The sequence below is a fragment of the Cutibacterium modestum genome (assembly GCF_008326345.1).
Lineage (GTDB): Bacteria > Actinomycetota > Actinomycetes > Propionibacteriales > Propionibacteriaceae > Cutibacterium > Cutibacterium modestum.
Genome location: NZ_BJEN01000003.1, coordinates 173,015 through 288,357, shown reverse-complemented (window position 1 = coordinate 288,357; position 115,343 = coordinate 173,015). Strand labels below are relative to the sequence as shown.

At 60.5% G+C, this 115,343-nt stretch carries 103 protein-coding genes, 1 tRNA gene and 11 pseudogenes (2 of these 115 running past the window's edge); 44 read left to right on the top strand and 71 right to left on the bottom strand.

All coding sequences use genetic code 11. From position 1 onward, the window contains the following. From F1563_RS09635 to F1563_RS09625, 3 genes are all read right to left on the bottom strand, one after another. Positions 1 to 837, bottom strand: partial view of a DUF4862 family protein gene (locus F1563_RS09635; RefSeq protein ID WP_002527985.1) — the 5' portion only. 69 nt of this gene lie to the left of the window's left edge; only the first 837 of its 906 coding nucleotides appear in the window; the start codon lies at positions 835 to 837; its stop codon lies off the left edge, out of view. A 24-nt stretch (positions 838 to 861) separates the two neighbouring features. Further along, positions 862 to 2,466 (bottom strand): MFS transporter, encoded by a 1,605-nt coding sequence (locus F1563_RS09630; RefSeq protein WP_149302671.1) that lies wholly within the window; start codon positions 2,464 to 2,466, stop codon positions 862 to 864. A 133-nt stretch (positions 2,467 to 2,599) separates the two neighbouring features. After that, complete coding sequence (locus F1563_RS09625; RefSeq protein WP_002527987.1) at positions 2,600 to 3,106, bottom strand: DUF3151 family protein; 507 nt, start codon at positions 3,104 to 3,106, stop codon at positions 2,600 to 2,602. 99 nt (positions 3,107 to 3,205) lie between these two features. Between F1563_RS09625 and F1563_RS15035 the strand changes: the two genes are divergently transcribed. The 3 genes from F1563_RS15035 (at position 3,206) to F1563_RS13680 (ending at position 6,844) form a co-directional block, all read left to right on the top strand. Further along, on the top strand, positions 3,206 to 3,370 hold the full coding sequence (locus tag F1563_RS15035) for a DUF8730 family Cys-rich protein (RefSeq protein ID WP_002533844.1): 165 nt from the start codon (positions 3,206 to 3,208) through the stop codon (positions 3,368 to 3,370). A gap of 132 nt (positions 3,371 to 3,502) precedes the next feature. Next, complete coding sequence (gene typA, locus F1563_RS09620; RefSeq protein ID WP_002527989.1) at positions 3,503 to 5,365, top strand: translational GTPase TypA; 1,863 nt, start codon at positions 3,503 to 3,505, stop codon at positions 5,363 to 5,365. 1,125 nt (positions 5,366 to 6,490) lie between these two features. Further along, the gene (locus F1563_RS13680; protein WP_172623694.1) at positions 6,491 to 6,844 is read left to right on the top strand and encodes a L,D-transpeptidase; all 354 of its coding nucleotides are present in this window, start codon (positions 6,491 to 6,493) and stop codon (positions 6,842 to 6,844) included. Positions 6,845 to 6,913: 69 nt separating this feature from the next. Here the strand turns inward: F1563_RS13680 and F1563_RS09605 are convergent, their stop codons facing one another. The 5 genes from F1563_RS09605 to F1563_RS09585 all read right to left on the bottom strand — a co-directional run bounded on the left by F1563_RS09605 (position 6,914) and on the right by F1563_RS09585 (position 12,107). Further along, positions 6,914 to 7,273, bottom strand: coding sequence for a biotin/lipoyl-containing protein (locus tag F1563_RS09605; RefSeq protein ID WP_002527991.1), 360 nt, complete (start codon positions 7,271 to 7,273; stop codon positions 6,914 to 6,916). A gap of 15 nt (positions 7,274 to 7,288) precedes the next feature. Beyond that, the gene (locus F1563_RS09600; RefSeq protein WP_002527992.1) at positions 7,289 to 7,531 is read right to left on the bottom strand and encodes a hypothetical protein; all 243 of its coding nucleotides are present in this window, start codon (positions 7,529 to 7,531) and stop codon (positions 7,289 to 7,291) included. Positions 7,532 to 7,557: 26 nt separating this feature from the next. Beyond that, positions 7,558 to 9,132, bottom strand: coding sequence for an acyl-CoA carboxylase subunit beta (locus tag F1563_RS09595; protein WP_002527993.1), 1,575 nt, complete (start codon positions 9,130 to 9,132; stop codon positions 7,558 to 7,560). Between the two features lie 15 nt (positions 9,133 to 9,147). Beyond that, positions 9,148 to 10,641, bottom strand: a complete 1,494-nt coding sequence (locus tag F1563_RS09590; protein ID WP_002527994.1) for a methylmalonyl-CoA carboxytransferase subunit 5S — start codon at positions 10,639 to 10,641, stop codon at positions 9,148 to 9,150. Positions 10,642 to 10,751: 110 nt separating this feature from the next. Further along, positions 10,752 to 12,107: a PAS domain-containing protein gene (locus F1563_RS09585; RefSeq protein ID WP_149302668.1), complete on the bottom strand. Its 1,356-nt coding sequence runs from the start codon at positions 12,105 to 12,107 to the stop codon at positions 10,752 to 10,754. Positions 12,108 to 12,654: 547 nt separating this feature from the next. Here F1563_RS09585 and F1563_RS09575 point away from each other — a divergent pair. Both F1563_RS09575 and F1563_RS14320 read left to right on the top strand, forming a co-directional pair. Continuing rightward, positions 12,655 to 13,413, top strand: a complete 759-nt coding sequence (locus F1563_RS09575; RefSeq protein ID WP_002527998.1) for an amidase domain-containing protein — start codon at positions 12,655 to 12,657, stop codon at positions 13,411 to 13,413. 64 nt (positions 13,414 to 13,477) lie between these two features. Then, a pseudogene (locus F1563_RS14320) lies at positions 13,478 to 13,901 on the top strand (hypothetical protein). Between the two features lie 58 nt (positions 13,902 to 13,959). On the opposite strand, the gene fbaA reads toward F1563_RS14320, so the two are convergent. The 3 genes from fbaA to F1563_RS09555 all read right to left on the bottom strand — a co-directional run bounded on the left by fbaA (position 13,960) and on the right by F1563_RS09555 (position 16,311). Next, positions 13,960 to 14,985, bottom strand: coding sequence for a class II fructose-bisphosphate aldolase (gene fbaA / locus F1563_RS09565; RefSeq protein ID WP_002528001.1), 1,026 nt, complete (start codon positions 14,983 to 14,985; stop codon positions 13,960 to 13,962). 111 nt (positions 14,986 to 15,096) lie between these two features. Beyond that, positions 15,097 to 15,579, bottom strand: coding sequence for a hypothetical protein (locus F1563_RS09560; RefSeq protein ID WP_172623693.1), 483 nt, complete (start codon positions 15,577 to 15,579; stop codon positions 15,097 to 15,099). 141 nt (positions 15,580 to 15,720) lie between these two features. Beyond that, positions 15,721 to 16,311: a TrmH family RNA methyltransferase gene (locus F1563_RS09555; protein ID WP_007434122.1), complete on the bottom strand. Its 591-nt coding sequence runs from the start codon at positions 16,309 to 16,311 to the stop codon at positions 15,721 to 15,723. Positions 16,312 to 16,424: 113 nt separating this feature from the next. On the opposite strand from F1563_RS09555, the gene F1563_RS09550 reads away from it, so the two are divergent. Continuing rightward, complete coding sequence (locus F1563_RS09550; RefSeq protein ID WP_007434123.1) at positions 16,425 to 17,153, top strand: DedA family protein; 729 nt, start codon at positions 16,425 to 16,427, stop codon at positions 17,151 to 17,153. 43 nt (positions 17,154 to 17,196) lie between these two features. On the opposite strand, the gene F1563_RS09545 is transcribed toward F1563_RS09550, so the two are convergent. The 3 genes from F1563_RS09545 to F1563_RS09535 form a co-directional block, all read right to left on the bottom strand. Further along, positions 17,197 to 17,742, bottom strand: coding sequence for a hypothetical protein (locus F1563_RS09545; RefSeq protein WP_002528005.1), 546 nt, complete (start codon positions 17,740 to 17,742; stop codon positions 17,197 to 17,199). 94 nt (positions 17,743 to 17,836) lie between these two features. Then, positions 17,837 to 18,640 (bottom strand): spermidine synthase, encoded by an 804-nt coding sequence (locus F1563_RS09540; protein WP_002528006.1) that lies wholly within the window; start codon positions 18,638 to 18,640, stop codon positions 17,837 to 17,839. Continuing rightward, a complete protein-coding gene (locus F1563_RS09535) occupies positions 18,637 to 19,680 on the bottom strand; it encodes a glycine betaine ABC transporter substrate-binding protein (RefSeq protein WP_002528007.1) in 1,044 nt (347 codons plus the stop codon). Before F1563_RS09535 ends, F1563_RS09540 begins: the two co-directional genes overlap by 4 nt. Before the next feature lie 113 nt (positions 19,681 to 19,793). Between F1563_RS09535 and F1563_RS09530 the strand changes: the two genes are divergently transcribed. Then, the gene (locus F1563_RS09530; protein ID WP_081414889.1) at positions 19,794 to 20,171 is read left to right on the top strand and encodes a YchJ family protein; all 378 of its coding nucleotides are present in this window, start codon (positions 19,794 to 19,796) and stop codon (positions 20,169 to 20,171) included. Between the two features lie 448 nt (positions 20,172 to 20,619). On the opposite strand, the gene F1563_RS14680 is transcribed toward F1563_RS09530, so the two are convergent. From F1563_RS14680 to clpB, 3 genes are all read right to left on the bottom strand, one after another. Next, positions 20,620 to 20,748: a hypothetical protein gene (locus F1563_RS14680; RefSeq protein WP_007434126.1), complete on the bottom strand. Its 129-nt coding sequence runs from the start codon at positions 20,746 to 20,748 to the stop codon at positions 20,620 to 20,622. Positions 20,749 to 20,765: 17 nt separating this feature from the next. Next, a complete protein-coding gene (locus F1563_RS09525; RefSeq protein ID WP_002528011.1) occupies positions 20,766 to 22,253 on the bottom strand; it encodes an MFS transporter in 1,488 nt (495 codons plus the stop codon). A 177-nt stretch (positions 22,254 to 22,430) separates the two neighbouring features. Next, positions 22,431 to 25,004, bottom strand: coding sequence for an ATP-dependent chaperone ClpB (gene clpB, locus F1563_RS09520; protein WP_002528012.1), 2,574 nt, complete (start codon positions 25,002 to 25,004; stop codon positions 22,431 to 22,433). A 250-nt stretch (positions 25,005 to 25,254) separates the two neighbouring features. Here clpB and brnQ point away from each other — a divergent pair, with 250 nt between their 5' ends. Beyond that, positions 25,255 to 26,610: a branched-chain amino acid transport system II carrier protein gene (brnQ, locus tag F1563_RS09515; protein ID WP_002528014.1), complete on the top strand. Its 1,356-nt coding sequence runs from the start codon at positions 25,255 to 25,257 to the stop codon at positions 26,608 to 26,610. Between the two features lie 6 nt (positions 26,611 to 26,616). Here brnQ and F1563_RS09510 read toward each other — a convergent pair whose 3' ends face one another. The 3 genes from F1563_RS09510 to F1563_RS09495 form a co-directional block, all read right to left on the bottom strand. Next, positions 26,617 to 27,369: an HAD-IIB family hydrolase gene (locus F1563_RS09510; protein WP_002528015.1), complete on the bottom strand. Its 753-nt coding sequence runs from the start codon at positions 27,367 to 27,369 to the stop codon at positions 26,617 to 26,619. An 84-nt stretch (positions 27,370 to 27,453) separates the two neighbouring features. Continuing rightward, a complete protein-coding gene (locus tag F1563_RS09505; RefSeq protein ID WP_172623692.1) occupies positions 27,454 to 28,398 on the bottom strand; it encodes a fructose bisphosphate aldolase in 945 nt (314 codons plus the stop codon). Positions 28,399 to 29,765: 1,367 nt separating this feature from the next. Then, a complete protein-coding gene (locus tag F1563_RS09495) occupies positions 29,766 to 30,953 on the bottom strand; it encodes an Nramp family divalent metal transporter (RefSeq protein WP_002528019.1) in 1,188 nt (395 codons plus the stop codon). Positions 30,954 to 31,184: 231 nt separating this feature from the next. Here F1563_RS09495 and F1563_RS09490 point away from each other — a divergent pair, with 231 nt between their 5' ends. From F1563_RS09490 to F1563_RS09475, 4 genes are all read left to right on the top strand, one after another. Beyond that, a complete protein-coding gene (locus F1563_RS09490; protein WP_002546628.1) occupies positions 31,185 to 32,384 on the top strand; it encodes a sensor histidine kinase in 1,200 nt (399 codons plus the stop codon). 30 nt (positions 32,385 to 32,414) lie between these two features. Then, the gene (locus F1563_RS09485; RefSeq protein WP_002528022.1) at positions 32,415 to 33,089 is read left to right on the top strand and encodes a response regulator transcription factor; all 675 of its coding nucleotides are present in this window, start codon (positions 32,415 to 32,417) and stop codon (positions 33,087 to 33,089) included. A gap of 143 nt (positions 33,090 to 33,232) precedes the next feature. Next, entirely contained in the window at positions 33,233 to 33,973 is a 741-nt protein-coding gene (locus F1563_RS09480; RefSeq protein ID WP_172623662.1) for an ABC transporter ATP-binding protein, read from the top strand. After that, positions 33,970 to 36,393 (top strand): ABC transporter permease, encoded by a 2,424-nt coding sequence (locus F1563_RS09475; RefSeq protein WP_002528024.1) that lies wholly within the window; start codon positions 33,970 to 33,972, stop codon positions 36,391 to 36,393. The genes F1563_RS09480 and F1563_RS09475 overlap by 4 nt, the downstream gene beginning before the upstream one ends. A 33-nt stretch (positions 36,394 to 36,426) precedes the next feature. Here F1563_RS09475 and F1563_RS09470 read toward each other — a convergent pair whose 3' ends face one another. Then, complete coding sequence (locus F1563_RS09470; protein ID WP_172623691.1) at positions 36,427 to 36,807, bottom strand: NUDIX hydrolase; 381 nt, start codon at positions 36,805 to 36,807, stop codon at positions 36,427 to 36,429. A gap of 150 nt (positions 36,808 to 36,957) precedes the next feature. On the opposite strand from F1563_RS09470, the gene F1563_RS09465 reads away from it, so the two are divergent. Beyond that, positions 36,958 to 38,316 (top strand): amino acid permease, encoded by a 1,359-nt coding sequence (locus F1563_RS09465; RefSeq protein ID WP_002528026.1) that lies wholly within the window; start codon positions 36,958 to 36,960, stop codon positions 38,314 to 38,316. Between the two features lie 25 nt (positions 38,317 to 38,341). Here the strand turns inward: F1563_RS09465 and F1563_RS09460 are convergent, their stop codons facing one another. The 9 genes from F1563_RS09460 to F1563_RS09420 all read right to left on the bottom strand — a co-directional run bounded on the left by F1563_RS09460 (position 38,342) and on the right by F1563_RS09420 (position 48,090). Next, positions 38,342 to 39,919 (bottom strand): aspartate:alanine exchanger family transporter, encoded by a 1,578-nt coding sequence (locus tag F1563_RS09460; RefSeq protein ID WP_002528027.1) that lies wholly within the window; start codon positions 39,917 to 39,919, stop codon positions 38,342 to 38,344. Between the two features lie 480 nt (positions 39,920 to 40,399). Further along, a complete protein-coding gene (gene budA, locus F1563_RS09455) occupies positions 40,400 to 41,122 on the bottom strand; it encodes an acetolactate decarboxylase (protein WP_002528029.1) in 723 nt (240 codons plus the stop codon). A 29-nt stretch (positions 41,123 to 41,151) separates the two neighbouring features. After that, positions 41,152 to 42,060 (bottom strand): SGNH/GDSL hydrolase family protein, encoded by a 909-nt coding sequence (locus F1563_RS09450; protein WP_002528030.1) that lies wholly within the window; start codon positions 42,058 to 42,060, stop codon positions 41,152 to 41,154. 109 nt (positions 42,061 to 42,169) lie between these two features. After that, positions 42,170 to 42,631 carry a heat shock protein transcriptional repressor HspR gene (locus F1563_RS09445; protein ID WP_149302662.1) on the bottom strand — a complete coding sequence of 154 codons (462 nt, stop codon included), beginning with the start codon at positions 42,629 to 42,631 and terminating at the stop codon, positions 42,170 to 42,172. Position 42,632: 1 nt separating this feature from the next. Beyond that, a complete protein-coding gene (gene dnaJ / locus F1563_RS09440; RefSeq protein WP_002528032.1) occupies positions 42,633 to 43,775 on the bottom strand; it encodes a molecular chaperone DnaJ in 1,143 nt (380 codons plus the stop codon). 73 nt (positions 43,776 to 43,848) lie between these two features. Beyond that, the gene (gene grpE / locus F1563_RS09435; RefSeq protein ID WP_002528033.1) at positions 43,849 to 44,514 is read right to left on the bottom strand and encodes a nucleotide exchange factor GrpE; all 666 of its coding nucleotides are present in this window, start codon (positions 44,512 to 44,514) and stop codon (positions 43,849 to 43,851) included. 84 nt (positions 44,515 to 44,598) lie between these two features. Beyond that, positions 44,599 to 46,452, bottom strand: a complete 1,854-nt coding sequence (dnaK, locus tag F1563_RS09430; protein ID WP_002528034.1) for a molecular chaperone DnaK — start codon at positions 46,450 to 46,452, stop codon at positions 44,599 to 44,601. A 274-nt stretch (positions 46,453 to 46,726) separates the two neighbouring features. Further along, positions 46,727 to 46,960: a hypothetical protein gene (locus F1563_RS09425; protein WP_002528037.1), complete on the bottom strand. Its 234-nt coding sequence runs from the start codon at positions 46,958 to 46,960 to the stop codon at positions 46,727 to 46,729. Continuing rightward, on the bottom strand, positions 46,957 to 48,090 hold the full coding sequence (locus tag F1563_RS09420; RefSeq protein WP_002528038.1) for an inorganic phosphate transporter: 1,134 nt from the start codon (positions 48,088 to 48,090) through the stop codon (positions 46,957 to 46,959). The genes F1563_RS09425 and F1563_RS09420 overlap by 4 nt, the downstream gene beginning before the upstream one ends. Positions 48,091 to 49,676: 1,586 nt before the next feature. Here F1563_RS09420 and deoC point away from each other — a divergent pair. After that, entirely contained in the window at positions 49,677 to 50,348 is a 672-nt protein-coding gene (gene deoC / locus F1563_RS09405; protein WP_002528044.1) for a deoxyribose-phosphate aldolase, read from the top strand. 23 nt (positions 50,349 to 50,371) lie between these two features. Here deoC and F1563_RS09400 read toward each other — a convergent pair whose 3' ends face one another. The 7 genes and pseudogenes from F1563_RS09400 to F1563_RS09365 all read right to left on the bottom strand — a co-directional run bounded on the left by F1563_RS09400 (position 50,372) and on the right by F1563_RS09365 (position 58,810). After that, on the bottom strand, positions 50,372 to 51,100 hold the full coding sequence (locus F1563_RS09400) for a ThuA domain-containing protein (protein ID WP_069181737.1): 729 nt from the start codon (positions 51,098 to 51,100) through the stop codon (positions 50,372 to 50,374). A gap of 149 nt (positions 51,101 to 51,249) precedes the next feature. Then, positions 51,250 to 52,608: an FHA domain-containing protein gene (locus F1563_RS09395; RefSeq protein ID WP_149302659.1), complete on the bottom strand. Its 1,359-nt coding sequence runs from the start codon at positions 52,606 to 52,608 to the stop codon at positions 51,250 to 51,252. A 189-nt stretch (positions 52,609 to 52,797) separates the two neighbouring features. Beyond that, a complete protein-coding gene (ppdK, locus tag F1563_RS09390; RefSeq protein ID WP_002528048.1) occupies positions 52,798 to 55,449 on the bottom strand; it encodes a pyruvate, phosphate dikinase in 2,652 nt (883 codons plus the stop codon). A gap of 218 nt (positions 55,450 to 55,667) precedes the next feature. Then, a complete protein-coding gene (locus F1563_RS09385; RefSeq protein ID WP_002528049.1) occupies positions 55,668 to 56,315 on the bottom strand; it encodes a zinc-binding dehydrogenase in 648 nt (215 codons plus the stop codon). Beyond that, positions 56,312 to 56,740 (bottom strand): annotated as a pseudogene (locus F1563_RS14310) (alcohol dehydrogenase catalytic domain-containing protein). The gene F1563_RS09385 and the pseudogene F1563_RS14310 overlap by 4 nt, the downstream one beginning before the upstream one ends. Positions 56,741 to 56,921: 181 nt before the next feature. Next, entirely contained in the window at positions 56,922 to 57,806 is an 885-nt protein-coding gene (locus tag F1563_RS09370; protein WP_002528052.1) for a pyruvate, water dikinase regulatory protein, read from the bottom strand. 65 nt (positions 57,807 to 57,871) lie between these two features. Continuing rightward, a complete protein-coding gene (locus tag F1563_RS09365) occupies positions 57,872 to 58,810 on the bottom strand; it encodes an alpha/beta fold hydrolase (protein WP_007434139.1) in 939 nt (312 codons plus the stop codon). Positions 58,811 to 59,660: 850 nt separating this feature from the next. Here F1563_RS09365 and F1563_RS09350 point away from each other — a divergent pair. From F1563_RS09350 to scpC, 4 genes and pseudogenes are all read left to right on the top strand, one after another. Beyond that, a pseudogene (locus F1563_RS09350) lies at positions 59,661 to 60,651 on the top strand (class I SAM-dependent methyltransferase). 85 nt (positions 60,652 to 60,736) lie between these two features. Then, on the top strand, positions 60,737 to 61,594 hold the full coding sequence (serB, locus tag F1563_RS09345) for a phosphoserine phosphatase SerB (RefSeq protein WP_002528057.1): 858 nt from the start codon (positions 60,737 to 60,739) through the stop codon (positions 61,592 to 61,594). A gap of 16 nt (positions 61,595 to 61,610) precedes the next feature. Further along, complete coding sequence (locus F1563_RS09340; RefSeq protein WP_007434142.1) at positions 61,611 to 62,405, top strand: aldose epimerase family protein; 795 nt, start codon at positions 61,611 to 61,613, stop codon at positions 62,403 to 62,405. A gap of 269 nt (positions 62,406 to 62,674) precedes the next feature. After that, positions 62,675 to 64,189 (top strand): succinyl-CoA:acetate CoA-transferase ScpC, encoded by a 1,515-nt coding sequence (gene scpC, locus F1563_RS09335; RefSeq protein WP_002528059.1) that lies wholly within the window; start codon positions 62,675 to 62,677, stop codon positions 64,187 to 64,189. Between the two features lie 215 nt (positions 64,190 to 64,404). Here the strand turns inward: scpC and F1563_RS09325 are convergent, their stop codons facing one another. From F1563_RS09325 to F1563_RS09315, 3 genes and pseudogenes are all read right to left on the bottom strand, one after another. Further along, positions 64,405 to 65,805: an amidase gene (locus F1563_RS09325; protein WP_002528061.1), complete on the bottom strand. Its 1,401-nt coding sequence runs from the start codon at positions 65,803 to 65,805 to the stop codon at positions 64,405 to 64,407. A 37-nt stretch (positions 65,806 to 65,842) separates the two neighbouring features. Continuing rightward, on the bottom strand, positions 65,843 to 66,850 hold the full coding sequence (locus F1563_RS09320; RefSeq protein WP_002528062.1) for a LacI family DNA-binding transcriptional regulator: 1,008 nt from the start codon (positions 66,848 to 66,850) through the stop codon (positions 65,843 to 65,845). A gap of 19 nt (positions 66,851 to 66,869) precedes the next feature. Next, positions 66,870 to 68,182: pseudogene (locus tag F1563_RS09315) on the bottom strand (family 16 glycosylhydrolase). 184 nt (positions 68,183 to 68,366) lie between these two features. On the opposite strand from F1563_RS09315, the gene F1563_RS09305 reads away from it, so the two are divergent. The 8 genes from F1563_RS09305 to F1563_RS09265 all read left to right on the top strand — a co-directional run bounded on the left by F1563_RS09305 (position 68,367) and on the right by F1563_RS09265 (position 75,528). Further along, entirely contained in the window at positions 68,367 to 68,735 is a 369-nt protein-coding gene (locus F1563_RS09305; RefSeq protein ID WP_227431943.1) for a hypothetical protein, read from the top strand. Beyond that, positions 68,735 to 70,333 (top strand): glycoside hydrolase family 36 protein, encoded by a 1,599-nt coding sequence (locus tag F1563_RS09300; RefSeq protein ID WP_002528066.1) that lies wholly within the window; start codon positions 68,735 to 68,737, stop codon positions 70,331 to 70,333. Before F1563_RS09305 ends, F1563_RS09300 begins: the two co-directional genes overlap by 1 nt. Positions 70,334 to 70,460: 127 nt before the next feature. After that, positions 70,461 to 71,771, top strand: a complete 1,311-nt coding sequence (locus tag F1563_RS09295) for an ABC transporter substrate-binding protein (RefSeq protein WP_002528068.1) — start codon at positions 70,461 to 70,463, stop codon at positions 71,769 to 71,771. A gap of 5 nt (positions 71,772 to 71,776) precedes the next feature. Then, the gene (locus tag F1563_RS09290; protein ID WP_007434148.1) at positions 71,777 to 72,679 is read left to right on the top strand and encodes a carbohydrate ABC transporter permease; all 903 of its coding nucleotides are present in this window, start codon (positions 71,777 to 71,779) and stop codon (positions 72,677 to 72,679) included. Continuing rightward, positions 72,676 to 73,491: a carbohydrate ABC transporter permease gene (locus F1563_RS09285; protein ID WP_002546622.1), complete on the top strand. Its 816-nt coding sequence runs from the start codon at positions 72,676 to 72,678 to the stop codon at positions 73,489 to 73,491. The genes F1563_RS09290 and F1563_RS09285 overlap by 4 nt, the downstream gene beginning before the upstream one ends. A 218-nt stretch (positions 73,492 to 73,709) precedes the next feature. Further along, positions 73,710 to 74,321, top strand: a complete 612-nt coding sequence (locus tag F1563_RS09280) for a hypothetical protein (protein WP_036958354.1) — start codon at positions 73,710 to 73,712, stop codon at positions 74,319 to 74,321. Between the two features lie 62 nt (positions 74,322 to 74,383). After that, positions 74,384 to 74,457 (top strand) — tRNA-Gly (locus tag F1563_RS09275). A gap of 747 nt (positions 74,458 to 75,204) precedes the next feature. Further along, positions 75,205 to 75,528, top strand: a complete 324-nt coding sequence (locus tag F1563_RS09265) for an inositol monophosphatase family protein (RefSeq protein WP_002528074.1) — start codon at positions 75,205 to 75,207, stop codon at positions 75,526 to 75,528. Positions 75,529 to 76,304: 776 nt separating this feature from the next. Here the strand turns inward: F1563_RS09265 and F1563_RS09260 are convergent. The 5 genes from F1563_RS09260 to F1563_RS14780 form a co-directional block, all read right to left on the bottom strand. Beyond that, positions 76,305 to 76,943, bottom strand: a complete 639-nt coding sequence (locus F1563_RS09260) for an ABC transporter ATP-binding protein (protein ID WP_002528076.1) — start codon at positions 76,941 to 76,943, stop codon at positions 76,305 to 76,307. A gap of 48 nt (positions 76,944 to 76,991) precedes the next feature. Further along, positions 76,992 to 77,651 (bottom strand): hypothetical protein, encoded by a 660-nt coding sequence (locus tag F1563_RS09255; RefSeq protein WP_227431944.1) that lies wholly within the window; start codon positions 77,649 to 77,651, stop codon positions 76,992 to 76,994. Positions 77,652 to 77,742: 91 nt separating this feature from the next. Further along, the gene (locus tag F1563_RS09250; protein ID WP_227431945.1) at positions 77,743 to 79,023 is read right to left on the bottom strand and encodes a bacteriocin-associated integral membrane family protein; all 1,281 of its coding nucleotides are present in this window, start codon (positions 79,021 to 79,023) and stop codon (positions 77,743 to 77,745) included. 182 nt (positions 79,024 to 79,205) lie between these two features. After that, entirely contained in the window at positions 79,206 to 79,538 is a 333-nt protein-coding gene (locus F1563_RS14675) for a lactococcin 972 family bacteriocin (protein ID WP_002546621.1), read from the bottom strand. Between the two features lie 303 nt (positions 79,539 to 79,841). Next, positions 79,842 to 80,063: an ssDNA-binding protein gene (locus tag F1563_RS14780; protein ID WP_002528080.1), complete on the bottom strand. Its 222-nt coding sequence runs from the start codon at positions 80,061 to 80,063 to the stop codon at positions 79,842 to 79,844. Between the two features lie 241 nt (positions 80,064 to 80,304). On the opposite strand from F1563_RS14780, the gene F1563_RS09230 reads away from it, so the two are divergent. From F1563_RS09230 to F1563_RS14665, 4 genes are all read left to right on the top strand, one after another. Continuing rightward, positions 80,305 to 80,829 (top strand): EXLDI protein, encoded by a 525-nt coding sequence (locus F1563_RS09230; RefSeq protein ID WP_002528081.1) that lies wholly within the window; start codon positions 80,305 to 80,307, stop codon positions 80,827 to 80,829. 9 nt (positions 80,830 to 80,838) lie between these two features. Continuing rightward, a complete protein-coding gene (locus tag F1563_RS09225; protein WP_002528082.1) occupies positions 80,839 to 81,819 on the top strand; it encodes an ABC transporter ATP-binding protein in 981 nt (326 codons plus the stop codon). Further along, complete coding sequence (locus F1563_RS14670) at positions 81,807 to 82,145, top strand: ABC transporter permease (protein WP_002528083.1); 339 nt, start codon at positions 81,807 to 81,809, stop codon at positions 82,143 to 82,145. The genes F1563_RS09225 and F1563_RS14670 overlap by 13 nt, the downstream gene beginning before the upstream one ends. Positions 82,146 to 82,251: 106 nt before the next feature. Then, a complete protein-coding gene (locus F1563_RS14665; RefSeq protein WP_002528084.1) occupies positions 82,252 to 82,548 on the top strand; it encodes an ABC transporter permease in 297 nt (98 codons plus the stop codon). A gap of 90 nt (positions 82,549 to 82,638) precedes the next feature. Here F1563_RS14665 and F1563_RS13670 read toward each other — a convergent pair whose 3' ends face one another. Both F1563_RS13670 and F1563_RS13665 read right to left on the bottom strand, forming a co-directional pair. Then, positions 82,639 to 82,797 (bottom strand): hypothetical protein, encoded by a 159-nt coding sequence (locus F1563_RS13670; RefSeq protein WP_002528085.1) that lies wholly within the window; start codon positions 82,795 to 82,797, stop codon positions 82,639 to 82,641. A 142-nt stretch (positions 82,798 to 82,939) separates the two neighbouring features. After that, the gene (locus tag F1563_RS13665; RefSeq protein WP_002528086.1) at positions 82,940 to 83,080 is read right to left on the bottom strand and encodes a hypothetical protein; all 141 of its coding nucleotides are present in this window, start codon (positions 83,078 to 83,080) and stop codon (positions 82,940 to 82,942) included. 57 nt (positions 83,081 to 83,137) lie between these two features. On the opposite strand from F1563_RS13665, the gene F1563_RS09210 reads away from it, so the two are divergent. Together F1563_RS09210 and F1563_RS14900 are read left to right on the top strand one after the other, a co-directional pair. Then, positions 83,138 to 83,395 (top strand): hypothetical protein, encoded by a 258-nt coding sequence (locus F1563_RS09210; RefSeq protein WP_002528087.1) that lies wholly within the window; start codon positions 83,138 to 83,140, stop codon positions 83,393 to 83,395. 362 nt (positions 83,396 to 83,757) lie between these two features. Continuing rightward, a pseudogene (locus F1563_RS14900) lies at positions 83,758 to 83,903 on the top strand (helix-turn-helix domain containing protein); the annotation flags it as partial. 5 nt (positions 83,904 to 83,908) lie between these two features. On the opposite strand, the pseudogene F1563_RS14895 reads toward F1563_RS14900, so the two are convergent. The 6 genes and pseudogenes from F1563_RS14895 to F1563_RS14285 all read right to left on the bottom strand — a co-directional run. Further along, a pseudogene (locus tag F1563_RS14895) lies at positions 83,909 to 84,256 on the bottom strand (type II toxin-antitoxin system VapC family toxin); the annotation flags it as partial. Beyond that, positions 84,253 to 84,481: pseudogene (locus tag F1563_RS09195) on the bottom strand (type II TA system antitoxin, ParD family). The pseudogenes F1563_RS14895 and F1563_RS09195, both read right to left, overlap by 4 nt. Positions 84,482 to 84,532: 51 nt before the next feature. Beyond that, positions 84,533 to 85,969: an ATP-binding cassette domain-containing protein gene (locus tag F1563_RS09190; protein ID WP_002528090.1), complete on the bottom strand. Its 1,437-nt coding sequence runs from the start codon at positions 85,967 to 85,969 to the stop codon at positions 84,533 to 84,535. Next, on the bottom strand, positions 85,885 to 86,187 hold the full coding sequence (locus tag F1563_RS09185) for an ATP-binding cassette domain-containing protein (RefSeq protein ID WP_002528091.1): 303 nt from the start codon (positions 86,185 to 86,187) through the stop codon (positions 85,885 to 85,887). Before F1563_RS09185 ends, F1563_RS09190 begins: the two co-directional genes overlap by 85 nt. A 257-nt stretch (positions 86,188 to 86,444) precedes the next feature. Then, positions 86,445 to 87,410, bottom strand: coding sequence for a nucleoside hydrolase (locus F1563_RS09180; RefSeq protein ID WP_002528092.1), 966 nt, complete (start codon positions 87,408 to 87,410; stop codon positions 86,445 to 86,447). 205 nt (positions 87,411 to 87,615) lie between these two features. After that, positions 87,616 to 87,723: a ClbS/DfsB family four-helix bundle protein gene (locus F1563_RS14285; protein WP_227431956.1), complete on the bottom strand. Its 108-nt coding sequence runs from the start codon at positions 87,721 to 87,723 to the stop codon at positions 87,616 to 87,618. Between the two features lie 63 nt (positions 87,724 to 87,786). Here F1563_RS14285 and F1563_RS09170 point away from each other — a divergent pair, with 63 nt between their 5' ends. Further along, positions 87,787 to 88,233: a hypothetical protein gene (locus tag F1563_RS09170; RefSeq protein ID WP_172623690.1), complete on the top strand. Its 447-nt coding sequence runs from the start codon at positions 87,787 to 87,789 to the stop codon at positions 88,231 to 88,233. A gap of 171 nt (positions 88,234 to 88,404) precedes the next feature. On the opposite strand, the gene F1563_RS09165 is transcribed toward F1563_RS09170, so the two are convergent. The 6 genes from F1563_RS09165 to F1563_RS09140 form a co-directional block, all read right to left on the bottom strand. Then, entirely contained in the window at positions 88,405 to 88,629 is a 225-nt protein-coding gene (locus F1563_RS09165; protein ID WP_227431946.1) for a hypothetical protein, read from the bottom strand. Between the two features lie 350 nt (positions 88,630 to 88,979). After that, the gene (locus tag F1563_RS09160) at positions 88,980 to 89,636 is read right to left on the bottom strand and encodes a TetR/AcrR family transcriptional regulator (RefSeq protein ID WP_172623661.1); all 657 of its coding nucleotides are present in this window, start codon (positions 89,634 to 89,636) and stop codon (positions 88,980 to 88,982) included. Next, entirely contained in the window at positions 89,633 to 91,420 is a 1,788-nt protein-coding gene (locus tag F1563_RS09155; RefSeq protein WP_002528098.1) for an ABC transporter ATP-binding protein, read from the bottom strand. The genes F1563_RS09160 and F1563_RS09155 overlap by 4 nt, the downstream gene beginning before the upstream one ends. After that, positions 91,417 to 92,982, bottom strand: a complete 1,566-nt coding sequence (locus F1563_RS09150; RefSeq protein WP_007434166.1) for an ABC transporter ATP-binding protein — start codon at positions 92,980 to 92,982, stop codon at positions 91,417 to 91,419. The genes F1563_RS09155 and F1563_RS09150 overlap by 4 nt, the downstream gene beginning before the upstream one ends. Then, on the bottom strand, positions 92,979 to 93,386 hold the full coding sequence (locus F1563_RS09145) for an energy-coupling factor transporter transmembrane component T (RefSeq protein WP_002528101.1): 408 nt from the start codon (positions 93,384 to 93,386) through the stop codon (positions 92,979 to 92,981). Before F1563_RS09145 ends, F1563_RS09150 begins: the two co-directional genes overlap by 4 nt. A gap of 24 nt (positions 93,387 to 93,410) precedes the next feature. Continuing rightward, entirely contained in the window at positions 93,411 to 93,797 is a 387-nt protein-coding gene (locus F1563_RS09140; RefSeq protein ID WP_002528102.1) for a hypothetical protein, read from the bottom strand. Between the two features lie 284 nt (positions 93,798 to 94,081). On the opposite strand from F1563_RS09140, the gene F1563_RS09135 reads away from it, so the two are divergent. Beyond that, a complete protein-coding gene (locus tag F1563_RS09135) occupies positions 94,082 to 94,765 on the top strand; it encodes an EcsC family protein (protein ID WP_002528103.1) in 684 nt (227 codons plus the stop codon). Between the two features lie 83 nt (positions 94,766 to 94,848). On the opposite strand, the gene F1563_RS09130 is transcribed toward F1563_RS09135, so the two are convergent. The 6 genes and pseudogenes from F1563_RS09130 to F1563_RS09105 form a co-directional block, all read right to left on the bottom strand. Continuing rightward, positions 94,849 to 95,553 carry a hypothetical protein gene (locus tag F1563_RS09130; RefSeq protein ID WP_007434167.1) on the bottom strand — a complete coding sequence of 235 codons (705 nt, stop codon included), beginning with the start codon at positions 95,551 to 95,553 and terminating at the stop codon, positions 94,849 to 94,851. Beyond that, a pseudogene (locus tag F1563_RS09125) lies at positions 95,550 to 96,906 on the bottom strand (ABC transporter permease). Before F1563_RS09125 ends, F1563_RS09130 begins: the two are co-directional and overlap by 4 nt. Beyond that, the gene (locus tag F1563_RS09120) at positions 96,906 to 97,640 is read right to left on the bottom strand and encodes an ABC transporter ATP-binding protein (RefSeq protein ID WP_002528106.1); all 735 of its coding nucleotides are present in this window, start codon (positions 97,638 to 97,640) and stop codon (positions 96,906 to 96,908) included. Before F1563_RS09120 ends, F1563_RS09125 begins: the two are co-directional and overlap by 1 nt. Positions 97,641 to 97,821: 181 nt before the next feature. Continuing rightward, a complete protein-coding gene (locus F1563_RS09115; protein WP_172623689.1) occupies positions 97,822 to 99,219 on the bottom strand; it encodes a dihydrolipoamide acetyltransferase family protein in 1,398 nt (465 codons plus the stop codon). A gap of 37 nt (positions 99,220 to 99,256) precedes the next feature. Continuing rightward, positions 99,257 to 100,261 carry an alpha-ketoacid dehydrogenase subunit beta gene (locus tag F1563_RS09110; protein ID WP_002528108.1) on the bottom strand — a complete coding sequence of 335 codons (1,005 nt, stop codon included), beginning with the start codon at positions 100,259 to 100,261 and terminating at the stop codon, positions 99,257 to 99,259. Continuing rightward, positions 100,261 to 101,316, bottom strand: coding sequence for a thiamine pyrophosphate-dependent dehydrogenase E1 component subunit alpha (locus F1563_RS09105; protein ID WP_172623688.1), 1,056 nt, complete (start codon positions 101,314 to 101,316; stop codon positions 100,261 to 100,263). The genes F1563_RS09110 and F1563_RS09105 overlap by 1 nt, the downstream gene beginning before the upstream one ends. A 298-nt stretch (positions 101,317 to 101,614) precedes the next feature. Between F1563_RS09105 and hemG the strand changes: the two genes are divergently transcribed. Continuing rightward, on the top strand, positions 101,615 to 102,967 hold the full coding sequence (gene hemG, locus F1563_RS09095; RefSeq protein WP_002528110.1) for a protoporphyrinogen oxidase: 1,353 nt from the start codon (positions 101,615 to 101,617) through the stop codon (positions 102,965 to 102,967). Next, entirely contained in the window at positions 102,964 to 104,241 is a 1,278-nt protein-coding gene (locus F1563_RS09090) for a TIGR04053 family radical SAM/SPASM domain-containing protein (RefSeq protein ID WP_149302652.1), read from the top strand. The genes hemG and F1563_RS09090 overlap by 4 nt, the downstream gene beginning before the upstream one ends. A gap of 250 nt (positions 104,242 to 104,491) precedes the next feature. On the opposite strand, the gene F1563_RS14275 is transcribed toward F1563_RS09090, so the two are convergent. Then, positions 104,492 to 104,875 (bottom strand): WYL domain-containing protein, encoded by a 384-nt coding sequence (locus tag F1563_RS14275; protein ID WP_227431957.1) that lies wholly within the window; start codon positions 104,873 to 104,875, stop codon positions 104,492 to 104,494. After that, a complete protein-coding gene (locus tag F1563_RS09080; protein ID WP_002530742.1) occupies positions 104,791 to 105,120 on the bottom strand; it encodes an HTH domain-containing protein in 330 nt (109 codons plus the stop codon). The genes F1563_RS14275 and F1563_RS09080 overlap by 85 nt, the downstream gene beginning before the upstream one ends. Positions 105,121 to 105,185: 65 nt before the next feature. On the opposite strand from F1563_RS09080, the gene F1563_RS09075 reads away from it, so the two are divergent. Then, complete coding sequence (locus tag F1563_RS09075; protein ID WP_002528113.1) at positions 105,186 to 105,551, top strand: VOC family protein; 366 nt, start codon at positions 105,186 to 105,188, stop codon at positions 105,549 to 105,551. 36 nt (positions 105,552 to 105,587) lie between these two features. Beyond that, positions 105,588 to 105,908, top strand: a pseudogene (locus F1563_RS09070) (integrase core domain-containing protein); the annotation flags it as partial. Between the two features lie 176 nt (positions 105,909 to 106,084). On the opposite strand, the gene F1563_RS09060 reads toward F1563_RS09070, so the two are convergent. Next, entirely contained in the window at positions 106,085 to 107,104 is a 1,020-nt protein-coding gene (locus F1563_RS09060) for an esterase/lipase family protein (protein WP_002528115.1), read from the bottom strand. A 592-nt stretch (positions 107,105 to 107,696) separates the two neighbouring features. Between F1563_RS09060 and F1563_RS09055 the strand changes: the two genes are divergently transcribed. Further along, positions 107,697 to 109,199 carry a cellulase family glycosylhydrolase gene (locus tag F1563_RS09055; RefSeq protein WP_002528116.1) on the top strand — a complete coding sequence of 501 codons (1,503 nt, stop codon included), beginning with the start codon at positions 107,697 to 107,699 and terminating at the stop codon, positions 109,197 to 109,199. Positions 109,200 to 109,567: 368 nt separating this feature from the next. Here F1563_RS09055 and F1563_RS09050 read toward each other — a convergent pair. Further along, positions 109,568 to 110,007: pseudogene (locus F1563_RS09050) on the bottom strand (hypothetical protein). A gap of 269 nt (positions 110,008 to 110,276) precedes the next feature. Here F1563_RS09050 and F1563_RS09045 point away from each other — a divergent pair. Further along, positions 110,277 to 111,092, top strand: a complete 816-nt coding sequence (locus F1563_RS09045; RefSeq protein WP_002528118.1) for a CAMP factor family pore-forming toxin — start codon at positions 110,277 to 110,279, stop codon at positions 111,090 to 111,092. A gap of 172 nt (positions 111,093 to 111,264) precedes the next feature. Here F1563_RS09045 and F1563_RS09040 read toward each other — a convergent pair whose 3' ends face one another. Together F1563_RS09040 and F1563_RS14890 are read right to left on the bottom strand one after the other, a co-directional pair. Then, a complete protein-coding gene (locus tag F1563_RS09040; protein ID WP_172623687.1) occupies positions 111,265 to 111,531 on the bottom strand; it encodes a hypothetical protein in 267 nt (88 codons plus the stop codon). A gap of 292 nt (positions 111,532 to 111,823) precedes the next feature. Continuing rightward, positions 111,824 to 112,003 (bottom strand): annotated as a pseudogene (locus F1563_RS14890) (hypothetical protein); the annotation flags it as partial. 14 nt (positions 112,004 to 112,017) lie between these two features. Between F1563_RS14890 and F1563_RS09035 the strand changes: the two are divergent. From F1563_RS09035 to F1563_RS09020, 4 genes are all read left to right on the top strand, one after another. Further along, complete coding sequence (locus tag F1563_RS09035) at positions 112,018 to 112,494, top strand: low molecular weight protein-tyrosine-phosphatase (protein ID WP_007400997.1); 477 nt, start codon at positions 112,018 to 112,020, stop codon at positions 112,492 to 112,494. Positions 112,495 to 112,557: 63 nt separating this feature from the next. After that, positions 112,558 to 113,652 (top strand): cyanophycinase, encoded by a 1,095-nt coding sequence (locus tag F1563_RS09030; RefSeq protein ID WP_002528121.1) that lies wholly within the window; start codon positions 112,558 to 112,560, stop codon positions 113,650 to 113,652. 2 nt (positions 113,653 to 113,654) lie between these two features. Beyond that, entirely contained in the window at positions 113,655 to 114,347 is a 693-nt protein-coding gene (locus F1563_RS09025) for a response regulator transcription factor (RefSeq protein ID WP_269148784.1), read from the top strand. Positions 114,348 to 114,397: 50 nt separating this feature from the next. Continuing rightward, positions 114,398 to 115,343, top strand: partial view of a sensor histidine kinase gene (locus F1563_RS09020; RefSeq protein ID WP_002528123.1) — the 5' portion only. The gene runs 431 nt beyond the window's last position; only the first 946 of its 1,377 coding nucleotides appear in the window; its start codon is at positions 114,398 to 114,400; its stop codon lies beyond the right edge, outside the window.

Genomic DNA, 115,343 nt, shown 5'->3' with positions numbered 1-115,343 from the left:
AGGAGTCTGGATCTTGATTCCTTGGTAGGCCTGCAAGCCTCGGGCGGCGTCCAGGAAGGAGCCGATGAGGTCTGAGGTCAGGAGGCTGGTAGGTTCGTCGTCTCGCAACGGGAGGTGAGCGTCTCCCCAGACCGGGCCGTACTGAGTGGCGTCCGGACCAGCGCCCGAGACCATCACCCCGCCAAGCAGACCGGCAGCGGCCAGCCGAGCAACTTGGCGTGCGGGCAGCTCGGGGTCATGGGATTCAACGACACTGCGGCCCCAGTTGATTGTCAGGGACACCCCCGTGCCGGCCACCGCGGTAATCTCGTCGTCTAGACTGAGGAACTCCTTCTCACCCGGTCCGACGCTGCCAGCCGAGTCGCAGTGTTCAACGACGATGGCAAGTCCAGCGTCCTCGAACAGGCCGGAGAGCTCGGCCAGCGAGGAGGCGAATGCCTTCACGTCGGCCTTACGACTGGGAGCGGAATGGACCTCGACCCATCTGACGACAGGGTGTCCGACCACCTCGTGCAAGGCTCGCACATCGTCAACCAGGGCGGTGAACCATTCGAGTGCTCGTTGACGCCCTGGCCCATCGGCGGACGCCAGGCCGAAGTCCGGATCACCGGCCAGCCGCCCCATGGTTCCCGGAATGGCCGTCACGACGCAGTGGGCGAACCGGTCGCGCAGTTGATCGACGAGCCACCGAGGATCGGCGTCGAGGCCATCTCGGTAGGGAATCTCGATACCGTCGACCCAACCGGTCTCGGCCAGCCCTCGGTAAAAGTCCTCCCGCTCGGCAGTGGTCCGTGGCATCGCGGCGTACGCGCCAACGATGGTCGGAACAGTGTTCATGTCATGGCCTCCTTTTCGCCCGTATCACGAGGCGACGATAGTGTCAGGATCCCGGGAAACCGCGAGCTCTTCATCGACGTGATCCATCCGGTCGGCGGGACGCACGTGGTCGGGGCGCAACAGTTTCTGCACCCGGTACGGGAAATTGATGGCGATGAGAATGATGATCACCGCGGTGAATGCGAAAGACAGGATGAACAGGGTCCATCCGAGGCCCCAGCTGGAGGGCAGCGCACCGCCGACACCGGTAGCTGGATCACCTGCCAGGGCAATGCCGAGGACCGGGGCGATGGCCCCACCGAGAGCTCCGACGTTATAAGAGAAGCCCAAGCCAGCAGCACGTTTCTCAACCGGGAAGTAGTTCGAAATGAACTTCGGCAGCAGACCAGAGATGCCCTGTCCGAACATCTGCTGGGCAAAGATGAAGACTCCGAGGAGCACGACCCATATTGTTGAGGAATGCACCATGTCCCGGCTAACAAGGAAGACCGGCAGAACGAGGAACTCCGAAATGAGCAAGGAGACCCAATAGGCCTTGCGGGTGCCGAATTTGTCACCGATGAATCCGGCCATGATGCAGCCCGCAGCGGCGCCAAAAGAAGTGGCGGTCACGAGATTCGAAGCGGTGTCGCTGGCCAGGCCCAGAGTCTGGCGATAGTAGGTGGGCAACAGGGCCTGCAAAGGCCAGGAGTAGAGGAAGGCGACAAACACCGTGATCATGACGGCCACACCTGTCGGCCAACGCGGTCCCTCGAACTGGGCCATGAAGCTCACCATGACAGCCACGACGACGATCCACAGCAGTGCCAACACGAGCCCCGGGACGCCGCTCTTGAACAGGTAAATGACGATTAGGCATCCGAACGTTGTGAGGGCCAGGACAATGTTAATGATGCTTCGCTTCGGGGTACGTGCGAAGAGCATGGTGAACATGTCGGTCTTCTCGACGGCTTCGCCGACAGCGGCCCGAGCGGCCTGTTCCTCGCGCATTTTTACAAAGTCGGCGGCCTCAGGAAGGGCACGACGCAGCCACAGGGCCAAGGCGATCGGGATAATGCCAAGCGCGAAGAGGATTCGCCAGGTATAAGGCTCAGCGGAGGTGCCACGGGTAAGGTACTCGATGAGGGCATATACCTGAGCCGTTACACCGGCACCGAGAGAGAATCCGGAAATAAGGAACCCGGAGGCCTTATTCCGCAGACGCACTGGCCAGGACTCAATGACGTAGGTGGCTGAAGAGCCGTACTCACCGGCCATACCCATGCCGATGCAGACGCGGGCAACGAAGATGACCCAGAAAGCCGGGGCAATGGCACAGGCGACCGATCCACCCGCATAAAGCAAAATCGAGATGACCATGGCTTCCTTGCGGCCTATCCGGTCGCCGATAGCTCCCAGCAGCAGCCCGCCAAACCATCGCGCAATAAAGGCAGCGGACACCAGGGTCGCAGTCGCCGCTGGTCCGACGTGAAAGGTCCTGCCGATCTCGGTGAGGACCAGCGTGATCATGACGAAGTCGAATCCGTCCAGCAGATAACCGATCCATGCCGCCCAGAACGATTTCCACTGCGTGCCGGTCAACTCGTCACGCCATGATTTCCTAGCCGCCATGGCCTCGACGTTGCTCATACGCCCATCTCCATTGATTGGTCAGGTAAACACCTGCGCATTACGTTGGACATTGGATGTCCTATGTTAAGGATGCAAAAGAATAGGCCCACTGTCAACCTTCTACTGCCGGGCGACAACGAAACCGTCACTCCTACTCCTCAGCAGACCCTTCAGCCACGTCGACGTCTACAGCACTACCAGACGGCACATCATCGCCACGCAACGCCCGCCATGCTTCGTCGCTCAACTCCCGCAACATGGTGTCGGCGTCGTCGGCTTCATCACCGAATCCAAGCCGCTCGGCCGCCATCGACAAGGCGTGCAGGCAACGGAATACCCCTTGGTGAGGCAGATAGCCCCAATCCACGAGCCCCTCGCCATCCCATCCAGCGTCCCGAAGTTGCTCGAGGCCAAGGTCACGACCTGTGCGGGCATAAGCGTACGCGGCAACGTCAGCGGCATCAGTACCGCTCAGCAACGACCCCTCAGCCAGGAGGGCCCAGCATAACGTCGAGGTCGGATGCTCCTTAACGACCGCCATGAACTCATCGCGACCACGCCTGGCAAGTTTGCGAATGGCCGGGTCGGGCGGCAACCGCACGCCATGGTCCTGCCCCTCGATCTCAGTGGTCAGATCGGTGTTTTGCTCCTCAGCCATGCTCCCAAGCCTAAGGCGAAACGCAGCGCGGCGCTCGCTCGGGCCACCAACAAGGCCACATGACATAAACTTGTTTCAGCCCACGAAAGGATTACCACTATGTGCCGACCCGTCAGATGCAACGTTTGTGGCAAGACGACGTGGGCCGGGTGTGGCGAGCACGTCGACCAGGTCAAGGCACAGGTGCCACCCTCGCAGTGGTGCGATGGAATTCACACGACTGCCGAGAAAACTGCGACTCACCCACCACATCCGCACTACTGAAGGTGGCGCTGACTCGCTCATTCGTAGCGCAACCCTGCCCTGACCTACACTTCACGGTGGTGCGTTTTCGCCCGCCAGCCGCCCGCGACCCCATCGCGGTGTCTCCATCCTCGACCCGAACCGGAGTTCTGCATGCCCGTACGCAAGGATCTGCGCAACATCGCTATCGTGGCCCACGTTGACCACGGAAAGACCACTTTGGTCGACGCTATGTTGTGGCAGTCGGGAGCCTTCCGCGAGGGCGCCGAAGTCGAAAAACGCGTCATGGACTCGATGGATCTGGAACGCGAGAAGGGCATCACGATCCTCGCCAAGAACACTGCTGTCAAGCACGTCATGAGCGACGGCGAGAAAATCACCCTCAACATCATCGACACCCCCGGCCACGCCGATTTCGGCGGCGAGGTGGAGCGCGGCCTAGAGATGGTCGACGGCGTCATTCTGCTCGTTGACGCATCCGAGGGGCCATTGCCACAGACTCGCTTCGTGCTACGCAAAGCGCTAGCAAAGAAACTGCCTCTCATCCTGGTGCTCAACAAGGTTGACCGCTCCGACGCCCGCATCGACGACGTCGTCGAGGAAACCTACGACCTCTTCATGGACCTTTCTGACGACGACGATGCCTCTCTGCTCGACGTGCCAGTAATCTACGCCTCAGCCAAGGCTGGCCGAGCCTCCCTCAACAAGCCCGAGGATGGCAAGTTGCCCGACTCCCCCGACCTGCAACCGCTGTTCGACTGCATCCTCGAGAACATCCCGGCCCCCACCTACGAAGAGGGCGGGGTGTTGCGCGCCCACGTTACCAACCTCGACGCCTCCCCCTACCTCGGTCGTCTGGCTCTGTGCCGCGTGGTGTCCGGTGAGCTCACCAAGGGACAGACGGTGGCGTGGTGCAAGCGCGACGGCTCGGTCCAGAACGTCAAGCTCTCCGAACTGCTCATGACCGAGGCCCTTGAACGCGTTCCCGCGGAGAAAGCTGGGCCCGGAGACATTGTCGCCATTGCCGGTATCCCCGAGATCACCATTGGCGAGACGCTCTCAGATCCCGAAAGCCCGGAACCGTTACCCCTCATTCACGTCGACGAACCGTCCATGTCGATGACGATCGGCATCAATACCTCGCCACTGTCAGGCCACTCCGGGGACAAACTCACCGCTCGTCTTCTCGAGGCTCGCCTCAACCAAGAACTCATCGGAAACGTCTCAATCAAGGTCGCCGACACCGCCCGCCCCGACATGTGGGAGGTACAAGGCCGCGGCGAATTGCAGCTGGCTGTCCTCGTCGAGCAGATGCGTCGTGAAGGGTTCGAGCTGACCGTTGGCAAACCGCAGGTCGTCACCAAGACTATTGACGGTAAACTGCACGAGCCCTTCGAACGGGTCACCATTGACGCCCCAGAGGAGTTCATGGGTGCCGTCACCCAGATGATGGGCCTGCGCAAGGGCCAGATGATGCACATGGTCAACCATAGCTCCGGCTGGGTACGCATGGAGTTTGTCGTCCCGGCCCGTGGTCTCATCGGATTCCGCACCGAGTTCCTCACCCAGACCCGTGGCCAGGGCATCATGAACCAGATCTTCGAGAACTTCCAACCGTGGGTGGGCGAGTTGCGCACCCGTCAGAGTGGCTCGATGGTCGCAGATCGTCACGGAGTCGTCACCTCCTACGCTCTGTTCAACCTGCAGGAACGCGGCACCATGTTCGTCTCACCGGGCGAGGACACCTACGAGGGCATGGTCGTCGGCGAGAATTCCCGTCCCGACGACATGGACGTCAACCCCACCAAGGAAAAACACCTCACCAATGTGCGCTCTTCCACCGGCGACGAGCTGGAACGCCTCATCCCGGCAACCAAGCTCTCGATGGAGCAGCAGCTCGAGTTCTGCCGTGAAGACGAGTGCCTAGAGGTCACCCCGGCCGTCGTGCGTATCCGCAAAACTGAGCTCAATGCCCACGAGCGGGCCAAAGCCCGCACCCGCGCAAAAAATAGCTGACAAACGCCTCACGACGGCGCTGCAGTTCTCGCTGACTAGGAGTGCTGCGGCGCCGTCGTAATGTCACAGCGAAAACCCTGCCACCACAGGCTTGGGGGAGAACAGAAACCAAGTCAAAGCCGTGGGCTAAAAGGCGTAGCATCTTCTCGTCCACATCCTGAAAGGTTTTGACTCATGCACTCCTCCCGCACTGCCGGCCTGGCAGCCGCACTGGCGATGTCGCTATCGGCTGGGGTCGTCGGCGTTGCGAACGCAGGACCGACTGCGTCACCCGATCCGACGCAATCTTCGCCCGCTGTCACCGCCGGCGCACCCGGAACCCCGACGACCTCCCCTGGCTCCGAAGAAAGCCCTTCTACTAAGGCCATTCCTTCCCCCGAGTCGCCTCTTTCCTCAACCGAATCGGAAGCCCCAAGCTCACTGGCGACGCCGAAACCCTCAGCATCGACTCCATCGGTATCCGCTCATATCAGGGCTACTCAGCAATCAGTCACCGGCACACCGCTGTGGATGTACCTCACCACGGACCTGCGCACTGGTGCCGGGACCAGTTACCGTTCCATGGGCAAGGTGTCGGTCACTGCACAAGTGAGTCGTCGCGGTGCGGACTACAAGGGATGGGCGCCGATCCTCTACAAGACCACCAAGGCTTGGGTGCCCGCGAACACCGTCACGAACTGGCACCCCCAAACCCAGTGGATCTACCTCTCCTCCAACCTACGCACCGGAGCAGGAAACAACTACCGCTCCATGAACAAAACCACCACCACCCACGCCCTAGTACGCCGCGGCCCGAACCACAACGGCTGGGCCCCGGTCTACTACCAAAACAAACAGGGCTGGCTACCCGGAAACACCGTCACCTCGACCCGTCCACAAACGTTCTGGGTGAAGACAAATCAGACGATACGCACTGGCGCCTCGAAGTCGGCGCGGTCAATGGGTACCGCACATCAGGGTGATCGCGTCGTGCGTCGCGGCCCGAACTACAACAGGTGGGCGCCGGTCCTGTTCAACAACAGACAGACATGGGTTCCAGCCTCATCGTTATCCTCCAGGCGCGTCGCGGCCCCTCCGACCACCCTGCCGATCTCGAATGCCGGTGTTCACCTTGATCGTCGCTGCTTGACCGGAACCGTTATCTGTGGCTCCAAGAGCCAGCGAAAGATCTGGATGGTCCAGAATGGACGCATCCTTATCACCCTCGACGCCCGCTATGGACGGTCGAGTATGCCGACTGCCGAGGGAGTGCACTCGGTGTATTGGAAGGACAAGAACCACGTCTCAAGTACCTACGGCTCCCCCATGCCGTACTCCATGTTCTTCTACAAAGGCCAGGCCATCCACTACTCCGCCGGATTCGCTAAGAATGGTTGGGTCGGCGGATCGCACGGTTGCATCAACATCCGCAACATGAATGGCCTGAAGTGGCTGTGGAATCACACCCCAACCGGCCGCAAGGTCATCATCTACAAATGATGTCAACCGCCACGACGTGAAGGGCGGCCCGCTCCTCAGAGGAGCGGGCCGCCCTGTGGTTTACGGGCCTCAGCCCAGAGCCACCAGGCCTTGGCCTCCCTGGACAGCGTCTCCGACAGCCACCAAAACACCCTTGACGGTTCCGTCCGCCGGGGCATTGATCTCAGTCTCCATCTTCATGGCCTCGAGGGTCAGGAGCACCTGACCGGCCTTCACGGCGTCTCCCTCGGCCACGAGGATCTTCGCTACAGTCCCGGCCAGCGGAGCGGGAATCTCGCCCTCACCGGCCTTTCCGGCGCCGCCAGATGCCTTCATCGGGCCGCCGGAGCCACCGCCGAAGAGGATCGGCGCCATCGGCGCATTGGGGGTCTTATCAACGTCAACGTCCACGTCGTATGCGACGTCATTGACGGTCACCTTGAGCTTCATGTCAGTTTCTCCAGGTCAACGAATCGAATGGTTCTGCTGAGCCCTGCGCCCTTGACGGACCCAGGTCTCACTTGGGGCGAAACGGACGGCCTGAACTTTTCCGTCGTTGCCCAGGTAAGCCGAAACAGCGGCGCAGATAGCAGCGAGCACGTCCTCAGGAATTTCCTTGCTCGTTTTCTTGAGCCGGGAAACCTCGGCCTCCAGCGCCGCGAGTCGCTTGTTCAACGTCTCGATGACGAGTTCATTATTCTCACTCATCTTGTCCTCCCATCAGCCTTATTCGCTCAGCACGGCATGACGCCGTGCTTCTTGGCCGGACGGGACTGACGCTTGGTGGCGTAGGTCTCCAGGGCGGCGGTAATCTTGCGACGGGTGTCGGCCGGATCGATCACGTCATCAACCTGCCCGCGGGCGGCAGCCACATAGGGCGTGTTAAAGGCGTTGCGGTACTCCTCGATCTTCGCGGCACGTGTAGCTGCGGGATCCTCAGATTCCTTGATCTGGCGACGGAAAATGACATTAGCAGCGCCATCGGCACCCATCACCGCGATCTCCGCACTCGGCCAGGCGTAGACGGCGTCGGCACCCAAGTCACGGTTACACATGGCCAGGTAGGAGCCGCCGTAGGCCTTGCGCAGTACCACGGTGATCTTCGGGACGGTGGCCTCGGAGTAGGCGTACAGCATCTTCGCACCGTGGCGAATAATGCCGCCGTACTCCTGCTGGACGCCAGGCAGGAAGCCAGGAACGTCAACCAACTGCACCAACGGAATGTTGAACGAGTCGCAGAAAGTGATGAACTCGGCAGCCTTGTCGGAGGCGTTAATGTCGAGGCAGCCCGACATGACCTTCGGCTGGTTGGCAACGATGCCGACCGTCCGACCATTGACCCGGGCGAAAGCGGTAACGATGTTGGTCGCCCAACCGGCCTTAACCTCAAGGTAGTCGCCCCAGTCGACGATCTTAGAGATGACGTCGCGGACGTCGTAGCCCTTCTTGCCGTCCAACGGGACGATGTCGCGCAGCTCGGGCTGCGGGGAAACGTCGCTGTTGGGGTTGGAGATCTGGGCATCCTCAGTATTGTTTTGCGGCAGGAAGCTCAGCAGCTTCTGCGCGATGAGCACTGCGGCGTCGTCGTCCTCGGCCACGAAGTGGATGTTGCCCGAAGTGGACATATGCGCATCCGCACCACCTAGGTCGTCAGCGGTGACTTCTTCACCGGTAACCGACTTGATAACTCCGGGGCCCGTAATGAACATGTGGGCCTTCTTCGTCATGATGATGAAGTCGGTCAGGGCCGGGGAATAGGAGGCGCCACCGGCGCAGGGGCCGGCAATGATGGCGATCTGCGGCACGACGCCCGACAGCTTGACGTTAGCGTAGAACATCTTGCCGTACCCAGACAACGAGTCGATGCCCTCCTGGATTCGGGCACCGCCAGAATCATAGAAGAACAGGAACGGGGTACCGGTCAACAGGGCCTGCTCCATCGTCTCGACAACCTTGGTCGACTGAGTCTCGCCAGCCGATCCACCCATGACAGTGAAGTCCTGGGATGCGACGCGCACCGGACGACCGTGAACGGTCGCGCGACCGGTGACGACGCCGTCAGCGGGAACCTCAGCCTTATCCATGCCGAAGAGGGTGGTGCGATGTTTACGGAACGCACCAACCTCGTCAAAAGAGTAAGCATCAACGAGGTTATCGATACGCTCACGGGCAGTTTGCTTGCCCCTTGCGCGCTGCTTCTCGAGTCGATCCTCACCGCCGCCAAGCTCCATAGCGTGACGCTCGTCGGCAAGCTGCTCGATCCGACCGGCCATAGTGTCGGCCAGCTTGATTGGTTTCTTCTCAGCCATAGTTGGCGATCATCCTCACGCAGGCTCGACGGTCACCTGGTGGCTGTTGCCACCGACCGTCACGTTGTAGTTGACCGGTCCGGCGATGCCGGCAGCGCCGGTGCCTTCCTTCTCGGCCTTCAGCTGTGCCTCGGTCATCGCGACGCTCTTCGGGCCCTCCGAGCGCTCCTTGAGGAACTTGGGGGCAACTCCCGGGAACAGGGCGTTGGTGAGAACATCTTCATCAGAGCCGTCGAAACCCTCGAGACCCTTAGCCTGCTCAACTAGCTGATCCCACTCAGGCTCGAGCAGATCGGCGGGACGGCAGTCGATCGGCTCCTTGCCGGTCTGCTTCTTGGCCATCTCGACGATCTCGGGGTTGAGTTCACCGATGGGCTTTCCGTAGTAGCCAAGCATGAGGTCGGCGAACTCGGCGGTGAGGTTCTTGTACGAGCCATTGCCCATAAGGACGTTGAACACGGCTTGAGTCCCGACGATCTGGGAAGACGGGGTGACTAGCGGCGGGTAACCGGCATCCTTGCGGACGCGCGGCACCTCCTTCATGACCTCATCCATGCGGTCACCGGCACCCTGGGCCTCGAGCTGGGACTCCATGTTCGACAGCATTCCGCCCGGGATCTGAGACTGGAAGATGTTGGTGTTGACCAAGGTCTTCGACTCAAACTTCTTGTACTTCGGGCGGATCTTCTTGAAGTGGTCGCGGATCTTAAGGAGACGATCCATGTCAAGGCCAGTGGTGTACTCGGTGCCCTCGAGCATCTCGACCAGCGACTCTGTTGGGTTGTGGCCAGGGCCGAGTGACATCGAGGAGATAGCGGTGTCGACGACGTCAACGCCGGCCTCAATGGCCTTCTGCAGCGTAACCAGGGTGACGCCCGTGGTGGAGTGGCAGTGCAGGTTGATCTGCACATCCGGGTGGTTCTCCTTGATACCCTTAATGATGTCGAATGCGGGCTGAGGCTTAAGCAGGGCAGCCATGTCCTTGAATGCGATTGAATCGGCACCCATATCGATGAGGCGATCGGCCTGCTTGACGAAGCTCTCCGGGGTGTGAATCGGGGAGGTGGTGTAGCAGATGGTGCCCTGGGCATGCTTGCCCGTCTTCTTGACGGCAGCCATCGCGTGCTCAAGGTTGCGAGGATCGTTCAGGGCGTCGAACACGCGGAACACGTCCATACCGTTCTCTGCCGATTTTTCGACGAACTTATCGACGACCTCGTCGTTGTAGTGGCGGTAGCCCAGGAGGTTCTGGCCACGTAGCAGCATCTGCAGCCGAGAGTTCGGCAGCAGCTTGCGGAAGGTGCGCAGACGCTCCCACGGGTCTTCGTTGAGGAATCGGATGCAGGAATCGAAGGTAGCTCCACCCCAGCACTCAACAGACCAGAAGCCTGCCGCATCAATGTCGGCACAGGCATCGACCATGTCCTCCATGGCCATGCGGGTGGCAAGCAGGCTCTGATGCGCATCGCGGAGCACGAGCTCAGTAACGCCAATCTTTCGCGGACTCATGGGTCCATGATTTCACGTGACGAACAGGCCGGGACTAAGTGGGTCCCTTTTTCAGACTTGAACCACGTTCAACTGAACAATTGCCCAAAAGCCCCGCCCCACCCACAAAATCAGCGCGTTGCAACCTCACCGGCCAGGCGGCGGATCTCGGCGAGGACCGAGACGTCCAACCCGCCATCGTCGGCCTGCGCAAGCCTGCGCAACCCCGCAACCACGTCGGTCAGCTCGGCAGCCATCGCTTGACTGGCTCCGATCTGCTCCTCCACCCGCGGGACGATATCGGCTACCCCAGATGACAACTCGCGCTGGCTGACCATCTGTTGCCAACTGCTCAGTAGCGCGGTCGGCATGGACATCAGGCCGGCAAGCTCCTCAGTACGCGATGCCGCCTGTTCGGCCAGGGTGCGCACCTGCTCAAGGTGATGGTTTGCCTGCGACATCGCCTCCTCGACAGCCCGGGACAGGTCGTCAATGGCCGGCAAGGCGCGCTCCCAGCCGTCCACCTCAGCCCACAACTCGGCAACGAAACTGCGCGTCGACTCCACCTGGATATAGGCCACCGCCAATCGGAAACTGGTGAGGTCAGCGCTAGCAGCCAAGGCATCGAGGTCGGCAACCACCCCGTCGACAAGCGGGGCGATCTCGGCGTCCATACGACTCCACAAAGTAAGAACCGTCACCAAGGGCCGCAACGCAGCCTCGGCGGCATGGTGGGAGTCGGTGATGGCGTCACTGGTGCGCTGGGATTCAGTCATCGCTTGCCCAAGGGTTCTGGCAGTTCGACAAGCCTTGACCGACAGATCACTCAGCCCACCAAAGGTCTCTAGCCACCTTTCCACCACGGTTCGGACATTGCTGACCTGGTCGGCGAGCTGACCAAGGGACGAGCCATCAACCATACCACGGGAGGCACGGTGCCGCTGCCGGCGCGCCGCTACTTCCTGCACTAGCGCCTTGCGCATGAAGGTCGGATAGTCAGGGTATCCCGCTTGTTCGAGAGCCGACTGGACGGCGTCCAGCCCGCGACGGGCACGCTCCGGGGCACCACACCCCTGCTCCCCGGCCACCCACTCGGCATCACGAGCAGCCTGGTATACCGCCTCGGCGGCCTGAAGCATCTCGGGAACCTGCGGGGCAACACGCACCGAGAGGTAACCATCCGCTTGGGAAACGATGGTGGCCAACACGGTATACGTGGCACCGTCACCGGCCAGGTTGTGGACGTAGGCGCAGAAAGGATCGCCAGCCTGGATGGTTGTCCACATGGCTAGGAATGCTGCCCCCGGCATCATGGGGTGGCGAACGATGTTGTGGGGAGCTCCGACGAGGTCGTCCCAGGAGTACCGGGATATGTCGACGAACACCGAGTTCGCCTTTCCGATGTTTCCTTTGGAGTCGGTAGTAGAAAAGAAGATCTCGTCGGCGTCGACGACGCGGTTCTCTCCGGTGGGTTTGGGTCGCGACATGGCTCTCCTGAATTGATCTGACTTGTTGTTCCAGCACTTCCACGCCGCCTCGTCATCCGCATCCGTTCACGACCGGCAATCTGGCAACCAGGAGTTCTCCGTCAGGCGAATGCTGACGGTAGAAGGGGGCCGAGGTCAACTCGGTGACGTCGCGGAGATCGCGGCCGTAATCACGCGACACGCTATGGCAGACATGCGCACTCGGGATTCCGCTGCCACCACACACGGCACGCAGCGCCCCTTCGCACCAAAATGACATACTCACAGTGGGGCTATCCGACCAGCGAAAAGTTGTTCATACAAACCATCACGACCACTGTGGCGTGTCGTCTGTTTGCCGCCTGTCTCGAAGTGTTTGCGATGTACCTGACACCTGCCCACGCATTCCAAGGCGCCGAAGGCCGACCACATCAACCCGGTGGGCGCCGCAGATTATGTCGTCACGTCCTATACACACTGGCCTGGTGCCCGGAAGCCTTCGATCCCTCCCGAGAGCTTGATTCGTCACACCTGAATCGACTGAAATGAAAGAGCCGAAAGTTGAAATATGTCGACAGGATCGGGAAGACCTTCGTCACCAAGGACCACCCAGACTTCACTGGCGCAACTATGCAGACAGCAGGCGAATGTCACGGTAAGAAGCCACCTAAGCACGCTGCCCGAGCCTCTTCGTTCAGCGGCCCTTGCACCACGAGAAGACATTCACCGCGACAAGCTCCCCGACCCGGCACCGTTGGCTGCCGAGCTCTACGAGATAGAGGCGCGAATTAATCCAGAACTAAGCGAGAGATCAGTCAGCCGGTCGGGCCGCTTCAAGGCAGCCGCATACGCCAACAGGTACTGGACGAACTACAACAGTGCCTATCGCCGCTGTGATGGCTCCGGACAGGGAGGAGACTGCACGAACTTTGTTTCCCAATGTATGTCAGGCACCGGGATGAGGGTACACCGGAAACCTGATATGGAAGAACGCCGACAAGTCATGGTTCTACCTCCAGTGGCCTCCGTACACTTCTGCATCATAGGTCAATGTCGGAAAATTCCGATCATTTGCCTTGGCCAACAAACGGTCCCGGCTCGCATCGCACTACTACGACATGTGGCACGGAAACGTCGTTCAGTATGGATATGGGAGCGCTCGGTATCATTCCACGATCATCACGGGAAGAAGTGGAAAGCAACCACTCCTCACCTACCACAGCAAAACGTACACAACAAACCATTCTTTGCTCTTAAAAAGAGCGTTGATTCTGAGAGTAAAAAGAAGAGCTTGAGATGGACAATATGGGTGCTTAACTTGACATAAAATCGATTATTATCCAGAGGAAACACTGAATATCAAGTCTGCTGTCAAGTATGCTTTACGTGCCATCTTGTCCGCCGCTGCCGGGATTGGCGGAACACTCCTAGTACAGCACCGTGATGATGAACTCCAGGTAAGCACCGTCGGCATGGCAACCTATTTCGCCGTCAACCCCTGACACCATTGATAACTACCGAGTCCAGGACCCCGTCGCACCCAATGCCGACTGGGACAGTCATTCCAAGAAAGCTGAAGCCTGGGGTCACGCCATTTTCAAGGCCTTCCACACCGACTCAGCCAGGCTGAACAAAGGAACCCTTATCTCCGAAGGCCCTCTTCCGACAAGAACGACGGATATTGACTCACGAGCGAGAGCAGAACCTATCGTGACAGTCGCCATGACCCCCGTCAATGGCAAGTGGCTCGTCGACTGTAACACCACAGTACACGCCAACAACAGCCCGCCGCCACCACTACCATCACACCGATGACAATTAAAATTCCCGGCCAATCCTCAACAGGACTGGCCGGGAATCTTCACAAAACAACTCAGGCGTTAACCGAGGTACCCTTCGAACCCAGCTGCTCACAAGCCTCAACAATCCGGGCAGCCATACCAGCCTCAGCTTTCTTGCCCCACGAACGCGGGTCGTACATCTTCTTGTTACCGACCTCACCGTCAATCTTGAGCATGCCGTCGTAATTCTTAAACATGTGCTCAACAACAGGACGCGAAAACGCATACTGAGTATCAGTATCGACGTTCATCTTGATGACGCCGTAGGACACCGCGTCGGCGATCTCCTGAGCGGTCGAGCCCGACCCACCGTGGAAGACCAGATCGAACGGCTTGTCCTTGCCGTACTTCTTGCCGCACTCGTCCTGGATCTCTTTGAGGATTTCCGGGCGCAGCTTGACGTAACCAGGCTTGTACGCACCGTGAACGTTGCCGAAGGTCAGGGCCGTCGTGTAGCGGCCCTTCTCGCCCAGGCCCAACACCTCAAGGGTGCGCATGCCATCAGCGACGGTGGTGTACAGCTTCTCGTTGATCTCGCCAGTGACGCCGTCTTCCTCACCACCAACAGCGCCGACCTCGATCTCGAGGATAAGTTTGGCCTTCGAGGTACGCGACAACAACTCCTCGGCAATCTGCAGGTTCTCCTCAACCTCAATAGCCGAACCATCCCACATGTGGGAGTTGAACAACGGGTCCTGCCCCTTGTCGACGCGCTCCTGCGAGATGGCAATGAGCGGGTTGACGTACTTGTCCAGCTTCTCCTTCTGGCAGTGGTCAGTGTGCAAGGCCACGTTGATCGGGTACTTCTTAGCGACGACGTGGGCGTACTCCGCAAGAGCAACCGCACCGGTCACCATATCCTTCACCGTCTGTCCGGAGGCGTACTCGGCACCACCGGTAGAGATCTGGACGATGCCGTCGGAACCAGCCTCAGTGAACCCCTGTAGAGCAGCGTTGAGGGTCTGGGAGGAGGTCACGTTGATAGCCGGGTACGCGAAGCCGTGTTCCTTCGCGCGGTCGATCATCTCGCCGTAGATCTCGGGTGTTGCGATGGGCATGTTAGGCCTTTCCTATTATGAACTCGCGATGACAAGAACCATTCTTCCGCAGACACCGCCCCAATGTCAGTCCCAGCGCCTAGCACGCTCATAGGTGCTGCGCAGCGCGCATTAGTCAGCGATCTCCGAACTATCCTGTTCCACCCGAACCCGACCACCAGAGGCCACGGAGATCGCGGCGTCAATGTCAGCTAGTCGACTATCAAGCCACGAGAGTGGAACCTCCCACTGCCTGCTATCATCGGCATGGACGACCAAACCGGGACCAGACCCAATCGACGAGCCGCCCACCTTGATCGCCGAAAGATCGTCCCAGCGGACCTCATCCATAGACGTAGCCGTGGACTCTTTGGATCTTAAGCGCAATGCTCGTCTCAGAAGTAACCGGCCCGGACAGATGATGAGCGCTGGGCCTTCCCCGACGTCGAGAAGATCCTTGCGAGCAGCGTGTAGCCGCAGATTCTGGATGACGAAAAGCACGACGAATAACACCACCCACGCCCCGAGCATCCACATCACCGTCGATAGCTTGAAAGCGTCTGCTGTCAGCGTCCACAACAGACCACCTATAACAACGATGATGAGGGCCTGCACCGCCAAGCGAAATCTCGTCGCGTGATGATGGGCAACCCGGGAGGCACTAGGCACTGGATTGAATGCCACGACTAGATGTGGTGGTCCCTCAGTGGGTTGTGTGCTCATGGCACGAGCCTAGGGGGTGACAGTTCTCCCCGATCAGCCAGTGGGCGGCTTTGGACGCCACTGTGTCGTCCAGGCGTACATGGCAATCGCGGCAGCCGCACCAGCATTCATGGAACGAGTTGACCCGTATTGGGTGATGGCCACCAACTGCTCGCACCCCTTGACAATCTCGTCGGTTAGCCCGGGACCTTCCGATCCGAACACCAGGCAGCAGTCCTGCGGCAGTTGGGCTGTCTCCAGTGGCACTGACCCGGACAGGTTATCCACTCCTACGGGAGTGACACCGTGCTCGTCAAGCCACTGTAGGAAAGAAGGAACGTCAGGGTGGTGGTAAACGTGCAAGTACCGATCGGTCACCATCGCGCCACGTTTATTCCAACGACGCCGCCCCAAGATATGAACGGCTGACACGTTAAAAGCGTTGGCGGTGCGCACCACCGACCCAATATTGAAGTCGTGCTCCCAGTTCTGGATAGCCACGTGCAGCCGGGAGCGCTGGGTGTCAAGGTCGGCGACAATTGCCTCCATCGTCCAGTACCGATACCGATCAATGACATTGCGTCGATCCCCTGAGGCCAACAGCTCAGGATCGAGTCTCGGGTCATCAGGCCATGGTTTGGGCATCGGCCCAATACCTACAACTGCGGTCGCTAACTGGCTGGGGATTTGGAGCGAAGGAGCATCAGCGAGTTCATCAGCGGACGGGGAACACACGGACCAAAGATAGTCTTGACCCCATGCCGAGTCTCCTCATGACCCTCCCTGCCCTACTCACCCCCGCCTGGATGGACCCTCAGACCATCATTGAGGGCGCCGGTGCTGCAGCTCTGTGGATTGTCGCGCTGATCGTCTTCGCCGAGTGCGGCCTCGCCGTGTTCTTCATGCCCGGAGACTCTCTGCTCTTTGCTCTGGGAATGTTTGCCGCCGTAGGCGTCAACTCAACCATCCCCTTGATCCATTACGGGTCTGCGCCGATAACCCTCATCATCATCAATCTGGTCCTTATCCTCTGCGCTGTCGCAGGAAATACCTGCGGCTACTGGATCGGTTACATGGTTGGCCCGAAACTTTTCCGGGAGCGAGAAGGATTCATGGGCAAGGTGTTCTCCCCCAAACACGTGGACACCACTCACGAGTTTTTCCGCAAGCATGGTTCAGTCGCCCTCGTCTTGGCTCGTTTCGTGCCGATCGTGCGCACCTTCGTCACCATGATTGCCGGCGTTGGCCAGATGACGTTCCGGAAATTCATCACCTACACCGCTATCGGCGGCGTCCTCTGGGTGCTTATCGCTGTCCAAGCCGGCTATTTCCTTGGCCAGATCCCCGCCGTCCGGAACAACTTCGAGGCGGCTCTGCTCCTCATCATCGTGGTATCGGTGCTGCCGATGGGCGTCGAATGGCTCAAGGCCCGACGTAAAGGTCAGGCAAGCCAGCCGCAATCAGCTCGACGCTCCCACGCCGAGTGAGGGCCGAGTTGCCGCACATGGGTTCAGCAGGTGAAGAATCGGCTCACTTTCGACGCGCTGTGGCTTGCCATGGCTGAACCTGCCCCGGTTCCAACCAACCTTCCTCTGGGGGATTTGCGATCGCCTTGTCACGTTCGGCAACAGCCTTAATCCACGCATTAACTGGTGCGCTCCAGACAGTCGCCAACACCACCGCGACGGCCATGATCCCGACGACGTCGAACCCTCCCAGAAGTTCTGTGCCGCGAGAAAGCCACCACATCCACCCCAGTGAGAGCACCGTGAAGAGATACCGGTCGATGGCATGACCACGACCCATCGTCACCGTCAAGACACAACCTGCCACGGGGATAAGTAGATGACCGGCCCAGCCTCCCGAGTCCATGCCCAGGGCGAACGACGTGAGTATTGGGCCGAGGGTCGATTGACTCTCGCTGCGTCCAGCCGCCCATAACCCGCAGATGACCAGAGCCCACATGGCCGACAAGCCGATAACGATAACCCGTACCACAACGATCAGTTTGGGAATGTCGGGCAGCGACGGCAGAGAACCATATCTAGCTGTTCCCTCAGAGGCCGAATGGGTCATGGTGACATCATCTCACCTAGCGACGACCAGGACGAAGCCGTCATCTGACGTCTCACCGGCTCGCTGACTAGGTCAACAACCAACCAGGCGATCGTCAAGAGAAGAAAGTCGCTCCTCCAGGCGGCCCCGGCGAGGACTCAGTATCATCGTCGTGGAAGGGCTGAGCATCTGACAGCAGCCTCGCCAGCGCATCACCAGCGATAAGCCGGAACGGGAAAGCCGCGCCGCTACAGCGTCGCGTCAGCTCCCCCTCGTGCAGCTGCCCATTGGAGGCTGCCAGGATGATATTTCCGTAGCGACGTCCTTTGAGGGTCGACGACTCTGCTGCCAAGCACACGTTGGAAAACACCTTTTCGGCAGCCCTCGCGACCCGTTTGGTCCATGTGAGAAGTGCGGAGTCAGCCAGGTTCGCCACCACGATGCCGTCGGAGTGCAGGATGCGCGATACATCGGTAAAGAACTCGACGGTAACGAGGTCACCAGGAACCTGGGCGCCGTCGAAGGCATCAAGGATGACGACGTCGGCGAAATCCTCCCGCATGGCCGCGACCCCCGACCGTCCATCTACTGGGCGCACCTTGATTCCCGAACGTGCTGGTAGCGGAGCCTTGAGACGCACCTCTGCTGTCAACTCGGCATCAGGTTCACAGACGATCTGCGGGCTGGTCGGACGGGTCGTCGCGACATACCTAGCCAGGCACATCCCTGCACCACCTAGGTGAATAACGCGCATCCTCTCCCCCGCTGGACGGTGGACATCAAGATGGTCGGCAATACGCTCCATATAGTCGAACTCGAGACGGGTGGGATCGTCAGGATCGACCCACGACTGATCCGCGCCACCGACGCGTACTACCCATGCCCCCGCCACGTCGGGGTCGGGGAGGAGCCGACTCATCGAGACCCCAGCCTTCCGGCCAGCCAGTCGTCCACCCAGCCCGGATTGTCGGCCATCCACCTCGAGATCGCAGTGTCCTGTTGGCCACCACGCTTGGTGATATTGACCATGAGGTGTTCCAGACTCGACAGGTGGGCGTCGTCGATCGCAAGGTTGCGAATGAGTTGAGCGGCCTTGGGGTGATCCTTCTCGAATCCGGGCCGCCCGAAACTGTAAATAAGTTCGGCGTGAGAGATCGCGTTTTTAGGATCAGCGAGGTCACGCACCGGGTAGGCGTCATAGGCCCAATGCGGCCGCCACAAGGTAACCGCAACATTACTCCCCGCCTTGGTTGCTTTCTGAAGCTGAGCCAGCATCGCCGGTGTCGACGAGGTCTTGAGGACGATGTTCGACAACCCATACATCGGCAGCGTCTGAGTGGCGATAGTTTTCGTCATCTCCGCACCAGGTTCAATGCTATAGATGACATTTCCGTAGGCGCTGCCAGTTTTCTTCAGATCAGCGATGGAATGTGCCGGCGAGTCTTTATTCACAGCAATGGTGAGGTTCGCATTGTCATACCAGCATCCAAGGTTCTCCAACTTCGGCCCGTACTTGCGGATGTAGCCGGCCTGGGTCACCGGAAGCCAGGAATCAGTGATGATGTCGATGTCACCGCCAGCCGTCGCCTGGTACCCGACCCCGGCATCGAATCCCTTGATGGTAACGGTGTATCCGTCCTTCTTGAGGACCTGCTTGATGAGACCAGCCGTCGCCCAGGACTCGTCCCACCCGTTGAACGCACCGATCGTCAGCGTGGTGTTGGTGTCGGGCTTCATTGCGGTGACGTCCTTGGAACGAGCTCCCGGAGTGCAGTGAGTCCATTTCTGGTCAGGCGTCGCACCAGCATGAGCCTTGGGGGTCGATTCAGCCCCCAACCTTGATCCGTTGACCGCCTCCTCGCCGCTGTTGTAAACCCCCGCAGCACCGGAACAGCCAGTGAGCCCTAACCCGATCAGGCCTGCCACAAGCACCGTGGCCACCACACCGTGCGACATCATCCATCTCCCATCCACCCAGCGCCCGATGTGGCGCAAGCCTTCCGAATCCCACCGGAGAGCCGCTCCCGACTGTAGTCCGCACAGGGCGACACCCAGCCTGAGATGCTTGAGTTATAACCACATTGTGTCCTTGCGGGACAGGGCGGAACCTCGATCAGTGTTGCGGACCGATTCTCGAGGACCCTCGTCGCGCCGAGACCGCTGAAGCACTCATGAGGTCGCGCTACACCGCGAACGCCCTGGGACAGTGGAACCACCTGTGGGCGACCTGGCACCCTCGGACCCGCCCCGATATCGTCGATGCGCAGGGCCTGGAATGGACTGGGCTACAAGTCCTCGCCACCAAGGACGGCCAGCCGGGCGACACCACAGGAGTGGTGGAATTTCGCGCCTCATACCAGGCAGGGAAACGCCACAACGTTCTCCATGAGGTGTCCCGTTTCCAGCGTCGCGCAGGCCGGTGGATGTATGTCGACGGGAACGTCGAGTAAGCGCTCAGCTCTCGCCGGGCGGCCCCTCCACCGCGACCGGGACGACGAGGCTATCGGGCTCCTCGTGCACCTTGCGCACCGGTCGCGGCATGACTACCACCGGACACTGCGCATTGCGCATTGCGCAACAGAACTCTGGCAAAGATCGGCTCCAGATTGACACTAGATGCGACACCAACCTCACGCAGCCTTGCAGGCTAGCCCGCACCAGAACCTCACTACGACTTCTCCGGACAGTAGCTAGCTCGACGTCTGCCGCCTTCTCCGCGTTAGGGCCCCAGCCCGTCGCACCACCTGACGCAAGTCGCCGAGCTTGGCATGGCCCACGATGTCAGAGGTCCCCGCACCGCGAGATGAGGCGGACCTGGCGGTGCCGATTGTTATGGCAGGACGGAACGCGATCAGAGCCACCATGGTGACGCCACGACGGCAAACCCCTTGTTAACCCCTAGCGCGGGGCGGCCAGGGACCCTGACCTCATACTTACACCGACGGCGACAGCGCCCTGCCACACAGCCTCGGCGGAGGTGACGTCGGGCTCGGGAAGGCTACCGGTAGATGGAACGATGATCGCCATCACCGTACCCTCCCGACTCACGCCGTTTTCTGGGCAGTGGCTGACTTTTTGGCACGGCCACGACTGAGCGGATCAGTAATGGCCTCCAAGCCCTTGCCCTCCGCATCGACGCCCATAAACAGAGCGACGAGGCCCCCAATAAGCATGATGCCGGCGCCGATGACGTAGCCACCGACAAGGGGTCCGCGCGAAGAGCCGTCACCGATGAGGTTGCCGAAGATGAGGGGAGCAATAGCACCGGCGATCTGAGCAATTGAGAAGAAGTAGCTAATAGCTTGGCCACGGACTTCCAGCGGGAAAATCTCGGAGACCGTCAGATAGGCCGAGGAAGCTCCGGCGCTAGCAAAGAAAAAGGCCACGCACCAGAAGATAGTGTGAGTGGTCGGCGTCAGGGCGTCATGCTGAAAAAGCAACGCACTGATCACCAACACCAGAGCAGAAACCCCGTAGGTAGAGAAGATCATTTTGCGCCGACCAACGATGTCAAAGAATCGCCCCAGAAAAATTGGACCGAGTAGATTACCAACCGCGAATGGAATCATATACAAGCCGACGTCAGCTTTAGGCACCGAGTAGAACTGTGACAGCACAATCTCGTAGGTGAAAAAGATGGCGTTGTAGAGGAAGGACTGGGTCACCATAAGGGTGATACCCAGTATAGTGCGCTTCCAATAGCGATACAGGAACACCTCGACGAGTTCAGCCCCGGACTCCTTAAACTCTGCCCACCACTGGGAGACGCTGCGGTAACCCCGACGCCTCACCTCGGGTTCCAGAGTGATGGCCTGGTCGTCACCAACCGGCTCAAGGTCATGCCCAGACTCCTGAACATCCTTCTCGATCCCAGCGACGATCGCTTCGGCCTGTTCACCGTATCCATGGGTCAGCATCCAGCGAGGCGACTCCGGAATGTGCTTACGGATGAGTATGAGGATAATGCCGAGAACTGGACCAATGAAAAAACCAATACGCCAGCCCCAAAATTCCGCTACCTTCGTCGGATCAAGGAGGTAAATCGTCGCTACTGAACCGAGCATAACGCCAGCCCAGTAGGTGCTATTGACGGCCAAGTCCACCCGACCGCGATACCGAGCCGGAATGAGCTCATCAATAGCCGAGTTGATCGCTGAATATTCACCGCCAATACCGGAACCAGCGATAAAACGGCACAAATAAAGAAACCACGGCAGGAAAGACAAACCTGCAATACCCGAACCAAGAAGGTAGACCAGCAGAGTCAGGGTGAAGAGCTTCTTTCGGCCAATACGGTCAGTGAGTTTGCCGAAGAAGAGAGCACCAAGCACCTGGCCGAGCAGATAGAAAGTGGCGGCTGCGGTAACCTCGGCGGTGGACATGTGCAGCGGCTTTGCAAAGCCGTTTGCTGCGACGATCTGCACCTCAATACCGTCAAGGATCCACGCTGTTCCCAGACCGACGATAACCATCGTGTGGAATTTCGACCACGGCAGCCGGTCAATGCGGGCTGGCACCCGCGATGTGATCATTGGCTCAGCGACTTGGGTGTCGGACAAGGTGGTCCTCCTCCATATGGGGACGACGTCCGCAGGCTATACCCACAGATTCCACCAGATCGTGAGGAACATCACATCGGGGGCATTGGCCCATACGCGCCAACACCCCCGTAAACTGTCATAACGCCGTCAAACGGCGAGCGTTCGCCGTCAGTGAATCACCATGCCATCACCGGTTTCATTAAGGTCAAAGGTCGCCGTGTCACCCTCCTGCACATACCCAGACAGCACCTGGCGAGCCAACTGATCCTCGATAGTGGTCTGCATCAGTCGACGCAGCGGCCGGGCACCGTAGACAGGATCAAAACCGGCCATGGCCAGCCAGTCTTTGCCGGCGTCGGTTACGGCGACGGTGATACGACGCTCGGCCAGCCGCGAATTGAGCTTGGTCAGGTTCGTCTCGACGATCCGCCCCAGATCGGCCATCGTCAACGGATCGAACATGACCACATCGTCAAGCCGATTCAGGAACTCGGGGCGGAATGCGTTCCGCACCGCCCCCATGACGGCCTCGCGCTTGGCCTGATCATCGAGGCTCGTATCCGAAAGGAATTGGCTACCCAGGTTGCTCGTCAACACCAAGATGGTGTTGCGGAAGTCCACCGTTCGCCCTTGTCCGTCGGTTAGGCGACCATCGTCGAGCACCTGCAGCAGAATGTTAAAGACGTCGGGATGGGCCTTTTCCACCTCGTCAAGCAGAATGACCGAGTATGGACGGCGCCGCACGGCTTCTGTGAGTTGGCCGCCCTCCTCGTACCCGACATAACCCGGAGGAGCACCGACCAGGCGCGAGACGGAGTGCTTCTCCATGTACTCGCTCATGTCGATGCGCACCATGGCCGTCTCGTCGTCGAAGAGGAACTGGGCTAGGGACTTCGCCAGCTCGGTCTTGCCGACACCGGTCGGCCCCAAGAAGAGGAAGGATCCGGTAGGGTGGTTCGGGTCAGAGATACCTGCCCGGGAGCGGCGTACCGCATCCGAGACTGCCTTGACGGCTCGGTCCTGACCAATGAGGCGCTCGTGCAGGCGCTCCTCCATGTGAAGCAGCTTTTCTTGCTCACCTTGCATCATCCGCCCGACGGGGATGCCGGTCCACGAAGAGACGACCTCGGCAATGTCGGAGGTACCGACCTCCTCAGAGACCATCCGCGTCCCTTCTTCCTCAGCCCTATTCGCTGCCTCGGCTTCCTTCTCCAGGGCCGGAATCTGGCCGTAAAGGATCTCAGAGGCCTTGCCAAAATCACCCTCGCGCTGGTACTTCTCGGCAGTGGTGCGCAACTGGTCAATGCGTGTCTTGAGCTCACCAACCTCGTTGAGGCTGGCCTTCTCAGCCTCCCAGCGCGATTCCAAGCCGCGTAAGGTCTCCTCCTTATCAGCCATCTCAGCGCGCAGCCTCTCTAAACGCTGCTTGCTGGCTGGGTCGTTTTCCTTTTCGACGGCGAAGATTTCCATCTTCATGCGGTCGACTTCACGGCGCAGGGTGTCGATCTCCTCCGGGGAGGAGTCGATCTCCATGCGTAGTCGAGATGCAGCCTCGTCGATAAGGTCAATAGCCTTGTCAGGAAGCTGACGTGCGGTGATGTACCGGTCAGACAGGCTAGCCGCCGCAACAAGGGCACCGTCAGTAATACGCACCTTGTGATGGGCCTCGTAGCGCTCTCGCAAACCGCGCAGGATGGCGATGGTGTCTTCGACCGACGGCTCACCAACGAAGACCTGCTGGAAACGACGTTCCAGGGCTGGGTCTTTTTCAATGTGCTCGCGGTACTCGTCGAGGGTAGTAGCCCCGATCATCCGCAGCTCGCCGCGGGCCAGCATCGGCTTGAGCATATTGCCGGCGTCCATGGCACCCTCGCCGCTGGCCCCTGCACCAACGACGGTGTGCAGCTCGTCGATAAAGGTGATGATCTGCCCCTCGGCCTCCTTGATTTCGTTGAGGACGGCCTTAAGGCGCTCTTCAAACTCGCCGCGATACTTGGCCCCGGCGACCATCGAAGACAGATCCAGTGAGACGACGCGACGCCCCTTGAGAGAGTCGGGGACGTCCCCGGCGACGACGCGCTGAGCCAGTCCTTCAACGACGGCAGTCTTGCCGACACCAGGCTCGCCAATGAGAACCGGGTTGTTCTTGGTGCGTCGTGCCAGTACCTGGACGACGCGGCGGATCTCCTGGTCCCGGCCAATGACAGGATCGAGCTTGCCGGCACGGGCGCGCTCAGTGAGGTCGACGGAGTACTTGGCGAGGGCCGATTCGCCACCCTCGGACTCTTCGGAGGTGACACGGCGGTCTCCGCGCCCCTCGTTGAAGGCAGCCGCCAAAGAGTCAGGTTTGAGGCCGAGTCCTGCTAGGCCGTTCTGGACATCGGATGGAACCGCCGTCAGGGAAATAAGCAGGTGCTCGGTAGCAACGAAGGAGTCCCCCATGGCCTCGGCGCGGTTCTGCGCGTCGGCGATAACTCGGGCGAAGGCTCCGGACAGCTGTGGCTGAGCCACCGAAGCGCCGGTGCTTGACGGCAGGGAACGCATCGCCGCGGTGGCGACGGCGTCGATCCGCTGAGGATCGATTCCCAGTCCAGCCACCAGCGGGCCGACAGTATTGTCTGGGATCGTGAAGAGGGCGTGAAGAAGATGCGAGGGCTCCACGGACGGGTTCCCGTGGGCCAACGCATGCCGAGTGGCGGCGGTAACCGCATCACGGCTCATCGTGGTGAGATTGGTGTCCATTACGTGCCTCACTGAAGTTGAGTTGCTGTGACTCAAGTATGAACCCTGACGGCGCACAATCAAGTGATGTTGAGCGTAAGTGACTCAACTGTTCCAGGAGTGTCGTTTATCCATCAGCTTGAGGTCACCTTGAGGTCGGTCACAAGTGCGGGCTGATGAGTAGGCCCTCCGCGAGGAAAAAGTCTCCGGGGATAGCAGCGACCAGATCACCAGGGAGGTGAAACGGCAGCCACCCTGGCAAGATACTCCCATGTCCGATCTGCGAACCGCCCCCAAGCACACTGCCCTCCTCATCGGGCTCATGACATTTGGCCTGTTCTTCGGCGCCGGAAACCTCATCTTCCCAGTCGAGTTGGGGCGCCTCGCCGGCCACAACACCCCCGTGACAGGCGCAGGATTTCTCGTCACCGCAGTCGGAATCCCCATCGTGGCCATCATTTCCTCCGCCATATCGGGATGCTCAAGCGTCCATGAAATGACCTCGCGGGTGTCCCCTAAATACGCCACGATCTTCACCGGTTTGTTGTACCTGGCTATCGGTCCGGCCTTCGCCATCCCGAGGACGGCCACCGTCTCCTACGAAGTCGGCGTGGCGCCTTTCATCCGAGGCCACGGTCCGGCACTCCCCGTCTTCACTGTCGTGTTCTTCGCTATAACCCTGGCTGCGGCTCTTAAACCCGGAAAGCTCATGGACTGGGTAGGGCACTACCTGACTCCACTGTTCCTTGCCCTGCTAGCCATCCTCATCGCGGCAACCGTCATCCATCCCATGCACACCGCCACGAATCGCCCCGAGCCCCCGTACAATCACCAGCCCTTTATGCGAGGTTTCCTCGACGGCTATAACACCATGGACGCGCTGGCGTCCCTAGCCTTCGCTATCGTCATCATCGAAGCAATCAATCAGCGTGGCTCGACAGGGCGCCGCAACGTCACCCACATGACGATCCGCGCCGGGCTGATCGCCACCATCCCGCTCACCCTCGTCTACGTGTCCCTGGCATGGCTCGGGCGCACCTCCACGATCGTCGTCCCCAACGCCGACAATGGCGGTGTCGTTTTGGCTGGGGTCTCACGCCACTATTACGGGACGGCCGGTCAGGTGCTGATAGCCGCGATCGTGCTGGTGGCCTGCCTCAAGACGGCGATCGGGTTGGTCGTATCCTGCGCCGAGATCTTTCGCCGCATGTTCCCGGCGGGACCGTCGGTGCGAAGCTGGGTCGTCATCTTTAGCGTGGGGTCGGCCATCATCGCCAACGCCGGCCTGACGACGATTATCGCCTGGTCGAGCCCGGTCCTCATGTTCCTATACCCGTTGGCGATCACGGCGATCATTTTGGGGCTGCTTGACCCCTGGCTGGGCACCAACCGCCTTCCCCACCGCGCCATGACCGGATGCGTCGCCGTGGCTGCCCTGCCCGATCTTGCACGCGCCTTGCCGGTCCAAGGGCCAGCAACCCGCGCTATCACCCATGTGGCCGACACGGTCTTGCCCTGGGCCTCCGACGGTCTTGGCTGGGCGCTTCCCGCCGTCATCGGCCTAGCTGTCGGCTGGGGAGCCAGTGTTGTGTCGAGCCATTCCTGCCGCTGGGGCACAAGTAGCTGAGTGGCTTTATGCTTGCGAGAGCAAGTCTTCGAGCTTGGCCAAGGTGTCTTGCCAGTCGGAGACCGCGACACACGGAACGCCCATTGCCTTGACGGGGTAGTCGTTGCCGTGTTCGTCAAGACGATCGCCATAGAACAATACATTCGCCTTGGATAGGCCCGTCACCTCGAGCAGCTTGGCTATACCAAAGGACTTGTCACGACCAACCCGGGTGATGTCGACAGAGGTGGATCCACCAGCGCGCACCTCGAGATCAGGGAGCTTCTCCGCAACCGCCTCACGCAATCTCAGCTTCTTTTCGCCGCTGGGATCCCACGCCTTTTTAGCGTCGACGGGTGCCTGCTGGCCCAGCGCGGAAAAGGTGATCTGCGACTCCCGGTCCTCTAGTACCGGGCCCCAGGTGCGCTCCTCCCACAACCCGAGATCACGGGCACAAGTCTCAACAGCTTCCGTGGCGCGGGACTTCTCATCGTCGGTCAAGGCCTCGACGTAAATGCGCCGCCACTCACCGTTAACACAGCGGTAGTACTGGGTACCACAGGCTGGCAGTAGGTGAAGCCGATCCAGTCGGGGTGCGTTGACGTCGTCAAGAGTCTCGACGACCTGGGCCCGGAATTGGCCGAACTGGCCGCCAGAGATGACGCACACGCTCGTACGATCAAGTAGACGAGCAATGGTACGGGCCATCTCCTCGGGGAGGCGAGACTTCGAGGGGGCCAAAGTGTCGTCCAGATCAAACGCGACAAGTTCGGGAATCACCCTCGAACTGTACAAGGCCGATGAGCCCTGATGCACGACAACGGGCCCACGAATTTTCCCGCAGGCCCGTGATACGACGCAGGGTTAGGACACCGAAGCAGCGTAAATCGAATCGACCGAGCTGCGCAGAGTCTGGTCGAACTCCTCCTGAGACTGGTCGTGGCTCAGCCCTTCAGCCAGAGCACGCGAAAAGCTCGCGATAAGCCCGCGATTGCGGGCCAGCTTCTTATTAGCCTCGCCACGGGAGTATCCGCCAGACAGCGCGACGACGCGAAGAACCTTCGGATCTGCGATGAAGTCAGCGTATAGGTTATCGGTGCTCGGGATCGTCAACTTCAGCATGATCTTGGCATCGATTGGCAGGGAGTCGATGTGCTCTCGGATGAAGTTGTGCAGCCTCTCCTCGGCCTTCTCCTTATTCGGGGCGTGAATGTCGACTTCGGGCTCGAGGATCGGTACAAGGCCCGCGGCGCGGACCTGCTCACCCAGTTCGAACTGCTGATCGACAATCTTCTCAATGCCAGCCTTGTCATCGTCAAGGATAACGGAGCGTTCCTTGGTACCGAAGATGTGCTTCTCCTCAACAGCACGGTGCAGCAACTCGTCAAGGCCTGGGATTGGCTTCATAAGGCGGACGTGGGAGTCCTCGTCAGCTAGGCCCTTGTCAATCTTGAGGAAGGGAATGATGCCCTTCTTCTCCCACAGGTAATCACCAGTGGGGGTCCCCTCGATCTCGCGATCCATCGTCATCTCAAACAGGATCGCTGCGAGAATGTGGTCGCTGGTAAACGACGGGCTGGTGATGATCCTGGTTCGCATCTCGTGGACGAGATCGAACATCTTGTCCTTATCGTCTCCGTAAACCTCAGGCTCAACCCCATATGCCTTGAGGGCTTTCGGGGTAGAACCGCCGGACTGATCCAAAGCGGCAATGAATCCGGGCGCTGTACTCATGCGTTCAGTCTGCTGGGCGCGCGCATCAGTGACTGTCATGGCGACATCTCCTTCGACTTCGGTGGCCTCCTCCAACGTACCCGAAAACATGGGTTACGGAAGGTCTAGTGAGGAATCTCGCGCCACCCCATCCCGACACATGGCAACTGCCAGCTTCGATCCGATTGACTGTCACGGAGACGAGCGCGACCGACCCGGTAATCAGTCCTTGCAAAAACACGAACCAACCCACACCAATGGCAACAACACATTTTGAATCCCACCGTTACCCCATAGGGAAGCGCCACCACTCGCACTCAAGGCGTTTCCAAGACCCTAAAATCCTTCCATGATGCCCTTAGAACCAGTCGGACTCATACACAAATATCTAATCTGAAAGTTCATTGTCAGCCTTTTTCATGACGGTTTTATGCCCCGTTGACGCAACAGCATCAAATCACCCTGCCACCCCTCTTTTAATCCCATTCCCGCCGAGTTTTTCCACCTCTAATCCTAGGCAGTAATCTGGCTAGATACAATCCTCATGTTTGGTTCAAACCAGTTGATCGGAGCACCTCTTGCTTGCGCTTCGTCTTCATAAGATTTGCAATACTCCTCCAATATTTGAGATCCAGAGATTTCGATACGTCCCCTCTCATCGACGTAGATTGAAGCTACCGTTATGGTAAGAACCACCGACATTCTTGTTTTTCGCTTCAGCTCTATATCTTAGCGTCATTATAACGTTTGTTTACTATCTCATATTGACGCATCTGAAAATGCTTACGTGAGTTCATGATGAGTGAATGGAGTTGGAGCTGGCGCAGCGCATAACGATCCTAGCTTCGCAGGTGCTTACGTGGCCCAAGGAAACCTCACAAGACAAGAACGAGATCTTGGGCGGGGTCTGCCGGGTCACCGGCTGGTATCGCGACCATGCCCACACATCGCGTTGCTAATACAACATTAAGCCGACCTGCTCGAATTAGCCCGCCGCGGGCCCATCCAACGCAAAGCCACACGTAACGCCATCCGCCTTTCGCGCACCAAACCTACCGCCCGGGCACCTTCACATGAGTCAACAGGATCGAAGGATTTCATCTACTAAGCGACGTCCGGGTCGGTGCCTGCTATTCGCCACGTGGCTACCGAGTAGCTTTGCCGTGTGCTGTCTTTCCTTGCGGTGACCTTTGCCTCCAGTGCCGTCCGCGGTCACCTGATAGCTATCACCGGAACTAGTATATGTGGCTCACCTGGGGAGAGGGTCCCCTACCCGACCGATAAAGACCACTCGGTCGTAGCTTTGAAATGGGTGGTACTGCCCGTCGTCTTCCACACTGCGGCCATAGAGGAGTCTCCTGATCTCTACTTAAACCCAAGCCCGAGATTGCAAGGCAGGGCTCATCACCCGTCTGAGCGCATCACTAGTCTCACGACTACCACCAGAGTATTTCGCTCAGGGATCATGCGCCCATGACAGTCTCGACGACGAGCACCACATTGAGAGCTGATACCGCCGCCACAACGGTCCACGCGATAACGGCCATAACGCGCCCATTTGCCCACTGACCCATCAAACGCCGATCGCCGGTGAACCGGGCCAGCGGCACCAAAACGAGCGGCAACCCCATGCTCAACAGCACCTGGCTCCATACGAGAGCCCGAGTCGGATTAGCGCCGGATGCCAGGATGATCAACGCTGGGATAATCGTCACCAGTCGCCGGACAAGCATCGGCACCCTTATATGGAGTAGCCCGGCCATAATCTCAGCCCCGGCATAGGCGCCGACTGAGGTCGAGGCCAGACCTGACGCGAATAACCCCACTGCGAAGATGAGCCCCACTACCGGCCCCATTGAGTCACTCATGGCTGCATGAGCCTCAGCTATGCCGTCGATCCCCTCAATGCCTTGCAGACTCGCCGCAGCCAACAGCAGCATCGCGATATTCACAGATCCAGCCAGCACCAGAGAGACCGCAACATCCCATCGAGTTGCCCGCAGCAGCGTGGCGATCCGGCTTGGCCTGTCGGCAACCCCGTGGCGATCGCGCACCAGAGAAGAGTGCATGTACACCGCGTGGGGCATGACCGTAGCACCCAGCATCGACGTGGCGAGCACGACGGTTTCCGTACCTTCAAACCGGGGCACTAGACCTGACGCGACCCCTCCCCATGACAGCGGTGATAAGACAAGACCGGCGGTAAACCCGATAGTGATGACGACGAGCATCCCGATAATGACGATCTCGAAGGTGCGCTGACCATGACGCGACGGGATCGCCAAGATCGCCAGCGACAGCGCCCCGGTAATAACTCCGCCTACGATCAGTGGGAGCCCGAACAGCAGTTGCAGAGCCACCGCCCCACCAATGACCTCCGCCAGATCAGTCGCGGCGGCGACGAGCTCGGCCTGGAACCAGTAAGCCAGACGGCTACCGCGACGCGGTAGCGCCTCCCCGACAATCTCGGGCAAGGAATGCCCAGTAACCAACCCCAGTTTGGCAGACAGGTATTGCACCAGCATCGCCATTACGTTGGCGACGACGAGCACCCACACCAGCAGATAGCCGTAGCCTGCTCCGGCATCCAAGTTCGCAGCGACGTTACCCGGATCGACGTACGCCACGGCCGCGACGAACGCCGGCCCCATAAGGCGTATCAGTCGAGAATGATTTTGCACGCAGCCATCATGCCCCATGACAAAACAACCGCGCGAAAGCCACGGTTGCGGAGGACCTCCACGGCGTCAGAATCCACCGACGGAACGATGTGGCGAACTCCTTGACCCCGTAAGGTCATGAGGGTGAGCACCGCTATCGCCCCCACCCGACGCCCACCCGGACGTCTGCGTCGTGGTTATCGGTGGCTGCACACCCATCCGATGGTCCTCGATTCGGTGATGGCCTTGCTCGTCCTCGTCGCCGCATTCGCGTCGTGGGGCCACGACACCAGCCATGACACCGCTCACAGGGTATGGATGGCACTGTGGGTGCTGATTGTTTGCACGTCCTGGATTTGGGCCCGCACCAAACCGGAAGTAACTGCCTCAGTGCTGGTTGCCTCACACATCCTTCAGCTGGCAGTACACCCGTACCCATCACCGCAAAACGCCCTGGTTCCGCTCATCCTGTACCAGGTATCACTGAAAACTGGCCCGCTCCGACGCAGATTCTGGCTGGCTATGTGCCTCGTCGGACCGGTTTCCGCCGGGGTAAGCTGGGGATTCGCCCCGACGACCTCCGAGTCCATCGGTTATGAGACCCACCTCATCCGCTCCTCCGTCATCACCATCGCGTGCATGGCCTGCTGTTTAGCAGCATGGTTTGCCGGCAGCGCCGTGCGGGACCGACGTCAAACCATGGAAGCGTTACGTCAACGCGCCGTCGACCTGGAGCGCGAGCGCGACCAGAGCATCAGGCTGGCCACCCAGGAGGAACGAGCCAAGATCGCCCGGGATATGCACGACATTGTCGCCCATTCCTTATCAGTCATCGTGGTGCAAGCAGATGGTGGCGCCTATCTGGCTCACCACGAAGAAGCCGGAGACGTCGAGACCCGGCTAGCGGCCAGTGGGCAGGCCCTCGACACGATCGCTACGACGGCCCGCCACGCCCTTGACGAGACTCGATGCCTTGTCGGTGTACTGCGTGACAACGACTCTGACCCGGAGCTGACCCCCACTCAAGGCATTGACGACATCCCCGGCCTCGTCAAGGAGATGAAGGGGGCCCTGGCCATCACCTTGACGATCGAGGGCGGCCCGGAATGCCACGAACCGCTCTCCCAAGGCGCCGAACTCGCCTGCTACCGCGTCGTCCAGGAAGCCCTCACCAATGTCCTGAAACACGGCGGTCCGGCGGCGACCGCCCATGTCACTATCAGCCACCACCCCGATGACGTCACCCTGGAGATCGTCGATGACGGTTGCGGCGCTGGCGTCACGGGCATCGAGCGCGCCGACGGGGCAGGGCATGGTCTGGTGGGGATGCGAGAACGAGTGTCCGCTTGGGGTGGCACCCTTGAGGTGGGGAGTCGCCCGGACCACGGGTTCCGAATCCTCGCCGTCATCCCCACCTATTGATCGTCAGTTTGAGCCCCAAAGGACCACGCCATGACCGACCCGATCCGACTCCTCTTGGCCGACGACCAGCAGATGGTGCGCGCCGGGTTCCGCCTTGTCCTTGACGCCCAGCCAGATATGTGCGTCGTTGGGGAGGCAAATGACGGAGCCGAGGCCGTACAGCTCGTCGACGAGCTGACCCCCGACGTCGTCCTCATGGATATCCGGATGCCCGTCCTTGATGGTTTGGGCGCCACCGAGAAGATCATGACGAACCACCCTGAGGCCAAGATCCTCGTCTTAACAACCTTCGACCTCGACGAGTACGTCCATTCTGCGCTGCGAGCCGGCGCGTCCGGGTTCATGCTCAAAGACGCTGGACCCACCGAACTATTAGCCGCCATCCGCGCTGTCCGTGACGGTGACTCCGTCGTCGCCCCGTCGGCCACCCGCCGTCTCATTGAGAGGTTCATCCCCCGTCAGTGCGAGGGGGCTCCCGCCATGACCGACCTGAAACTCGTCGAGACCCTTTCAGACCGGGAGCGTGAGGTGCTCACCTGCGTCGGCGAGGGGCTCACGAACGCCGAGATCGCCGAACGGCTCTACCTGGCCGAAACAACCGTCAAGACCCACATTGGCCACATCCTGTCGAAGCTCGGGCTGCGCGACCGCGTCTCCATGGTCATCACGGCTTATGACGCCGGTCTGGTGCGTCCTGGTCGCTGATCTTTCGGGCGACCGGGATACTGCCGTAGACGGGCAGCATCCTCCTGCGGTAGGAGGGGCGAAACCACTCCAGAGACTGATGCGTGACGAGGGGGAACACCCATAGCGTCGAAGTGTTGTTCAACCTCGACACAGGAGTTTCCATGTCTGCCTCAGTGACGGCCGCAACCACCACGGCGTCCCGCACGGTCTCGGCAAGTGCGGTTCGCACTCTCGACCTCACTAAGACGTACGGGTCCGGAACGACCCTCGTAAGGGCCCTGCGGTCCGTGACCCTCGACATTCCTGCTGGGCGATTCACCGCGATCATGGGAGCGTCGGGTTCGGGCAAGTCGACCCTGCTGCACTGCATCACCGGGCTCGACTCCCCCACTTCGGGCCGAGTGTGGATCGGTGATACCGAGATCACCCACCTCGACGACGACGCCCTCACCAAACTGCGTCGCAAGCACGTCGGGTTCGTCTTTCAATCCTTCAATCTCATGCCGACTCTCAGTGCCGCTGACAACATCACCCTGCCGCTGCGTCTGTCGTGTACCAAGATCGACAAAGCATGGTTCGACCACATCACCGGGATGCTCGGTATCACCGAGCGCCTGGGCCACAAACCATCGGAGATGTCTGGCGGCCAGCAACAGCGCGTTGTCATCGCCCGCGCCTTAGTAAGCCACCCCGACGTCATCGTCGCCGATGAGCCGACCGGCGCCCTCGACTCCGAGGCCAGCGACGATCTGCTCACCTTCCTGCGCCATTGCGTCGACAATCTTGGTCAGACCGTCGTCATGGTCACCCATGATCGCGACGCGGCTACCAGGGCTGACGGCATCGTCACCGTTGCCGACGGCCAGGTCTCGACCACTCGCAGTCAGGAGGCGCTGGCATGATCCACGAACGTCGTCGTCTCATACCCACGATGATCGCCGTCATCATTGGCGTGGCCTTCGTGGCCAGCACGCTGATGTTGATGGACTCGATTAAGGCCTTCACACTGCGCACCCAGGCGGCAGCTGTCGGGGACGCCGCCGCAGTGGTGACCGCTAAGGAATCCTCAAAACCTATCTCGTTGGCGACTGCCAAAAAGGTCGCCAAGGTGCCCGGTGTGACCTCGGTTGAGCAGACTCGTGAAGTTTTCCTGCAACGCACTGATAACGGGCAGGCCGCCTTCGTCAACGGTCATCTGGTCCCGGCCCATCCCAACCTGATCAAGGGCCGTGCACCAACCAAGCCGAACGAGGTAGCCGTCAACCAGTCCACTGCCGACAACAACGCCGGGATTGGGTCGAAAATCACCGTCCACGACCCCTCCCGAGACGGCGCGAAGTCCATCACCCTCACCGTGGTCGGTGTCCTCAGCCCGGGCGCCCGCACCACGGCTACCCCGACTTCCCCGGAAATCTATCTGATGGACGCCTCCCTCGCGAGCATCAGCGGCCAGTCCGGTGCCAGCATCTTGTACGTGAACTCCGACCGTCGCGCCACACAGGTCGTGCAAGACGTCTCGAAAGCCGTCGGCACTACAGTGACGGTCCGCACCGCCAATGACGAGCGAGCTCATCAGGCCGATCAAGCCTCCCATGGATTCGCAGCCATAACGACCTTCATGGGGGCCTTTGCTGTGATCGCACTGGCTGTGGCCGCCATGGTGATCGTCAACACCTTTACGATCCTCGTGGCACAACGAACTCGCAGCCTCGCCTTGGCGCGCTGCATCGGTGCCACCCGAAAGCAGGTACAACGCTCGGTTCTCAGGGAGGCACTTATTGCCGGTCTCATCGGATCGGTCGCCGGAACCGCACTAGGCATTGGCGCCACCCAGCTCATGCTGATGGGTCTTAAAGCTTCTGGGTCCCCGATCGACGCCTCGGTGAGCGTCACCGTGATGTCCTGCGTCATCCCCATTCTGGTGGGTGTCGTCGTTACGACTCTGGCTGCCCTGCGTCCGGCGCGCCGCGCCACCAAGGTCGCTCCAGTGGCGGCCCTCCAGCCGGTAACCGAGACGCCCACTCGCCAAATCGGACGAGTCCGCGTCGTACTGGGGACCTTGCTCTTCCTCGCCGGTGCTGCCCTCGTCGTCATCAGCGCAGCGAGCGATATGGGGACGAAGAACGCCGTGATATGCGGGGTTGCCGGCGGGTTTATCAGCTTCGCCGGAGTGCTCGTGCTGGCCCCTATCCTCATCAGCGGCCTGGGTCGAGCCATCGGTGCCGCTCGCCTTGGCGGGGTCCCCGCAGAGCTGGCTGTCGAGAACACCCAGCGCAACCCGCGCCGTACTGCCACGACGGCTTCGGCCCTGCTCATCGGCGTCACCCTCATCGCTACCGTGGCGACGGGTGCAGCAACCGGCCGGGCCTCCATTGGCAAGATGATGAACGGACACTTCCCCGTTGACGCCACCGTGAGAACCCAGAGCCCGCTCAACAACGCGACCATTCACGAGGTGAAAAAGTCCGACGGTATCTCCCAGGTCACCACTGTCACGACGGTCTCTGGCACGGTCGAGGCCGGCGGCAATGCCACCAGGGTCGCCCTCCAAGGGGTGTCTTCGGAGTTCCCCAAGGTCGTCCGTGACGAGTCCACCGCACAGGGACTCGACGACAACCATGCTGTGGGCGCCCTGTCTGGGGTCGCCGATGGCAGCAAAATCACCATCACCGTTAATGGTAAAAAGGCCAACCTGACTCTGATGCGACACGGCGAGGAAAACGACGGACTCATCGTCACCCAGGGCGTCGTCGCCAAACTGGCGCCCCATGCCCAGCCTACTGAGATTCAGGTGCGCTATAGGGACAGCACCGACCAGTCCAAAGCCACCCAGGCGCTCTCGAAGTCGATGTCGGCCCACCCAGGAGTGACGGTCACGTCGACGGCCGATCAGAAAGCCCAGATGGACAAGATCATCAACATCATGCTCGGGATGGTCGTCGGATTGCTGGTGATATCGGTCATCATCGCCATGGTCGGCGTCGCGAATACCCTGGGTCTATCGGTAGTCGAGCGCACCCGCGAGATCGGACTGCTACGCGCCCTCGGCCTGACTCGCGCACAGGTCCGATCGATGTTCGGCAAGGAGGCGCTCATGCTTTCAGGCATCGCGGCGATCCTGGGTATCGCCTTGGGCATCGGGTACGGCATCGCCGGATCCTACGCCCTGTTCGGCTCCCTCATGACCGTTCAGACGTCCGTGCCGTGGTTGCAGATGCTCATCGTCGCCTTCGTCGCGGTGCTGGCCGGATGGCTGGCATCCGTGATCCCAGGACGCCGAGGAGCCAAGGTTAAGCCAGCCGTCGCGCTAGCTGAGGAGTGACCATAATCGTGTCCTGCGACGGATAAGTGAGACTCACAGCAGACCCTGCTGCTGCAAGGCCGGGATAACCCGGTCAAGCAACAGCGGGGCCTGTCGCGCGTCGTCATGGCAGTGGTCGAGGTCGGTCCACTCGTACTCGACAATCTCGGAGTCCGGGGTGGGCTCCGGCCAGGCCTTACGCCAGTTACACAGGTAGACCGCACACCGAATGCCGTCCGCATCGCGATTGGCTGCAGGGGCGTCGAAAGTACCGAGGTGGGTCAAATCAGCAGGGTCAAGGACGAGGCGGGTTTCTTCCCGAGCCTCGCGGGTGGCGGCCTCCAGCGGGGTCTCTCCCGGCTCGATCTTGCCGCCTGGCAAGATGACGTGATCAGCTCCCTTCTTGCGGACGTTAAGGCAAGTTCGGCCTCGCATCAGGCACACCGCGGCAAGGTTAAGTATCACGCGGTCAGGGTACCGGCACCCCGGCACCACCCGCAGAGCCACCACTGCATTGACTGAGGTCACGTTCACCCCTCGACCAACACGGGCCCCTGCCGAGACTCACCTCTAAACTCACAGACCGTGACCGAACCCGACCAGCAACTGCATCGCAGTTTGCGCAACCGACACATCCAGCTCATCGCCTTGGGTGGCGCCATCGGAACCGGTCTGTTCTACGGAGCAGCCGACTCGATCGCGGCCGCCGGACCGGCGGTCATCGTCAGCTACCTCGTTGGGGGCATGGTGATCTACCTCATCATGCGAGCCCTTGGTGAGATGAGCGTCCACAACCCGACATCGGGTGCCTTTAGCGAATACGCACACCGATGGTGGGGAGATCTCCCCGGGTTCATCTCCGGTTGGAACTACTGGTTCAACTACATCTTCGTATCAATGGCCGAACTCTCGGTGGTCGGAATCTACATCAACTACTGGTTCCCAGCCGTCCCCCGGTGCGTGTCAGCGGCGGTACTGCTCATCATCGTCACCACCGTCAACCTCCTCCACGTTCGCGCTTACGGAGAAGTGGAGTTTTGGTTCGCCATCATCAAAGTCGTCGCAATCATTGCCATGATCGTCCTGGGGCTGTGGATCATATTCTTCGGCACCCACTCCACTTCAGCGACTGGCATCGGCAACCTGTGGCGCAATGACGGATTCTCGCCTCACGGCGTCACCGGAATGCTCGCTGGGATCATCATCGTCATGTTCTCCTTTGGCGGCACCGAGCTCATCGGCATCACCGCCGGTGAGGCCGAAGATCCGCAGCGCTCCATCCCCAAGGCCATTAACCGGGTCGTCGGACGCATCCTGCTGTTCTACGTCGGTGCCCTCATCGTTATGGTGGCGATCGTCCCATGGACGAAAATCAACGGAAATGCCAGCCCCTTCGTCCAGATTTTCGACCTCGTCGGGATCCCGGGAGCGGCGGCCATCCTCAACCTCGTCGTCCTCACCGCAGCGATATCGGCGTATAACTCTGGTCTCTACGCCAACGGACGCATGCTCCACGCCTTGGCCCATCAGGGGGATGCTCCAGCCTTCCTCGGCAAGGTTAACAAGGTCGGGTCACCATGGGCCGGGGTGCTCCTATCTAGCGCAGTGACGGCCATCGCGGTGGTCGTCGTCGGGCTGCTGCCGGAGCAGGCGTTCATGTACATCATGTCGATCGCCATAATCGCCGCCATCATCAATTGGGCGACGATCATCATCACTCAGGTATTTTTCCATCGCCGACTCGACACCGAGTCCCGGGCTCACCTGCAGTTCACTATGCCCGGAGCCCCGGTGACCAACTGGATTGTGCTGGCCTTCCTGGTACTCATGGTCGTCGTCATGACGATCATGCCGCCCTACCGGATCGCGGTGGCTATCGGCCCCATCTGGCTAGCTGTCCTGACCCTCGGGTGGCGGCTCTCACGGCGCCGTCAGACCCCGTAACCCGGCACTAGGTCCGATCGACAACTCAGACCAGCACGATCACCTGCACTAGCAGAATCTTGACGATCGTGCCCAGCGCGAAGAGGGCACCGTAGGCCGACTCGATCCGTTCGTCGTTAACGAGGGAGTTAGCGTAGCTGAGAATGGCGGGCTGACCGACGAAGCCTGCGAAAGCTCCCGTGGCGCGCTGGGCCGACAGCTTCATAAACCAGGCCGCCACGATGACGATCGCGCCACCGAGGACCAAAGTCACTGCCGAGACGCCAATAACCGCCAACCCTGTCCAACTCGCCGCCTGGGACAGGAATGCCGGACCGGAGGCCAATCCGACACAGGCCAGGAAGATCATGAGACCGAGCTGACGCAGGATCGCGTTCGTAGCATGCGGCAACTGCCAGCGCAGCGGCCCCGTACGGTGGATCGAGCCCAAAATCATACCCATGACGAGCGGCCCGGCAGCGGTTCCCAACTCGAACTGCAACCCTCCAGGCAAAGCCACCATGAGAGCACCAAGCAGTAAACCGAGGGCAGCGCCCAGCCCCAAGGACAGGGCATCTACTTGGGAGACGCGAGCTTCAGAGTCACCAAAGAAGTCCGCAGCGTCGGAAAGGCGATGAGCTGGCACGACGCACAGCACCCGGTCGCCGGGCTGCAGGACGATGTCGTCGCGGGCCAACATATCGAGGTCACCGCGACGCACTCGCGTCACCTTGCCGCTGGTTCGCCCGCGCACATCGATGCTGCCCAGGGTATGACCCACCAAGGCGGGGTTAGACACCAGGAAGCGTCGGAAATCAATCTCGCGGCGCTCGTTGGTAAGGGTGCGCTCCGAGACGTGTCCGAGGTGCTTGACGGCGCGATCAACGTCGTCAGGGTTTCCGACCACCAGCACCTGGTCGCCGACATGAAGGTCGTCGTCAGGGGCGGCCAGCCGCATTTCACCGTCGCGCAGCAGATAGGACATCCGAATCTGATCGTCGTTGAAGCCTGGGGTCTCCCGGATCGACGTCTCCCGGTCAACGACTGTCGACACCGAGGTAAGTCCAGCCTCAGCCATCGAGGTGTTGTCCTTGGCGGCGGGCCAACGCCGCTTAGCAATGAATGCGACCATGATAAGCCCGACAACAACACCCACCGGATAGGACAACGCGTACCCTACAAGAGTGTTCCCAGCCCCGTGAGTAGCCGTCGACGCGGCGTCAATAGCCGGTGAGGTGAGGACGCCGGCGTACAAGCCCGCGACGTGGGCCGGAGTTAAGCCGAATAGTCGTCCCAGGCCGAGTCCGGCTACGGCCATCACTGCCAACCCGACAACACCGGCGAGCATGAGGCTCCACTGGCGTTTGAGGTCGGACAAGAAAGTCGATCCGGCAGCCAGACCGACGGTGTAGCAAAACAGCACCACGCCCAGGCCTTTGGTCATCCCGAGATTTTGGCCGAAGCGAGGGTCGAGGGCCCCGACAACCAATCCCATGAACAGGGCTCCAGCGGCACCGAATCTCAACGGGCCGAACTTGATTTGGCCTAGCAGGGCGCCGGAAGCCAGGACAATGAGGATCGTCAGCAGTTGATGCGTGGCGAGGAAGTCGGTCAGTACTGTCATGAGGCTCCTGACATCGTGCCGACGCTCCCGCCACGACGGCAGGATGCGTCGTCGCAGCAATCCCGGTGGTCCGGGGTCTAACTCATGAATTGTAGGACTTCACTCAGACACAGACGCCGCACACAGCCGCACAGATCGATTCCGCGCAACGCGAGGGGGTCACGACGGCACCCGTGATGCGCTGAGCAGGTGCAACGTCAGGGCTTGACGATGATGTGGATCGGGTTGCCCTGGTAGGCAATGGTCCGATCCGCGGCGTGAAAACATTCAGCAAGCATGGTTTGTGTCACCGTTGATCCTTTGTCAGCGGACCGACCTCATTGCCGACACTATTTGATAGGGGAATATGAACGGAGCTATTCCTCACCTAAAAGTCGGGTGAAGATTCGGCTACGGCACGGTGCCCGATGTGGGCGCAACACACTCCCTGAGCTAAGCTCCTGCCTGCGCTTCCCGGCTTCCCAGGCCACGGAACGGACGTCACTCCCCTGCCACATGCTCAGTTTTCGCAACCTGAGCGGCTAGGTTTTCCGGAGCTAACTCGGCGTGCTCAAACTCAGTACTGATCGGCAACCTCAACCGCAGATCCGTTCCGACGCACACCTCGACCAGACCGTGTCCCAACTGGAAATCCACGACGTGGCCGCCATGATCCCGAGAGTCCGTGACGAAGTGCACGTGACACCCCGGAACCGAAATACCCTGCTGATAAACCGGAGTGCGGAACCCAACGAACACCCCATTAACGTCCTCACTTCGCACAATCTCCTCGCCATTAGTAGCCTCCACCATCGGCCGATACGGCTTGGACTGTTGCACGACAGTGCGCGTCATCACCCAGTTGACGAACCCAGTAATCCGCAACGCATACATGTAATTCGCACTAGGTAGTACCTCATCAATAAGTTTGGAAATCTCGGCTCGCATCATCGGTGAGTGGACCTCGAGCCGATGGGACGGCACGAAATTCGTCACCATCGCGTACGGCGTCCTAGCCCCGAACGGCGCAGGACGACTCATTCCGTCCCCTCGCAACTGGTAGCAGTGCCCATCCAGGATAACCATCTCGCCGTCAAGGGCATTGAAAGTCCCCAATCCGAAAGAGCCGTGAGACAGCAATTCACCGATCGTCATTTCATCCTCATAGACCCCATCCATGAGAGAGGAGATGAGGCTGGTCTGAAAGAACTCGTGCCTGTTCACGCCGTCACCCTACGGGTTCACTACCCTCGTCAGGACAGCTCGGCCTCCACAGCCTCGGCCAGCACCTTATGCCCTTCCTCGGACGGGTGATCCCCGTCGTCCATAAGCAGTGCTGTGTCATCACGGTTACCATCTGCCCCCTTAAACGGAGTACGGACGTCGACGTATACCACTCCAACCTCGTTGGCGATCTTCTTGACGTTGGCGTTGAATGCCTCAGTGACCATATCGGCCACCTTGACGTAGTCGGGCCCCTTGTTACGTCCAGCTTTGCCGTCAAACCCTACATTCCAATACCCGGTGACGACAACAGTCGCCCCCGGCGTGCTCATGCCGGCCTTGACGCGTTCCAGGATCGTCCGCACTCGACCGGTCACATCGTTGACATCATCAGCTACACACGACACATCGGAATGGGCGCACTGACCCACGAGCGTGTCAAGATCAAAGTCGTTTGCCCCAATCGTCACGATGACTAGATCAGACGTTTCCAGCAGGGATTTCGTACTGTTGGACTCAAGCTGGGTCAACACATCAGCGGTCTTGTATCCCGCTACCGACTCGTTACGCACCGCAGCTTTCACCCCGGCTTTACGCGCCATATCGGTGCCGACCCTCTCAATGAACGTCGTGCAGTTGGTACATGGACCGCCCTGCGGCACCGAATCACCCAAGCCGAGGGTCGCCAACGTTCCCCCATGCCCTGTCACTTTCCGGGTGGCGTACGCTGCCGGAGTTGGGGCCGACGTCACCGCCGACGAGACAGCAGACGATGCGATCGTGCCCACTGCTAAGTTCGACACGCTCGCGGCATCGGATATATGGCGGCCCTGGAATACTGACCCGAAGGCATGGGAATTGGGTCGCAACCCGATCGCGATTCCTGCCACGACTACCACAGCGACCATAACGCTGAGAATCCTAAGAATTCTCTTCATACTCTCATCATGCCTTGCCCAACCCCACCTGTCTGCATCTGGGAGTGGGAATCCGATTTGCTTTTAGCGGATCCGCAGCAGGCCCACACCCGCCTATTGTGATCCGAGGTCAGCCGCGGTGGGCAGGCAGTGCCAGCTGGGCATGAACGACCGTTCGGCCCATATGCACGCGGCCGGTCGACTCTGCGGTGAAGACCCTCGGGTCCTCACCGCCCTTGTAACGCGCCGCTTGCATCCCTCGCACGGTGTCGGTGAGCTGATCCACCTGCTCCGACAGCTGCTCGATCCGACGCTCCATCTGGAGGATTCGTCGGATCCCGTTGAGGTTAATCCCCTCTTCCTGGGACAGGTGCTGGACCATCCGCAAGGCGGCAACGTCACGCATCGAGTATCGACGCCCCCGCCCGCTGGTGCGCTCGGGTACCACAAGTCCGAGCCGATCGTAGGTGCGTAGGGTCTGAGGGTGCATCCCGGCAAGCTCAGCAGCCACCGAGATGGCGAAGATGGCAGCGTCCTTGTCGATCACCGCAAGATCGACAGCGTCGGACAAGTTCCTGCTGCGCCGCACCATCTCACTTCACCTCCCATGGTCGCGGCGTGGCCTGCCGAATAGTGTCGCGAAGCCTCTCCACAGCCTGACGGGAGTTGTCGTCAAGATTTTCCGGCACAGCTATCTCAACGGTGGCTAGCAGGTCACCCTTGCTGCCATCGGAACGCGGCACACCGCGTCCTCGCACTCGGAAGGTGCGTCCATTCGGTGTCCCGGCGGGGATACGCAGTCGGACGGTCGCCCCCGTCAAAGTGGGCACCTCAACCTCGGCACCCAACGTAGCCTCCGGGAAAGTTACCGGCACGGTGACGGTGAGGTTGTGACCGTCGCGGCCAAAGACCTCGTGAGGACGCACCGCCACCTTGACGTACAGGTCACCGGCCCTCCCGCCGTTCTCGCCAGGGGATCCCTTGCCCTTGATACGGATACGCTGACCATCCTCCACCCCGGCAGGAATGCGGATCTGCATGGACTTAGTGGACTTAGCCCGTCCCGATCCATGGCAGACCTGGCAGGGGTCCTCAACAACCATGCCTCGTCCGTGGCAATCCGGGCAGGGTTCGGTCATCTCGAACACCCCGCCGGCCGAGCTGGCGTGCATGCCTGACCCTTGGCAAGTCGAGCATACCCGCGGTACGGTGCCAGCCCTGGCTCCGGTCCCCCGACATGCCTGACAGGGGGCTTGCGAGACCATGTCCATAGTGACGGTGGTCCCAGTCACGGCGTCGTCGAAGGAGATCGTCGTCTCCCCTTCAACGTCAGCTCCCCGACGTGGCGACCGGGATGCTGTGCGACGTCCTCCAGTAGCCCCAAAGAGATTGCCAAACAGGTCACCGAACCCGTCCCCGTTGGAGGCAGTACGCAGGAAGTCCTCCACGTTGACGTTGGTCTGGGTTCCACCTCGTGGGAACCGGAATCCACCTGCTGATCCGAACAGGCTACGAGCCTGGTCGTACTCCTTGCGCTTCTTGGCGTTCGACAGCACGTCGTTGGCCTCTGAGGCCTCCTTGAAACGAGCCTCAGCGGCTTTATCACCAGGGTGGGAGTCGGGATGGTTGTCCCGGGCGATCTTGCGGAACGCTTTCTTAATCTCTTCGGGCTTCGCGTCCTTGGAGACACCGAGAATCTTGTAGTAGTCCTTCTCGGCCCAGTCCTTGGTACTCATCTAGTTCCTCCCTCCCTAGCCATCGTCGGGTTTGTCGTCATGGCCGCTTCATCGTTGTCGGCCTCGATCGCCGTCAGTCGTTATGCGGCGTCTCGTCGTCCTCGTCAGCCTGAGCGGACTCGCCATCCGCCTGGGCGGACTCATCGACCGGGGTGGCGTTGGGGTCGGGATCCGAAACGGCCACGCGGGCCGGGCGCAGGACGCGATCGCCGAGCTTATAACCGGGCTGCATCACCTGGCTGACGGAGGTGACGGAGACCCCCTCCATCGGCATCTGCATCAGTGCCTCGTGGAGGTTCGGGTCGAAGGCGTCACCCACTTCACCGAAACTGGTCAGCCCGTGATTATTGGCGACCTTCTCCAGTTCATCGACGACGAGCTTGAATCCGCCCTCAACCTCACCGTGCTGACGAGCCATGGCGATTGAGTCGAGCACCGGCATGAGGGCAGTGATGACCTTATCCACGCCGGACTGACGCGATAACGCGCGGTCACGGTCGACGCGCCTCTTGTAGTTGACGTATTCGGCCTGTAGACGCTGCAGGTCCTCGGTACGCTCGGCCAGCAGAGCCTCCAACTGGGACTCGCGGGACAGTTCTTCTGGAGCCTGCGAGTCAGTGGCCGACTGATCAGCGTCGATGTCGACGTCACCAACGATGTCGGCAAAGCGCTCGTCGACGTTATCGTCGCGGTTCTCGTCGGCCTGGTCATCGTCAGGATTGACGTTCTTATCAGTCATCTGTGCTCCTCCACGTGAGTGACGACCGCCGGGCCGTCGTTTTGGCGACCCGGCGGCAGGATTGGGGGCAGGCCGTGGCCCCGGTCACTTCTTCTCGTCCTCGTCGTCCACGATCTCGGCGTCCACGACGGTGTCATCGCCGGACTCCGAGTTGGCCGACTCGGAGTCCTGACCCTGCGGGTTCTCGGCCTGAGCCTGCTGAGCGGCAGCGTAGATCGCCTGACCCATGGCGGATGCCTTCTGGTTGAGGTCGTCCATGGCGGCCTTAACCTCGTCGTCGTTATCGGTGCCCTTCAGGGTCTCCTTCAACTTGGCGATGGCCTCGGTCACCGGGGCCTTAGTGTCCTCAGGAATCTTGTCGGAGTTCTCGTCAAGCAGCTTCTCGGTGCGGAAAGCTAAGGCGTCAGCCTCGTTACGCATCTCGACGGCCTCGCGACGCTTCTTGTCAGACTCGGCGTTAGCCTCGGCCTCTTTAACCATGCGGTCAATCTCGTCCTTGCCCAAGGCGGATCCGCCGGTAACAGTCATGGACTGCTCCTTGCCGGTGGCCATGTCCTTGGCGTGAACGTGGACGATACCGTTGGCGTCAATATCGAAGGACACCTCGATCTGCGGGATGCCGCGCGGGGCCGGCATCAGGCCGGTCAGCTCAAAATTGCCCAGCGACTTGTTGTCGCGGACGAACTCGCGCTCGCCCTGAAAGACCTGGATCATCACCGACGGCTGGTTGTCCTCAGCAGTAGTGAATACCTCCGAACGCTTGGTCGGGATGGTGGTGTTGCGCTCAATGATCTTGGTCATCACGCCGCCCTTGGTCTCGATGCCGAGGCTCAGCGGGGTGACGTCAAGCAGCAGCACATCCTTGACCTCACCCTTAAGGACACCGGCCTGCAGGGAAGCACCGAGGGCCACAACCTCATCAGGGTTAACGCCCTTGTGCGGCTCCTTGCCAGCAAGCTCCTTAACGAGCTCGGCGACGGCCGGCATACGGGTCGAGCCACCCACGAGGATGACCTCATCAATCTGAGAGACGTTGAGACCAGCATCTTTCATGACCGCGTTGAACGGGGTACGGCAACGCTCAAGAAGGTCAGAGGTCATGCGCTGGAACTCGGCGCGGGTCAGCTTTTCGTCAAGGTGGAGAGGTCCGGCGGCACCAGCAGTGATGTAAGGCAGATTGATGTGGGTCTCAGAAGCCTGCGACAGCTCAATCTTGGCGCGCTCGGCGGCCTCTTGCAGACGCTGCTTGGCCATCTTGTCAGCAGCCAGGTCGATGCCGTTGGCGTTCTTGAACTGGGTGACGAGCCAGTCGACGATGCGCTGGTCCCAATCATCACCGCCAAGGTGGTTATCGCCATTGGTGGCCTTCACCTCGAAGACGCCGTCGGAGATGTCGAGCAGGGAAACGTCAAAGGTGCCGCCGCCGAGGTCGAAGACCAGGACGGTCTGTTCCTTGTCAGCCTTATCGAGGCCATATGCCAAGGCGGCTGCGGTGGGCTCGTTGACGATGCGGTCAACAGTCAGACCGGCGATCTCACCGGCTTCCTTGGTGGCCTGACGCTGAGCATCAGAGAAGTAAGCCGGGACGGTGATGACGGCGTTGGTAACCGGCTCGCCGAGGTAAGCCTCAGCATCTCTCTTGAGCTTCTGCAGGATGAACGCACTGATCTGCTGGGGCTTGTAGGTCTTATCGTCAACGCCCATCGTCCACGTCTCACCCATGTGGCGCTTGACGGAGCGAACGGTGCGGTCAACGTTGGTAACGGCCTGCCGCTTGGCGACCTCGCCGACGAGAGTCTCACCGGAGTTAGTGAAAGCGACCACCGACGGGGTGGTACGGGCACCCTCAGCGTTCGGGATGACGGTGGGCTCGCCGCCCTCGAGGACAGCGACGCACGAGTTGGTGGTTCCGAGGTCGATACCGACTGAACGGGCCATGGTTGATTTCCTCCTGATGGACGAATGTTCTTGGGAGTACATTCCCTTGAGCGACTTCGACTCAACCTTAGAATCTGAGTCGCTAACACTCAAGTCGACGTTGGCTGATTTTTCATGAAGTTGAGTTCGCCAGGCTCAACTGATGGGCTGTCGGATGTATTCCAGGCCCCTCGACGCTCGCGTCAGGGCCCACCTCGTCAGACATTCAGAGCCCACTTTGTCAGACCACAAAAATGCCGGACGACAAATCCGTCCGGCAGTTCATATCTACACCTCAGTGAAAGTACGGGATGAGCAGGTATAACCCATACAAGACGATGAGGCCTGCGACGCCAATAGCAGTCCAGCCCAAAGCCACCAACCCAGCGGCTCCGTCGCTGCCAGCTTCCGTGCGCGCATGTGCCCGGTCCAGCATCACTGCCCCACCCGAAACGATGGAGACGATAAGAACAGTAGCCGCAATGGTGACGATGGACACCAGTCCTAAGGAAGTCCAATCGATATTCATGCTGCAGTCCCTCCGGCAACGGCGGAGCCCTTACGGACGCCCACCTGGGTGGAGTCGTTAACGTTCCTATGGTCAACCTTGTGCTGATTGGCCTGACGGACGATGAGTGCGGCCATGATAGCCAGCAAGGCCAGATCGACAATGACGCCCCAGGCACCGACACCGGCAATAGCTGAGGTGACAGCGCCAACAAGGGCAGCAGCGGGCAGGGTAACGAGCCACGCGATGACCATCTTTCCAGCGGTAGCCCAGCGAACCTCAGTGCGACGACCGATTCCCGAACCCAGGATCGAACCCGAGCAGACGTGGGTCGTCGATAGGGCAAAACCCAGGTGCGAGGAGGCCAAGATGGCAGCCGTGGAGGCCGTCTCGGCGGCGAAACCCTGCGGAGACTCGATATCACATAGCCCCTTGCCCATGGTCCGCATGATGCGCCAGCCACCCGAGTAAGTGCCTAATCCAATGGCACAGCCGGCAGCCAGGATCACCCACCATTCTGGGCCAGTGCCAGAGACCTGATAGCCAGCGGAAATGAGAATCAGAGTAATGACGCCCATCGTCTTTTGACCATCAGAGGTGCCGTGAGCGAGGGCAACCATGGAGGCCGAGACTCGCTGACCGTTGAGGAATATTGGCGAGGAGTGGTCGGTGATGCGGTAGGCCAGCCAGGTGGCAAACAAGGCCGCAACACCAGCAACGAACGGGGCAACCAAGGCTGGCAGGATGATCTTGCTCATGACCTTGCCAGCATTGATGCCGCTCATGCCAGCCTCAACCAGCACAGCACCGATAAGGCCACCAAAGAGGGCGTGGGAGGAGCTGGATGGCAAACCGAACAACCACGTCGCTAGGTTCCAAATGATGGCGCCGATAAGGCCAGCGAGGACCATGGGAGCGGTAACCAGGTGGTCGTTAACAATACCGCCTGAGATCGTCTTGGCAACCTCAGTCGACAGGCAGGCACCAATGACATTGAGCACCGCCGCGATCATGACGGCCACCCTAGGCTTGAGTGCTCCGGTTGCCACCGACGTCGCCATGGCGTTGGCCGAGTCGTGGAAACCGTTAGTGAAGTCGAATGCCAACGCCGTCACAACGACGATAACCACGATTAACAGAGTCGAACTCATGCAAGATCCTTCGTGCGGGCCGTAACGCCCCCGGACGGCAAGCTGGGATCCCCCGCCCCTCACCGGGGCGGAGAGGACGGTCGACCAGAACCCGGGAGCAGTTCCAGCCAGCTGACACGTTACCGCGCCCGGGGCATCACTCATTCCCCAACCCCATCACCACTGTGGGCACAATGGCGGTTCCGCCCCCACACTGTTGCCAGGGGTCGGGTAAGCACGCACCGAGACGGTCAACCCTAAGACCACAATTCATGACGCACTTCGGCTTCACAGCTATGCTCGTGCGTTATGTATTCGGTACATTAAAGTAGTCTTTCACCAACGAAAGACAACCAAGAAACTACAAATTCTAATTACACCTCTTCTTTTTTACGGCGGCGTCATTCTCAGGTATAGGAGTTCCCTCATCCCCCGCAGAGCACCTCCGGAACAATACGACATTTTTAACCCATCGAATACCTCCACAATCTCCAAAATACATCGGAATAGTCAGCGTCAAAGCCTGGATAATACCCAATTCCATCGACACCGTTTAGCCCATGCCAGCGGAATCCAAACCAGTGACTATTCAGCCTTCATGATCTCAACCAATCATAACCAGAACGCCGCGGCAACCCCCACCAACAATGGTAGTCAAATATCGCTCATCTCTTCCTCGGATCACGTTGATTATCACACCACCATACCCGATGGCGATCTGATAAAACTTCGCATAGATGGTTTTACATTACTGGCCTACATCGAGACCCCGTAGGAACGATAGCTACATCATGGGCGGTCGACACATCGGGACACCAACTGCCCACCCGGTGATACGAGGTTCTCCCAGATGACATCACCCGCCAATATGTCGACTTGCGCGGAGCGTCCTTTCCAATCGTGGTTGACCCAACATGATGGCAGTGGACCAAGACCGCTCCAACAATCCCCCACGACAAGCTTCCATCCTCCACAAAACGCAAATTCATCCAATTTAGCCCGGAAAAGACAAGAAAGAAGTGACAGTACTGTTGAGATTCTCCCGAAACCAAATATGAGACGTTTCGGAAGGTGCGAGCCGTGGGCAAATCTTCAAGGAAACTAACCAGACAAAAACATCAAAAGCTAATTCCACATTGACATCCAGCGAATCCCATGATGTCGGTGGCCACCTTAACGACGATCATGTCAGCACTTTAGATCGTCACGAAAAAGCCAAATCTCTTCCTCATACACAAAGACCATGGTGATTGTTCACCTGTAGAATATTGATTCTTTCGGAAACCTTGACCGATGAAAAAGACGGCAAAGAAAAAGATAGAAAACGGGAATAAGTATCATCGACCTCGTCAAAGGTTGCAGCCATCGAACCAAGCCAACCGTGTGGGGCTGATCGCATGTGTGCAATCAGCCCCTTCCCTGGCAGGAACGCAACCGGGCCCGAGCGTGCATGGCAATCCTGGTCACAACCGCCCCGCCTGCCACCCCAGGTAGCACGTGGCTGGATTCTGGACATAACCGCCACAAACTCGATCAGCCCCCTCGCGTCCACCATGAGGCATTAGCCACAGGTAGAGTGAACCTGCCCCCAACCGAAGGAGATTGGCATGTCCCCCAGCCCGTCGGCCACCGACTTGGCCCACCTGATCGATCACACCTTGCTAACCCCCGAGGCCACCCACGACGACGTCACCAAACTGGTCGCTGATGCGAAAGAGTACGGAACGTGGTCGGTGTGCGTGTCGCCGTCGATGCTGCCGCTGGACCTCAACATGGGTGACGTCCACCTAGCCGTCGTGTGCGGGTTTCCGTCGGGCAAACACACCAGCGCAGTAAAGGCTGCTGAGGCTCGCGAAGCCGTCACCGCTGGGGCTGACGAGGTCGACATGGTGATCAATCTTGGGCTGGTAAAGGAGGGGCGTTGGGAGGACGTCACCGCCGACATCGCTGCTGTCAAGCAAGCTGTTCCGGATCCAAAGATCCTCAAGGTCATCATCGAGTCGGCCGTACTGACCAGCGACGAGATCGTGCGGGCGTGCCAGGCCGCCGAAAAGGCCGGTGCCGACTTCGTCAAGACCTCAACGGGCTTCCACCCGAGCGGCGGCGCAAGCGTTGAGGCCGTCAAAATCATGGCCGACACAGTCGGTGGGCGACTGGGTGTCAAAGCGTCAGGTGGCATCCGCGATTACCAGACGGCATGCGCAATGGTCGAGGCCGGGGCGACGCGTCTAGGAGTTTCCTCGACCGCCAAGATCCTTGCCGGAGCTCCCAAGGTGTGACACTGTACGCGGTATCCGCACTGTCAACGCCCAGGCTGGGTCGACTCCGGAAAGACCTGAGCCGGCCCCTCGGCAGCAGCCTCGCGACGCTTCCAATTGAGCAACCACGAGACCTCGTTGCACAACAGTTGGCGCCGCGACGCTGAATAGTACGAGCGCGGTGAATGACCCAGACCGTCATATACAACACTATTGCCCATCACCCAGCACATTGGGTGGAATTCCTCGCCGGTCTCATGGAAAAGCAGCGGGGTCGCGAGTGGATTGACGTCTAAGTCAGAGTAGCGCTCGTCATAGACCACTACCTGCTCAACACCGCGCAGAATCGGGTGATCCGCCGCTTCGGGCATGGGCTCAAAAACCGCATAGGATCTCTCGGGATGTCCGCTCACCCCCAGTACCCACTTACCGCCAAGGATGGACGGCCACAAGTCCCAGTCACAGAAGGTGTTACACGCGGTATGTAGCCCGAGGACCGGTTTGCCGGCCTCGTGATGTTCCAAGATCTCGTTATGAGCACGCGACCATTCCGGAATGTAGTCCCATCCTTCTTCCGGATCGCCACCCCCAGTATTGACGATGAGCAGGTCCGCGCCTGCGAGGTGATCCAAAGCCTCCGGCTCCGAACGCCTCACCTCCACCTGATGACCCCGCTCAGTCAAGATCTGGGAGACCGCCTCAGAGGTCGCGTCGAAATCGTGGATGCCGTCCCCATAACGCCCAGCCCCCGACAAAACGAGAATGTGCCCCATCAGACTTCCTTCCTGATCCTGGGTGAGCCAAAGGATCACACTAGGAGGCTCACCCGCAAAGGGCGAACCAGGTGACGCATAGCTTGTTGACATCTCCTCCTGAGGCCAGAACAACGATATTCCGGGACATTCGCGTCCTGAAGGCGTCGTCAGCCTTGATAAGCCTCAATAGTGATGACAACTCCGTCACCGAGATCGACCGAATCACCGATGGACAAATCGATGGTCTGACCGCTCTCCAACCGCAGCGGATCCTGACCGATGCGGTGAACGACGGTCCCGTTTGTCGAGTGCATATCCGTGACTTCGATACCCCACTGGCCGGGAGCAACCCTGACGTGAGTACGGCTGATGTCTTGCCCTGGCGACGGCACCCGCATGACGTCCTCGCCATTCTCGCCGCGCGGAGCGCGCCCAATGAGAACGGGACGGTTAAGGTGGGTCACCTCTCCGGTGCTCGAGACAAGGGTGGCAGCCGCAGCATCCGGCCGCGAGGACAACTGGCTGATCGTCGATCCCGACGCGATGCGCCAATCGCCGTTGTCGTGGGAATCGCCCTGAGGGTGGTCGAACTGCCGCGGACTGTCGGGCTGCCTCGCAGCAATATCTGGAGCAAAGGCTGCGACGACGTCCAACGACTCCGGTTGCACACCCACCGGCTGGGTGCCGGCATGAACTTCACCGTCAGCGTGTACCGATTCGTCCTGGGACTGATCGTCGCCGGCATTACCGGCCTCGTCCCGCGCGCGAGCCGAAGCAACAGCATCACCAGCAGCGGCATCCTCACCGCCAGGCTCCCAGGTTCCACCAGTTGTAGCGGGAACGGACGGCTCAGAAACCTCGCCCGGGGCCGGAACCGCCACGAATCCGGGAGCACGCTCCTCATCGTCGGGGGCCCCGCCTGATTCGGCAACCTCGCCAGTCCCGGCGGAGCCCTCAGACTCGTCAGCCTTCTGCGCCTCTTCCAGCTCGGAGGTCCACGGTTTGGGCGCTCCGTCGGTCAACACGCGAGGCCGATGGACCTCGTCGGTCTCCGGCACGACGAGGGGTTCAACGTTGCCAGTGGCATCGATGACGAGTTTGCTCGCCTGGGCGACACCCAGCAACAGTGGCATCGACAGCCCCTGCTCAGCCTGCTCCATCTCGACGACGACGGTAGCCGGGTTTAGCTTCTTCTCACTCCACGTCAACAGCCCATCACCATGATTGACGATCTCGCCAGTGGATGCATCCTTGACGACGATCTGGCCACGCGCCAGGGAATGCATCTCCCCGCCCACCCAAAAGAACAGCCCCAAGCTTGGCATCTTCGCCAGCCCGATCATCGAAAGGGTTTTAACAAGCGATTCGGGATCCTCGGCCTGTGCTACCTGTCGCCAGATGGACGACACCAGGCCTGAGTGGCGTGGGGCGGCCGGCTGCATGACGACGAGGCTGCTCGGCCCGGCTAGCACCACCCAGGAACCAGAGGTGTAGGTGGCACGCCAAGCACCGAAAGTCTGGGACATTGATCCTCCAGAAGTCGAGGCACGGTTGGGGCCATTATTCCGCGACCGCGGGTCCCGAGTCGACAAAACCGTCCAATCGGACGCGAATTGACCGGCATATATAGACGCGGTGCGGCCTCTCCACCGCGATGGAAAGGCCGCACCGTTGTAATTCAGGCGCAATCGCATCAGTGATGCGATGCCCTCAGATCACTTCTCCTGCTGGGAAATGACAGCCTGAGCCGCAGCGAACCGAGCGATCGGCACACGGAACGGCGAGCAGGAGACGTAATCGAGCCCCGTCTTATTGAAGAAGTGGATCGAGTCCGGATCACCACCGTGCTCACCACAGATCCCCAGGGATAGCTCCGGATTAGCCTTGCGGCCCTTCTCAACGGCCCCGGCGACGAGCTGGCCGACGCCCTCTTGATCGATCGAAGCGAACGGGTTGTCCTTGAGGACCTTCGTGCGCAAGTACTCGGTGAGGAAGCCGTTCTCGGCGTCGTCACGGCTGATACCCAGGGTGGTCTGGGTCAGATCGTTGGTACCAAAGCTGAAGAAGTCGGCAACCTCGGCGAGCTTGCCAGCGATCAGGGCGGCACGTGGCAATTCGATCATGGTGCCGATCTTGACGTCGACCTTAGTACCGGCGGCCTCGAACTCCTCGTCGATAGCCTGCTGGACGATCCGGCGATGGGTCTCGAGCTCAGTTGGAGTGAAGACCAACGGGATCATGATGTGGATCTGGACGGTCTCCCCCTCCTTCTGAAGCACCGACAGGACGGCGCGAATGATCGCGCGAGCCTGCATATCGGGGATCTCTGGATAGAGCATGCCGAGACGGCAGCCACGGGTACCGAGCATTGGGTTCTGCTCGTGCAGCTTCTTGACCTGGGCCAGCAGGCGACGCTCCTTGTCGAGCTCGCCGGCGTCAGCACCCTGGTTCTCCATCTTCTGAACCTTGAGGGACTGCTCGACGAGGTTCGGCAGGAACTCATGGAGCGGCGGGTCAAGCAGCCGGACGGTGACAGGCAGGCCCTTCATCGCGGTGAAGATGCCCTCGAAGTCGTCCTGCTGCATGGGCAGGATCTTGTCGACGGCGGCCTGACGCTCCTCCGGGGTGTCCGCGGTGATCATCTCGTGCATGGCCGGTAGACGATCAGCACCGAAGAACATGTGCTCGGTGCGGCACAGACCGATGCCCTCGGCACCCAACTCGCGAGCTTTGGCCGCGTCGGTGGCGTTGTCGGCGTTGGCCTCGACACCCAAATGACGGATCTCGTCGGCCCAGGAAAGCACCTCCTGGAAGTCCGCGTTGATCTGCGGGGGGATGAGCTTGAGACCGCTGGCGAAGACTTCACCGGTGGAACCATCGAGAGTGATCATGTCCCCCTCGTGAATGACGGTGTCACCAATGGTCAGGGTGGCGACCTTGGCGTCAATCCTGATGCCACGGGCACCGGCGACGCAGGGCTTGCCCATGCCACGGGCGACAACGGCGGCGTGGGAAGTCATGCCACCGTGGGCGGTCAGAACGCCCTGACTGACGATGACGCCGTGAATGTCGTCAGGGGTGGTTTCGAAACGGATGAGGACAACCTTCTCGCCCTTGGCACCACGCTCAGCAGCAACGTCAGCGTCGAAGACAGCCTCACCAACGGCAGCGCCCGGAGAGGCCGGTAGGCCCTCGGCAACTGGCTGCTCGGTGTGGTCCGGGTCGATGGCCTCGTGCAAGAGCTGATCAAGCTGAGCCGGCTCAATCCGCGTGAGTGCCTCTTCCTTAGTGATGACTCCCTCGTCGACAAGGTCGCGAGCCACCTTGAGGGCCGCAGCGGCAGTGCGCTTACCATTACGAGTCTGCAGCAAATAGAGCTTCCCGTTCTCGACGGTGAACTCCATGTCCTGCATGTCGCGGTAGTGCGACTCCATCTTCTTCATGGTGTCGATGAGGTCATGGTAGGCCTCCGGCAGCACTTCCTCCATCTCTGCGAGGGAGCGCGGGGTGCGAATACCGGCGACAACGTCCTCGCCCTGGGCATTGACGAGGAACTCACCATAGAGCTCCTTGACACCAGTGGCGGGGTTACGGGTAAAGCAGACGCCCGTAGCGGAGGTGTCGCCACGGTTACCGAACACCATCTGCATGACGTTAACGGCAGTGCCCAAATCGTCAGGAATCTTATTGGCCTTGCGGTAAACAAAGGCGCGCGGATTGAGCCAGGAACGGAAGACGGCATCGACGGCACGCATCAGCTGCTCACGCGGGTCAGTTGTCCAGTTGCCACCGAGCTGCTCGTTCGACAGCTTCTTGAAAGTGTCAACGAGGCCCTTGAGATCGTCGGCGCTCAAATCTGTGTCGGACTCGACACCCTTTTGCTCCTTGAGGGCCGTCAGGGCGTCCTCGTAGATGTGAGCGTCGATCCCCTCGACGACCTCGCCGTACATCTGGATAAAGCGGCGGTAGCAATCCCACGCGAACCGCTCATTGCCGGCCTCTTTGGCGATGGCCTCGACGGTGTCGTCGGAGATACCGAGGTTAAGGATGGTGTCCATCATGCCGGGCATCGAGATCACGGCGCCGGATCGCACAGAGACCAGCAGCGGTTTCTTGCCATCACCGAGGACACGGCCGGTACGCTCCTCGAGTCGCTTGAGACCGTCCCACACCTGGGAATCCAGATCCTCGGGCCATTCACCCTTCCTCGTCATGGTGTCCACGCAGGCTTCGGTGGTGACGGTGAATCCGTCGGGCACCGAGACGCCGAGACGCTTCATCTCAGCAACTCCTGCGCCCTTGCCGCCGAGCAGCGGTTTCATTTCCGCACTGCCCTCGGACAAGTCGTACACGTAACGATCAGTCATGAATGATCTCCTTCGATCTGTGCCAGCCTGTTCATCGATTCACGGCGTTCGGACCCGTACGACTGCACAGCGAGCCCGAGGCCCGGCCCGCTATTGGACCGGATGGGGCTATTCTTTCACGCTCGCGGCGCATTTTCACTAGCAGTGACAACCAAGAATGCCAAATAGCACCGAAGTCATCTTGGCACCGCAAAATCCCGCCATGGTAGGGCATCTGCTCAGAAGATCATCACCTGCCCCACAGCATGCCCTGCATCCAGTTCGTCCATGGCTTCGTTGATGTCCGCAAGGCGGATGCGCGAGGAGATGAGCTTGTCGACGGCCAGGTTTCCGTCCAAGTACATCTGCGCATAGATAGGTATGTCACGCGAAGGCACCGCCGATCCTCGGTAGCAGCCTTTGATGGTGCGAGCCTTGCCCGTAAGTGCGGCCGGGGAGATCCGCGCCCAAGCTTCCGGGTGGGGAAGACCGACGGTAACTGTCGTGCCGCCCATTGCGGTGAGGTTGACGGCGGTCTCAAAGGCTTTCTCATGTCCCGCAGCCTCAACGACAACTGGAGCACGCAGCTTGTCGGCCTCGGTGTCCTCGGGAGTGTTGACAACGTCGGCCCCAAGCTCCTTAGCCATCGTCAGCTTGTCTTCGTTAACGTCGACGGCGATAACGCGACCGCCTTTGCGGGATCCAGCAGCGGTAAGCACGGCTGCCATCCCCACCCCTCCCAGTCCGACGCCTACCACATCGTCCTCGGGCGCGGGCTGTCCGGCGTTGATAACGGCACCACCGCCGGTGAGCACCGCGCATCCGAGCACAGCGGCAATTTCGGCCGGAACCTCATCGGGTACCGGAACCAGGGACTCCCGCCTCACAACGGCATGGGTGGCGAATCCAGAAACGCCAAGATGATGGCGGATTGCCTCGTCATCCCGGTGCAGTCTGATGCCACCACCGAGCAACGTGCCGGCAATATTGGCCTCACTTCCAGGGATGCACGGTAATTTGCCGTCGGTCCGGCAGGCTGAACAAGTTCCGCAACGCGGAAGGCTAGCGTGACGTGCTGACGAACCTTGACATCATCAACCCCTTCACCGAGTTCCTCGATGACTCCGGCAGACTCATGACCTAGCAGCATCGGCATGGGACGCGGTCACGATCCGTTGACTACCGACAGATCGGAATGGCAGATACCGGCAGCTGCAATCTTCACGAGCACCTCACCTGGGTCAGGTGGGTCCAGTTCAAGTTCTTCGACTGTGATGGGCTTCGAGGTGCGGTATGGCACGTCCCGGCCCATCTCCTCTAAAACTGCTCCGACGATCTTCATGCCCGGCCTCCTTGCCTGACGTCGATCTGTGCTGTGCAGTTTTCATTCTTGCTTGCGCGGGTTCGTGAAAGGAGGGACCCCAACCTGGGAGCGCTACGACGGATGCGGCCGAGCAGTCATGAGTCCTTCCGGTCGGGTTGGCTCTTCGTGGTCAGGGACGTGTGCGATACGACCCGGCAGGCCTGCGAAGCCGAGTGCCCGCCGTCTTAGCTCGCTGATCAACAACGTCAATAATCTTCGTTGCAGACTCCTCCAACGCCAGGCCAGTCGTGTCAATGATGGGGCACCCCAGCCGGCGCTGAACTTTGCCAACCTCGTCTAACTCGTCATAGATCGCGGCGAGATCGGCGTACCCGTCCTCATTACCGAAACCGCCCAGTCCGCGCACCCGACGTCCTCGGATTTCCAGCAGCCGCTGCGCGTCGATTGTTAAGCCGACAATGCGCCACCGATCCACCGCAGCGAGCTCGGCTGGCGGTGCGATGCCAGGAACCAGCGGGACGTTGACCGTCTTGTAGCCCAAGTACCCCAGGTAGATCGACAATGGGGTCTTTCCTGAACGGCTCACACCCACCAGGCAAATATCTGCCTCGGTCAGGCGATCGGGAATAGCGCCGTCGTCGTTACGAACCGCGAATTCCATCGCCGAGATCCGGGTGAAGTAATCAGCCTCAACACCCACTGGACGGCGCGGGACCGCGTCAGCATCCAAGCCAGATGCCTCCTCCATCGCGTCGAGCATCGGGCCCATGAGGCTGACCTCACGGATGCCCATCTCCTCACACGCGTCGGAGACCATTCGACGCATATCGGGCAACACCAAGGTATGCACAACGCACACCCACTGCCCTGCCTCGTGGGCCTCCGAGACAGCCTCCAAGGCCGAAACCATTTCCGGTACGGCGCCGATCATGGGATGGCGCACGATGTGCCAATGGACCCCCTCGAACTGACTGCGGGCAGCCCGAGCCAGACGAACGGCGGTCTCACCCGTCGAATCAGCTATGACATGTATTTCCAGGGGCGACTCTGCCATGGCGTCATGATATCGGGGGCCATGACGCCATGGCATTACACCTTGTCGACGAGGCTTTGTCGGTGTCAGGTCGCGCTTGCGACCCTGGTGACGAACCTAACGAGCTTGGCCTCAACGTCAGCCCGGGACTTCGACTCGTTGTGAACTTCGTGGCGCAAGCCCGGGTAGATGCGGATCTCGACGTCGTGCCCGGCGCGGGAGAGTTCGTCGGCGACTTGCTGGGCACCGTCACCAAAATTAGCGACCGGATCGTCGCCGCCGCTGAAAATAAGAACCGGCATCGGTGGCAAGTCACGGTAGAAAGACTCACTGTTGGCGCGCTGGTAAATCTCCAGGAAGCTCCAGGCGAACCGATTGCTCATAGGAGCACCGAAGTTGTTGAACTTGTCCTTGGCGTGATCGCGGACAATAAACGGGTCTGTAGCAACCCAGTCGGTGGGGCCAGGGTTGGGTCCACAGCGGTCGAGAAAACCGTCGAACATTTGCTCGACGAACACCGGCTCGGCGCGCCCGGCGGGATCGGCGTTGACGGCAGCGCGCAAACCTTCCCGGTCTAAGCTGTGCTCCAGACCCTTGAGCTGGGCTGCGACGCCGCACAGGGCCAGACCATTGAGCCGCGCTCTGGGATCGACGGCCATCGCGCGGGCAATCATGGAACCCCAGCTGTGGCCAAAGACAAGGTAAGGCAAGTCGGGGAACTGTTCGCGCACCAGGCCCTGCAAAGTCAGCTCATCCTCAACGACGACTTTCGCACCGTCATCTCCCGCGTCTGTCCACACCCCTGACAGCATCGCAGTTCGTCCGTGACCAGCGTGGTCATCGGCCACGACGATGCAGCGAGCGTCGAGCAGCGTGGTGATCATGTGTAGATAGCGGCGGGAATGCTCACCCAACCCGTGAACAAGCTGCACTACTGCCACCGGATCAGCGGCGGGCTCGTAGATCCATGCCTGGATATGGTCGCGACCATTGTGCGAAGTGAATGCGATTTCCTGTAGGGCCACGATGCCTCCTATCACAGAATTAGCGGGTGTTACGTTACGGTGCGGAAATGCACACCACACTCAGCGTGCACACTCGTGCAGGAGCGAGTTACCACTGTGGATATTCCGTCACGCTCGCCGGTACACCGCCGCTGACGTCCCACTTCACAGAAGGTGCAACGACCTGTCCTTCGCCGTGCCGATCTCTATTTCCATAGTCTTCCATAATCGGCCCCGAGACACCGCGGTGATACCGGTTGTGATCAATGTGGGAAAAGTTTCCCGGATGTAATCCTCATTCACGCCCCAGGAGATGCGTGCGCCCGGGACCCTGTGAATCCGGCACAACTTAATGTGAGCGTAATGTGAGCGGTGGCTGCGTAACGCTACTCGTCATGATCCCACCCTCAATCAGCACGATGAGCGCGAATACGTTCTCGGGGATCAACTCACGGTATCCGCGACGAGGGGTTGAGGCAACGGCGACCGCCATCTTTGTCCTACCGGATTCGACCGCATATGCATATATCGAAGGCAGGAGCTTGGCCTGCCAAAGGTGGTCAGCATTCCCGACATCGTGCCGTCCTTCATTTGTCATGAGGGTTGAGGGATGCATCTTCAACATCTCTGGAGGCCAATTGCCGTAGAGCGGGGAGACGGGCCTCTGGGGACATGACAAATGGCCTGCTGCTTGCCGAGACGGCAGCTCGGATTTACCCGACTTCGACACCAGGTCGGTAAAACAACCTGTGCCACCCCGCTGAGGTTCTTGCCGCTATGGTGATCCCGCTCACATTTGCGTCTGGTGTCGTTTGTCATGGCATCAGGCGCGAGCACAGACGGTTCCGCCACGATCTGAGAGACTGCCGCCATGGACGCTGTAGACGAACTGATCGTCGCCGAATCACCACAGACCGACTCGGTGTGGGTGTTGGGGCGCCCGTCTCTGCTGCCGGTGGCTGGGGACAACGTCATGGCGTGGGCTGACGACTGCCGCGATCTCACCGCCATCCCCCCAGGCCATTCGCCTCAACCCCTTGGCCGCAGGCGCTGTGTCCACTAACCCCGTGGTGTGGATGGGCCTGCCGACGGGTCTCGACGAGCTCGACGAACTGTTCGGAAACCTCTGGCGCACTCTTGGACCTGAGGCCCACATCGTCGCCGGTGGACGCATCAAGCACATGAGCCGGTCCATGAATGACGTCGCAGCCCGCTGGTTTAACGACGTCCATGCCAGCCTCGGCGTGCGCAAAGCCCGGGTCCTGCACTTCTCATCGCCTCGAGAGCGCCCCGCCATCACTGGGGAATGGCCGCGCACTAATACCGTGAACGGATTGACGATTCGAGCCCACGGTGGCGTTTTCCATACCGCCGGACTCGACGCTGGAACGTCCCTGCTCCTCGATCATCTCGACGACGTTGCTGCCGACGTCGACTCCGACGTCGTCGATCTTGGCTGCGGGAATGGTGTCATCTCCGCCCATTTGGCACAACGACTTCCCCATGCCCGTGTTCACGCCACCGACGTGTCGTGGCAAGCCGTCGATTCCACTCGTCTGACTGCTGACGCGAACGGGCTTAGCATCGTCACTCATTGGTGTGACGGGCTCGCCGATCTCCCCGACGACAGCGTCGGCGTCGTCGTTACTAACCCGCCCTTTCACCGGGGCACAGCCCAAGACCATGCCCCAACAGTTGCCATGCTGACCGATGCTGCTCGGGCGTTGCACCCCGGCGGAACCCTGTGGTGTGTCTTCAACAACCACCTGCCGTGGGCGTCTCATGTCAAGCGCCTCATAGGACCCACCCGACAAGTCGCACGGAATCGTCAGTACACCGTCATCAGGGCAGTACGCCGATAAGCCACATACCCAGTTTTCACAGCGTGCAGTGTGCTGAGGCGCGGGAACTCACCGAACTCGAGCAAAACCCACCTACCGTGGTCTCATGAACTCTCGCGTCATCCTCATCAGCGACAATCGCACCAGCCTTCGCGCCCCCGGCACCCTGCTGTGGTCTGATGCCGCCTGCATGCGCGGCATTCACACCGGCGAATGGACCGCACATATTTTCGAGTACGCCATGTCTTTTGAGGGCAATTTGGCGCAGGTTCGCGAGCTAGCTGCCGCCAACAGTGTCGGCGTACTACATCCCCACGGCGCCTTGGCCACCGAACCTCCTGGTCTCATCGTTTGTGATGTCGACTCGACCGTCACACGCACCGAGGCCATCGACCTGCTTGCTGAGTGTGCCGGGAAAGCCGATGAGGTCCGTGAAGTCACCGCCCGCACCATGGCCGGAGAACTGGACTTCGTCGAGTCCCTGTACGCCCGAGTGAAATGTCTGGAGGGGTTGCATATCGGAACCTTAGAGGAGGCGCGGAAGGCCACCGTCGTCACCCCTGGGGCAGCCGAGTTGGTGGCCAGCGCCCATGAGATTGGGGCTGCCGTCGGATTGGTGTCCGGCGGGTTCACGGCCCTGGTCGATCCGTTAGCCAAACAGATCGGGGCTGATTTCGCGACATCCAACGAACTCGAGGTCGTCGACGATCACCTCACTGGACGAGTGGTTGGTGACGTCGTCGACCGTGTCGCAAAGGCAACCTGGCTGCGTCGCTGGGCCTCGGAATGCGGGACCGGTCTTGAGCGAACGATCGCCGTAGGTGATGGAGCTAATGACCTTGACATGTTCGCGGTCGCTGGGCTGCCAGTTGCTTTCTGTGCTAAGCCGGTCGCCGCCGAGGCTGCACGAAACACCATCAGGTGTGAGCGGATAGACGCCCTGCGCGCCGTGTGGGCGCACTGACCATGATCATAAGAGCATGAGTACCCTTCCTGGAACCCTTCATTCGGCCCATGATGGCGCTTGGCAAGTAGCAGAACATGGCTGCCAAGTGTTGGCCTGGAAGGCCGACGGCAAGCCCGTCATCTGGTTCGACGCCGAGCACGCTCACGAGTCCGAGGCTGTGATCCGGGGAGGAATCCCGCTGTGTGCCCCATGGTTCGGTCACGGGCCCAATAACGACCAGAACCCCCAGCATGGTCTAGCCCGTCGCAGCGACTTCGCGGTGACGGTCGCCGATCCCTTCCGCGTCATAGGAACTGCCGAGACAGCGTTGATCGGAATTCGTCACGAGGTCGTCATGGCCGACGCGGCTCTAGAAATGACGCTCTCCCTCACCAACCATGATCACAAACCGCGCACCGTTGAGGGGATGTGGCACACCTACCTGCGCGTCGGGGACGCTGGGCAGGCGCGGGTCAGGGGTATCCAGGGCGCCGACTGGCACAACTTTGCCACCGGGGAGAAAGGGGGTTTCAACGCTGACGAACTCGTCCTGGCTCCCGATACCGACACCGTCATCCAAGGAGTCGGACCGGCCCTAACCCTTGTCGATCCGGCGTGGGGACGCCAGATCCGCCTAGAGACAACGGGGTGCCCCAGCGCCGTAATCTGGAATCCACGCTCCTCGTCAGCGACTGGTGATAACCCGACCGCCCAGGCGTGGCGCGACTTTGTATGCGTCGAGACTGGGGTGTGCAAGGACAACGCGGTCGTTCTCGCCCCAGACAGGGGCCTCACCATGTCCATGCGGATCAGCGTCAAGACGTTGTGATCACGGTCGGGTTCGGACGTCATTGAGGTCGTACCCAGCCAGGCGGCGGTATGAACAACCGTGCGAGCGTCGTGCTTTAGCTACGAACAACAGTGCTCTCTCGACCCCAAATAGCAGGGGTGGCCCATCTCGCCCCAGCGGACGCCATATAAAGTGATGTCATGGTTTCGGACCGCCTGCAACGGGAACGAAACAGTGTTTCTTCGACGGCTCACGGATAGCGCTGTGTGCCGTCACCGACAACCAGCCGCACGGCGGCAGGAGGACAGATGTCAGAGCGGATTGCCAACGCAGCCCTGCGTCAGAAAGTGATGAGCGCGGACGACGCAGCTGCCTTCATCCATGACGGTGACCAGATCGGCTTCGGTGGATTCACTGGGTCGGGCTACCCGAAGGCGCTTCCGGGCGCACTGGCCAAGCGCATCCAAGAATCCCACGATCGCGGTGAGAAGTTCACCGTCAACGTCTTCACCGGAGCCTCGACCGCTCCTGAGCTCGACGGCGCCCTCGCCTCCGTCGACGGCGTCGGCTGGCGCATGCCGTACCAGTCCGATCCCCAGATGCGGAGCAAGATTAACGACGGCACCTCCTTCTACACCGATATCCATCTGTCAGAGTCGGGCATGATGGTGCGTCAAGGCTTCTTCGGCAAGGTTGACTTCGCCGTCATTGAGGCCACCCGGATCACTGAAGACGGGGACGTCGTCCTCACCTCATCAGTCGGCAACAACGCGGTGTACTGCGATGTCGCCGAGAAGGTCATTATTGAGGTGAACTCGTGGCAGTCCGAAGACCTGGAAGGAATGCACGACATTTACGGTGGGTTCGCGCTTCCTCCGAATCGGGTGCCCATCCCGATCACTCATCCCGGTGACCGGGTCGGTGACAAATTCCTCCACATCCCCCAGCACAAGGTTGCAGCGATCATCGAGACCGGTGGCCCCGATCGCAACACCCCGTTCAAGCCGATCGACGATGACTCTCGCAAGATCGCCGGATTCCTGCTTGACTTCTATGACAACGAAGTCAAGCAGGGACGCATCCCCAAGAACCTGCTTCCGCTGCAGTCGGGTGTCGGCAACATCCCGAACGCCGTCCTTGACGGCCTGCTCCACTCCGACCTAGAGCACCTGACCTCCTACACCGAGGTCATCCAGGACGGCATGATCGACCTCATCGACGCCGGCAAGCTCGACGTCGCCTCCGCTACCGCCTTCTCGCTGTCTCCTGACTATGCGCACAAGATGAACGAGAACGCGGCCTTCTACCGCGATCACATCATCTTGCGCCCGCAGGAGATTTCAAATCACCCGGAGATCATTCGCCGCCTCGGTGTCATCGGTGCCAACGGCATGATTGAGGCCGACATCTATGGCAACGTCAACTCGACCCACGTCATGGGCTCGCGGATGATGAACGGCATCGGCGGATCCGGCGACTTCACCCGCAATGCCTACATCTCGGCCTTCGTGTCCCCATCGACAGCCAAGGGGGGCGCCATTTCGGCGATCGTCCCGATGGTCTCCCACGTCGACCACACCGAGCACGACGGCATGGTCATTATCACCGAGCAGGGCATCGCCGATCTGCGTGGCCTTGCCCCACGCCAGCGCGTCCCGAAGATCATCGAGAACTGCGCCCACCCGGATTACCGCCCGATGTTGCTCGACTACTACGAGCGTGCGCTGCGCGACTGCAAGTTCAAGCACACCCCGCATCTGCTGGGTGAAGCATATTCATGGCACACCCGGTTCCTCGAGACCGGCACCATGAAGCAGAACTAAAGTCACCCCGCCACTGACCCTACGATCGCCCCAGGATCGTGTTGGTTTTGGGGCGATCATTTTGTGCGGTACGACGATTCTCGTCTCCTGCCGTCAGCCACGCCACTGTGCACAGCCGCAAACAGTGGCTCCATGCTGGTCGATTGTAAAAACTCCCGTCACGTCCGGTAAGCAGACACGTCGGTGCTGCCGGCATGGGTGAGGCGGGGTTTTGGTCACCGAGGTTCACGGTTCCGAGCATTTTCGAGGGCACGTCCGAGTGCCAGCAGGGTGGCTTCGTCGTACATTCGACCGCCGATCATGATGCCGACCGGCAGCTCGACGCCGCCGACTCTCGTAGTGTGCAGCGGCAGGCTCATCGCCGGGCGTCCGGTGATGTTCCACAGGCTGGTCCACGGGGTGAAACGGCATTGCGCGTCAAAATCTGCCGCCGGATCGCCGTCATTGCGCAATGCTCCGACCGGCAGGGGAGGTTGGGCCAAGGTAGGGCTGACGATGACGTCGAATCGTTGCCAGTGCTGCCCGACTTGACGCGCCACCATCTGGATACCGGCCAAGGCTTCGGCTAGTTCAACTCCGCTGCGGCGTCGGCCCTGGGCGCGCAACCACCTGGACATTGGTGTGCAAAATTCCTCGCGCTCAGGTGGCACCGGGATAGCGGCTGCCCCCACCTCCCACACGCATCGGAAGGAATCCCACTCGGACGGGCCGAAGGGGGCACTCGTCTGCTCGACCAGGTGGCCCATCGACTCCAGAGTGACGGCGGTCCGCTCCAGTGCCGCCAGGATGTCCGGGTGGACCTGAGCGTCGGCGATGACCGGTTCGCGCAGGATTCCGATACGTAGCCGTCTCGGATCGCGATCGCAGGCCGACAGAAAGGGCTCGGTCGAAGCTGAGGCATAGTAAGGATCTCCCGGCCACGGTCCAGACAGCGCGTCGAGGGCAGCAGCGGTGTCGCGCACCGTACGGGACAGAACCCCGCCGCAGACCAGCCCGGGACCGTCGATCCCGCAGGGCCCCGCAGAGACCCGACCTCGGCTGGGTTTGAGGCCGACGACCCCACAGCAGGAGGCCGGGACACGTATCGATCCGCCACCGTCGGAGCCTTGAGCGATCGGCACCTGGCCAGCCCCGACTACAGCAGCAGCGCCCCCGGAGGAGCCCCCCGCCATTCGGGTGTAGTCCCATGGAGTGACGGTAGGTTCGCGACCGTCTGGTTCGGTGTAGCAAGGAAGCCCGAACTCGGGAGCAGCCGTCGTACCGATCGGGATGACACCGGCGGCCTTAAGCCGGGTAACGATGCCGTCGTCATGGTCCGACAGCATCCCGCCCACGGCCCGGCTCCCGACGGCTCGGGGTGCTCCGGCCAAGGCGTTAAGGTCCTTGATCGGGCAGGGGACGCCGAAGAGCGGGCCGGGGCAAACCTGCCCGGCATCGAGTTGGTGTTGGAGCTCGCGGGCAGTGTTCCGGGCCCCGTCATCGTCGATCCAGGTCCAGGCGTGACATTCGTCGGCATGTGCTGCTTCTAGGGCAGCGTCGAGGACCTCAAGGATGCCGACGTCACCAGCGGCGATGCGGGTGGAGGTTTCCAGGGCGGTCAGTGGGTTCATGGTCATGACACCATCATGCCGACGTCAAAGGTTGGCGCAGCCATCAAGTATCCACCGGAAGGCACGCTGAGGCCCGCATTATAAGAGCGGTGGGAATCTGGACGACCCTCGAGTCGTCGACTCCAAGGGCAAGACGAGCCGCCGCCTCTCCCACAGCGGCAAAATCGAGCCGCACCGTCGTGAGCGCTGGCCGAGTAGCTACCGAATGGGGGTGATCATCCATACCAACAACCGAGACATCCTCGGGGACTCTTAGCCCCAGCTTGTCAAGCCCTGTCATGAGGCCGAGGGCCACGTCGTCGTTTCCGCACAGGACTGCGGTCACCCGGTGCGCTCGTACCGCACGTGCAACGTGCATGCCCGTCTCGACCGACCACCCAGTCGCCAACGGTTCGAGCGACGGGAGACCCCGGGCAGCCATAACCTCGCGCCATCCCGCGCATCGTGGATCAGGATGCCCTGCAGGCGGTACTCCGACATAGGCGATGCGACGGTGGCCGAGGTCCGCTAAGTATTCGGTGGCTATGAGGGCACCTGCCCGATCGTCGATCCATGCCCGCGGCCAGGGCTCGCCGCCCTCAGGCCTCCCTCCGGCAATAGCGACCGGCAGGTCGACGGGCAACCTAGGCAGGAGGGCAACGCTAGGAGAATCAAATTCCAGGACGACGACCCCGTCAGCTCGAGCGTCCAAGGCACATTGCACGGTGGAACGACATCGCACCGGCGAACCTGCCAACACATGTAAAGAGGTTTCGACGTCAAGGTCGAGGGCCGCGGTGAGTACCCCCGAGAGCGTCGCCCAATAACCGGTGCGACCGATGTCGGAGACGAGGACATGCAACCGGGCGACATCGGGGTCGGCGCGCCGATACCCCAGTTCAGCTGCCGCGGTGAGGATCTCCTCGGTGGCCTGCGGGAGGGTACCTTCAGTGCCGTACTGACTTGCCAGGGCACGCGAGGCTGTCGCCAAGGAGACGCCGGAACGCTCGGCGACATCAGCCAGCCGTGGGGGCCACCACGGCCGCCTCACTATGGCCGGGTCACGTTCCATGCATCGGACGATACCGGATTCATGCCCCCGTCCTCGGCAATCGCGTCCACGAGGGGCCGGGGCGCGAGGGGATTACACTCGAGGCCGCCAGGGTAGAGGGGGCCGGGGTCGACGGGCCGGGAGTCGGCAGGGGAGCCGCCGCAGTGAGCGTCCAGACCGCTGCGATAGCCGAATTCGAGCCCTCGACCAGCTGACCGTCGACTAGGACGACCGGCATGCCGGTGAACTTGGAATGCAAGGTTCGCCCGTCCCCATCTGCCAGCAAGTGCCAGCGGTTGAGGCTGCCCGCAGCGTCGAAGGTCGTCCGGCGGCCAGCACCGGCGACAACCTCGTGTCTCCCGGCCTCGATGTCGACGCCAAGCACCACGCCGTCAGGGGTAGAGAGGCTGTATGTGCAGTCGTCATGTGGGACCACACGCCAGGTCTGTGGCTGCGCCAGCAGGGCAGGGACACCGTCATGGAGCGCCAAGAATCGTCCGTCTGCGCTAGTCAGCCGGTAATCTCCGGGCTCCAGCGCCGGGTTGGGAGCGTACCAGACGCGCACATAGTCGACGTCGAAACTAGCCGGGAGTTGACTGGCGACTGGGGTGCCCAGATGGCCCTCAAGACTAAGGACCATGTGCCGCGACATTCGCCATAGGGCGGGGTCGCCGGGCTTCGTTTCCCAAGCTAAGTGACGGTCAAAGTAGAACCGGAGTCGACCGTCGCGGCGCTCGACGCCGTAGGTGTGATAACCCTGCGAGATGTCGACGCCGACTGGGTAAGCGTGGCCGCCGAGACTCTGATGCGTAGCCTCCGTGTTGCCGGGCCATACGTGGGTTGCGATGTTCATTTTCGTGTGGTCAAAGGTCTCTTCGATGTCGAGTTCTGGGTTCGGCTCGGCGCCAGTAAGCAGGGAGGGACCGCCGTTGAGGTTGGACGACTGCATCCAGATGGCCGACAGTACCCGGGCGGCCGAGGGTAAGGCCTTGGCGCGCACTTCGACGTAGGTGCATAAGCCTGGCAAGTCGAAAAACGACTCGACGGCGCCGAAGGTGTACGAAAAACTGTCGTACCGGTCGGCACGAGCGGTCAGGTGAAGCTGGCCATCGGAGACGGACACATTCGCGTCTTGGAAAAGCCCGCTTCCCGAGTGGGGATACCACAGCCGCGATGCCACTGGGCCGAGCTGTGAGCGGGATCGGTGAACTCATCTCCAACGCCCAGGAGAGTCCAGCCGGCAAGGTCGATATCGGCGTCAGCGGCGACGGCCCGATCGTGGCTGGCGACTACTGGAACAACCGCCGTAAAAACGGCGGCGCCGAGGACTGATCTACGTGTGATCTGTGTCATGTGTCCTCCCTTGCAACAACGTCACCTCTGGCTGGAGTTCCACGCAGCCTACGACGAATGATCGAGGCTGCCACGAGCGCGTGAAAACGGCCTTTCATGTACTGTGGACGGCCCCTTCCTCAGCTCCTAGGGTGAACGGCATCACGAACGACGGCCAATGCCAGCCAGCCAGGAGTTCACCACCATGCATGATGTCACCCATGTCGTCCAGCCGTTCCGGCTCGCGACGGCCCCCGACCAACCTGTCGGCTTGGCAGCCGGAACTCTTGACGACGCGCTGGCGCTCCCCCTCGTCGAGTGCCTCACCCTCGAACACGGCCGGTGCTTCGTCGACCATCGCCTTACCCAAACTGCGGTCGGATCCGGTCTCCGTCCCATCCGCCGCGAGCCGCTCACCTCGCCATGGCCCGGAACCCGAGTCATCCAACATGATCCAGGCTCTAAACTCACCGTCACCGTCGATCTGTGGCACCCCACCCCAGGACCCTGCATGGGCAAACAACCGTCCACAATGACGGCACGCATCCGGTCCACCTCACAGCCGTCTCCGTGATGTGCGCAAGCCTGCTATCTGGAGCCGAACTTGATGACCTTGACCTGCTCATCGCACCCAGTGCGTGGATGGCCGAGCAACGGTGGACCCATCGCCGCCTGTCCGATCTTTTGGTAGCCGTCGGCACCGAATTGCACGGAGAATCCCCGCGCGACCGCCTCGTCCTATCCTCAGAGTCCGGCTGGTCATCAGGCCGCTGGGAACCGGTCGGCTTCATCACTGACCAGGCCTCCGGACACGCCGTGGGCTGGCAGATCGAACACAACGGTGGCTGGACCGTCGAGTTAGCTCGGTGCTCGTCAACCCTCGGCCTCTGCCTCTTCGGGCCAACCGACCTTCAGCACCACTGGATGCACCAGCTCAACCCAGGCGAGAATTTCACTACCCCCACAGTGACTTTAGCGGTATCTGATGACAACTGGCAGGGCGCGGCAGCCGAACTGACCACTTACCGGCGAGTTTTACGACGCATTGACGGTCACGATGCAGCAGCTGCTCCGATCGTCTTCAACGACTACATGAACACACTCATGGCCGACCCCACCGAGGAGAAACAGGCAACCCTCATCCCTGCTGCGGCTGCCGCCGGGGCCGAGGTGTACTGTATCGACGCTGGTTGGCACTCCGACAACGCAGACTGGTGGGACGACGTCGGCCGCTGGGAGCCCTCGCCACGCCGTTTCCCCGGCGGACTGCGCCATACCCTCGATCTCATTGTCGCCTACGGCATGACACCCGGCCTGTGGATTGAGCCGCTGGCGGTCGGTTTACACAGTCCTCTCGTCAATGATCTGCCCCCAGAGGCTTTCATGCGCCGCGCCGGGGTTCCGATCGTCGAACAGAACCGGCTACGTCTGGATATGCGCAATCCGCAAGCTCGCGCTCATCTGAATGCCGTCATCGACCGGATGATCGGTTACGGCATCGGTTACCTTAAGATCGATGACAATTTCTCTGTCGGTTCTGGCCCCGATGAGGATGCGGATTCTCCCGGGGACGGCTTGCTGGGGCACTGCCGCATCTGGGCCTCCTGGCTCGCTGACCTTCCTCTTCGTCACCGTGGACTCATCGTCGAAAACTGTGCATCTGGGGGCATGACCACCGATTACGCCCTGTTGGCACGGGCGGCCATCCAGTCAACATCAGACCTACAGGATCCGGTGCGCTACCCGCCCATCGCAGCCAATTCACCGATGACAGTTTTACCCGAACAAGCCGCCAATTGGGCTTATCCGCAGCCGGACATGGACGACGAACAAATCGTCTTTACCGTAACAACCTCCTTGGCCGGCACCTTTTACCTATCTGGTCATGTCGACCACATGAACGCCCACCAGATGGCTCTCGTGAAATCCGGCGTGGAGGTAGCCAAGGCCTTGCGGTCAGATCTGACCAGCCAACTACCGTGGTGGCCGAACGGCCTTGCCAGCTGGGACGACGAGTGGATCGTCACTGGGCGTCGAAAAAATCGTCTCGCGACGGGGAGATCATCGTTTGGCACCGCCCCAGCAACGAATCCACGATTCTCGACCTGTCAACCCTCGCTGGAACCCGACTTGAACAGATCTACCCACCAACCTCGTTGGTCCCCGATCTAGGAATCCGCATTGATTACTCATCAGGTTCACCTCAGCTGACTTGCCCGTCTCCCAAACCGACCGGCCGGGTCTACCGCGTCCGGGATCTTCACGATCGCGTCACCGATGTCGCAGAAATGGAGAAAAAATGAAACGCATCCTCAAAGCTGCTGTGGTAGGAACTATCACGGCGTTAGCCCTGACGGCCTGCTCAGACCCGGGCTCTGGCTCTTCGGAGTCCTCGTCCCCCAAGTCGTGGTCATCAGCGAGCGCCAAGCTTGACGGTGTCGAGTTGACGATGTGGGCTGCCCAGTCATCAGCTTCAATTCCCAAGCAGGTCGCAGCCGATTTCAGCAAAGCGACCGGGGCTAAAGTCAATATTGTCACGATCCCAGCCCCCTATGAGCAGGGGGGCCAGACGAAAGTCGCTACCGGGGATATTCCTGACCTGGCGATGTGGCAGCCGACAACGTCGATGCTTACCAGTCTCGGAGCCAAGGAGCGTCTTCAAACCCTCGACGGGGCCCCATGGGAATCCAAGACCGACAAAAACGTCCTGGCGGCCGGCGGAACTCTTGACGGGCATCGGTACGCCGCCTTCATTTCAGCTCCGTCAGTCATGGGAGTGTGGTACAACAAAGAAGTTTTTACAGCCAAAAGCGTCCACGTGCCTAAAAACTTCAACGAAATGCTGACCGCCGCCAGGAAGCTCAAAGCTGCCGGACAGACTCCTTTCTACGAGATGGGCGGTGAATGGTGGGCCTCCCAGTGGGCGGTCCAGGTACAGCTGGCCGACGCCGCCAAGGCCGGTCTGTGGGACAAGGTCAACAAGAACGAGGACAAGTTCACCGGCACTGAAATCCAGGATGCCATCAACACCTACGACACAATGATCAAGGAGGGTTTGTTCAACTCGGATATCAAGACCGGAACCTTTAACGACCAAGCCAAAGCGCTGCTCGGCGGGAAAGCAGCCATGGCCATCCAGGTGACGAGCCTATTGGGCAACATGGCCGCCCATGCCGGCACCGCCACCCTTAACAAGAAGATCGGGTTCTTCCCGATCTCCAAGTCGGGCACCGTGGCGACGTCGATCCCCGACCAGACCAACGCCGTGGTCGCCTTCAAGTCGAACGACGCCAAGAAGGAGGCTGCGTCACGTCAGTTCATCACCTACTGGTTGTCCAACGACTATGCGTCCTTCATCAAGGCGCAGAACACTGTTTCCATCATTGATGATGTCAAGACTCCCGATTCCGTGCCCAAGGCCCTCATAGACTCGAATGCCACCCTCAAGGACTCGGTCGGCTCGATGCAGTCTCTGGCCGTCGCCAACCCTGACTTAGCTAAGAATCTCGGCGACATGATCGCCGGCACGAAAACCCCAGCGCAGGTGGGTTCAGAGATCCAGGCCCAGTTCGCCCAGCTCGCCAAGGCGATCGGCGCAAAGGGATTCTGATCCTCATGCCCTCGCTGGAAGCCGCACCGCGACACGGCCGTGTAAAACAATCGCACCCCTGGGAATTCGTCGTACCCGCGTTCGCTGTGCTCGCGGTGTTCTTCCTCACACCAACGATCTACAACTTCATCTACGCCTTCACCGACTGGTCGAGCTTCAAAACAGCCATCAATCCGGTCGGATGGGGCAATTTCTCCGATCTCATCGAATCAGGAAGCTTGCGGAAATCCCTGATCATCACCCTCATCTACGCTGCTGGTGTGGCCGCATTGCAGAATCTGTTCGGGTTGATGCTGGCCATATTGTTGGAGCGCGACACCCTCGTCAACAAGATCGTCCGAGTGATCTTTTTTATCCCTGTCATCCTCTCGGCACTGGCAACTGGTTACATCTTCCAAGCGTTGCTGCGACCCGACGGCGGGCTCAACCAGATACTGGGAATACTCACGGGGGCGCCGGTGAAAGTCGCCTGGCTGGGATCTACCACGTGGACTTTGCTCGTATGCATTGTCATCCACTCATGGAAGTGGATGGGCATGTCGATGCTCGTGTACCTGGCGGGACTCAAGACGATCGATGCCCAAGTGCTCGAGGCAGCACGTATTGACGGGGCGTCGCGATGGGCAACATTCCACCAGATCCGCCTGCCTCTCATCGCCCCGGCGGTGACGTTTAACGTTGCCACCGCCTTGCTGGGGTCGATGAACTCCTTCGATATCATCCAGGCGACGACGGGCGGAGGACCCGGCGGCTCTACCGAGCTGCTTAACCTCTTCATCTTCCGAACTTTTGGTCAGGGTCTCTACGCTCAGGCGACAACGATGAGCCTGATGCTCTTCCTGGCCGTCGTCATCTTGGCATTCCCCGTAATCGGGATGCTTCGTCGCCGTGAAGGAAGGATGTCATGATCAAGCGCATCATTCAGCCAATTGGCGCGGTACTGCTGGCTTTGGTCATCGTTGGGATACCGCTGTGGACAGTCCTCGTCACCGCGGGAAAGTCGCAGGCCGAGGCGCTCACCCCGGACATATCGCTGCCGCACCATTGGCAGCTGTGGACCAACATCTCCACTGTCATCAGCCAGACACGGATCGGTTGGGCATATCTGGGCTCGCTATTCCTGTTGGTGCCCTCGGTGGTTATCGTCTTGATCATCGGGTCGATGGCATCGTGGGTGTTGGCCCGACGCAAAGGCAAGCTCGTCTCCGTGATCTACGCGCTGGGAATCTCGGGCATCATCCTGCCACCAGCGGTCGTTACTTTGGTGCTACTGCTGCGTCAGCTGGGATTGGCTGGCCGTCCCATTGGAATGATCTGTGCCTATGTGGGGATGTACCTGTCGACGGTGATCTTCTTCGTCACTGGATTCGTCCGCACCGTCCCCGAATCACTCGAGGAAGCAGCGCGCATCGATGGGGCCGGACCGATGCGGGTCTTCCTGAAAGTCATCCTTCCCCTACTTCGGCCGGTGCTCGCCACTGCGACAATCCTCATCAGCCTCTACGTGTGGAATGACGTCTTCTATGCCTTTTTCGTCGTAGGAGGCCGGATGGACACCCTACCGCTGAACTTGTTCACCGTCGCCAGTGCCGGGGTGCACCTCAATAACTGGCATCTCATCTTCACCTACGTGCTGCTCATGAGCGTGCCGATCGTGGTGCTGTTCATTGTGTTCCAGCGCAGCATCATTTCCGGTATTACTTCGGGTGCGGTCAAGTAACCCCTCTTATCGCCTGAGGCCTTCGACCATCCTTGGCTGATGGTGGAAGGCCCAAGCGTCGGTGGTGACAATCCCGCAAGCAGGAGCACGTTGTGCCACCGACCGTGGTAATGGGGTCGAAAATCTTCAAGGTAACCATAGCAAGCTACCCAGGCCAGGATCCGTTCGCTTGGTCGGCCACTACGTCTAGGCTGGAGCAACACGTCGCCAGGAGGATCGTGATCGAACAGCCCACTTACCCACAGCCCCGCCATGCAGAAACAGAAAGCGTCTCACCGAGTACACCACCACATGCCAGCGCCGACACAATCGCCACTTTCCCCCCATCCGAGAACCCCCAGACCCAAGCCGCATCGTCAGCGAGAGTCGGAAGGATCGCTGCCGGACTTTACCTCGTTGCAGCAATCACTGCCGCCGCAGCGCTACTGATTACATGGTGGCAGTCCATCCACATGCGGACGTTCATCCAGGCTACGAACCTCATGACCTGGGCCCACCCACGCCCTGGATCCTTAGCGTCGGTCCTTCTGGCCACCACTATGATGTGCATCGCTGCCGCGATGGTGGCCATGCCCGGGATCCTTGCTGTCAACACGTGGCTAGGCCGCCGGTGGGTGCGCTGGGGTGCCATCGGCGGAATCGCAGTCGGATGCACAGCTGTAACCCTCAATTGGGTGTCGTGGGTTGGAATGCCGTTCCTGGTTGCCGCCGGCGTCATGGTCTGGCTGCCACCGGTAAGACGCTGGATGGATTCGCTTCATCCGGTCCTTGAGCAGGGACCGTGTTCCGTCGGCCCGGTGAAATATGGGCGAGTCCCCCAGCATTACTGAAATCTGTTGGGTTCGCACAACTCCGATATAGTGCGCTAAACTATCCAAAGTCTTTGGACGTTGCGGGCGTAGCTCAATGGTAGAGCGCCAGCTTCCCAAGCTGGATACGCGGGTTCGATTCCCGTCGCCCGCTCCACACGAACGGCCTTGTCAATCTATGCTTGGCGAGGCCCTTCGCCCTTCCCGCGCAGACGTGGTAGTGACCGCTTACTCACTGCACGGGCTCTCACTCGACGCACGGCTGCCGGACACTTTCGAACGCAAGCCGCACTACCCGACGACGAAGGACATCGATCTGGTCCAAATGCGAGCCGACCTCGATCGAGTGATCGCGTCACTCCACCCCAATTCCAATAACGGGCCATAGAGGGGTCCATGCAGGACGTGGTGGGCCTACCCCAGCAGAGCTGACACCTTAGCCGATCGGTCACTTGTGCAACTGATCGCGCCTGCAGATCGGCTGGGCCTGGTCGGCATCAGCCTCAACATGCTGTACCAGGACATTTCGAATGCTCTGCTGGTCGAGCTCGTCGAGAACGGCTTACACACCTACCAGCGCTCTCCCTTGATCCAGACTACGACGCCACATACCAGCAGGATGTCAAAGAAGGCTTAGTACCCGAGACTCTGCGGGACCTCACTCGCAACAACATTGCAATACTCGGCTACGTGCGAGATCGCTTGAGTACCCACGCCCAGCCGCGCCTAGAGATGTACCTATGCTCGGACACCGGATGCGAACCTCACGATCATCGATGACCGTCGCGCCTGTGCGTAGTTCTATCTCTCGCAGACTCGTCGGAATGCCGCTCCCAGGATCGCGTACGAGAGCAGCAAGCATTTCCCCGGGGCTCTTCCCTATGAAGGGCAGCACGATAACTGATTGCGAATCCGCTGCGCTCACCGAGGCCGTCGACATGACGGTCAACTTGCTGAAGACCGGCAAGCCCGACCCCCCACCTACAAGACAGATCGCGACCTCGCGAACGAACTGGACGAGCGCACCGAGCGCGAAGTCAAGAAGCTGTTTGCTAGGCGCACACCAGACATCCCCTTCTTGGGCAAGGAATCCAGCAGCGTCGGCCCCTCGGGCACCTACTGGTGTCTCGACCCCATCGGCAGAACCCTCAACTTCACCCAAGGAATCCCGATGTACGCCACGCCATTGGCCCTGGTGAGGGATGGTGTTCCGAATATCGGCAGATAACCATGCCCGCGCTCCACGAACGTTATTCCACGAACGTTATGAGGTGACGCGCACCAGTGCCCTGCTCAACGGCCACCCCAGCAGGCCGAACAAAAATATGACTGTACGCGACGCCGTGGTCTCGGTAGGCAACTTCGCGACAGGCGAAGGGGCTGAGGTCAAGAACGTGCCCGCGTCAACGTAGTGCCGAACCTGGCAAACCAAGTCCAGCGTGTCCGAATGCTCGGGTCCGCGGCTATGGATCTTGCGTGGTTCGCCACCGGACGTCTTAACGCATCGTCATTTTAGGCGGACATCCTTGGGACATTTCCGCAGGAATTGCCTTGTGCAGGCAAGCAAATGTTCAATTATCTACCGCCCATGGAAATTCCTATCACCTCAACGCCGAAATCCTATTGGTCCAGACACGCTCCCTGCCTACGAACCTCTTTGAGTTCCCGCTTCCTTGAGCATCCGTACAGAACCAAGATCCAGCCAATACACGGAAACGTTCCCAGCTACACAGAAGGCGGTCAATAAAGAAACTTCCTTTTACAATACAATGAAAAAATCCATCAGATACTGTTCACAGATGAAGGTGCAGTTTACGCGTGAATACCCATCCTCAAGTATGGACCTCGAGATGTAGCGGGTGGAGCCCCAGAAGCCGAAAACAATCCCGCACAGATGTTCGAAGCAGCCATTACTCACCCATGTCGGTCCGCTACTAAAATGAGTGGTTGCCGAACGCGAGAATGTCATTTCGCCACAACTTTGCCGGGATCTTGAAGGCACCCTTAATGGAGGCCAACCTCCAGCACTTGGTCACAGCACTCCAAAACAGAGTTGCTATGCGACGCGACAACCACCATGGATCCCTGCTTAGCAAATGACCGAAGATGCTTCAATACCATCTCCTCATTCAACGCGTCGAGAGAACCAGTCGGCTCATCCGCAAGCACTAGGGACGGGCTCTTGAGCATAAGACGAGCAAGAGCAACACGCTGCTGCTCACCCCCTGAAAGCTGATAGGTAGGGTTCACCCCACATCCTGGCAGCCCCACACCCGCCAGCGCTGAGCTGATTCCATCATCCAAGCCTCGTCTACCTATCAAATGGGGAACACCCATAGAAACATTCGAACGGACGTTCATGCGATCTACCAGGGCGTAGTCCTGAAATAGAAAACCGATGTCTTTAGCCCAAAGCCTTCTGGATTTACGCACACTCAAACCCGATATACGCCTGCCATTCAGAAAAATATTCCCGCTCGTAGGTTTTTCTAGTGCTCCGAGACAGTTCAGGAGCGTGGTCTTCCCACCTCCACTCGGGCCAGTGATCCCAAAAATCTTCCCTCGAGAGACTTCAAAGGATATTCCCCGCCACAGCTCCCTCGAGCCAAAACTCTTACTTAGATTTTCGACGCCAAGACTCATAGAATTCCCTCTCTCTACCTCAAAGACAACCAATAAACATCGGGCTTCTCAGAACTTATTGCGCAGAATGCGCCGAGTTCCAAGCACTAAGGCACCCCCAGCACCCAGAAGGGAGATAAGCGAGACAGCAACAGCTCCAGGTACAGCCCACCTACTCACCGCAAGGCTTGCCTTGAAATAGGCAAATGATGTCGATTGTGGATTAGCTAAAATCACCCCATAAGAGTGCTGTCGATAATATTGCCAATAAATCACAGCACTCACCAAGAGCAACTCAGTGCATTCAAATAGCCAGTGCATTCTTATACTGAACCAGCCATTCATCAGCTGCGCCTTAATACGTTGCCTGGAAATTTTGAAATACACGATGTCGTTGGCCAGGGACATACCCAGCAGGGCTGAAATCGATAAGAGTAGCGCCGCGAGCAGTTGAGAGTTCGAATTCAACAGATCCTCCTCCTTCTTGAGAGCAACACTCTGCAGCGGAGTTACTGAGGAAACATATCTCGTCAAGCCAGCATCCTGAGACACGTCATCAACCACCTTGCGTGCGCTCGTAAACAAGATTGATCCGTTACTAATCATTGCCATCACATCATTAGGCGAGAGTTTTCCAAATTTCTCAGGTAGCACCGCGATGATGGTCCGCGCGTAACGAGATGACGACTCTCCGACAGAGCCGATAGGGGGAACCGCGCCGATAGTCACTGCACTAAACGCTCGGGTAGACCGTACAACATGGACACCCAAACGACTCGGGCTATTTTTCACCAACGGCAGAAGTGGCCGTACCACGCGGTCAATTTTCGCTATCAGTTCCCAAGAAACCTCTCGGAGTAAGCACTTGAACGTCGGAACTATCTTCGTCTACACCCCACCCCTTGGACATTCCGCTCACACGCAGGTAAGTGTCGTTCACCACGAGCACCTTCCATCCGGAAAAGCTCGAGGGTACCTCACCTAAGCTGGCCTGGGGGTCAGAGTTGAGCGCGAGAACGGCTCGCCCAGACGTCAGCTCACGAGCGCCATAAGACCCCACCTGTACCGGCATGTCACCATCAACAGACTGTGCCGTCTTCAGCCCAACTACCGCTAGGTGAGCAAATCTTTCCCAGTCAGCGTTTGATCTTGCAATCGAGTTAGCCTGAGCAACTCCGGCAGCTAGACTATTACTCAACGAAATGGCTATACAGATACATAAGACTTGGATGCCCCTCAAAAGTATTACCAGGTACTTTGAATTAACCCCGCCCTTAAGTAGGGTCCCGATACTGTCAGAAAAGATAATTCCTAGGGAAACTCTCTCCAAGACAAGTAGGAGAAGGGCCCCGGGAATAAACATTCCCAACCAGAGGAATACCAAGATCGTTGCCGCAGTGACACCACTAAAAATCACCAGGCCCCCGAATGAAATGGCACCTAGCACCAACAGCCAAAGTAGGCAAACCCTCGCAATACAAATGCCATCGGAGGCGACAATATTACCAATGCTCCATCCGTTGAGCACTTGAGTCGTATAGCGTCGCAGATCTAAAATTAGGGCCCCGAGAAGAAAGATCGCAGAGCATACAGCAATTGTTGCAATCAAAATCGCAAAGGGACCGCTGTGGAAATAAAATCCCACAATTCTTTGAACCGATCGTTCATTTTCGACTTGGACGCCCAGTCCAGCTTCTTGAAAAATGGAGGCAATCTCTTCCGTCTGTACTCTACTCGCCGTCGTCAGATAGATCCCACGGGGATCCAATACGGCTACATCGGCAATCGGTTTAACCACTGTGGTCAGATCGGTGTTCACACTGGGATAACCCTCCCCCAGCCACTCGCGTCCCAAAGAGGACCCCGAAGTCACGTAAACCACTCTGGCAGCCTGAGTCTCATCCAGTCCAATGTCACGCTTCGCAATCATTACGGAATGATTCTCCGAAAAGGATTGCAGCTTTGATACAAGGCCCTTAAAGGAATCCTCAACCCTCTTCAACGGCCCATCTACAATCAGGGAGTAATGGCATCCGGTGAGAGTCTGACCGTCATAGTCTCGCAACACTGCGAATGCCATACCCAAGGTAAGAATGAGCATGAATACGAAGCTGAATTTCAGGACCCGGGATGGCATTTTTCTCGCTTACATAGAAAGTTAACAACGATATAATAGAAAGTCACCCCGCCATGGTTATCCAATTCTCGACGGGGCGACACATACGTCTCTGGCACCAAACAGCCGAGCGCCGGATCAGCTGTAAATCAGCCTCTCAGCAGTGACTATACCGTCTTGTACCAGGAGAGCGGCGCCGATGCATGCGACGTCACCGTGGGGCGCTTACATCCGGAGTACTTGACCTCGTTGCCCGCTGCCGTGGATCCATGGTTAGAGGTCCGGTGATAATAATTAGACCAGACGCTCGACATATCCGATCCATGATCCCACAACCCTCCACCAGCGTTGTCCCAAGCCAATGCCGGAAGCGTACCCACTCCAACGAAGACCGCCACCGCTGCAGCAATCCCTAGCACCTTACGCGTGTCTTTCTCCTCACTGAGATAATATCGAGGAATCTTCCAATTGTGATTCCCTTGCAGGGGGCTACTGAACATCTGAGAGCTCGTCAATGTTAGGCCCAAAAGTGTAGCCGAAAGTTACCATTGGACTGTTCGTAAGGCTCGGTTGGATAGGCGCAGGGCTTCGGCAAAGTCGTGGCTCGGTGGTCTGGTTCCCCGATGTCGTTGCAGGTAGGCGTCAGTCCATTTCACAGAGAGTGCTGCTCGTTGTTGAGATAGTCCGGATAACGGTCGGGGTGGTGCGAGCTTGTCACGACCTGAAATTATTCGAACAGCAGCCGTCGCGCCGTGCCCAATCGCGCCTAATCCATCGGTTGTAGCCGGCCATCAACGGTCACGTCACCGCTCCCATAAGCTCGTCGGCACGCCTGAATCCAACCGTGGATCGGATTCCCGAGCTGGATATGCGGGTTCGATTCCCGTCACCCGCTCGCCCTTCGGGATGATCACGCTGACGGAGTACTTGGGCTTTCCGCCCTGGATACTCTTCGCCTCGAAGATGTTGGTGTAGGACAGGCGGACTTCGCCGGTGACCACACGGGTCGGATTAGTTGTAGACATCTCGTCTTACCTTTTTTCTGTTGTTATTTGATTGCAGTGAATTCGTTACTGGTTGGTGCGGAATCCGACGCCCTCGGCGCCGGAACTCTGCGAACGGTAGGACGTGATGGCAGAACTGGCCTTGACCAGACCACAAGGCACTGTAGACATGACCGCCGGTTGTCGCCCTTCAGGCCTAACGCTTCGAACCCTAGCAGGAAACCGGCTCAGTACCCGGGGGTCTTGACCAGTCCAGAATGATATGTGCATAGTTATGTTCATGCCTACTCGAAACGTGTACGTGTCTGACAAAGACCAGGCTTTGTTCCGCGAGGCGGCCGAGATAGCGGGAGGATTGTCGCCGGCGGTCAGTGAGGCCTTGCATGAGTACGTCCAACGCCGTCGGCTTGTGGCGGCGAGTCTCAAGCAGATCGAGGTGGACCTGCGCAGTGAGGGTGTTGATCGCCGTGTCTCTTTCATGGGTAGACGACTGGCGCGGGTGCAACGGGACCACAAACAGGGCCACCGTGTCGACACCGTGTACGTAACGGCCAAGAGCCAGATCGCCGTTGTGTCCAAGGTTCAGCGTTCCCTGCCTGGTTGGGCCGAGGGGAGAGAGAATCTCTGGTCTCATCCGGAGACCTGGGACAGGAACTTCTGGACGGCTGGGGACCGCACCCTCGCCGTCTTCGCAGACTTGGACGAGCTGCGCACCGCCGATACCGACCTTGCTGATCGGGTGGAGTCGGCAATGCGAGTCGTGCCCTACCAGGTTCTGGACATCTGAGGGGGGACGGTGGACGCGAACGCCTCCTCGCCTGTTCCCACGACCCTGTCCATCAGGAATCTCGTCAAGAAGTACAAGGTCCGGGGCGGGTACCAGGTCCCCGCTCTCAACGGGGTCTCGCTTGAGCTCGGTCGCGGTGAGATGCTCAGTCTGTTCGGTCCCAACGGTGCAGGAAAGACCACCTTGGTCAGGATCATTGCAGGGCTCCTGTCGGCAGACTCTGGGACGATCGAATGGCCCGGCAACGAGAGTCGGAACCCGAGGTCGTTGCTGGGGTACGTTTCGCAGAAGGGCGGCCTGCAGTACGGACTGACGTGCCGCGAAGAGATGACCTTTCATGTCCGTTGCTTCGGTCTGGGGGACCGCGAGGCTGCGCGGCGCGTTGAAAGAGTCACCGAGATGCTCCATTGTGGCTACCTGCTCGACTGGAACGTAGACCGCCTGTCCGGTGGGCAACGACGTGTCGTCGAAGTGGGTATGGCACTGCTGCACGAGCCGGCGGTGATCCTCCTGGACGAACCGACTCTCGGGCTCGACCCGGCCACGCGTCTATCCCTGTGGGAGACGGTGGGCTCGGCTAGGCGGGAGTCCGATGCAGCCTTCCTTGTGACCACGCATTACATCGACGAAGTCGCGCAGCAGCTCTCCAATGTGAGCGTCATCAACCATGGCACGGTCATCGCGTCAGGCACCCCGGAAGAGCTGCAATCCACGTACTCCACCGGCAGTGTCTCGATCATGGTTCCAAGGGAGCGACTAAGTGAGGCGACCCAAGCACTGCAACCAATCTCCCCAGACGTCTATGCGGTGTCCGGCAAGGTCGTAGTGCCGGCCCCGTCGCCGGATCGAGTGGTCACGGCGGCACTGCAGGCTTTGGAGGGCCATGGCATCCGTGCGTTGGCGGTCGCCGTTCGCAAACCATCCCTCAATGAGGCATTCCTGGCGCTGACCTCGACCCCGTCCGCATCAGAAGGAGAATGGACCGCATGACGGCATGCTTCCGCAGGTATCTGACGTTGGCGGCGCGCAATCGCCGTGATTTCGCGTTGTCATTCGTTCAACCGCTCGTGTACATCGTGTTGTTCGGGCCACTCTTCGTCGCCTCGGTGAACATGGCGCAACACTTGACACAGGGCCGCTCGTATGCGCTGTACGTGAGTGGACTCTGCCTCCAGATCGCCATGACCATCGGCGCGTTCTCGGGGCTGTCGATCATCTTGGAGTATCGACTCGGAATCTTGGAACGCATATGGAGCACCCCCTCACTGGCCGCGCAGCGATCGGGGGGCGAATCGGCAGCGACGTGGTGCTCATGAGTGCGCCAATCCTGCTGGTGGTACTGCTCGGGGTCGTTCTCGGTGCTAGGCCCAGTCTTCCACCCTCATCATCACGGTCACCGGAACCGGGGCCACGTTCTCTGGCATGTCCTACGCTCTGGCGCTGCGGACTAAGAGCGAAGCAGCCTTGTCCGCGATCTTCAATGTCGCCCTGCTGCCCCTCCTCCTGCTATCGGGGATCATGCTGCCGCTGTCCTTCGCCCCGCGCTGGATCGGAGCCGTCGCTCGCTTCAATCCGCTCTGGTACCTCGTGTCAGGCACGCGTGATCAGTTCGAGCGAGGTGATCTCACCGGCTCAGCTGTCATCGCATGGGCTATCGCCTTTGGCGGGATGGTCGTGGCATATCTCTGGGGCTCCCACGAGTTTGGGAAGCGTCGCTGAAGAGAGCTGTGGCCAACCACTCCAAGGAGAGCGGTCGGCCACAGCGGCAGGACGGGTTCGGGGACGTGTCTCAGTGTTCGACCACGCTGATCACAGCGCACGTCGAGCAGGACGACGAGAGCCAGCGCTGGAGCAAGTCGAGCCACCCGGGGCCAAGAGGTCGACGGTGACCGAGGCGCCGCCGAAGGCCGAGGTGATCGGGCTCTGAACGCTGCGGGTGCGATGCTCAAGGGTGGTGGTGAGCTTCATGGCATCTCCTGTGAGTGTTGAGATGCTGACGATATTGGACTTAAAACTAGCATGTCCTGACTGTTGCCGTAGCGGGGTTGATCCGTTTTGGTGGACTTCGGTTAAGCAGTTTTGCGGCTGTGAGTCTCGGTGTTTTCGAAGTTTACGAGGCTGAGATGTCGATTTCGTTGTCAGTGGTGTGGTTTGGGGTGAGGTGAGTGTAGACGCCGACGGTATACATGGTTTCGACGAGGGCGGCCGAGTAGCCCTGTTCCAGCACTAGTTGTTGAGGAAGGCGAGGCATTCGCCGTCGGAGTCGATCTACCACATGGAGGCCCGGATCGTTGATACGGCTCTCTAGGTGACGGATCGGGCGTTGGAGGCCGGAAATGTGGAGTTGGCCCGGTGGGCCCTGACCCAAGGACTCCTCGTATCACCCGATCATGAGGACCTGGTCGCCGGATGCCTACGCACCGAGTACCAGGCCGGGAACATGGACAAAGTCTGCGAACTCGTCGATCACCTGTCGGCCACCGCCCGCCGGCTGGGCGTCGACCTGGGCGAAGACACCACCCGCATCATCGATACGGTCACCGATACACACACAAGAGCGTCATGACCGGCCCCGCTCTACCCCCCATTCAAGGAGGATCCTCATGCACCATCGTGGCGCATCCCTGACCGCAGCTGTTATCACGATCGCAGCCCTGGCCAGTGGCTGCCAATCCAACAGTTCAGCATCCGCACCCTCACCCACGCCGACCCCGACTGTTACCTCGGCTACCCCCAGCCCGACCCCGTCAGCCGGAGCGGTCTACACCAGCAGCGTGGCCACCTGGACGCTCCACCCAAGTGGGCAAGGACGGACGGCTGCGCCTCACGGGTGTCATGGAGGGCCCCTAGAGGCGTCCCAAACCAGATCGGAACGGGCCGCTTTGTCAGAGCAGGCCGAGCAAGCAAGACTTCCCGAGGAGGCGCCCAGTGACTGAGCAGGACAGTCAGGCTCAGGACCTAGTGCGCACCTTGTTGGCCGAGGGGTGGAGCCAAAAGAGATCGCCCGACGAATCGACCGAGACCCCCGTCCGGTGAGGTCCGTCCTCAAGGGCGAACGGCCCAGCACAGCCCTGGGCTTCAGACGATGGTCACGCGTCAACAGACACGCACCCAACAGACGCGCCAGCACCACGTACAGCGCATCATAAGCAGACACGTTGTGCCGCATCTCCCACGCATCCACCATCAGTGGTTCCACCGGATACAACTCCACCTTGAATGCTCGGAAGTCCGACAATATCTGCATTGCCTCCGCATCGGTGATGAGTTGCCCCAAGGAGAGGTTTCGTACGACATGGGCAATCTCTGCAGACAGATGCTGGGGGGCAATGAACTCCTCGCCGCCCCATTGCTGCCATGCCGCACACCCAACCGTGCTACCAACGAGCATTTCAGCGAGCACGGACACTTCGACGACAAGTGTCATCGTCCTTCCCGGCCTTCTTGCAACACCTCGACCATCGGCGGCAAATCCGTCCTAGCAATCTGCACCATGATGCGCTGCATCAACTGCTCGCGTGAGGGATTCTTGAGTGTGTTCTGTAAGCACTTCCAGGGTGTATTCACTCAACGATTTTCCCTGCAAAGCCGCTCGCGCCTTGAGTTCCCTGCTGGTCTCCTCGGGAACGTTGCGGATCTGAATGGTCTTCATGTACGAAGCACAGTATCCATGCAACTCACATGCGCCCTCACGCCAATCCAATCAGGGCCTAGGACCGCCCCCTATGGACACTGGTTGCAGGTCAAGGCGCAACCCCTCCCAATGGTCGATCAGCCAGCGATCATGACTCGCCACCACAAGCGTGCCATTCCACTTTTCCAATGTGTTCTCTAGTTCCTCTATCGTGGCCAAATCCAGATAGTTCGTCGGCTCATCCATGATGAGCATCTGCGGCGCCTGAGAGACCGCGAGTGCAATCTGCACTCGACGCTGGTTACCGTCCGACAACTCGGATATGGGTGTGTTCCACATGGACGGATGGAGTACTCCAGCACCACGCTCGCCGATGCCTGCCTTCCAGCCGATACCGAGAGTGTCAATCGTGGGCAAATGCTGAGACACGAAGCCGAGTCGCGCATGGACGCCAATCTCCCCGACGCCATCACGTGGTGGCTGACCAGTAGCCATCCATTGCAGCAATGTGCTCTTCCCTGCGCCGTTGGGGCCGGTGAGAAGCAGGTGCTCCCCAACTGCAAGGTCGAACGTCACGGGAGCGAGCCTGCCGCTAACGGCTGTGCTTCGCACCGTAACGGCAAGACCACTGCTCAAAGACACCTCGGGTAAGTTAAGCTTGAGGGAGTGGTCATGGGGCTTGCGTACTTCACGACGGGCAAGATCCTCGAAACGTCGATCATCGTTACGAGTACGGCGCACCGAGGTTGCCGCAGCTCGATCGGCAAAGAACTTGCGGGCCATACCCTCGGCCCTCGCTAATTTCACCCCACCACGAGCAATGTCCTCACTACAACGGCGATGAGCCTTGAGGTGCCGTTTTACATCTTGCTGGGCGGCATGGACCCTATGGTGCTCGGCCTGCGCACGCTGCTTAGCAGCAAGGTAATCATTGTAGTTTCCCGCGCACCGGTAGATCCCCGGCAGGTTGGTGCCTCCCCCTGCAGTCACCAGGGCTTGCCATGACGCGGTATCGAGGTCATAAATAACGGAGGACACGGCTTCGATAAAGGCCCTGTCATGGCTCGCCATTAACACGGGGCCTTTCCACTTGCGGAGCTCGGAAATCAGATAATCCACCGCATCGTCGTCAAGATGGTTGGTTGGCTCGTCGAGGATCAAGATCGCCGGTCGTGACACCACGATTCCCGCCAGTTCGAGTCTGACCTTCTGTCCCAAAGACAATGTGCCCACCTCGCGGTCTTCTTCGTTACCCACCAGTTGGGACAACCCCAAACCGGCGAGGGTCTCATGAACACGAATGGACATCATCCACGCATCGACGGCGTCCAGCTTGGACAACAGATAGTCATATTCACCAGCTAGTCGCGCAGAGGTGGGATTTTGCGCCAACCTGTCGGTGACATCGTCAAATCGGGCGATCAGTTCGTGTACATCTGACAACACATTGTCGAGATAGTCCTGCACGGTGACACGGCGCTTAAGGGCCCCACACACTTCCAACACCGACGGCACTCGAAGCCGATTGGACGCCCCCGCACGGTGACCGAACCACTGTCTGGGACGATCTCACCCCTAATAAGACGCAACAGGGTTGTCTTTCCCGAGCCATTGGGCCCGACGAGCACGGCACGTTCACCGTCACCCACACTGAGGGAAATCCTGCTCAAAAGCGGTTGGGTAGAAAACGAGAAGGAAAGGTCGTTCACATCGATACTGGGCATAGCTGATCTCCAAAAGTTCGCCGCATGGGTCGATCCCGGCCGACCTCAATCGGACGGGGCTTCTCGGCTAGACCGAGTGGAGATCACAAGGCCATCGGAACGAACACACTCCCAAAGGTTTCAACGGACACGCCGCATCAAAGACGGTGGGAAACTCCGAACTGTGACACACGGGCTCGAAGTGCATCCTCGTGTCAGGCACATTAGCAACACAACTGCCACAAACGCAAGACGGTCGCGATGACCGACCGATGTCCTCAACCCAACCCTCCCCGCAGCGTCGCCATGAGATGCTCAATGAACCCTCGCGCGTCAACATCGCACAACAGGTCGACGTTGGGCTTCTTGCCCCAACGCCCCAACTCGTCGCCGACGGTCTGACCACGGGTGAGGGTCCCGGCCAACTCAACGTCGACAGCCAACGGGCGCGTGCTGGCAAATTTCCCCGTCACCGCGTTAGCCACCACCAAGGGATCGTGCAGATAGGCGCACCACCCCAGGCCGTCAGCCTGATGGAACTCAAAGTAAAACTTCAGCGCGTCAGCCAAGACCCTCACAACCGGGTGGCTTCCCAACCCCTCTATAGCCCGACGATCCTCCTCATCAAAACGGATCACCTCAGTAGCCTGCAACGCCCCCAACACGACCCGCCTCGACGCCTTCCCCCACGCCTCGAACACCTCATGGGCAGCCTCCGGATCCACGGCGATATTCCACTCGCTCGTCGGGCCGGTATTACCACGGTAATTAATCGCCCCACCCATCACATGCAATTCCTTGAGCAGTCGCGGCAGTTCAGGCTCCTCCCGCAAAGCCAGCGCGAGATTCGTCAGCGGACCAGTGGTAATACCCACCAACTCCCCCGCGTAGCGATGCGCGAGATCAACCCACAATTGCGCACCACTACGCACGTCCGAGCGACGCCCACACTCCCCCAACTGGGCATGACCCAAACCATGAGGTCCGTGAGTCTCCTCGGCAGTCATCATCGGCTCGACGAGGGGCACGTCAGCTCCGCGCGCCACCGGCACGTCCATTCCCAACAACTCGGTCAAACCCAACGCATTGCGCAGCACGTCGTCCTGGCCGACATTGCCAGCAGTCGTCACCACCCCGACGGTCTCAACGTCGTGGCGACAGGCCAGGTAAGCCAGCGCAAAAGCGTCATCGATTCCAGGGTCACAATCCAGCAAGACGGGCAGGGAGCGTATCGAAATCGTCATGTTGGAAGAATAAGACCCCATCCCCCACCGCTAGAAAACATGACGAATGACGGCACCCTCGGAAAAATTCTCGAATATTGCGTATTGACGTCATCGGAGCACATGTCTTCAGCTCGCCGTACCACAATCTGTAGGAACGGCTCTCCAGAGACTCGCTAAGACAGCACGGTTCTGAGATAGGCGAGAGGTTTTCCTCATGGTCCATTCATGGTGCGAACTGGTCGATGACACGAAAGTATGAACCCAAGCTGGTCATACCAGTCCATCGGTAATGCTCCTTCGTGAACAGTTCCTCATTGCCGAAACTCCCGATGGGTTCGACGACCTCTCAGGCGACACTTGAGGCACGATGGAAGATGTGAAGTATTTCCCGACGATGACGCGAGAGGCGACGAACAAGGGCGAACGCATGACCGACGAGGAGCAGATCCCATCTCGCGGGGCGAGGATTCTTGCGAGTATCGTCATCCTCACAATCTGCGTGGCCGTGGTGTTAGGCCTCCTAGCCGTTGCCGTCGGCCGTAAGTATGCGTTACGGATGTTCATCGGGGTAATGATCATCGGGATCCCCGGGGAGGTCATCGTGGAGTTCTTCGGGGGCGGGGGCGCTGGGGTTCGCTCTGGCGGAAAACCGGCCCGGTCGCGTGGTACACGGCTGTTCATCTCGGCGCTGGTTCTCGTCGCTTGGGCCTTGGCCGTGTTCGTCCTCACCACCCTCGTCAAGCCGTGGCGCGGAGCGTCCGGGGACATGGCCTGGATGATGGCCCTCGGGATCCTGGTGGTACTCGTCGGCGAGTTCATGGACACCCGGAGGAAGAAGTAGATCTAACGCGCCGGTCTCCTCCCCGCGGACGGAATTGCATGATCGCGGTCGGTACTCTCGCTTGACCCATCGCAGTGGATAATGACCGTTGTCGGAGCAAGATCGTCGGTGACCTATGCCACATTCATGCCGACGCAATGGATCGGGGGGGACGAAGATGACCACCGCACATCAAAGGAATCTCTTCACCGCGCGCATAAGGAGGAACGCCGTCATGGCAGTCGTGTTCACGCTGCTGGCAATTGCCGTCGGGTGAATATCGACGCTGAGAATGTTCATTGGCGCGCTCATCGTCGGGATCCCCGCAGAGATCATCGTGGAGTTCTTCGAGCACTGGTCCACAGAGGTACGGGCCAACAAGGCGCCGATCCGAGCGCGCGGCTTGCTATCACCCATGTGCGCACTGTTCCTCATCGTGTGAACTGTCACCGTGTTCACCCTGACCGCACTCATCGAGCCACGGCCCGGAGCGCTCGGGAGCATGGGTTGGGTGACGTTCCTCGCACTCCTGGCCGTTCTCGTCCAGAAATTCCTGCGCACCGTGGGGAAAGCTAGTCACGAATGATGTGGGCGGCGGGGGCGTGAACGATACGACGGTTCGAGCGCTGGAGCCCCACGAGCGGAGCGGACCGTGAAGTTGTCAAACGCATCACCGCTTTGCCAATTGATTGCAGTTCCATTGATCTGACGTGCATCACCGACCCTCGACGGGCGGTGGCGCGGGATGAGGGCGCGGAAACCCGAGATCAGGAAAGCGATCGCCCCTGAGAAGGGGTGCCGGGAAACAGCCCACGCTCCATGCCGGCGATGATGAACTCCACCTTGAGGTCGAGGTTCCCGCGCTCTCCCAAATCCTGCATCCCGAACAGGTCAGGCCGACCACCCAGGATCTGCGTCAATCGGTCCAACCCGGTACGACCATTCGCGTCGGGAGTTAGATACGGCTGGATCGACACGTACGTCTCCAAGGTCATGTCCACGACGAAGTCCAAGGCGAAGGCTGCTCCATCCGTCCCCGCAGGGATACCGAGTTCGGCCAGTCTCTCAACGATCGCAGCGATCCGTGGCAGGGCCATGCCGAACGCCTCTGGCTGGGTGAGTATGACGGTCGCTGCCTCCGGGTACCTCGAGCACATGTCCCAATAACGGTTTACGACGTCGCGCAGCGCCTCCTGCCAGGTACGCAACCGTGGGTCCGGCTCAATATCGCGAGATATCGCGTTCATCGCAGCCAGTTGCAGCTCCTGGCGGGAACTGAACACCCGGTATAACGCGGTGGCCTTCACCCCAAGGCGCTCAGCGACCGCCCTCAGGGTGAAAGACCCGATCCCCTCGGCCAGCGCAGCGTCGATAACCTGTCGTCGCGTAAACACTGGCTTGCGCCCCGGCCGCTTACGCATCACCGCTGGCCCATGATCGACCACCCCTCGGCCCGTTCCCAGGCACGCCACAAATCGGCGTACAGACCGCCGCCGGTGATGAGGTCATCATGGGTTCCCACTTGGCAGATCCTACCGGTGCGATCGACGACGATCCGGTCCGCTGAGCGAATGGTGTCGAGCTTGTGCGCAATGACCAGGATCGTTGAGGTCTGCCGCATCTGGGACACGGCAGCCTCGATCTGTGCCTCATTTTCCGGGTCCAAGGCTGAGGTGGCCTCGTCGAACAACAGGATCGGGGCGCGTTTGAGCAGGGCTCGAGCCACCGACACCCGCTGGCGTTCACCGCCCGAAAGGCGACGGCCGCCCTCCCCGACACTGGCGTCCCAACCGCCTGGAAGACGAGCAGCGATCTTGTCGACCCCGGCCAGGGTACCGGCCTGACGCACCCGCTCGTCAGAGGCATCCGGACAACCGAGGCGAATGTTCTCGGCCAAGGTGGAGTCATGGAGGTAGACGTCCTGGAACACCATGGCGAGCTGACTCATAAGCTGCTCGGTGGTCTGGCTTCGGACATCGGCCCCGCCAACTCGCACCGTCCCGGAATCGACATCCCAGAATCTCGCGATGAGCCGGAACAAGGTGCTCTTACCCGCCCCCGTGGGCCCGACGATGGCCGTCAGGCCGCCGGCCGGGGCGGTGAATGAGATATCATGCACGACCGGGCGCGCCTGGTCGTAGCCGAAGGTGACACCCTCGAAACTCACTTCGCCGGGAGCAGAAAGCTCCACTGAGTTGTCCGGTTCGGGAAGCACTGTGGCCGAGAGGATCTCGTTGACTTCGGCTATTGGTTCACGGACCGTCTCGATGGCCAAAGTTGCCGCGCAGACGTCCTCCAACACCTTGGTGTAGCGCAGCGAGATTCCGACGAAGGCAACCGCCACGACCGGGCTCAACCGTCCCGATCCACCCAGGTTCGCCGCCAACATGACAAGGGTCACCGCGATACCTTGAGCCGCCAATCCGGAGAGGAAATTTGCCAACACTGCCAGCCATAAATCTTTGCGGGCGGCTCGCCCACTCGCCGCTTGGGCGTCGTGGAGGGGTTGGTAGCCACTGGCCCGTCCAGCTGCCCGAAGCGCAGGCTGGGACTCGCAGAACTCGACGATTCGAGCCGCCACTTCTTGTCCAGCAGGGTACGTCAGTGCCTCACCGCGAAGCTTGAGGGCGCGCGAGGCGATTGTGAGTAGGTAAATGATCGGAATGGCGAGGAGCAAAGCCAATCCCAACTGCCACGACCATGCCCAAGCCAGGATCATCATGACCAGTGTGGTGGTCATGCCCCTCACCAGCGGAGCCGTGAAGTGCCCCAGACTCTCACCCAGTGACATAAGTCCCCGCGTCAACAGACGCGAAAGCCGGGCGGGGAAATCGGACCGGAACCATCCCAGGGGCAAGCGGGCGACGTGGTCACCGATACGGGTACTGAGGTGACTCAAGACGTCCATCGCGCACAAATATCCAGCACTCGATTGAACGTACGACACCGCACCCCCAGCAACGGCCAGGACGGCAAGCACCCATATCCAGCCCCACCAGGGCAGACCCAGCGACGGCCGCCCCTCAACGAAGGCGGTGCATGCTGGGATGACGGCAAACAGACCGACTCCCTCGATCATCCCCAACACGCCAGCCCACACCAAGGAACCGTGGAACCGCCGAGTACCCTCGTCGGTCAGCAATGGTCGGAAGGCCCGTAGCAGGAAGATGTCCCCGGCCCACCCGAGACGTGACGAAATGACACTCATCGGTTCGATCCCTCCACCGACTCGGCGTGATGACCAATGACCAACACAGTTCGACCTCGAGCCAGGGCGGCTAAGGCCTGCTGGATCTCGGCCTCGCAGTCAGGATCGACGGCAGCGGTCGCCTCGTCTAGGACGAGGATCGGGGTGTCGGCCAACACGGCCCGTGCGATGGACATCAAGTGGTGGCGGTCGACCCCTGAGGTGGGTTCATCAAAGATGACGACGTCCTTGTCCTGCGCGATGGTAGCCGCGACGACGAGGCGTTGGGCTTGTCCGCCCGACAATGACAGGGGGTGACGGTCACGTTCGTCGGCCAGGTCAAGGCGGCCTAGAAGCCCCGAGACGTCGGCCGCGGCACGCTGCGGAGCGCCCAAGCCGAGAGTGACCTCGCATTCCACCGACTCGCTGAAAAATCCTGCATCACCATCCCACACCATTTCTGACGCTTGCCGGGGGGACCAAGGCTCCCCCATGCCGATACGGGCCTCGGGCGGGGCTTTTTCGAGTCCACAGATGAGTCGAGCCAGAGTCGACTTTCCTCCTCCATTCGCACCGGTCAGGATCGTCACCACTCCAGCAGGCAAAAACAGGGAGTCGATGTCGAGAACTACCGGGCGATGGGGGTAGGAAAAAGTGAGGTGCTCGATAGTCAGCCCTGCCGACGGTTTTCCTCGGTTGCCCGAGGTGGAACCGGAGCGCGTGGACCTGCCCCGAAGCACCGGAGAACGACCGACCCGAGCATGTGGTGGTGTAGGAAGATCGACCGGTTTGACGTCGATGCTGCGTAGGCCCCGCCCCAGCAGATCGTCTTCCGACAGAGCGAAGAAGTCGTCGCCACTCATCCGCTCAACGATCTGACCATCGGAAATCCGATTGACGACGTTGGCTAGCCCGCGGAACAGGTGCAGACGGTGCTCGGCGATCACGAGTGTCTTGCCGGCATCCATGAGCTCCATGACAAGGGTACGAAAATCGTCGATACCTTCCGCCGAAAGGTTCGAAGTTGGTTCATCGAAAAGCAGCAGGTCGACATCGGCTGCCAAGGCGCAGGCACAGGCAACCCGCTGCAACTCTCCCCCTGAAAGGGTGTCGAGTTGCCGGTCGAGTAGATGGGAGATGCCGGTTCGAGCAACGGCACGAGTGACGGCTTCGCGGATATCGGCGGCGTCCACACCGTAGTTCTCCAGCCCAAACGCCAACTCGGTGCGCACGCTGGAGGTGAAGAACTGGGTATGGGGATTCTGAAAAATCATCGCAGAGGTACGGCCGACGTCGTGTAGCTCGACATCAGCGAGATCGATGCCATGAACCGTGACCCGGCCCCGCAACGTTCCCCCATAGAACTTGGGGACGAGTCCGTTCATCGTCCTCAACAAGGTGGACTTCCCCGATCCCGACGCCCCCACCAGCAGGGTGAGGGTGCCCGGTTCAATTGTCATCGTGATGCCGCGAAGCTGCTCTGCGGTCTGCCGGTCGGGAGCCGGACCGTCAGAGAACGGTGAGGAGTTGAGGTCGGGTGGCAAGTAGCCGTAACTAACGTCGTCGACGCTGACAAGGCTCATGCGATCACCTCGCCGGCACGCCAGGTGACCAAGGCCGCCAGCACCGTCAGTACAACGGCGTCCCCGATACCAAAGTGACTCGGTTGGGTGTTCGACCGGGTTTTCTGCGCGCCGAGCCCCTTGATGATAGCGGCTGCGGAAAGCTCATCGGCAATGCGAGCTGCCGAGGCCAGGAAGGGAATGACAACGTATTCTCCCGTACGCATCGGGTGACGCATCGCCGACCACGCCCCAGGTTTGAGGCCACGCAGGGTCATGGCCTGAATGATCGCCCGCAATTCACGTACTGCCATCGGGAAGAACCGCACCACCACCATGACGGGCACGTAGATGACCCGAGGAGCATGCATCTGAGTGAGGACCGCACCCACCCGAGCGACGTCGAGAACCTTGATCGCTGCCACCGCCGCGCCGAAGACCCCCGCGAATCAGAACATCCAGAAGGCAATGAAGACCAAGAACGCCGATACCGTCGAGCGCCACAGCAGCGGGAGCAGGAAGCAGCAAAAACCCCACACCAGCACGAATGCCGTCCAGCTGACCCATATCTTCGGCCGAGTAGTCAGAACCAAAGACATCGCAACGACCCCAAGGCTGGCCATCACGAGGGCTGTCGACCCGGCCCTCATGAGCAGGAGGTTGAGAACAATGACGTAAAGGGCAAGGGTACGCGGATCCACCACGCCGAACGGCCGCCAGGTTCGACAGACGTGGACCTTCGAAGCGGCGCCGAGACCTACTGCGATAGGTGAGCGACCATCGGCGAAACAGGGGGTGTCACTGAGCACCGCCGCGGTCACCTCATCAGAATTCATGAGGTGAGCCTACCCTATAACTTATGGCTGTCAACAAATACTCTGCCTCGGGTCTTGCATGGAACGCCACGGCGAGAACTGACCTCCACCGCTAGCCGCAACACCATGAAGACCGAGCAGAGGCCGACTTTGGTGCCCCCCGGCCAACGACGGACGAAAGCGCGTTCTTCTAGTGGATGTGGCTATCGACTACCGAGCGACAGTGGGACCGGATCGCAACCCATCATCGAAGCGAGCTCCTCCCCCAGCTACTCTGGGAGTCGATAAAGTGAGAGGAGACCCGCGTGGGCATCGGAAGCAATATCGGCAAAGCACTGCTGGCTCAAGCCCCCAACATGGCACCCGGGGCAGCCGTCTCACTACTCCGCAGCATCGTCGGATTCGCCATTGACGGCGTCTCGGGGCTACCGGGAGCGCGTCAGGCCGCCGGTAAGACCCTCACCAAGCACGACGGCGATGTCGAGCAGGCGATCAACTCCTTAGTTAATCAGCACATTGTGATGGCCGGGGCCCAAGGATTCGCCTCCAACCTCGGTGGCGTCGTCACCCTGGCCGTGACCATCCCTGCCAATATCTCCGGCGTCGCGATCGTGCAGGCCCGCATGGTGGCTACCATCGCCCACTTGCGCGGTTACGATCTCGACGACCAGCGGGTCCGGACCGCCATCCTCGCCACGCTCATGGGCCAGCGCGAAGTCGATAGCCTCATACATGAGAAGAAGCTACCGACGACACCGATGGGCATCGCTACCGCTCCGGTCGGTGACGCCGATCTCGAAAAGGTCGTCGCCCGGAACCTTATCAATGTCCTCATGGGACAAGTCGCGGGCAAGAAGCTTCCGGTGTTTGTCTCCAAGCGCGTTCCTGTGCTGGGCGGCGGAGTCGGCGCGACTACCGACGGGTTCACCACGTGGAACGTCGCCCGCTACGCCCGCAAGCAATTCCCCACCCGCCGCCCACGCAACTAAGACCCACACACTCGGGATACGGCCAGGATGATTCGGGGGCAGGAATAGTGGCGTCCGACCACAGTGAAGGATGTGGCCGGGATTCAGCGACGCAAGGATTTCACCCCGCCCAGCCCCCATGCGTACCCGACAACCCCTAGGAAGGCACAAACGACGGCACACACCATGGCCATGGTAGACACTGTCGGCGCGCTACCCTCAACGGCGGCCGTTTTCCCTGGATAGCCGCCCGGGAGGAATCGCAGGAAGGTGTTCGATTGAGCAACGACCACAACCAGGTAGATCAGGGGGCCGCACAATGGTCCACCTCGCCGCGACACCATTCCCGCGGCGAACAATGCGATACCGGTACACAGCAGGCAGGTCACCGAGAGCCCTATGAATGGCGGCCACGGCAGCTGAAACCGTGCGGGAATTTGCGGTACCAGGACGGAATCACCATCAGGTATCAACTCAACGGGCAACGATCGCAGTACCCATCCTATGAGCAATGGAAGGCCAGCTGCACAGCCGCATATCCACAGCCCCATCCACGCATATCCAACCGTGAGGGACCGAACCGATGTCCTCTCGACCCAATCCATGGCCGATGAGACGCACCACATGATGGTGGCACAACCCACCAGAATGATCAGCTCAGGACCAGTCACAGGGCGATCCCACACGTCTCCCGGCGCCACCGACAGTCTCGTCTTCCACAGGAAAAAGGCCACGAACAAGACCACAAGCGGCACAATGACAAGGGCAATAGCATGACGCCCCCTCAGGAAAGTCGCTACGCCTCTCATCGGTGAAGATCACTGGAGGCCAATGAACACGTGCTCACCGCATGATGATGCGCCGTATACCAATGACGGAATGCGGTTACATCCATGCCGTCAAGGCCATTTCGTCACATCATCATGCTGAAATCCAGCCAGCCGAAGAATGGTACGTTCCACGGAATCGACACCATTGAGGGCCCCCATCTGCTGAGATGTCAACTCCGACCCTCCGGTCCGACGCATAAAAGCACATGCGTCTCGGCCTGAAAATGATTGAGCCAGCCCCTCACCCGTCAGATCCGACATTTGTTGTCTAGAGCCATATGAGGTCGGTCGGCCGAGATCAACCACAAGTTGCCCCTTGTATGCTTGGTACCCAGACTCAGCAAGCAGGACGTCACGAGAAACCACCGTATGCGGCAGGACAGACAAGACGCGCTGAGCGGGTTTCGCGTAGGACGACGCGAGACTCCGATGTGCTGGCGTGACGCATACCCGTACGCCTTCGTGCGACGAACACTCAAAGGCTAGTGGCGCATCACGAAACAACGGCACTAGCAAGACGACGCCCACGGCAGCAATGATGAGCGGTGGGGCGATCAAGGCCACACAGGGCATCACTCGACGCCAGCAGAACCTGTCGGCACGGACCCTGGACCAACGACTGGCGGTGAGGATGCAGGACAAGGTGACGATGCAGAAGAAGATGGCGCGCATGACCACGGCCGTGGCCGTGACGGTGTGGGTGCCACCCGGTTCCGACATTCCCAAAGACCATGCAAAGGCCACCGAGCCACGCCCCGTGTTGGCAAGAAGATTTCCATTAACGACGATCGGCATTTCGACCAGGATGATGCACACAACAGGTGCCACCAGCCACACGATGGGGTGGGACACCATCGCGGCCACGAGGTGAGCAACGGCCACCAAAGCCGCGAATGACAGCAGGACGACGATTAAGTCGGAGGCTTCGGCGACGGTTGGAGCCGCATTGAGCCACGTCATAGCGACCAGCGGGGCCGCCACGATGACCGTCCCGATGAGGAGGGCAGTCGTCTGCCGCCAGAACCAGTGCCAGTGGATGCCAAGAATGGACCGCGCCGGAGCAACCCCCACAACCATGTCCGAAGGTGCCGTTCGTGCCGCCAGGCCTGCCCCCATGAGGCCAGCCACGATGCCCCACAGCATACTGGACTCCCGGAGCGTGACGGCGACATCCTGCACTTGCCACAACCCCCAAGCCCATCGGCCTCGCAACGCAATGAAGCTGCACATGGCTCCTCCGACCGTCACGAGGACCATGTGCCATGACGTGAAGGGGAATACCATGCGGTGAAGACCGCGCAGCGGACGTATACCCTGAAGCGAAGTGAGCATCACACTGCACCCCCGAGGAGAGTGAGGTATCCAGCCTCAGCATCGTTGGTATTACGGACTGGATGCCCTCGGCCAACAGATTCCAATTCGGAATACGAGCCCTCGAAGACCAGCTTTCCCTCGGACAGGACGACGAGTTGCGACACGAAGCTCTGGAGATCCTCAAGCAGGTGAGTCGACACAATGACCGTCCGATCCTCGGCGAGCTCACCGAAGAGGGATCGCACTCCAATCCTTGATGCCGGGTCGAGGCCTACCGTCGGCTCATCAAGCAGTAGTACAGCCGGATCGCCGACAATCGCACACGCGATTCCAAGTCGTTGACGCATTCCACCCGAAAGAGACTGGACGCGCTCATCGGCGCGGTCAAGAAGCCCAACACGATCGAGGGCTGCACGTGCCCTCGCACGGCATTCGCTCGGTTCAACGCCTCGCGCCCAGGCCGCGTATTCCACGGCCCGCCGCATGCGGAAGTGCGACGGGAGGGAAAACCGCTGGGGCAGGAATCCGACCAAACCACGAATGGTGTCGACGTCATCGCTGACATCAACACCATTCACCCGAAAGTGGCCGGACTCCGGTTCACGAAGTGTCGCGAGGATACTGAGAAGTGTCGACTTTCCGGCCCCATTCGGACCGAGCAGCCCCCACAAACCAGAGCCAAACTCACAGGAAATGTCAACTAGGCTACGCCGATGGCGGTACCGGTGTGATACATGCTTGAGTTCAATCATTCACTTGACCGTAACGTAACCCGATTTCGCTGATGCCATATGACGTCCTTTCTGAAGCAGAAACATCTCTAATGGAAATCTCGCCACCGCACCCAGATTTTCATCTAAAGTAGGGCAGTATCAACCTTGTGGCAAATTCTGCGGTACATATCGCGCTCCCACAATTCTTCTCAGAATCGAGTCAGTACAGCATTGCCGACGCCGGATCCGAGAGGATCTCCGCAACATCGTGGAGAAATGTCGAACCCTGCTCACCGTCAATAAGACGATGATCGAACCCGAGGCTCATCGTCGTGACCCACCTGGGCACAACGCGCTCGTCGCCACCAGTCCCGACGACCCACGGCCTCCGGGCGATAGCTCCGAGTACGAGGATCGCCGACTCTGTCCGGTTGACGACCGGGGTGCCGGCGTCGAGCCCGAACACCCCGACGTTCGTGATCGAGAAGGTACCGTCGGCATAGTCGGGCGGTTGCAGTTTGTCTTCCTTGGCGATCGCAACGATCCGGGTGATCTCCGTCGCCAACTCAAGCATCGTCATGTCCTGGGCGTCGCGCACCACCGGTACCATAAGGCCGCGCGGCGTAGCGGCGGCAATGCCGAGGTTGATGTGGTCACGGAAGACGATCTGGTCAGCGGCGTCATCCCATGCGGCGTTGATGACGGGGGTGCGCCCCATCGCCAGGCACACCGCCTTGCACCACACCGTCAGCGGGGAGACACGCAGACCCTTGAAACGACGGTCGGCACGCAGCCGGTTGACCAGCTCCATCGTCGGGGTGACGTCGCAGGTAAGGAAGGCCGTCACGAGGGCCTTAGTATCCAAGGAATCCTTTACGGCCTTCGCTGTGACCTTACGCACCCCACCCACTGGCACCTTGCGGGTGTGGCCGTCGGGCTCGATCGGGGCGCCACCGAGGAGACGTCGAGACATCACCGACAGGTCCGCGAACTCGGCGTCGTCACTAGAACCACCGGTATTCCGAGCGGCACCATGCTGTCCCACCTCGGCCGCCGCTTTGACGTCACTCCTCGTCACTGCACCCTGCGGACCGGTGCCGGTCACCTGGAATAGGTCGACGCCGAGGTCTGCTGCCAATCGTCGGGCCGGCGGCTTGGCAAGGATGTGCGCGGTGCGGTCCATGCGCGGTGGGTCTTGACGAGGAGCCGACTCGGTCAGACGCTGCTTCGGTTTCGCCTCAGCGTCGTGTCGAGGTTCCGAAACCGATTGCTCAGGATGAGTGTCTGCATCCTCCTCGCGCGCCCGCTCAGTCGACACCGCAGCACATTTGCGGCGACGACGTCGACGTCCGGACTCCGCCGGGACGTGGCCAACGAGGAACTCCGGCTCGTCCTGCGAACCGTCGTCAATCGTCACCAAGGGCGCTCCAACGGCCACCGTCTCACCAGGCTCAGCACACAGTTTTGCCACAGTTCCGGCAAACGGGCTGGGAAGCTCGACGACCGATTTAGCGGTCTCGACCTCGCACAGCACATCGTTGATCTTGACGGTGTCGCCGGGAGACACCTGCCAGGAGACAACTTCTCCCTCAGTAAGTCCTTCGCCCGGGTCGGGCATGCAGTAATTTTTCATGTGAATGCCTCTCAGACGGTGATCAGAAGGCCAGGGAACGGTCGACGGCGTCGAGAATGCGGTCGACGTCCGGGATGTGCTCCCCCTCAGCCTTGGCCGGCGGGTATGGGGTCGACCATCCGGCGACCCGCAATACCGGGGCTTCCATAACGTAATACAGCTCCTCACCCAACCGAGCCGCGATCTCCGCACCAATGCCCTGGGTGCGCGGCGCCTCCTGGACGACGATCGCCCGCGTCGTACGACCAACCGACTCGTAGACGGTCGCCATGTCGAGCGGGGAAAGACTACGCAGATCAATAACGTCGAGCTCTCGCCCTTCCCGGGACACCTCCTTTGCCACATCCAGGCAAGTATCGACCATCGGGCCGTAGCAGATCAGGGTAGCGTCCTTACCGGAGCGCGCGATCCGAGCTTGGTGCAAGCCCAGCTCGGGTGTCTGCCCAACCTCGCCTCGGGTGTAATACCGACGCTTCGGCTCGAAGAAAATCACCGGGTCGGGGCTCTCGATGGACTGACGCAGCAACCAGTAGGCGTCATCAGGGTTGGAACAGGTGACGACCTTAAGACCCGGCGTGTTTGCGTAGAACCCTTCCGGCGACTCGGAGTGGTGCTCCGGCGAGCCGACGCCGCCACCGAAGGGAATGCGAATCGTCACCGGCAAGGACCACCGGCCACCGACACGAGCCCGGTATCGAGCCAGCTGGGAGACAATCTGGTCAAAGGCCGGGGCACTAAAGCCGTCGAACTGGATTTCCACACACGGGCGATACCCGCGCATGGCCATGCCAATCGCTGTTCCGACGATGCCCGACTCTGCCAGCGGCGAATCGATGACTCGACGGCCACCAAACTGGGCTTTGAGCCCGTCAGTGATCCGGAAAACGCCACCGAGGGTGCCGACATCCTCTCCCATGAGGACGACGTGGTCGTCAGCAGCCAGAGCATCGGCCAGGCCAGCGTTAAGAGCCTTGGCAAGGGTGACCTCCCCCTGCGGACGCGCATTCTGCGATGAATTCTCGCCCATCACTTATCTTCCTCCCATGAGGCGATCTCCTCAGCATCGGCTAGCACGTCGGGGGTCGGCTCAGCGTACACGTCCGACATGAGCTCAGCCATCACCGGCGCGGCATTCTCGTGAACAGCTGCGCGAACCTCAGCGCCGAAAGCCTCCTCACGCTCAGCGAGGCCGTCAAGCCACGCCTGATCAATGACCCCGCGATCCTGCAAGTAGATGCGCAGGCGGATGATGGGGTCGGTCTTGCCCCAGGTCGACTCTTCTTCTGCGGTGCGATAACGGGCGGGGTCGTCGGTGGTGGTGTGAGCGCCCATCCGGAAGGTCCACGCTTCGACGAAGACTGGCCCTTTTCCGCTGCGGGCATGGTCGAGGGCCGATCGCAGCACGGCCGTCATGGCCATGACGTCGTTGCCGTCGACTTGCACGGCAGGGATGCCGAACCCGATAGCGCGACGGAAAAGGGACGACGGCGACTGCACCTTGGTCGGCTCTGAAATCGCCCACTGGTTGTTAACACAGACAAACACCACGGGGGCGTTCATCGAAGCCGCAAAGACGTAGGCCTCGTTCGTGTCTCCTTCACTCATGGCGCCGTCACCGTGGAAATCCAGCACGGCAGCCGGAGCACCCCCAGCTTCGACATCACGTTGGATACCCATGGCATAGCCGACGGCATGCAAGGTTCCCGACCCGATCATCACCGGGTAGGCGCTGAAGTGAGTGGTGACGGTGTCCCAACCGCAATGGGAGGTGCCGTCCCACGCCCCAAGGATGTCAGCCAAACTCACGCCCATGGCGTGGGCCAGGCCCTGCTCCCGGTAGGTGGGAAACACCTGATCTTCCCCTCCCAGGGCAAGCCAAGCGCCAGCCTGAGTGGCCTCCTGGCCCAGCAGCGGCGGCCACAGACCTAGCTCACCGTGACGCTGCAAGGCGGTGGCCTCAACGTCGAGACGTCGCGTCATGACCATCATCTCGAGGGCTTTAACGAGGTCGTCGTCGCTCAGGTCAACGGGAAAGCTGGGGTGCTCGGTTAAATGTCCCTGCTCGTCGAGGATCCGCACCATTGCAGGATCGGGACGATCAACGGGATGTTGCCTCGCTGGGAGGACGAACGGATCCGCGTCCCCTTCGTCGGCACACTTGTTCTCGGTCACATCTTCCTCCTGGTCAAATGCTCCGTCCCTCAATTCTGGACGCCAACAAGTCCAGTTCCAAACGGGATCTATCGTTCCGTAAAAAGCCACCAAAGATGAGGTTACCGTTCCGTAGGTTATCCACGGTCCCCACCCCGGACTTCAGTTGCTGAGACAATGTGCGTACCCTCAAACGGTGAGCAAAACAGTGGCGGTCATCGGTGCCGGAATGACGGGTCTGACAGCCGCACACCACCTGCAGAACCACGGCTGTCGACCCGTCGTCCTCGAGGCGGGGCAGCGCGTCGGCGGCCAGGTCAGGTCCCGTCGTCTGGGTTCCGATGTGGTCGAGATGGGAGCCGAGGCCGTACCCCTTCGCGCCCCAGGAGTTGCTGCACTCGTTACGGAGCTGGGGTTGACGGACTCCATGCGTCATCCAGCCCCTGGACGCACCTTATTATCGAGCCGGCGCGGGATCGTCGAGCTGCCAGCCGGGGTGACGCCAGTAGGACCCACGAGGTTCCTCCCCACTATCGCCTCACGCATCCTCTCCCCTGCCGGTCTGCTACGAGCCGGGCTCGAACCTTTCAACGCTCGCCCACACCCTGACGACGTCAGCGTAGGCCAGTTCATCTCCGAGAGATTTGGTGACGAGGTGGGTCGCGCTGTCGTCGACCCGATGCTGGGCGGTATACATGCCGCTGACCTCAACACGTTTTCGCTAGCGGTCGCCGCACCCGCCTTGGGGCAGGCAGTGAAGAAAGGCGACTCCATCGTCGCCGGAACTCTCAAGCGCAATGCTGCCGGATGGTGGTCGCGGATTCGCCATCGTTCACAGCGCTCTGGTCCCCGTACCCCTGCCACGGCCACCTGGAGGCACGGCCTAGTGACGTTGCCCGACGCGCTGGCGGAAGGACTCACCATTCACACGAATACCCGTGCCACGGGAATCCGTCAGGTTGGTCACGAATGGGTAGTCGAAGTCACCGGCCCGCGTGGCATCGGATCGGTTGCTGTTGATGACGTCATCATTGCTACCCCCGCCAAGGTTGCGGCAGCCCTGCTCGCTACAGCATGCCCGCAGGCTTCCGAACTGCTGTTGCAGTGCGACAGCACCACAGTCGCCACGCTAGTTATGCGAGCCGAACCCACTGGCCACCCGATCGCCACGGCCCAAACATGGTTTATCGGTTCAGCGTGGTCTCCCCTGGTACGCCAAGTCACCAACCTCTCGACGAAGTGGTACCTCGCCAAGCCCACCTTCCGGATCGCCATAGGTCGGCAGGGTGGAATGCCCATCGACAACCTATCCGACGATGACCTCGTCGCCATGACCATGGCAGAACTGAAACGTCTCGGACTGGCTCTCGACCTTCGCAACTACGTCGTTGAGCGCCACCGCGGCGCCATGCCGCAACCGGCTCCCAGCCACCGGAAACGCATGGCCCAACTCACCACGATCCTCGACGGCACCGGCCTCCACGTTGGAGGTGCCGGTATCGATGGTGCTGGAGTCGGCACTGCAATCGTTGCCGGACACCGTCTCGCACGCCACATCACCTCGAAGGAGGAGAACTCGTGACTATCACTGAGCACCCCAACCACCTGGCCCGGCCTAGCAGTGCGCCCACAAGGCACCCTGGTGGCCATCCGGGAGGCCATCCTGGCCACAGCCCACTCGTCCGCGAGATCAGGCACGACCTCAACGACAAGCCCTTCATCGTTATTTGGGAGGTCACCCGCGCCTGCGCGCTGGTCTGTCAACATTGCCGCGCCGAGGCCCAGCATCATGCCGCCCCCGGTCAGCTCACCAACGCCCAGGGCCACGAACTCATCGATCAGCTCACCAGCTACGAGAAGCCCTACCCGATGCTCATCCTCACCGGCGGTGACTGCTTCGAGCGCCCTGATCTCGTCGACCTGATTGAGTATGGGGTCAGCAAGGGTCTCCACGTGTCGGTCTCGCCGTCGGTGACCCCGCTCTTTACCCATGACCGCGTCAAAGCAGTGCAGGACGCCGGGGTATCGATGATGTCAATGTCCCTAGATGGTGGCTCAGCAGCGACCCACGACGCCTTCCGTGGTTTCCCGGGCACCTTCGATCGCACCGTCGAGGCCTGCCACATGCTTCGCGCGATGGGGATGAAATTCCAGCTCAATACGGTATTCACCGCCAAGAACATCCACGAAGCCCCCCAAATGCTCAAGAACGCCATCGACCTAGGGGCGTTCATGTTCTATACGTTCATGCTGGTGCCCACCGGACGAGGCGCCCAGCTCGACATGCTCTCACCTCTAGAGCGTGAGGACGTACTGTACTGGCTGCACGACAACTCCACGCGCATTGCCATCAAGACGACCGAGGCACCGCAGTACCGACGCATCGCCTTCCAGCGCGAAGCCGTCCGTCAGGGCAAAGAGCGCCCAGTTCGCCACGGAGAGCTCTACGAGTGGCTCACCCGCGAGACCAACGAGCTGCTGGGCGAAAGCATCACGGATCCGCGCCCGCCACGCACCCCGCTGGCGATCAATTCCGGGTCTGGGTTCGCGTTCATCGATCACACCGGCGTCTACCCGTCGGGATTCCTGCCGATCCATTGTGGGTCGATCAAGGAGAGGCCCTTCCCCGAGATCTACCGCGAATCGCCGATCTTCCAGGGGTTGCGCAATCCGAACGGGTTCTCCGGTAAGTGCAGGGCGTGCAATTTCAACCACTTCTGCGGTGGGTCGCGCTCGACGGCCTACGCCATGACCGGGGATTACCTCGCCTCCGATCCTTCCTGCGCCTATGTGCCGCCGGGCTATAGCGGTCAATTGCCTGAGGGGGTTCCCGTCGAGGGGATTCCGCGGATCTGACCGCAAGCCTTACGTGGACGTCACGAAGTCGACACGGTGGAACTCCTGGTGGCAAATGCCCATTGCTAGGACGGCCAACCATAGACGAAGCTAGCTGTGTATTGCACACATCATCACTTGGACGAGTTCAGGGGGAACCATGAATCACCGACGCAGGGCCCGAATCGCCGGCTTGACGGTGCTGTGCGTGGCCGGTGGCAGCTTCGGTGGTAACCCGGCTTTCGCGGCACCAAGCGCCAGTGGTAACCCGTCAGCGCCAGCCGCGTCGTGTAATGGTGACAAGAACGTCGACATCTTCAACTTCAACGACTTCCACGGCCGCATAGCTACCGGAGCCAGCCTTGTTCACGAGCCCGTACGGGTCCGCGGTGAGCCATTGCCCGCTGGTTTCTCCGCTCCGTCGGTAGCACAGGCGGATGCGACGTCGCTCTCTCGCTGCGGTCAGCAGGTCGAGTTCCTTTCCGGTCGTGAACCACCCTGATGGGTCGATGAGGAGTACCTCGGACAGGGGCGGGGTACCAAGCACCTGTCCTCGCGTGGCGATGGCCGTCATTTTCTCCTGGGCGCTGGCGTGGACTGCCTGCAGCCCGACCTGCTCAAGAAGGTCGGCGTCCAGCCCCGCGACAGTGAGCAGCTGAAGCTCTCCCGGATCGAGACGAGCGACGTCCAGCCGAGCCCGGCCGTCCAGCACGATCGCGCCACCGTGTGAATCGGAACGCCCGCAGCTGGCAATGCTTCGACGTCACGCAGGATCGTGCGCGGTGAGACCTCGAATCGTCGGGTCAATTCTTGGCTCGTCATCCGCTCATGGGTCTGTAGGAGCAGCAGGATCGACAACAGCCTCGAGGACTTCATGGCCCCGATCCTCGCAGAAAACATGACATGAGTTGTCCTGTTTTGGTGATCGGCTAGTGCCAAATGATCCACTGACCCGAGAGACACCCATGCCGGCACCCAACCTGTTCCTGACCTACGTCAGCGACGCCGAACGGTCCACCGCCTTCTACAGCGACTTGTTCGACATCGAGCCCAACTTCACCAGCCCGCGCTACGTCGCCTTCGAGGTGACACCCGGGGTGCTGTTCGCCATCTGGACCGGCCGCAACGAGGACACCACCCGCGACACGCCCCGCACGAGCGAAATCGGACTCATGGTCCCCCGGTCGTCCACGGCAGTCGATGACGCCTACCGCGAGGGGGTCGCGAAGGGCGTACACGTCATCGAGGAACCACACGACGACGTGTTCGGCCGCACCTTCGTGATCGCCAACCCCGACGGCAACCTCATCCGGGTCAGCCCCGTCGACTGACCCGACAACCGATCCCCACGTGGCGGCGAGCACCAGCGCGGCGTCACCGTGGAGCGGGTCCTGTCCGACAACGGCGGCGTCTACCGCTCACACCTGTGGCGCAACACCTGCAACGAGCTCGGCATCAAGCACAAGCGCACCCGCCTGTACCGGCCGCAGACCAACAGCAAGATCGAACGGTTCCACCGCACCCTGGCCGACGGCTGGGCCTACGCCCGCTGCTACACCTCCGAGGCGGAGCGCCTTGGCAAGCTCGGCGACTGGCTGCACTACTACAACCACCACCGGCCCCACCCGGCCTGCGGGAACCAGCCACCCTTCTCACGATTGACCAACATCCCCGGTCAGTTCACTTAGAGGTGAACGTACAGGTAGTCACCCACGCAGACGACGCGCCCACCACGACCTAACCTGATGGACGACATGGCAGCGCCACCCGGCACAAGGCAGGGACCGAGCTACTGTTCGTTGTCACCACAGTCGTGGTTGGTGGCCACGCCGCACGGCGCTGGAGAACCCTGACCTGCCACAGTTCATGCAGCATCCGTGGTGGCTACGGGCAGAACCCGGGGCCGCCACGTGCAGGAGATCTCTCGTGGGTGGTTCGGATCGAGGGCGTTGAGCACCATCTGGTAGGCGACGGGATCATAGGGTAGGCGGCCGTGGCCATAGGCATCCAGAGGGCAGGCGTCCTGCACGGTCATGTTCTTGGCGCCCTTGAGGAAGGCTTGCGTGTAGGGCGTGACCGTCGTGTCGAGCCGGGTGGAGATGACGGTGTAGGCGATACCCGGGACGGTGTCGCCGTCACGGTAAACCTGTTGCATCAACGCTGATCCCTTGAGCTGCTGGCCGTAGGCCTCCATGTTGTGGTCGTAGCTCCACGTGCTAAGGAAATCCTTCACAGCCTCGGGCAGGCCGTCGACAAGCTTGTCGAGACCGACGGCGGTGGTGCCGTGGTTGGCGGCCACCAGTCCGATCAGCTTGTCGACCTTGGACGCTCCGCCATACATCTTGATGTAGGCGTTCGGCAGGATGCCGCCACCCTGCGAATGTCCGACGAAGTCGACCTTCTCAGAGCCCGTCGCTTTCCGGACCCGATCCACAAAGGCACCCAGCGCCTGCGCGGAGGCGCGCACGTCACCGGTGAAGCCCCAGCCCTCGTCGAGGATCCCCACGGGGACATTGGTGGTGAAGGTGTAGACACAGTACCCCTCATGGGCCAGATGGGGTCCGTAGAAGGACCATGTGGCGAACGCATTGCCGCCAGTACCGGGAATCAGGATGACCGGTCGGTCGCCGGGCTTGACCTTGCAGGAGAAGTCGTTCACACCCCGCGGCGCCACGCCCAGGTGCTTCTCGCTGTAAGAACGCGCCATCGACGACGTATGGAATTCCGGCCCGACGCCGTTACCGGGAATACCGTCGGGGCTGTGGGCTGCCTGGACCAAGGGATGGATATCCCCCGGCGAAGTAACAGCCTGCGCAATCGGCGCGGCAGCCATCAGAACGGCCACACTCGCGGCCATGACGGCGAATCGTGCGTTGATCTTCATCAGTGACTCCTCAGCGGAACACGGGGCGAATTTCGTGAATCATATTGATTCAATTCGAAAAGGGTAGACTACAAAAATTTCATCTCAAGGGGTGGCCTAAACGATACATCACATTGAGAATTCTCCTAACTCGGTCAGTGGGGTCAACGCCCCCTAAGGTAACCCCCGAGAGATTCCATACGACTTGGCGGTGGGGATCAGCGGGGGCGCAACTCCCCGTAGGGTGTCCTGCTGCTTGCCCTCGGCGTTCCACGATATGGCCTGCGGCAAGCCCCTTGGCTTTCTAGCCAGACAGGCGCCATACTAAGGCCAACTGAAGCTATCCACATAATCTAACCCCAGTAAGGCTCCATGCAAGAAATAATAACCGCACAACTGTGAACGAAAGTTATCTGATATGACCGAACGCTATACTTTCGTGAGCCCGCCGGTCATGCTAATTTCGCGGCTACTTGGCGCGCTATAGCTCCGTGTATCACGCTCGTCACCCCACCGAAGAGCCCTCTTCATATATGCTGGTACCTCGCCAGTCATCTCCAGCCCGATTCATCCTGGCGGCTGTTGGTAGTTGACATTAGAAGAAGGAATTGCCATGCGTCGAAAGTCTGCCCTCGGATTTGTAGCTTTGTCCCTGTTCGCCACAGGGATGGGCGTTGCCACAGCAGTGCCGGCAATTGCCTCGCCGGCGGATACGGCAGCGCCAGTTCGCGTCGACGCTTCACGGTGGACCACCCAGGGGCGTTGGGTGACCGACGCCCAGCACCGCGTGGTCATCACGCAGGGGATCAACGAGGTCGCCAAGAGCGCCCCCTACGCCCCCGATGCCGTCGGTTTCGGTGAAGACGACGCAGCCTTCCTCGAGGCGCAGGGGTTCACCAGTGTCCGGCTGGGGGTGCTGTGGGCCGGCGTCGAGCCTCGGCCGGGCGTCTACGACGACGCTTACCTGGCCCGGGTCGAACGCACCGTGCGGATCCTCAACGCCCACGGCATCGCCAGTGTCCTCGACTTCCATCAGGACATGATCAACGAGAAGTACCAGGGGGAGGGGTGGCCTGCCTGGGCCGCGCTCGACCACGGCATGCCCAACATCGTCAAGACGGGCTTCCCCGGCAACTATTTCCTCAACGAGGCCGTCAAATACTCCTTCGACTCCTTCTACGACAACGCCAAGGCCTCTGACGGCATCGGTGTCGCCGACCACTACGCCAGCGCCTGGCGACATGTGGCCGAGCATTTCCGAAACGTGCCCGGCGTGCAGGGCTACGACCTGTTCAATGAGCCGTTCCCGGGCCACCGCTACACGCGGTGCCTCACGCAGCTCGGTTGCCGCGCTGCTGACGCGCGACTGTCGGCCGTCCAGCAGAAGACTGTCGACGCGATCCGCTCGGTCGACAAGGCCACCACTATCTGGTACGAGCCGATGCAGTTCTTCAACATAGGTGTCGGGACCAACGTCCGGCTCACGGGATCCAACCTGGGGTTAAGCTTCCACGACTACTGCACCAGCCAGGCCACCCTCCACTCCTATGTCGGATGCACTGCGCCCGACAACCGGGTCTTCACTAACGCAGAGAAGCATTCACGTCAGACCGGGTCGGGGCTGATGCTCACCGAGTTCGGCGCCATCACGACCCCCGCGGTGATCACGTCCCAGATGGACCTGGCAGCTCGCAACCGGGTCGGCGTCCAGTGGTGGGCCTACACTGCCGGTGATCCCACCACAGCCGGCCCGGGCACCGAGCAAGCCCTCGTCGACGACCCAGCTCGGCCACCCCAGGGGACCAACGTCGAAAGCGCCAAGCTGGCGCTGATCGCCGTTCCCCACCCGGACCGTGTCGCGGGCACCCCATCCGCGTACCACCACGACCGGTCCCGACGCGTGTTCACCATGACCTGGACCGCCCAGCGGCCCGACGGGTCGCGCGCGGAGGAGTCGGACGAGACGACTGTGGTGGTCCCTGCCATCTCAGCGCCCCACGGGTACGACGTGCAGGCGTCCGGCGCCCACGTCACCTCCCACCCAGGCGACCGGGTGGCGCGGTTGCACCTCAACCAAGGCAGTGCCACGGCGAAGGTCACGATCACCCTGCGCTAACCCTTCAAGCGTCTTCAGCACCGACCTACAAGTCTCCCAGACACTTTTACGACCGGCCCTCCTCCTTGGGGTGGGCCGGTCCTTTTCGTGTCGCGGGATGCACCTGGCAGCACCACCTCCGGCCCCCATGGAGAACAGTAGGTATCCTCGCAGGGTATTACGGCCAAGGCATATTTGACGTTCCACGCTTGCCACTGCCGTCTTAGGGCCATACTGCCGCCACGCAGCTGAGACGGTGACCAATCGGGTAGGGTGACTGGTTGCCGTAGCCCATGTGAGGCCGGTGATAGTTATAGTGGCGTGCTCAGCCCCCCTGAACTCACCCCGCCGTTCAGCCTCAGAGGTGTAGCAAGCAGACGTAAGCTCAGCTAATCGGTCAAGACGTGGTGGAATCTCTCGGTCTTCCCATTGACATATACGCGATATATCCGAGTCCACTGGCGTGTGATACCCAGTATCAGCGCCACGAGGACGGTCAGCCACCCCAACGTCACCTGCAGCGCGTGGGCATGGGGAGTGGGCAGGGCGTTGAAACGCACGACCACCACAGCGAGGGAAACTGCCAGAACGAGGAATAGGCACGATGCCGCTACCCCGCCGACGAGAGTCAGCACGGTTTGAGGCAGTGAGCAGGTATAACCCCATGGCAGATACAACTCCCGCAGTCGGCAGGTTCGTGGCCGTGGGAGGTTTCGCGGACGGGGTGCCCGCGACACGGTCCGGGCGGGGAACGGCGATCAGCGCCAGCTTGACGCCTTCGACGTTGATCCCCCTCTGTGATGACCACGCGGCGCTGTACGTCGGTCACCCAGCGTCACTGAGTGGTCCACCGTGAAGCGACAACGCAAACCGGCGCTGCCGTATCCGCCGGCGAGGCAGTTGCCGGTGTTGCTGCGGCAATGCCCATCCCTGTGGCGAACAACAAATCCGAGGAATGAGTAGAGCTTTCGGTCAGATTGAATAACTTTCGTTCACAATCGTGGCGAGGAGGTTAGTAAGGGGTTCTGACGAGAGAAGGACTTTGATAGTCACTGATCGGCCCCAATGGCTGTTCCACATCCCTCGAGGAGGATTCCCATGAAACGTTCGGCTCTTATCATCCCGATTTTGACCGGCGCAGTGCTTGCACCGGTGGCGCCCGCGGTCGCCGTGGCGGCGCTAGCTCCGGTGAGCCAGTCTGCTGCGCGCCAGCATGCCCAGGTCGACGCCGAGCAGGCGCTCGCGCAGGTCAATGCCCGCATCGCCGAGCTGCATAAGATTCCCCAGGCGCAGGTTCCCGCAAGCGAGGCTCCGAAGGTCAACTACGGCGAGGAGATCCGCAAGCTCCTCGACACGGCCTTCGAACTGCGCACCGCGATCGAGTCGATCATTGCCGGCAAGGTGCCGCCGGTGGACCTGTCCACCATCCCGGCTCGTGTCGACCTGCTGACCACCAGCGTGAAGACCATCCAGCAGGCCAACCATAACCTGGTCAACAAGGTGGAGGCTGCTCACGTCGAGCTGGGCTTCTCGATCACACGCGCCCTGATCCGCACGATCAACCCAACCAGCACCGCAGCGCAGTTGGCCGAGAGCAAGGCCGACGTGCTGTCCACGTACGCGAAGGTCGCGGCCTACCGCGACCTCAAGCCCACCGATGCGGCGACCGTGTACGTCAAGAACCGCCTCAACACGAAGATCTGGCAGACACGGATCAACCGTGACAAGTACCTCCTCGGCAAGAACGCAGAGGGGTACAAAGCGATCAACAAGGCGCTCACCCACGCAACCAGTGTGTGGTTCAATCCCGCCACCACCGTCAAACAGGTCGACGACGAGGTGAAGGCTCTGGACCTCGCTTTCCAGGCCGCTCTGGACCGGGGGCCGGCTGATGGGAAGCTGCGTACCAACTGACCCACCCTCCCGGGACTTCCGTAGAAGGAGACTGGCTCGCCTTGCCCGTGAGCCCGGTCTTCTTCTCCCCTATTGACGTGTCGTCCAGGGCTTGGTCCGCGACGGATTCGCCCCACGGGTCGTCCACTTGGTGGATCATTTGTGGCACACGAGAGTTCACAGCCGTGACCGTTCAGACTGTGAACGCGTCCAGTCGGTGCAGCGTCGAGAGGCGTTCGACGTCGTTGCCCAGAAGGGTTCGGGCGGTATTGGTTGTCGTGGTGGAGCCAGAGTCCAGCACGCTGCGTCGTTCGGTTTCGGAGGTGTAGCAGCGGGCGTTGATGAAGTGGCCACTGGCAGTGGCTTGGTGGGTGAAGTCGAGTGCTCCGGTGCGCCAGGGTGCCGCCGCGTCGAAGCCGAGTTGCGTGGCCCAGTCCTGGGAGATGACCCCAACGGGCATGGCCAGCTGAGCCCCGCATTCGCGGTCGGTCGTGTCCATCTCGAGGGCGATTTGTCACTGCGCCCATAGCCCCGCAGGTCGGGACGATCACCGTGAACCGTCGAGCCGCCGGGCAACGTGTCGCCTCATGTAGTACGTCTGCGGGAAACCGTGGAATAGGACCATTGCGGGGCCCTGTCCGCCGACGGCAACATTCAGGTGAGTTCCGTCGGTGCCCGGGGGAGTGATAGGTGAAGTCGTTGGTTGTGAAGGTGGTCCACCTGCGAATAGCGAAGTTGTGACGCTTCTTACTCGGGTTCAAGTCAAAAGACGTCGATATCTCTTGTCCGTCGTCCAAAGCTGCCAAGAAATCTCGCTGTTGACGTTCACATCGCCGAATCGGGGCATTTCTTGACAGCTCCGTGTAGTTCGCCGCAAGTATGAACCCTGGCAAGGCCCTCCCCACACCAGGCAGACTGGACCCACCGACCATGGGAGGAACCCCCTGTGAGCAACCAGAACACTTCCTCCGTCATTTTCGTGTGCTGGGGAAACATCTGTCGTTCCCCGATGGCCGAATTCGTCGCCAGGAAAGTCTTCTCCGACGAAGGCCTGGACGCCCGCATCACCAGCGCCGGTGTCAGCGATGAGGAGCACGGCGGCCCGATGGATTCGCGAGCCAGGTCCGTCCTGAAGTCCCACGGATACCCCTGCTCGGGCCACAACGCTCACCAGATCGACGAGTCCGAGATCATGTCCGCCGACCTCGTCATAGCCGCCGAGCCGCGCCACATCCAGATGATGAAGCGGATGGCCCCCGACGCCGACAACCTCCGTCTCATCCGCGACTACGACCCCAAATGCACCCCTGGCACCTCCCTGCCGGACCCCTGGTATGGCTCGGCCGACGGGTTCGAGGACACCCTCGACGCCATCGAGGCCGCAATGCCCGGAATCGTTGACGAGGTGCGCTCACTGGCCTGATCAGTTCCCCGCCATGGCGCTGGTCCCCCGAGACCAATCGTTGCGGCACTATAGGCTGTTCCCATGAGTTTGTTCTTGGTCGGCGGAGGGTACGACGACTCACTGGTGGAGGTCTACGACGAGTTCGTCTCCCAGGCCCGCCATCACAATGCTGACGCTCCGATTGCGGTGGTCGTGGCTGGTCCGCCCTCCGAGTCCGCCGACCACGCCGCCGAATTGACGCGCATCGTCGCCTCCCGGTGGGTTGACGCGAACATCCTCACCATCTACCTAGACGGCCCGGGTACCGCCCCGATGATGGGCGACCCGGCCACCCCGCTGTGGGCAGAGGACGAGTCCTTCCAGCCCCCCGACAATCTCGACGCCCTTGCCGGCATCATCGTCGGCGGCGGTGCCGTCCCCAGTTACATCAACGGTCTTGCACCGGCCGCCGAGCAGCTCTCGATGCTGGTGCGCGGCGGTGCTCCGTGGCTCGGCTTCTCGGCCGGTGCGATGGCCCCGTGTGTCACCGCTCTGGCAGGAGGCTGGAAGCTGCAGGGACGCCAGGTCGGCCAGCAGACAGGTGCTGAGGGCTTCGACGAGGTCACCTTCGTCGAGGGCCTTGGCCTGGTCAGCCTGACCATCTCCACCCACAACGACACCCTTTCCGGCGACGGCCTCATCATATCGGCCGTCGAGTCCGGCCTGCTTTCCAGTGCCGTTGCCGTCGACGAGGCCACCTGCCTGCGCATCGACGCCTCGACCGGCCACACCGAGGTGATGGGACGTGGCCTGGTTCGCTGGTTCACCCGCGAGGTCAACGGAGTTCTCGTCCGCTCCCAGCGCTCCGTCACCCCGGAAACGGCTCCAGCCCCGCACAAGCCCCGCTTCGACGGTCTGGCAAAGGTGGCGGCGGCGACCCGTGCCGCCCACGACAAGGAGGAGCGCGCGAAGGCAGCCCGGCAGCGTGCCGAGGAGAGACGTCGCGCGCGGAAGTCCAAGTCTGCTGATGACGAGACCAAGACCTCCGAGGGCTCCGCCACCCCCGAGGACGCACCTGCCTCCGCAGCCAACCCCCAGGCTGCCGCGGATCCGACCCCGACGGCAGGCCCGGAACCCGATCCCCTCTCGGATGCCGATCCCACCGCACAGCCCCCGACGGAGGACGTCAAGCCATGAGCATGCACATTCTTGTCGTTGACGATGATCGCGCGGTACGAGAATCCCTCGCCCGATCCCTGCAGTACAGCGGCTACGAGGTCGATAGCGCCGCCGACGGCGTCGAGGCTCTCGCCCATCTATCCGGAACTCACCCCGACGCCGTCATTATGGACGTCATGATGCCGCGTCTAGATGGCTTGGAAGCCACCCGGATGCTGCGCAGCAACGGCAACGACGTCCCGATCCTCGTCCTCACCGCCCGCGATGCTGTCGACGACCGCGTTGACGGCCTCGACGCTGGCGCCGACGACTACATGGTCAAGCCCTTCGCCCTCGACGAACTTCTCGCTCGACTACGCGCCCTCACTCGTCGTTCCCGTCCCGAGCCAGAGCAGGACGAGGCCCCTGAACAACTCTCCTTCGCTGACCTCACCCTTGATCCAGGCAGCCGCGAGGTCACCCGCGGGAACCGTCGCATCAGTTTGACGCGTACCGAATTCGCCCTACTAGCCGTTTTCCTACAAAACCCGGAAAAAGTGCTGGAGCGATCGTGGCTGCTACATGAGGTGTGGGGATTCGACTTCCCGACCACCGCGAATTCCCTTGAGGTGTACATCGGATATTTGCGCCGCAAGACCGAGCACGATGGTGAGCCGCGTCTCATCCACACCGTTCGCGGCGTCGGGTACGTGCTGCGGGAAGCAAATTCGTGATCCGTCGCTGGTGGCGGAGGCTGCTCGATTGGCGTCCGCGCCCCCTGCGCATGACCATGGGACGCCGGGTCAGCCTCCTAGTATCGACGTCCGTTGTCGTCGCGGTCGCTTTGACCTCCTTGTCGGCGTGGCTCATGACTCGCATCTCGCTGTATAGCGAGCTTGACGAGCAACTCACCCGGATGGCAACCACCATCTCGCCAAGTGTCGCCGCCGACCCTCAAAACCTCGGTGGGTTGGAAGCCAGTTCCCTGGCCGCCACGAACACCACCCTCATCCTGGTACGCGCCGACGGCCACATAACCACGGCCCCTGGAACTGAGGTTACCGTCACCACGGGACCCCAAGAACTCGCAGTTGCCCGCACCGGAATTGGGGTCAAGGCTCACACCGTCATTGACTCCCGCGGCGTTCCGGTGCGCATCGTCGCGATCCCCTTCACCTCAGATGGTGTCCACTATGCCCTCGTCACAGGCCAGGATCTCGCTGGGACCCGGGCCACCCTAGGGTCGCTGTGGATCGTTCTCGTCGGCACCGGAATCGTGGGCATCGTGCTCACCGCCATCGCCGGATATGTGGCAGGCAACTCTGCGACCAGCCCCTTGCGCGACCTCTCGCGAGCTGTTCACCACGTCACCACCACCGAAGATTTAACACCCATCCGGGTCCACTCCCATGACGAACTCGGCGATCTTGCTGTCTCCTTCAACAACATGCTGTCGTCGCTGTCGAACTCCCGGGAACGCCAAAAGCAGCTCATCGCTGACGCTTCCCATGAGTTGCGAACCCCCTTGACCTCGATGCGCACTAACGTTGAGTTGCTCATGGCTAACCAAAAGAGCCACATGCTCCCAGACGAAGCACACGGAGAGATCCTTGACGACGTCGCCGCCCAGCTCGGTGAGTTCTCCAGCCTCATCGGCGACCTCGTACAGCTCTCTCGTGAGGACGCTCCTCCCCCGCGTCCAGAATATTTTGACTTGTCAGATGCGGTAT

Excerpts from the sequence above, each read along its gene's own strand:
- F1563_RS09630 (WP_149302671.1), bottom strand. The coding sequence starts at position 2,466 with ATGAGCAACGTCGAGGCCATGGCGGCTAGGAAATCATGGCGTGACGAG.
- F1563_RS09625 (WP_002527987.1), bottom strand. The coding sequence starts at position 3,106 with ATGGCTGAGGAGCAAAACACCGATCTGACCACTGAGATCGAGGGGCAG.
- F1563_RS15035 (WP_002533844.1), top strand. The coding sequence starts at position 3,206 with ATGTGCCGACCCGTCAGATGCAACGTTTGTGGCAAGACGACGTGGGCC.
- typA (WP_002527989.1), top strand. The coding sequence starts at position 3,503 with ATGCCCGTACGCAAGGATCTGCGCAACATCGCTATCGTGGCCCACGTT.
- F1563_RS09605 (WP_002527991.1), bottom strand. The coding sequence starts at position 7,273 with ATGAAGCTCAAGGTGACCGTCAATGACGTCGCATACGACGTGGACGTT.
- F1563_RS09600 (WP_002527992.1), bottom strand. The coding sequence starts at position 7,531 with ATGAGTGAGAATAATGAACTCGTCATCGAGACGTTGAACAAGCGACTC.
- F1563_RS09595 (WP_002527993.1), bottom strand. The coding sequence starts at position 9,132 with ATGGCTGAGAAGAAACCAATCAAGCTGGCCGACACTATGGCCGGTCGG.
- F1563_RS09590 (WP_002527994.1), bottom strand. The coding sequence starts at position 10,641 with ATGAGTCCGCGAAAGATTGGCGTTACTGAGCTCGTGCTCCGCGATGCG.
- F1563_RS09585 (WP_149302668.1), bottom strand. The coding sequence starts at position 12,107 with ATGTCGCGACCCAAACCCACCGGAGAGAACCGCGTCGTCGACGCCGAC.
- F1563_RS09575 (WP_002527998.1), top strand. The coding sequence starts at position 12,655 with ATGTCGACAGGATCGGGAAGACCTTCGTCACCAAGGACCACCCAGACT.
- fbaA (WP_002528001.1), bottom strand. The coding sequence starts at position 14,985 with ATGCCCATCGCAACACCCGAGATCTACGGCGAGATGATCGACCGCGCG.
- F1563_RS09555 (WP_007434122.1), bottom strand. The coding sequence starts at position 16,311 with ATGCCCAAACCATGGCCTGATGACCCGAGACTCGATCCTGAGCTGTTG.
- F1563_RS09550 (WP_007434123.1), top strand. The coding sequence starts at position 16,425 with ATGCCGAGTCTCCTCATGACCCTCCCTGCCCTACTCACCCCCGCCTGG.
- F1563_RS09545 (WP_002528005.1), bottom strand. The coding sequence starts at position 17,742 with ATGACCCATTCGGCCTCTGAGGGAACAGCTAGATATGGTTCTCTGCCG.
- F1563_RS09540 (WP_002528006.1), bottom strand. The coding sequence starts at position 18,640 with ATGAGTCGGCTCCTCCCCGACCCCGACGTGGCGGGGGCATGGGTAGTA.
- F1563_RS09535 (WP_002528007.1), bottom strand. The coding sequence starts at position 19,680 with ATGATGTCGCACGGTGTGGTGGCCACGGTGCTTGTGGCAGGCCTGATC.
- F1563_RS14680 (WP_007434126.1), bottom strand. The coding sequence starts at position 20,748 with ATGGCGATCATCGTTCCATCTACCGGTAGCCTTCCCGAGCCCGACGTC.
- F1563_RS09525 (WP_002528011.1), bottom strand. The coding sequence starts at position 22,253 with ATGATCACATCGCGGGTGCCAGCCCGCATTGACCGGCTGCCGTGGTCG.
- clpB (WP_002528012.1), bottom strand. The coding sequence starts at position 25,004 with ATGGACACCAATCTCACCACGATGAGCCGTGATGCGGTTACCGCCGCC.
- brnQ (WP_002528014.1), top strand. The coding sequence starts at position 25,255 with ATGTCCGATCTGCGAACCGCCCCCAAGCACACTGCCCTCCTCATCGGG.
- F1563_RS09495 (WP_002528019.1), bottom strand. The coding sequence starts at position 30,953 with ATGGGGCCGGCGTTCGTCGCGGCCGTGGCGTACGTCGATCCGGGTAAC.
- F1563_RS09490 (WP_002546628.1), top strand. The coding sequence starts at position 31,185 with ATGGTCCTCGATTCGGTGATGGCCTTGCTCGTCCTCGTCGCCGCATTC.
- F1563_RS09485 (WP_002528022.1), top strand. The coding sequence starts at position 32,415 with ATGACCGACCCGATCCGACTCCTCTTGGCCGACGACCAGCAGATGGTG.
- F1563_RS09480 (WP_172623662.1), top strand. The coding sequence starts at position 33,233 with ATGTCTGCCTCAGTGACGGCCGCAACCACCACGGCGTCCCGCACGGTC.
- F1563_RS09475 (WP_002528024.1), top strand. The coding sequence starts at position 33,970 with ATGATCCACGAACGTCGTCGTCTCATACCCACGATGATCGCCGTCATC.
- F1563_RS09470 (WP_172623691.1), bottom strand. The coding sequence starts at position 36,807 with ATGCGAGGCCGAACTTGCCTTAACGTCCGCAAGAAGGGAGCTGATCAC.
- F1563_RS09460 (WP_002528027.1), bottom strand. The coding sequence starts at position 39,919 with ATGACAGTACTGACCGACTTCCTCGCCACGCATCAACTGCTGACGATC.
- F1563_RS09450 (WP_002528030.1), bottom strand. The coding sequence starts at position 42,060 with ATGAAGAGAATTCTTAGGATTCTCAGCGTTATGGTCGCTGTGGTAGTC.
- F1563_RS09445 (WP_149302662.1), bottom strand. The coding sequence starts at position 42,631 with ATGGTGCGGCGCAGCAGGAACTTGTCCGACGCTGTCGATCTTGCGGTG.
- dnaJ (WP_002528032.1), bottom strand. The coding sequence starts at position 43,775 with ATGAGTACCAAGGACTGGGCCGAGAAGGACTACTACAAGATTCTCGGT.
- grpE (WP_002528033.1), bottom strand. The coding sequence starts at position 44,514 with ATGACTGATAAGAACGTCAATCCTGACGATGACCAGGCCGACGAGAAC.
- dnaK (WP_002528034.1), bottom strand. The coding sequence starts at position 46,452 with ATGGCCCGTTCAGTCGGTATCGACCTCGGAACCACCAACTCGTGCGTC.
- F1563_RS09425 (WP_002528037.1), bottom strand. The coding sequence starts at position 46,960 with ATGAATATCGATTGGACTTCCTTAGGACTGGTGTCCATCGTCACCATT.
- F1563_RS09420 (WP_002528038.1), bottom strand. The coding sequence starts at position 48,090 with ATGAGTTCGACTCTGTTAATCGTGGTTATCGTCGTTGTGACGGCGTTG.
- deoC (WP_002528044.1), top strand. The coding sequence starts at position 49,677 with ATGTCCCCCAGCCCGTCGGCCACCGACTTGGCCCACCTGATCGATCAC.
- F1563_RS09400 (WP_069181737.1), bottom strand. The coding sequence starts at position 51,100 with ATGGGGCACATTCTCGTTTTGTCGGGGGCTGGGCGTTATGGGGACGGC.
- F1563_RS09395 (WP_149302659.1), bottom strand. The coding sequence starts at position 52,608 with ATGTCCCAGACTTTCGGTGCTTGGCGTGCCACCTACACCTCTGGTTCC.
- ppdK (WP_002528048.1), bottom strand. The coding sequence starts at position 55,449 with ATGACTGATCGTTACGTGTACGACTTGTCCGAGGGCAGTGCGGAAATG.
- F1563_RS09370 (WP_002528052.1), bottom strand. The coding sequence starts at position 57,806 with ATGGCAGAGTCGCCCCTGGAAATACATGTCATAGCTGATTCGACGGGT.
- serB (WP_002528057.1), top strand. The coding sequence starts at position 60,737 with ATGAACTCTCGCGTCATCCTCATCAGCGACAATCGCACCAGCCTTCGC.
- F1563_RS09340 (WP_007434142.1), top strand. The coding sequence starts at position 61,611 with ATGAGTACCCTTCCTGGAACCCTTCATTCGGCCCATGATGGCGCTTGG.
- scpC (WP_002528059.1), top strand. The coding sequence starts at position 62,675 with ATGTCAGAGCGGATTGCCAACGCAGCCCTGCGTCAGAAAGTGATGAGC.
- F1563_RS09325 (WP_002528061.1), bottom strand. The coding sequence starts at position 65,805 with ATGACCATGAACCCACTGACCGCCCTGGAAACCTCCACCCGCATCGCC.
- F1563_RS09320 (WP_002528062.1), bottom strand. The coding sequence starts at position 66,850 with ATGGAACGTGACCCGGCCATAGTGAGGCGGCCGTGGTGGCCCCCACGG.
- F1563_RS09305 (WP_227431943.1), top strand. The coding sequence starts at position 68,367 with ATGCATGATGTCACCCATGTCGTCCAGCCGTTCCGGCTCGCGACGGCC.
- F1563_RS09300 (WP_002528066.1), top strand. The coding sequence starts at position 68,735 with ATGTGCGCAAGCCTGCTATCTGGAGCCGAACTTGATGACCTTGACCTG.
- F1563_RS09295 (WP_002528068.1), top strand. The coding sequence starts at position 70,461 with ATGAAACGCATCCTCAAAGCTGCTGTGGTAGGAACTATCACGGCGTTA.
- F1563_RS09290 (WP_007434148.1), top strand. The coding sequence starts at position 71,777 with ATGCCCTCGCTGGAAGCCGCACCGCGACACGGCCGTGTAAAACAATCG.
- F1563_RS09285 (WP_002546622.1), top strand. The coding sequence starts at position 72,676 with ATGATCAAGCGCATCATTCAGCCAATTGGCGCGGTACTGCTGGCTTTG.
- F1563_RS09260 (WP_002528076.1), bottom strand. The coding sequence starts at position 76,943 with ATGAGTCTTGGCGTCGAAAATCTAAGTAAGAGTTTTGGCTCGAGGGAG.
- F1563_RS09250 (WP_227431945.1), bottom strand. The coding sequence starts at position 79,023 with ATGCTCATTCTTACCTTGGGTATGGCATTCGCAGTGTTGCGAGACTAT.
- F1563_RS14675 (WP_002546621.1), bottom strand. The coding sequence starts at position 79,538 with ATGTTCAGTAGCCCCCTGCAAGGGAATCACAATTGGAAGATTCCTCGA.
- F1563_RS14780 (WP_002528080.1), bottom strand. The coding sequence starts at position 80,063 with ATGTCTACAACTAATCCGACCCGTGTGGTCACCGGCGAAGTCCGCCTG.
- F1563_RS09230 (WP_002528081.1), top strand. The coding sequence starts at position 80,305 with ATGTGCATAGTTATGTTCATGCCTACTCGAAACGTGTACGTGTCTGAC.
- F1563_RS14670 (WP_002528083.1), top strand. The coding sequence starts at position 81,807 with ATGGACCGCATGACGGCATGCTTCCGCAGGTATCTGACGTTGGCGGCG.
- F1563_RS14665 (WP_002528084.1), top strand. The coding sequence starts at position 82,252 with ATGTCCTACGCTCTGGCGCTGCGGACTAAGAGCGAAGCAGCCTTGTCC.
- F1563_RS13670 (WP_002528085.1), bottom strand. The coding sequence starts at position 82,797 with ATGAAGCTCACCACCACCCTTGAGCATCGCACCCGCAGCGTTCAGAGC.
- F1563_RS13665 (WP_002528086.1), bottom strand. The coding sequence starts at position 83,080 with ATGCCTCGCCTTCCTCAACAACTAGTGCTGGAACAGGGCTACTCGGCC.
- F1563_RS09185 (WP_002528091.1), bottom strand. The coding sequence starts at position 86,187 with ATGCCCAGTATCGATGTGAACGACCTTTCCTTCTCGTTTTCTACCCAA.
- F1563_RS09180 (WP_002528092.1), bottom strand. The coding sequence starts at position 87,410 with ATGACGATTTCGATACGCTCCCTGCCCGTCTTGCTGGATTGTGACCCT.
- F1563_RS09170 (WP_172623690.1), top strand. The coding sequence starts at position 87,787 with ATGACGCGAGAGGCGACGAACAAGGGCGAACGCATGACCGACGAGGAG.
- F1563_RS09165 (WP_227431946.1), bottom strand. The coding sequence starts at position 88,629 with ATGGGTGATAGCAAGCCGCGCGCTCGGATCGGCGCCTTGTTGGCCCGT.
- F1563_RS09155 (WP_002528098.1), bottom strand. The coding sequence starts at position 91,420 with ATGAGTGTCATTTCGTCACGTCTCGGGTGGGCCGGGGACATCTTCCTG.
- F1563_RS09150 (WP_007434166.1), bottom strand. The coding sequence starts at position 92,982 with ATGAGCCTTGTCAGCGTCGACGACGTTAGTTACGGCTACTTGCCACCC.
- F1563_RS09140 (WP_002528102.1), bottom strand. The coding sequence starts at position 93,797 with ATGAATTCTGATGAGGTGACCGCGGCGGTGCTCAGTGACACCCCCTGT.
- F1563_RS09130 (WP_007434167.1), bottom strand. The coding sequence starts at position 95,553 with ATGAGAGGCGTAGCGACTTTCCTGAGGGGGCGTCATGCTATTGCCCTT.
- F1563_RS09120 (WP_002528106.1), bottom strand. The coding sequence starts at position 97,640 with ATGATTGAACTCAAGCATGTATCACACCGGTACCGCCATCGGCGTAGC.
- F1563_RS09115 (WP_172623689.1), bottom strand. The coding sequence starts at position 99,219 with ATGCCCGACCCGGGCGAAGGACTTACTGAGGGAGAAGTTGTCTCCTGG.
- F1563_RS09110 (WP_002528108.1), bottom strand. The coding sequence starts at position 100,261 with ATGGGCGAGAATTCATCGCAGAATGCGCGTCCGCAGGGGGAGGTCACC.
- F1563_RS09105 (WP_172623688.1), bottom strand. The coding sequence starts at position 101,316 with ATGGTGCGGATCCTCGACGAGCAGGGACATTTAACCGAGCACCCCAGC.
- hemG (WP_002528110.1), top strand. The coding sequence starts at position 101,615 with ATGACGGGTCTGACAGCCGCACACCACCTGCAGAACCACGGCTGTCGA.
- F1563_RS09080 (WP_002530742.1), bottom strand. The coding sequence starts at position 105,120 with ATGTTTTCTGCGAGGATCGGGGCCATGAAGTCCTCGAGGCTGTTGTCG.
- F1563_RS09075 (WP_002528113.1), top strand. The coding sequence starts at position 105,186 with ATGCCGGCACCCAACCTGTTCCTGACCTACGTCAGCGACGCCGAACGG.
- F1563_RS09060 (WP_002528115.1), bottom strand. The coding sequence starts at position 107,104 with ATGAAGATCAACGCACGATTCGCCGTCATGGCCGCGAGTGTGGCCGTT.
- F1563_RS09055 (WP_002528116.1), top strand. The coding sequence starts at position 107,697 with ATGCGTCGAAAGTCTGCCCTCGGATTTGTAGCTTTGTCCCTGTTCGCC.
- F1563_RS09045 (WP_002528118.1), top strand. The coding sequence starts at position 110,277 with ATGAAACGTTCGGCTCTTATCATCCCGATTTTGACCGGCGCAGTGCTT.
- F1563_RS09040 (WP_172623687.1), bottom strand. The coding sequence starts at position 111,531 with ATGCCCGTTGGGGTCATCTCCCAGGACTGGGCCACGCAACTCGGCTTC.
- F1563_RS09030 (WP_002528121.1), top strand. The coding sequence starts at position 112,558 with ATGAGTTTGTTCTTGGTCGGCGGAGGGTACGACGACTCACTGGTGGAG.
- F1563_RS09025 (WP_269148784.1), top strand. The coding sequence starts at position 113,655 with ATGCACATTCTTGTCGTTGACGATGATCGCGCGGTACGAGAATCCCTC.